The organism is Erwinia sp. S38, from assembly GCF_016624545.1.
Classification (GTDB): Bacteria; Pseudomonadota; Gammaproteobacteria; order Enterobacterales; family Enterobacteriaceae; genus Erwinia; species Erwinia coffeiphila.
In genome coordinates this window covers 115,344-207,074 of sequence record NZ_JACVTS010000008.1, presented here as the reverse complement: position 1 = coordinate 207,074, position 91,731 = coordinate 115,344, and the positions used below count along the sequence as shown (strand labels likewise).

The 91,731-nt window shown below is 53.7% G+C and carries 76 protein-coding genes and 1 tRNA gene (1 of these 77 cut by a window edge); 34 read left to right on the top strand and 43 right to left on the bottom strand.

Translation table 11 applies throughout. From position 1 onward, the window contains the following. Nucleotides 1–88, bottom strand: a tRNA-Ser gene (locus IBT46_RS11775). Nucleotides 89–304: 216 nt separating this feature from the next. On the opposite strand from IBT46_RS11775, the gene yccA reads away from it, so the two are divergent. Both yccA and tusE read left to right on the top strand, forming a co-directional pair. Beyond that, nucleotides 305–961 (top strand): FtsH protease modulator YccA, encoded by a 657-nt coding sequence (gene yccA / locus IBT46_RS11770; protein WP_105593393.1) that lies wholly within the window; start codon nucleotides 305–307, stop codon nucleotides 959–961. Nucleotides 962–1,070: 109 nt separating this feature from the next. Beyond that, complete coding sequence (gene tusE / locus IBT46_RS11765; protein ID WP_105593394.1) at nucleotides 1,071–1,397, top strand: sulfurtransferase TusE; 327 nt, start codon at nucleotides 1,071–1,073, stop codon at nucleotides 1,395–1,397. Between the two features lie 2 nt (nucleotides 1,398–1,399). Here tusE and yccX read toward each other — a convergent pair whose 3' ends face one another. Further along, on the bottom strand, nucleotides 1,400–1,678 hold the full coding sequence (gene yccX / locus IBT46_RS11760) for an acylphosphatase (protein WP_200545813.1): 279 nt from the start codon (nucleotides 1,676–1,678) through the stop codon (nucleotides 1,400–1,402). A gap of 89 nt (nucleotides 1,679–1,767) precedes the next feature. Between yccX and rlmI the strand changes: the two genes are divergently transcribed. Together rlmI and hspQ are read left to right on the top strand one after the other, a co-directional pair. After that, nucleotides 1,768–2,958 carry a 23S rRNA (cytosine(1962)-C(5))-methyltransferase RlmI gene (gene rlmI, locus IBT46_RS11755; protein ID WP_200545812.1) on the top strand — a complete coding sequence of 397 codons (1,191 nt, stop codon included), beginning with the start codon at nucleotides 1,768–1,770 and terminating at the stop codon, nucleotides 2,956–2,958. Nucleotides 2,959–3,021: 63 nt separating this feature from the next. Beyond that, on the top strand, nucleotides 3,022–3,339 hold the full coding sequence (hspQ, locus tag IBT46_RS11750) for a heat shock protein HspQ (RefSeq protein WP_105593397.1): 318 nt from the start codon (nucleotides 3,022–3,024) through the stop codon (nucleotides 3,337–3,339). A gap of 26 nt (nucleotides 3,340–3,365) precedes the next feature. On the opposite strand, the gene IBT46_RS11745 is transcribed toward hspQ, so the two are convergent. After that, on the bottom strand, nucleotides 3,366–3,785 hold the full coding sequence (locus IBT46_RS11745) for a CoA-binding protein (protein WP_105593398.1): 420 nt from the start codon (nucleotides 3,783–3,785) through the stop codon (nucleotides 3,366–3,368). Between the two features lie 188 nt (nucleotides 3,786–3,973). Between IBT46_RS11745 and IBT46_RS11740 the strand changes: the two genes are divergently transcribed. Together IBT46_RS11740 and IBT46_RS11735 are read left to right on the top strand one after the other, a co-directional pair. After that, the gene (locus IBT46_RS11740) at nucleotides 3,974–4,618 is read left to right on the top strand and encodes a DUF2057 family protein (protein WP_200545811.1); all 645 of its coding nucleotides are present in this window, start codon (nucleotides 3,974–3,976) and stop codon (nucleotides 4,616–4,618) included. A gap of 82 nt (nucleotides 4,619–4,700) precedes the next feature. Then, the gene (locus tag IBT46_RS11735) at nucleotides 4,701–5,159 is read left to right on the top strand and encodes a methylglyoxal synthase (RefSeq protein ID WP_200545810.1); all 459 of its coding nucleotides are present in this window, start codon (nucleotides 4,701–4,703) and stop codon (nucleotides 5,157–5,159) included. A gap of 12 nt (nucleotides 5,160–5,171) precedes the next feature. Here IBT46_RS11735 and helD read toward each other — a convergent pair whose 3' ends face one another. Next, nucleotides 5,172–7,226: a DNA helicase IV gene (gene helD / locus IBT46_RS11730; RefSeq protein WP_200545809.1), complete on the bottom strand. Its 2,055-nt coding sequence runs from the start codon at nucleotides 7,224–7,226 to the stop codon at nucleotides 5,172–5,174. A gap of 135 nt (nucleotides 7,227–7,361) precedes the next feature. Between helD and IBT46_RS11725 the strand changes: the two genes are divergently transcribed. Then, a complete protein-coding gene (locus tag IBT46_RS11725) occupies nucleotides 7,362–7,808 on the top strand; it encodes a YccF domain-containing protein (protein ID WP_200545808.1) in 447 nt (148 codons plus the stop codon). 8 nt (nucleotides 7,809–7,816) lie between these two features. Continuing rightward, nucleotides 7,817–9,970, top strand: coding sequence for a YccS family putative transporter (gene yccS, locus IBT46_RS11720; RefSeq protein ID WP_200545807.1), 2,154 nt, complete (start codon nucleotides 7,817–7,819; stop codon nucleotides 9,968–9,970). A gap of 9 nt (nucleotides 9,971–9,979) precedes the next feature. Here yccS and IBT46_RS11715 read toward each other — a convergent pair whose 3' ends face one another. Next, nucleotides 9,980–10,588, bottom strand: a complete 609-nt coding sequence (locus tag IBT46_RS11715; RefSeq protein ID WP_200545806.1) for a TfoX/Sxy family DNA transformation protein — start codon at nucleotides 10,586–10,588, stop codon at nucleotides 9,980–9,982. Nucleotides 10,589–10,802: 214 nt separating this feature from the next. Here IBT46_RS11715 and sulA point away from each other — a divergent pair, with 214 nt between their 5' ends. Together sulA and ompA are read left to right on the top strand one after the other, a co-directional pair. Further along, the gene (gene sulA / locus IBT46_RS11710; RefSeq protein ID WP_105593405.1) at nucleotides 10,803–11,309 is read left to right on the top strand and encodes an SOS-induced cell division inhibitor SulA; all 507 of its coding nucleotides are present in this window, start codon (nucleotides 10,803–10,805) and stop codon (nucleotides 11,307–11,309) included. A 348-nt stretch (nucleotides 11,310–11,657) separates the two neighbouring features. Continuing rightward, entirely contained in the window at nucleotides 11,658–12,722 is a 1,065-nt protein-coding gene (gene ompA / locus IBT46_RS11705) for a porin OmpA (protein ID WP_200545805.1), read from the top strand. An 88-nt stretch (nucleotides 12,723–12,810) separates the two neighbouring features. Here the strand turns inward: ompA and matP are convergent, their stop codons facing one another. Further along, nucleotides 12,811–13,266: a macrodomain Ter protein MatP gene (gene matP / locus IBT46_RS11700; RefSeq protein ID WP_200545804.1), complete on the bottom strand. Its 456-nt coding sequence runs from the start codon at nucleotides 13,264–13,266 to the stop codon at nucleotides 12,811–12,813. A gap of 185 nt (nucleotides 13,267–13,451) precedes the next feature. On the opposite strand from matP, the gene IBT46_RS11695 reads away from it, so the two are divergent. Then, entirely contained in the window at nucleotides 13,452–15,218 is a 1,767-nt protein-coding gene (locus IBT46_RS11695; RefSeq protein ID WP_200545803.1) for a Lon protease family protein, read from the top strand. A gap of 68 nt (nucleotides 15,219–15,286) precedes the next feature. Then, nucleotides 15,287–15,805 (top strand): bifunctional 3-hydroxydecanoyl-ACP dehydratase/trans-2-decenoyl-ACP isomerase, encoded by a 519-nt coding sequence (fabA, locus tag IBT46_RS11690; protein ID WP_105593409.1) that lies wholly within the window; start codon nucleotides 15,287–15,289, stop codon nucleotides 15,803–15,805. Nucleotides 15,806–15,893: 88 nt separating this feature from the next. Here the strand turns inward: fabA and rmf are convergent, their stop codons facing one another. From rmf to rlmKL, 6 genes are all read right to left on the bottom strand, one after another. Next, on the bottom strand, nucleotides 15,894–16,061 hold the full coding sequence (rmf, locus tag IBT46_RS11685; RefSeq protein WP_105593410.1) for a ribosome modulation factor: 168 nt from the start codon (nucleotides 16,059–16,061) through the stop codon (nucleotides 15,894–15,896). Nucleotides 16,062–16,339: 278 nt separating this feature from the next. Next, nucleotides 16,340–16,900 (bottom strand): membrane integrity-associated transporter subunit PqiC, encoded by a 561-nt coding sequence (pqiC, locus tag IBT46_RS11680; RefSeq protein ID WP_200545823.1) that lies wholly within the window; start codon nucleotides 16,898–16,900, stop codon nucleotides 16,340–16,342. Then, entirely contained in the window at nucleotides 16,900–18,540 is a 1,641-nt protein-coding gene (gene pqiB / locus IBT46_RS11675) for an intermembrane transport protein PqiB (RefSeq protein WP_200545802.1), read from the bottom strand. Before pqiB ends, pqiC begins: the two co-directional genes overlap by 1 nt. After that, the gene (gene pqiA / locus IBT46_RS11670) at nucleotides 18,527–19,801 is read right to left on the bottom strand and encodes a membrane integrity-associated transporter subunit PqiA (RefSeq protein WP_200545801.1); all 1,275 of its coding nucleotides are present in this window, start codon (nucleotides 19,799–19,801) and stop codon (nucleotides 18,527–18,529) included. Before pqiA ends, pqiB begins: the two co-directional genes overlap by 14 nt. 18 nt (nucleotides 19,802–19,819) lie before the next feature. Continuing rightward, nucleotides 19,820–21,733 (bottom strand): ABC transporter ATP-binding protein, encoded by a 1,914-nt coding sequence (locus IBT46_RS11665; protein ID WP_200545800.1) that lies wholly within the window; start codon nucleotides 21,731–21,733, stop codon nucleotides 19,820–19,822. Nucleotides 21,734–21,739: 6 nt separating this feature from the next. Continuing rightward, nucleotides 21,740–23,857, bottom strand: a complete 2,118-nt coding sequence (gene rlmKL, locus IBT46_RS11660) for a bifunctional 23S rRNA (guanine(2069)-N(7))-methyltransferase RlmK/23S rRNA (guanine(2445)-N(2))-methyltransferase RlmL (protein WP_200545822.1) — start codon at nucleotides 23,855–23,857, stop codon at nucleotides 21,740–21,742. A gap of 136 nt (nucleotides 23,858–23,993) precedes the next feature. Between rlmKL and IBT46_RS11655 the strand changes: the two genes are divergently transcribed. Further along, nucleotides 23,994–25,103 carry a YcbX family protein gene (locus IBT46_RS11655; protein ID WP_200545799.1) on the top strand — a complete coding sequence of 370 codons (1,110 nt, stop codon included), beginning with the start codon at nucleotides 23,994–23,996 and terminating at the stop codon, nucleotides 25,101–25,103. 20 nt (nucleotides 25,104–25,123) lie between these two features. Here the strand turns inward: IBT46_RS11655 and IBT46_RS11650 are convergent, their stop codons facing one another. After that, complete coding sequence (locus IBT46_RS11650) at nucleotides 25,124–25,669, bottom strand: cell division protein ZapC (RefSeq protein WP_200545798.1); 546 nt, start codon at nucleotides 25,667–25,669, stop codon at nucleotides 25,124–25,126. Between the two features lie 173 nt (nucleotides 25,670–25,842). Further along, a complete protein-coding gene (pyrD, locus tag IBT46_RS11645) occupies nucleotides 25,843–26,853 on the bottom strand; it encodes a quinone-dependent dihydroorotate dehydrogenase (protein ID WP_105593417.1) in 1,011 nt (336 codons plus the stop codon). A 257-nt stretch (nucleotides 26,854–27,110) separates the two neighbouring features. Here pyrD and ssuE point away from each other — a divergent pair, with 257 nt between their 5' ends. From ssuE to ssuB, 4 genes are all read left to right on the top strand, one after another. Beyond that, on the top strand, nucleotides 27,111–27,662 hold the full coding sequence (gene ssuE / locus IBT46_RS11640) for an NADPH-dependent FMN reductase (protein ID WP_123332529.1): 552 nt from the start codon (nucleotides 27,111–27,113) through the stop codon (nucleotides 27,660–27,662). 54 nt (nucleotides 27,663–27,716) lie between these two features. Next, a complete protein-coding gene (gene ssuD, locus IBT46_RS11635) occupies nucleotides 27,717–28,862 on the top strand; it encodes an FMNH2-dependent alkanesulfonate monooxygenase (RefSeq protein WP_105593419.1) in 1,146 nt (381 codons plus the stop codon). 74 nt (nucleotides 28,863–28,936) lie between these two features. Next, on the top strand, nucleotides 28,937–29,728 hold the full coding sequence (gene ssuC, locus IBT46_RS11630; RefSeq protein WP_200545797.1) for an aliphatic sulfonate ABC transporter permease SsuC: 792 nt from the start codon (nucleotides 28,937–28,939) through the stop codon (nucleotides 29,726–29,728). Beyond that, nucleotides 29,725–30,513 (top strand): aliphatic sulfonates ABC transporter ATP-binding protein, encoded by a 789-nt coding sequence (ssuB, locus tag IBT46_RS11625; protein ID WP_200545796.1) that lies wholly within the window; start codon nucleotides 29,725–29,727, stop codon nucleotides 30,511–30,513. Before ssuC ends, ssuB begins: the two co-directional genes overlap by 4 nt. A 51-nt stretch (nucleotides 30,514–30,564) precedes the next feature. Here ssuB and pepN read toward each other — a convergent pair whose 3' ends face one another. Beyond that, nucleotides 30,565–33,180: an aminopeptidase N gene (pepN, locus tag IBT46_RS11620; protein ID WP_200545795.1), complete on the bottom strand. Its 2,616-nt coding sequence runs from the start codon at nucleotides 33,178–33,180 to the stop codon at nucleotides 30,565–30,567. A gap of 262 nt (nucleotides 33,181–33,442) precedes the next feature. Between pepN and pncB the strand changes: the two genes are divergently transcribed. The 5 genes from pncB (at nucleotide 33,443) to IBT46_RS11595 (ending at nucleotide 39,444) form a co-directional block, all read left to right on the top strand. After that, a complete protein-coding gene (pncB, locus tag IBT46_RS11615) occupies nucleotides 33,443–34,648 on the top strand; it encodes a nicotinate phosphoribosyltransferase (protein ID WP_200545794.1) in 1,206 nt (401 codons plus the stop codon). Between the two features lie 167 nt (nucleotides 34,649–34,815). Next, on the top strand, nucleotides 34,816–36,216 hold the full coding sequence (gene asnS, locus IBT46_RS11610; protein ID WP_200545793.1) for an asparagine--tRNA ligase: 1,401 nt from the start codon (nucleotides 34,816–34,818) through the stop codon (nucleotides 36,214–36,216). 299 nt (nucleotides 36,217–36,515) lie between these two features. Next, complete coding sequence (gene ompC / locus IBT46_RS11605; protein WP_305038805.1) at nucleotides 36,516–37,619, top strand: porin OmpC; 1,104 nt, start codon at nucleotides 36,516–36,518, stop codon at nucleotides 37,617–37,619. A gap of 232 nt (nucleotides 37,620–37,851) precedes the next feature. Continuing rightward, complete coding sequence (locus IBT46_RS11600) at nucleotides 37,852–38,142, top strand: hypothetical protein (protein ID WP_200545792.1); 291 nt, start codon at nucleotides 37,852–37,854, stop codon at nucleotides 38,140–38,142. Between the two features lie 111 nt (nucleotides 38,143–38,253). Continuing rightward, nucleotides 38,254–39,444, top strand: coding sequence for an amino acid aminotransferase (locus tag IBT46_RS11595; RefSeq protein ID WP_200545791.1), 1,191 nt, complete (start codon nucleotides 38,254–38,256; stop codon nucleotides 39,442–39,444). A gap of 47 nt (nucleotides 39,445–39,491) precedes the next feature. On the opposite strand, the gene IBT46_RS11590 is transcribed toward IBT46_RS11595, so the two are convergent. The 7 genes from IBT46_RS11590 to cmoM all read right to left on the bottom strand — a co-directional run bounded on the left by IBT46_RS11590 (nucleotide 39,492) and on the right by cmoM (nucleotide 50,177). Next, on the bottom strand, nucleotides 39,492–40,121 hold the full coding sequence (locus tag IBT46_RS11590) for an MBL fold metallo-hydrolase (RefSeq protein WP_200545790.1): 630 nt from the start codon (nucleotides 40,119–40,121) through the stop codon (nucleotides 39,492–39,494). Nucleotides 40,122–40,163: 42 nt separating this feature from the next. Beyond that, nucleotides 40,164–40,712 carry a YcbK family protein gene (locus tag IBT46_RS11585; protein ID WP_200545789.1) on the bottom strand — a complete coding sequence of 183 codons (549 nt, stop codon included), beginning with the start codon at nucleotides 40,710–40,712 and terminating at the stop codon, nucleotides 40,164–40,166. A gap of 185 nt (nucleotides 40,713–40,897) precedes the next feature. After that, a complete protein-coding gene (ldtD, locus tag IBT46_RS11580) occupies nucleotides 40,898–42,751 on the bottom strand; it encodes a L,D-transpeptidase (RefSeq protein WP_200545788.1) in 1,854 nt (617 codons plus the stop codon). Between the two features lie 163 nt (nucleotides 42,752–42,914). Further along, entirely contained in the window at nucleotides 42,915–47,372 is a 4,458-nt protein-coding gene (mukB, locus tag IBT46_RS11575; RefSeq protein ID WP_200545787.1) for a chromosome partition protein MukB, read from the bottom strand. Beyond that, nucleotides 47,373–48,092, bottom strand: coding sequence for a chromosome partition protein MukE (gene mukE / locus IBT46_RS11570; protein ID WP_105593433.1), 720 nt, complete (start codon nucleotides 48,090–48,092; stop codon nucleotides 47,373–47,375). It abuts the gene before it with no gap. Continuing rightward, nucleotides 48,073–49,395: a chromosome partition protein MukF gene (mukF, locus tag IBT46_RS11565; protein ID WP_200545786.1), complete on the bottom strand. Its 1,323-nt coding sequence runs from the start codon at nucleotides 49,393–49,395 to the stop codon at nucleotides 48,073–48,075. The genes mukE and mukF overlap by 20 nt, the downstream gene beginning before the upstream one ends. Further along, nucleotides 49,392–50,177, bottom strand: coding sequence for a tRNA uridine 5-oxyacetic acid(34) methyltransferase CmoM (gene cmoM / locus IBT46_RS11560; protein ID WP_200545785.1), 786 nt, complete (start codon nucleotides 50,175–50,177; stop codon nucleotides 49,392–49,394). The genes mukF and cmoM overlap by 4 nt, the downstream gene beginning before the upstream one ends. Nucleotides 50,178–50,303: 126 nt before the next feature. Here cmoM and elyC point away from each other — a divergent pair, with 126 nt between their 5' ends. Continuing rightward, complete coding sequence (gene elyC / locus IBT46_RS11555; RefSeq protein ID WP_200545784.1) at nucleotides 50,304–51,092, top strand: envelope biogenesis factor ElyC; 789 nt, start codon at nucleotides 50,304–50,306, stop codon at nucleotides 51,090–51,092. On the opposite strand, the gene IBT46_RS11550 is transcribed toward elyC, so the two are convergent. From IBT46_RS11550 to serC, 12 genes are all read right to left on the bottom strand, one after another. Further along, nucleotides 51,069–51,962, bottom strand: coding sequence for a YcbJ family phosphotransferase (locus IBT46_RS11550; RefSeq protein ID WP_200545783.1), 894 nt, complete (start codon nucleotides 51,960–51,962; stop codon nucleotides 51,069–51,071). The genes elyC and IBT46_RS11550 overlap by 24 nt on opposite strands. Before the next feature lie 138 nt (nucleotides 51,963–52,100). Then, on the bottom strand, nucleotides 52,101–52,847 hold the full coding sequence (gene kdsB / locus IBT46_RS11545; RefSeq protein ID WP_200545782.1) for a 3-deoxy-manno-octulosonate cytidylyltransferase: 747 nt from the start codon (nucleotides 52,845–52,847) through the stop codon (nucleotides 52,101–52,103). Then, the gene (locus IBT46_RS11540; RefSeq protein WP_105593439.1) at nucleotides 52,844–53,026 is read right to left on the bottom strand and encodes a Trm112 family protein; all 183 of its coding nucleotides are present in this window, start codon (nucleotides 53,024–53,026) and stop codon (nucleotides 52,844–52,846) included. Before IBT46_RS11540 ends, kdsB begins: the two co-directional genes overlap by 4 nt. 79 nt (nucleotides 53,027–53,105) lie before the next feature. After that, entirely contained in the window at nucleotides 53,106–54,329 is a 1,224-nt protein-coding gene (locus tag IBT46_RS11535; RefSeq protein ID WP_200545781.1) for a winged helix-turn-helix domain-containing protein, read from the bottom strand. Between the two features lie 60 nt (nucleotides 54,330–54,389). Next, entirely contained in the window at nucleotides 54,390–55,364 is a 975-nt protein-coding gene (lpxK, locus tag IBT46_RS11530; RefSeq protein WP_200545780.1) for a tetraacyldisaccharide 4'-kinase, read from the bottom strand. Then, nucleotides 55,361–57,109: a lipid A ABC transporter ATP-binding protein/permease MsbA gene (gene msbA / locus IBT46_RS11525; RefSeq protein WP_200545779.1), complete on the bottom strand. Its 1,749-nt coding sequence runs from the start codon at nucleotides 57,107–57,109 to the stop codon at nucleotides 55,361–55,363. The genes lpxK and msbA overlap by 4 nt, the downstream gene beginning before the upstream one ends. A gap of 35 nt (nucleotides 57,110–57,144) precedes the next feature. Beyond that, the gene (locus IBT46_RS11520; RefSeq protein ID WP_200545778.1) at nucleotides 57,145–59,409 is read right to left on the bottom strand and encodes a ComEC family protein; all 2,265 of its coding nucleotides are present in this window, start codon (nucleotides 59,407–59,409) and stop codon (nucleotides 57,145–57,147) included. Nucleotides 59,410–59,644: 235 nt separating this feature from the next. After that, nucleotides 59,645–59,932, bottom strand: a complete 288-nt coding sequence (gene ihfB / locus IBT46_RS11515; RefSeq protein WP_105593444.1) for an integration host factor subunit beta — start codon at nucleotides 59,930–59,932, stop codon at nucleotides 59,645–59,647. An 84-nt stretch (nucleotides 59,933–60,016) separates the two neighbouring features. Continuing rightward, nucleotides 60,017–61,690 (bottom strand): 30S ribosomal protein S1, encoded by a 1,674-nt coding sequence (gene rpsA, locus IBT46_RS11510; RefSeq protein WP_105593445.1) that lies wholly within the window; start codon nucleotides 61,688–61,690, stop codon nucleotides 60,017–60,019. Nucleotides 61,691–61,841: 151 nt separating this feature from the next. Continuing rightward, on the bottom strand, nucleotides 61,842–62,525 hold the full coding sequence (gene cmk, locus IBT46_RS11505) for a (d)CMP kinase (protein WP_200545777.1): 684 nt from the start codon (nucleotides 62,523–62,525) through the stop codon (nucleotides 61,842–61,844). A gap of 209 nt (nucleotides 62,526–62,734) precedes the next feature. After that, nucleotides 62,735–64,021 carry a 3-phosphoshikimate 1-carboxyvinyltransferase gene (aroA, locus tag IBT46_RS11500; RefSeq protein ID WP_200545776.1) on the bottom strand — a complete coding sequence of 429 codons (1,287 nt, stop codon included), beginning with the start codon at nucleotides 64,019–64,021 and terminating at the stop codon, nucleotides 62,735–62,737. Nucleotides 64,022–64,111: 90 nt separating this feature from the next. After that, on the bottom strand, nucleotides 64,112–65,197 hold the full coding sequence (gene serC / locus IBT46_RS11495) for a 3-phosphoserine/phosphohydroxythreonine transaminase (protein WP_200545775.1): 1,086 nt from the start codon (nucleotides 65,195–65,197) through the stop codon (nucleotides 64,112–64,114). Between the two features lie 133 nt (nucleotides 65,198–65,330). Between serC and IBT46_RS11490 the strand changes: the two genes are divergently transcribed. The 5 genes from IBT46_RS11490 (at nucleotide 65,331) to pflA (ending at nucleotide 71,726) form a co-directional block, all read left to right on the top strand. Further along, a complete protein-coding gene (locus IBT46_RS11490) occupies nucleotides 65,331–65,510 on the top strand; it encodes a hypothetical protein (protein ID WP_200545774.1) in 180 nt (59 codons plus the stop codon). Beyond that, nucleotides 65,507–67,264 carry a 30S ribosomal protein S12 methylthiotransferase accessory factor YcaO gene (gene ycaO / locus IBT46_RS11485; protein ID WP_200545773.1) on the top strand — a complete coding sequence of 586 codons (1,758 nt, stop codon included), beginning with the start codon at nucleotides 65,507–65,509 and terminating at the stop codon, nucleotides 67,262–67,264. Before IBT46_RS11490 ends, ycaO begins: the two co-directional genes overlap by 4 nt. A 356-nt stretch (nucleotides 67,265–67,620) precedes the next feature. Next, nucleotides 67,621–68,478, top strand: a complete 858-nt coding sequence (gene focA, locus IBT46_RS11480) for a formate transporter FocA (protein ID WP_200545772.1) — start codon at nucleotides 67,621–67,623, stop codon at nucleotides 68,476–68,478. A 90-nt stretch (nucleotides 68,479–68,568) separates the two neighbouring features. Then, complete coding sequence (gene pflB, locus IBT46_RS11475) at nucleotides 68,569–70,851, top strand: formate C-acetyltransferase (protein ID WP_105593451.1); 2,283 nt, start codon at nucleotides 68,569–68,571, stop codon at nucleotides 70,849–70,851. 134 nt (nucleotides 70,852–70,985) lie between these two features. Next, on the top strand, nucleotides 70,986–71,726 hold the full coding sequence (pflA, locus tag IBT46_RS11470) for a pyruvate formate lyase 1-activating protein (RefSeq protein ID WP_105593452.1): 741 nt from the start codon (nucleotides 70,986–70,988) through the stop codon (nucleotides 71,724–71,726). A gap of 137 nt (nucleotides 71,727–71,863) precedes the next feature. Here the strand turns inward: pflA and IBT46_RS11465 are convergent, their stop codons facing one another. The 6 genes from IBT46_RS11465 to lrp all read right to left on the bottom strand — a co-directional run bounded on the left by IBT46_RS11465 (nucleotide 71,864) and on the right by lrp (nucleotide 81,030). Next, nucleotides 71,864–73,021 carry an MFS transporter gene (locus tag IBT46_RS11465; protein WP_200545771.1) on the bottom strand — a complete coding sequence of 386 codons (1,158 nt, stop codon included), beginning with the start codon at nucleotides 73,019–73,021 and terminating at the stop codon, nucleotides 71,864–71,866. Nucleotides 73,022–73,323: 302 nt separating this feature from the next. Then, on the bottom strand, nucleotides 73,324–74,616 hold the full coding sequence (gene serS, locus IBT46_RS11460) for a serine--tRNA ligase (protein ID WP_200545770.1): 1,293 nt from the start codon (nucleotides 74,614–74,616) through the stop codon (nucleotides 73,324–73,326). A gap of 96 nt (nucleotides 74,617–74,712) precedes the next feature. Beyond that, entirely contained in the window at nucleotides 74,713–76,056 is a 1,344-nt protein-coding gene (locus IBT46_RS11455) for a replication-associated recombination protein A (protein WP_105593455.1), read from the bottom strand. 7 nt (nucleotides 76,057–76,063) lie between these two features. Further along, the gene (gene lolA, locus IBT46_RS11450) at nucleotides 76,064–76,675 is read right to left on the bottom strand and encodes an outer membrane lipoprotein chaperone LolA (protein ID WP_200545769.1); all 612 of its coding nucleotides are present in this window, start codon (nucleotides 76,673–76,675) and stop codon (nucleotides 76,064–76,066) included. 65 nt (nucleotides 76,676–76,740) lie between these two features. Then, nucleotides 76,741–80,415, bottom strand: a complete 3,675-nt coding sequence (locus tag IBT46_RS11445) for a DNA translocase FtsK 4TM domain-containing protein (RefSeq protein ID WP_200545768.1) — start codon at nucleotides 80,413–80,415, stop codon at nucleotides 76,741–76,743. 120 nt (nucleotides 80,416–80,535) lie between these two features. Beyond that, nucleotides 80,536–81,030 (bottom strand): leucine-responsive transcriptional regulator Lrp, encoded by a 495-nt coding sequence (gene lrp / locus IBT46_RS11440; RefSeq protein WP_006118610.1) that lies wholly within the window; start codon nucleotides 81,028–81,030, stop codon nucleotides 80,536–80,538. A gap of 524 nt (nucleotides 81,031–81,554) precedes the next feature. On the opposite strand from lrp, the gene trxB reads away from it, so the two are divergent. From trxB to infA, 5 genes are all read left to right on the top strand, one after another. Next, a complete protein-coding gene (gene trxB, locus IBT46_RS11435; protein WP_200545767.1) occupies nucleotides 81,555–82,523 on the top strand; it encodes a thioredoxin-disulfide reductase in 969 nt (322 codons plus the stop codon). Nucleotides 82,524–82,671: 148 nt separating this feature from the next. Further along, nucleotides 82,672–84,441, top strand: a complete 1,770-nt coding sequence (gene cydD / locus IBT46_RS11430; protein WP_105593459.1) for a cysteine/glutathione ABC transporter permease/ATP-binding protein CydD — start codon at nucleotides 82,672–82,674, stop codon at nucleotides 84,439–84,441. Beyond that, the gene (cydC, locus tag IBT46_RS11425; protein WP_200545766.1) at nucleotides 84,438–86,168 is read left to right on the top strand and encodes a cysteine/glutathione ABC transporter ATP-binding protein/permease CydC; all 1,731 of its coding nucleotides are present in this window, start codon (nucleotides 84,438–84,440) and stop codon (nucleotides 86,166–86,168) included. The genes cydD and cydC overlap by 4 nt, the downstream gene beginning before the upstream one ends. Nucleotides 86,169–86,199: 31 nt before the next feature. Beyond that, complete coding sequence (gene aat / locus IBT46_RS11420; protein WP_200545765.1) at nucleotides 86,200–86,892, top strand: leucyl/phenylalanyl-tRNA--protein transferase; 693 nt, start codon at nucleotides 86,200–86,202, stop codon at nucleotides 86,890–86,892. 360 nt (nucleotides 86,893–87,252) lie between these two features. Next, a complete protein-coding gene (gene infA, locus IBT46_RS11415; protein WP_002211347.1) occupies nucleotides 87,253–87,471 on the top strand; it encodes a translation initiation factor IF-1 in 219 nt (72 codons plus the stop codon). 106 nt (nucleotides 87,472–87,577) lie between these two features. On the opposite strand, the gene clpA is transcribed toward infA, so the two are convergent. Together clpA and clpS are read right to left on the bottom strand one after the other, a co-directional pair. Beyond that, nucleotides 87,578–89,854, bottom strand: coding sequence for an ATP-dependent Clp protease ATP-binding subunit ClpA (gene clpA / locus IBT46_RS11410; RefSeq protein WP_105593462.1), 2,277 nt, complete (start codon nucleotides 89,852–89,854; stop codon nucleotides 87,578–87,580). A gap of 28 nt (nucleotides 89,855–89,882) precedes the next feature. Continuing rightward, on the bottom strand, nucleotides 89,883–90,203 hold the full coding sequence (gene clpS / locus IBT46_RS11405; RefSeq protein WP_105593463.1) for an ATP-dependent Clp protease adapter ClpS: 321 nt from the start codon (nucleotides 90,201–90,203) through the stop codon (nucleotides 89,883–89,885). Nucleotides 90,204–90,525: 322 nt separating this feature from the next. Between clpS and cspD the strand changes: the two genes are divergently transcribed. Next, nucleotides 90,526–90,753, top strand: coding sequence for a cold shock-like protein CspD (gene cspD / locus IBT46_RS11400; protein ID WP_105593464.1), 228 nt, complete (start codon nucleotides 90,526–90,528; stop codon nucleotides 90,751–90,753). A 137-nt stretch (nucleotides 90,754–90,890) separates the two neighbouring features. Here the strand turns inward: cspD and IBT46_RS11395 are convergent, their stop codons facing one another. Then, nucleotides 90,891–91,731 carry the 3' portion of an ATP-dependent endonuclease gene (locus IBT46_RS11395; protein ID WP_200545764.1) on the bottom strand. 824 nt of this gene lie beyond the right edge of the window, so 841 of the gene's 1,665 nt are visible here — the last part of the coding sequence; its start codon lies beyond the right edge, outside the window — the gene reads right to left on this strand; its stop codon occupies nucleotides 90,891–90,893.

The following is a 91,731-nucleotide window of genomic DNA, read 5'->3' as shown; positions in this document are numbered from 1 at the left end:
TGGTGGAAGCGTAGAGATTCGAACTCTAGAACGGTTTCCCGTCGCCGGTTTTCAAGACCGGTGCCTTCAGCCACTCGGCCACGCTTCCACAATCGGGCGCACTATAAACATCCCGACCGGGCTTGTAAAGCAGGTTTTGTTTCGTTTGCCTGAAAAATCAGCGAAAACGACGCACTCGCTGTGATATTCGCCAATCTGCTTAAGTTATCAGCGCTTTAGCGAGTAAAGAAGGGTAAAACATCTTTCCCCTTTGCCCTTCCCTCATTATTCTCTCTGGTATTTTAGTGACCCTGAGAGGTGCTTTATGGATCGCATAGTTTATTCCTCACGCGAAAGCTCGTTGTTGAGCACGCACAAAGTTTTACGTAATACCTATTTCCTGCTGGGCCTGACGCTGGCATTTTCCGCCGTCACCGCCACGCTGAGCACTGTGTTTGCTCTGCCCTCCCCAGGATTGATCCTGATGCTGGTGGGTTTCTACGGCCTGATGTTCCTGACCTATCGTCTGGCTAACAGCCCGGCGGGTATTTTGGCCGCATTTGCCTTTACCGGTTTCCTTGGCTACTGCCTGGGACCGATCCTGAACTCGTTCCTGTCTGCCGGCATGGGTGATGTGATTGGACTGGCGCTGGGCGGTACTGCGCTGGTGTTTTTCTGCTGTTCAGCCTACGTGTTGACCACTCGTAAGGATATGTCTTTCCTGTCCGGCATGCTGATGGCAGGTTTTGTCGTGCTGCTGATTGCGGTTGTGGCTAACATTTTCCTGAACATCCCGGCGCTGCATATGGCGATCAGCGTGCTGTTTGTGTTGTTCTCTACCGGTGCCATCCTGTGGGAAACCAGCAACATCATTAACGGCGGCGAGACCAACTATATTCGCGCCACCGTCAGCCTGTACGTTTCGATCTACAACATCTTCGTTAGTCTGTTGAGCCTGCTGGGCATGTCCCGCAGCAACTAATTCTGACCTGATGCAAACAAAGCCTCGCTTATGCGGGGCTTTATTTTTGGCTGAAGTAAAAGTTTGTTAAACTCCGCCGCAGAGTGAATCGGGCTGTAGAGGTAATAGAGTGCAATTTGAAGGCAGAGAGATTGAGCGCGACGCGCAGGGCTATCTGAAATCCACCGCAGACTGGAGCGAAGCGCTGGCACCGCTGCTGGCGGAAGAAGAAGACATTGAACTGAGCGACGCACACTGGGAAGTCGTTCGGTTCGTGCGCGAATTTTATCTGGAGTTTAATACCTCTCCGGCCGTGCGCATGCTGGTGAAAGCCATGGCACAGAAGTATGGCGAAGAGAAAGGCAACAGCCGTTATCTTTTCCGACTGTTCCCGAAAGGCCCCGCTAAACAGGCCACTAAAATTGCCGGTTTACCCAAGCCCGCGAAGTGTCTGTAACGCTAGCCAGTCGTAAACCCTTTTAACCCGGCAGCAGGCTGGCAGGGCTCCGTCAGTACGCGTTCAACCCTGGCGGTTCGCGGCCCTCCTGCTTGCAGCCAGCCGAGCAGCGCATCAACCTGCTGCTGCTCACCGCACATCAAAACTTCTACGCTGCCGTCATCAAGGTTTATCGCATGGCCCGTAAGCCCCAGAGCTTTTGCTTCGCGCTGGGTACTGTAGCGGAACCCGACGCCCTGCACTCTGCCGTAAACCCATGCACGCAGACCGACACTCGCCATTTTCTCTCCTTATCTCCGCCACTGATTGCTTTTTCCCAGTCAGCACCGGACAATATCGCCTGATTCTCTGAGTATAAGCATAACTAACTATGACTGTTCGTTTGATTCTTGCCAAAGGGCGTGAAAAGTCCTTACTCCGTCGCCATCCATGGGTGTTCTCCGGGGCGATTGCCCGCATGGAAGGTAAAGCCCAGTCGGGTGAAACTATTGATGTCTGCGATAGCCAGGGAAAATGGCTGGCGCGTGCCGCCTGGTCTCCACAGTCGCAAATTCGCGCACGCGTCTGGAGCTGGGAGCAGGACGAATCGATTGATATCGACTTTTTTGTCCGCCGTTTGCAGGCCGCGCAGCAGCTGCGCGACTGGCTGGCTCACCGTGACAATCTTGACAGCTACCGCCTGATTGCCGGTGAATCCGACGGGCTGCCGGGGATCACTATCGATCGATTCGGTAACTTCCTTGTGCTGCAGCTCCTGTCTGCCGGAGCGGAATACCAGCGTGCCGCGTTGATCACCGCGCTGCAAACCTGCTATCCGGGCTGCGCAATTTACGATCGTTCTGACGTTAGCGTACGTAAAAAAGAAGGTCTGGAGCTGACCCAGGGTGTTGTTCTGGGCGAAACGCCACCGGAACTGCTGCCGATTACCGAACACGGAATGAAGCTGCTGGTGGACATTCAGACCGGTCACAAAACCGGCTATTACCTCGATCAGCGCGACAGCCGTCTGGCAACCCGCCGCTATGCAGAAGATCGCCGCGTGCTGAACTGCTTCTCTTACACCGGTGGTTTCGCAGTTTCCGCCCTGATGGGCAACTGTCGTGAAGTGATCAGCGTTGATACTTCGCAGGCTGCGCTGGATGTGGCAAAGCAGAACGTTGAGTTAAACGGTCTGGATCTGAGCAAGGCCCAGTTCCTGCGCGATGACGTTTTCAAACTGTTACGCCGCTATCGTGACGAAGGCGAAAAATTCGATCTGATTGTGATGGACCCACCTAAGTTTGTTGAGAATAAAAATCAGCTGATGGGTGCGTGCCGTGGCTATAAAGACATTAATATGCTGGCAATGCAACTGCTGAACCCGGGCGGTATGCTGATGACCTTCTCCTGCTCCGGACTGATGCCTACCGAACTGTTCCAGAAGCTCATTGCAGATGCCGCCGTCGATGCTAAGCGCAACGTGCAGATTATTGAGCAGTTCCGTCAGGCTGCCGATCATCCGGTTATTTCCAGCTATCCGGAAGGACTTTATCTGAAAGGTTTCGCCTGCCGCGTGCTGTGACTTGAAAAGTGTTGCCTTCGCCTCCATACAGTGTGGTAAGGGCAACGTTTCAGGAGGTCACCCATGATTGCCAGCAAATACGGTATTGGTCAGCAGGTTCGTCATCAGCTGCTGGGTTTTTTGGGCGTGATAGTCGATGTCGATCCTCAGTATTCACTGAAAGAATCGGTCAGTGAAGATATCAGCGGCAGCGAAGCAATGCGTGCAGCGCCCTGGTATCATGTGGTGATGGAAGATGAAGAAGGCCAGACGGTACACACCTACCTGGCCGAAGCGCAGATTGCCTGGGAGCAGCCGGGAGAACATCCTGATCAACAGTCGCTGGATGAGCTGGCGCTTTCCATTCGCCAGCAGCTGCAGTCTCCAAGCCTGAGAAACTAATTTAAACCCTGCTAAAGCAGGGTTTTTTATGCGCTCTTCGCCAGGCCAAGGCGCGGGATTTCTATTTTCGGGCAGCGATCCATCACAACGGTTAGCCCGGCATCTGCCGCCAGCACCGCAGCCTGTTCGTTGATCACCCCAATCTGCAGCCAAAGCGTCTTAGCACCGATGGCAATCGCCTCCTGGGCAATGCCCCACGCCGCCTCCGCATTGCGGAAAACATCCACCATGTCGACAGGCTGAGGAATGTCTTTCAGTTCGGCATAAACCGCCTGCCCCAACAGTTTCTGACCGGCCAGTTTAGGGTTGACCGGTATAACGACATAACCCTGAGAAAGAAGATATTCCATAACGTGGAAGGCCGGGCGCTGCTCGTTATCAGTGGCCCCTACCAGGGCGATAGTTTTGCTGCTGGTCAGAACATTGATAATCTTTTTGTCATCCATTTTTCTCTCCGGTTCGGGTTAACGGCCTGTATTTTCTCATTATGACTGATTCGCCTGGCTCAGTATCACCACTTCAGTAATTCACGATCAATAGCACGATTAAGTGTGTTTAAATGTTAATATGATGCCATACTGAAAGACTTTGATACATTCGACGTTTTCTCACCTTTTGCTCGTCTGGAGTAAGAATGAAGCTGTTTAAGGTCATAATCGGGCTGGTCATAATGCTGATTGCCTCTTCTGTGCAGGCAACCACGCTAAAGCTTTCTGCCGATATCGACCTTTTGGTTCTGGACGGGCATAAAATTTCCGGTTCGCTGCTAAAAGGCGCTGACGGATTAGAGCTGGAGCGCGGCGAACATCAGCTGCTTTTTCGCGTAGAGAAATCGTTTCATATCCCAGCCCATACTCCCGTGACCTGGATTTCAGCTCCGCAAATTGTGACGTTTACCGCCCGCAGTCGTTCGGTGCTGATTCAGCTTCCCCCTTTAGCTTCCGTACGCGAAGCCAGAATGTTCGACAGGAAACCGCAGTTTACTTTAGTCGATGAAAAAGGCGGCGAGATCGAAAATAAGCGCGATTTTTTGACCGTTACTACCAGCGGTGATTTTGAACAGGCGATGATTCACTATAACCTGAACGGAGAAAATGCCTCAGTTCCACGTTTTGCGCAGTCGGGTAAACATACTGCCCTTAGCGCTGCACAGGAGCAGGATCTGGCCCTCAATCGCCGTTCGGCAGCGGAAAGGATGCTGCATCTCTGGTATCAGCAGGTTGATGCTGCCACCCGCCAGCGTTTTATTACCCTGATGAAAGCCTTACATACCAGTTGATATCCGTTTAACCGCAACGTTACACTCAACTTTCTGTTTATTTGACGTTTCTGCCGTTACCCTACATAGCCAGGATATCTGAATGGACCAGACCACTCGTAAGATACAGCCGCAAAAACATATTGCGCTGGTCGCTCATGACCACTGTAAAAACTCCCTGATGGAATGGGTAAATATTCACAGAGATAAGCTGCAGCCCCATACGCTGTATGCCACCGGCACAACCGGTAATCTGGTACAGCGAGCCACCGGCCTGCCGGTTACCGCCATGCTCAGTGGCCCGATGGGCGGCGATCAGCAGGTGGGTGCGTTGATCTCGGAAGGGAAAATCGATCTGTTGATTTTCTTCTGGGACCCGTTGAACGCCGTACCGCACGACCCGGATGTGAAAGCCCTGCTGCGTCTGGCTACCGTGTGGAATATCCCGGTGGCCACCAACCGCGCAACCGCTGATTTCATCATCCACTCGCCGTTGTTCGATCGGCAGGTTGAAATCCAGATCCCGGATTACGAGCGCTACCTGCAGCAGCGCCTGAAGTAACCGCTTCTGCCGTCAGGGTTTTCGCACCTGCGGAACGCCCTGGCGGCCCAGTTCGGCAACAAAATCCGACGGTTCATCGCGATCGTAAAGCAGCCAGACCTGATGGATTGCACGGGTGATGGCGACATACGCCAGTCGACGCTCCTCGGCATCGGGAAACTCTTCCACCTTGGGCAGTAGCGCCGCTTCCATCACCGATTCCCTCGCAGGTGCAGGGAAACCCTCATCCCCCTGAGACAGTCCCAGTAGGATAACGTACTCCGCCTGCTGTCCTTTACTGGCGTGGATAGTCATAAACTCCAGTTTGAGTTTTGGCCAACGGGTTGCCGCCTTGTCCAGCACCTCAGGGCGCAGGTGATGATAGCGGGCCAGCACCATAATCCGCTCGTCCGGCTGAACGTAGCCACTCATTTTATTAAGCAGCGCTTCCAGCTGATCTTCCGGCAATAGCTGAAGCGATTTTTTGGTTCCTTTGGTCAGGCTGTTCAGCGTTTTCTTCAACTGGTGCGGATTACGCTGTACAAAGGCGTTGGCAACTTCCCCAATGCGTTGATTGAAGCGGTAGGTAGTATCAAGTATGCAGCGGTCGCCCTCACCAAAATAGTGATGGAACGCCGTGGTCAGGGTCATTTCAGCGCCGCTGAATCGGTAGATCGCCTGCCAGTCGTCGCCGACGGCGAACAGTGCGGTTTGCCGGTTTTGCCGACGTAGTGCAGCCAGTAGTTCTGCCCGCTGCGGCGAGATATCCTGAAACTCATCCACCAGAATGTGTTTCCACGGACTAATAAAGCGGCCTTTATCCAGAATATTAACCGCCTGATGGATCAGGCCAGAAAAATCGACGGCACCCTCTTCCTTCAGTGCGGTTTTCCAGGCTTTTAGCAGCGGAGCCATCAGCTTGACTCTTTTGCTAAACAGTTCGCGGATTTCTTCCGGCGCACCGTCGATCATTGCCGCCTGGGCACCGCCGTGCATACGCATCAGTCCCAGCCAGCGTTCAAGGCGTGTCGTCAGTCGCTTTGCCAGGCTGTTACTTTGCCAGAAGTTTCCTTCCTCTATCTCCCATTCCAGCTCGTCACTCAACCACTGACGCCAGCCGTTGGCGTGGGCTTTTTTCTCACTGCACTGCTGCCGCCAGACGCTAATCAGCAAATCATGGCGCGCCGCTGTATCGCTTTCCAGTTTGCTGATCACGGGGGATTTATTGCTGCCCTGGCGGATAATATGCAGCGCCAGAGAGTGGAAGGTACGTGCCGAGAAGTCTTCGCTGTGCAGGCGTGAACGCAGGCGCTCATTCATCTCTTCTGCCGCTTTACGACCAAAAGCGAGCAACAGCACCTGTTCCGCCGTCGCCTGTTTGCGCAGCAACAGCCACCCCGCCCGCGCAACCAGCACCGAGGTTTTACCGCTGCCCGCACCGGCCAGTACCAGCACCGAATCTTCGCCATTGACCACCGCTCGCGCCTGCGAAGGATTCAGCGGCGAACTCTCCACCTGCTCGAAGTAATCGGCGTGCTGTTCCAGCATACGCTCCGTCCAGCGCGCATTTCGCTTCACGCGCTGACTGTCACTGTCATTTAGCCACTGCTGACAATACCGCCAGGATTCGCGGCAGTTATCAAATTCGTCAAGGCGGGATACAGGAAGCGGCACGGCGTCGAAGGATTTACGAATAGCCTGCTGCCAGCTGCTAATATCGCTGCGTTTCAGCCAACGATCCTGCTGCTCGGCAAGACGAATGGCTTCGGCCTGTTGGTTTAACACCCCGGCCGCCACCTCACTCATCTCCTGGCTCCACTGCTGCCAGGCGAGGCTGAGGTAGTGGTAGAAACGCTGCGTTTCATTCCATTCCGTACCGTGCAAACGAACGACTTTATCGTCAGGCAATGAAAATTCCAGCTCGCCCCAAACCAGACCACGCTTGCAGGCTATGGATAGCAGCTGATTAAAGGGGATCAGATACTCGTGTTTTTCACCGCTGACCTCAACGCCAGCATTCAACAGCCGCACCCGATTGTAAGGATGTTGTGCCAGATGTTTACCCAGCGATGTTGCTTTCAGTTCCATTCCTGCGACCCTGCTGCGGTTAATTTCATCTGCACATAGTTTAGCTGGCGACAGTTTACCTCTCCAGCGTTAAAACGCGTTACAATCAATGAATTGTCACAGAGACTTCTCTCAACGCCTAAGGGGACACCACCGATGCGCGCCATACTTAATATCCTCAATTTCATTCTGGGCGGCTGTCTGACTACCCTGTCATGGTTGTTGGCCACATTAGTCAGTATCGTGTTGATTTTTACCCTGCCGCTGACCCGTTCATGCTGGGAAATCACTAAACTTTCACTGCTGCCCTTCGGTAATGAAGCGATACATGTGGATGAGATAAACCCTGATGGAAAAAGTGCACTAATGAACTCAGGCGGTACACTGCTTAATATTCTGTGGGTGATTTTTTTCGGCTGGTGGCTGTGCCTGATGCACATCACCGCAGGTATTGCGCAATGTCTGACGATTATTGGTATTCCGGTGGGCATCGCTAACCTGAAAATAGCCGTTATTGCACTCTGGCCGGTGGGCCGCCGCGTCGTGCCCGTTGAAGTCGCACGCGCTGCACGTGAAGCCAATGCGCGCCGTCGTTTTTCGTGAGCCGTACCATGCAAACCTCGCTGATCGATAACCTTCGCCGGCATGCGTTTAACAGCAGCTGGCTGTACAATATTCGCATTACGCTGGCCCTGATTGGCACCACGGCCGTCCCCTGGTGGCTGCATCAGATCACCTGGACAATACCGCTAACGCTGGGCGTCGTTGCCGCCGCGCTGACCGATCTCGACGATCGCCTCAGCGGCCGCCTGCGTAACCTGCTTATTACGCTGATCTGCTTCTGTATTGCTTCTGTATCTGTTGAGCTGCTCTTCCCACATCCGTGGCTGTTTGTTATCGGGTTGGCGATCTCAAGCTGGGGCTTTATTCTGCTGGGCGCCTTGGGGCCGCGTTACGCAACGATTGCCTTCGGCGCATTACTGATTGCCATCTACACCATGCTGGGAATTGGTCTGTTTCCCCAATGGTACTTGCAGCCCATCCTGCTGCTGACCGGCGCCATTTGGTATAACCTGCTGACGCTGTTCGGGCACCTGTTGTTTCCTATCCGCCCGCTGCAGGAAAACCTGTCACGCTGCTATGCGCAGTTGGCACAGTATCTGGAAGCCAAAGCCAGCCTGTTCGATCCTGACCTTGAAGAAGATGACCGGCAGGCGATGGTGGATGTCGCTATGGCAAACAGTCAACTGGTCACCCTGCTGAATCAGGCAAAAGCGTCTATACAGTCGCGGCTACGAGGAGATCGCGGCCAGCGCGGAACCAGGCGCACGCTTCATTACTATTTTGTGGCTCAGGATATCCATGAGCGCGCCAGTTCCTCGCACGTGCAGTACCATTCTCTGCGTAAAGCATGGGGTACCAGTGATATTCTTTTCCGCTTTCAGCGCCTGTTAACGCTGCAGGCCGTGGCATGTCGACAGCTTTCACGCGCCATCCTGCTGCGTGAAACCTATCAGCATGATTCGCGCTTTGAACGCGTGTTTGCCAATCTTAACGCAGCGCTCCAGAGACTGACTGAGCAACAGCCGGAGAGCCGGGAAGTAAAAGCGATGCACTTCCTGCTGAACAATCTGAAAGCGATCGATGCCCAGCTGGCAACGATTGAATCAGAGCAGGCGCTGGCGGAAGGCGGTTATTACCACGATCAGTCGCTTTCCCGCGAGGGGCTAACCGGCTGGAGCGATATCCGCCTGCGCCTCAGCCGCCATATGAGTGCGGAATCGCCGCTGTTCCGCCATGCAGTCCGACTCTCGCTTCTCCTGTGCGCCGGTTACGCTTTTATTCAATTCACCGGCCTGCAGCACGGCTACTGGATACTGCTAACCAGCCTGTTTGTTTGCCAGCCCAATTACAGTGCCACGCGCAGGCGGCTGGCGCTGCGAATCGTCGGTACACTGACAGGAATTGCTCTCGGATTGCCTCTCCTTTGGCTGGTACCGTCTATTGAGGGGCAGTTGATGCTGATCGTTGTTACCGGCGTGATGTTCTTCTTCTTCCGTAACATTCAGTATGCCCATGCCACCATGTTTATCACGCTGCTGGTGCTGCTGTGCTTCAATCTGCTGGGCGAAGGGTTTGAAGTCGCGCTGCCACGCATTATTGATACGCTGCTGGGCTGTGGCATTGCCTGGCTGGCCGTCGCATTTATCTGGCCGGACTGGCGTTTCCTCAGACTTCCGGCCGTGGCGGAGCGAACGCTCAATGCTAACTGCCGCTACCTGGATGCAGTGCTGGTGCAGTATCATCAGGGAAAAGACAATCGCCTTGATTACCGCATCGCACGGCGGGATGCCCACAACGGTGATGCAGAGCTGGCTGCCGTGGTATCGAATATCCCGGCTGAAAGTAAAGCGGATAGCGCACTTCGTGAAGCCGCTTTCCGACTACTGTGTCTGAACCACTCGTTCCTGAGCTACATTTCAGCGCTGGGGGCACACCGTGAGAAACTCGAAAACACCAATCTACTTCAGCTAATGGATGATGCCGTCTGCTATGTTGATGATATCCTGCATATTGAAGTGGTGGATGAAGCTAAAGCGCAGCGCATGATGGCAAACCTGGCACAACGGATTCAGAAAACTGAGGCGGATAATGCCACCAAAGAACCGCTTGTCTTACAGCAGGTGGGCCTGCTGGTGGCATTGTTACCTGAAATTGCCAGGCTTAAACAGCAGATTGTTCAACGTACCGGCAACCAGGCTTAATGAAAAAAATCACCCTTTTCGATGCGCATTGCTTTTAAACCAGGCGCGCAATTCCTCTTTAACTGCGGTCGGCAGCGCCTCATAGTGGCTGCCAACTATCGCCCCCTCAAGAGCAAATAGCACCGAAAGACCAAGATGTTTATTGATAGCCCGCAGTTTAAGCCAGCTTCGTTTTGCCCCCTGTTCCATGAGCATTTCAATGGAACAAATACCGACTTCCCGCAGCAACGCCTCCATCCGAATCCCCATATTGGGTAGATCTTTGATACGCCGATTCCTTAGCCTCTCTTTTAATTCCTGCCGTGCACCATTCAGACACAGTGAAGAAATAGCCACTAGCTGGTCGGCATCGGACCACAGCACACCATCAACACGGTAGTAATTAAGGGCAACCGGCAGACCTCGCTTTACAAAATGCAGAGGCTGCATTTTCCTTTCACTTATATATGGCTGGGCCTGTTCGCAGGCACGCAGATACAGTTCTCCATCGGCAACAACTGCAAATACGGTCTTCGACACAGACAGGCTATAGCCACCAAACTGTGTGCGTGATTCCACCGGCCCCAACGCCGCTAAACGCTGTTTCGTCTGCTCAATTCTCTGTTTTGAACTACTCATAGCAACTCCCTGCTCAGCTTAAGAACATTCGCATAAATCCCGAAAAATCAACATATTGAAACATAGGCAATCCGTATTACAGGTTCAATGAATAAATGACAATGTTTCAAGTTATCTTGCGATTTTGCGAGGCGTAATCAAAAAAATAAGGTTGATCTTTGTCCATTACGCATATACTGTATATTCATACAGTGACATTGCGAGCGAAGACATCATGCATACCTATTTCCCGAAATCTCAATCAGTTAATAGTGCATTCCACGTTTCATCACGCGTGACATCTGCTCCAGCTAATGCCGCTGGCCTGATTAGCGAATTAATTTACAGCGAGAACCAGCCAGGTATGACGCAGCTGTTGCTGCTCCCTCTGTTACAGCAGTTAGGCAAACAGTCTCGCTGGCAGCTGTGGCTCACTCCTCATCAAAAGTTGAGCCGCGAGTGGTTGCAGCGTTCAGGGCTGCCTTTAGATCGCGTTATGCAAGCCGCACATTCAGGGCCAATCACTACCGTTGAAGCAATGATTAAAGCTTTGCAAACAGGTAATTACAGCGTCGTTTTGGGGTGGTTCGAAGAGGATGTTTCGGAGAGCGATCGTGCACGACTGCTGGCAGCAGCAAACTCTGGCCAGGCTCTGGGGTTAATCATGCGTCCCGATCGTGCAAATTCTCAGTCAGGCAGACCACTTAGCGGGTTAAAAATTCATTCAAGTTTGTATCATTAAGTAAAAATGAGATAATTCTCAGGATTTTTTCTCGTGGTACACGCCTTAAGCCCCAGATAATGTTATGACGCGGCTGTACAATAGGTTAGCTGCGTCTCTGACCATTTCTTATACACATAATTCCCTTCGGAATGTTAAAAAATATGTAAGATTCCCCATTTTTTTACCGGCCAGCGTCATATCACACTTGTAAGTTTGCTAGTACGTTGTAGACTTTATCTCGCCAGGGTGCTCAATAACCTCCTTTTTTTGGAAGAGTCATAAACGAGCATGACAACCCGGCAAAGGATTTAACCAAAGAGCTTAATTTAAGCTCATTGCCTATTTGGATGATAACGAGGCGCAAAAATGAAAAAGACAGCTATCGCAATTGCAGTGGCACTGGCTGGCTTCGCTACCGTAGCGCAGGCCGCTCCTAAAGATGACACCTGGTATACCGGTGCTAAACTGGGCTGGTCTCAGTACCACGACAAAGGTTACTACGGTAACGGTTACCAAAACAACGACGGCCCAACTCATGAAAACCAGCTTGGTGCTGGTGCATTCGTTGGTTATCAGGCGAATCCATACCTGGGCTTCGAACTGGGTTATGACTGGCTGGGCCGTATGCCTAACAAAGGCGATCAGGTCAATGGCGCATTCAAAGCGCAGGGCGTTCAGCTGGCAGCTAAGTTGAGCTACCCGGTTCTGGACAACCTGGACCTGTACACCCGTCTGGGTGGTATGGTTTGGCGTGCTGACTCCACTCAGCAGGTAGTTGGCGGCGATCGCATCAGCGATCACGACACCGGCGTTTCTCCACTGGCAGCAGTGGGTGTTGAATATGCTCTGACTCCAAACTGGGCAACCCGTCTGGACTACCAGTGGGTTAACAACATCGGTGACGCAGGTACCGTTGGTGCACGTCCTGACAACTCTATGTTCAGCGTAGGTGTTTCTTACCGTTTCGGTCAGGAAGAAGCTGCTGCTCCAGCACCAGCTCCAGCACCAGCTCCAGTTGTTGAAACCAAGCGTTTCACCCTGAAGTCTGACGTGCTGTTCAACTTCAACAAAGCCACTCTGAAACCAGAAGGTCAGCAGGCACTGGATCAGCTGTACACCCAGCTGAGCAATCTGGACCCTAAAGATGGCTCTGTTGTAGTACTGGGCTTCACAGACCGCATCGGTTCTGAAGAATACAACCAGAAACTGTCTGAGAAACGTGCTCAGTCAGTCGTGGATTACCTGGTATCTAAAGGTATCCCAGCTAACAAGATCTCTGCACGTGGCCAGGGTAAATCTAACCCAGTTACTGGCAACACCTGTGACAGCGTGAAAGGCCGTCAGGCTCTGATCGACTGCCTGGCGCCAGACCGTCGCGTAGAAATCGAAGTTAAAGGCATCAAAGACGTTGTAACTCAGCCTCAGGCTTAAGTGACGCTTTGAGCAAAAAACCCCGCTTCGGCGGGGTTTTTTATTTCCTTCATTACAGCATCTGAGAGTTAAATTGCTTCCCGTCCTGTTATTCAGGTTTTCCGAGAATAGCCTTAAGATCCTGCTTAAGTGAGGACATCTGACTGGCATATTGCTCTTTACGTTCCGCATCCTCAATGAGCTGCACCACCGTTTCCGAAAGCGTACTGTTACGGCGCTGCGCCAGTCCAGCAAGACGCTGCCACACCAGATATTCCAGATCGATAGACTTCTTCCGCGTATGCTGATGTTCAGCATTAAAATGGCGTTTACGACGCGCGCGAATCGTCTGCTTCATACGGTTTTCAAGAGCCGGATTAATATGCTGGTTAATCCAGGTCAAAACCAGATTGGGAGTATTCTCCATCGCCAACAACTCATCCACGACCGCCTGCGCTGCGCTGAGTTCGATATAGCGCGTGATCGCTTCACCTTCGCGGTGTTTTTTGACGAGGTATTTCCATTTCCATCCGCTTTCAAGATTTTCCAGTTGTTGATATTTCATCGGAATCTCATGCTGATCCTATAACAAGTTAAGAATAACAGCTTTTTTTAATCTGGCTGCAAAGAAAACCGGAACCAGGCCGTGAATCTCAATTCAGTTAATACAGAACCGCATGTCTGCTGTGCTTAACAGGCTGAATTATTGTATAATGCCGCTTTTATTCATTTCAGAAAAATACGATAACTTTGACCAACAACCGATTAGAGTGGCGCGCCCTACAGCCCGATACAGAACGCTTCCAGCATCTCATCTCACAGGCTGCCACCACTGAGACAGAGTGTTTTGCTAACGTGCAGTCTCGCCTGTTCAACGGCCTCAGCCTGCTTCTGCAAACCCCGGCTAAAGTACCGCTTATGCTGGTCAAAAGCGCCGAAAGCGCCGAATATCTGGCTTTGCTACAGGATGTCCTCTCTTCCCTCGTCGAATCAGATGAAGAGGATGATGCAAACCTGTTATACGGTGGGCACTACCTGGTTGAACCGCAGAAGGTCATCTGGCGCCCTGCGGAAAGTTCAGATGATAATTTTGCCAGCACCGGCGGCGTTCATCAGGCTGACTGGATCGAAGCCGAGCAGCTTTTTGGCTGCGTTCGTGTTTATAACTCAATACTCACGCTGTCTCCAGGCCTTGTTCACCGCGCCAACGGCGGCGTGCTGATCCTCTCCCTGCGCGCGTTGCTGGCACAGCCATTACTCTGGCTACGCCTGAAAAAAATCATAGTCAACCAGCGCTTTGACTGGTATTCGCAGGATGAAACACGGCCGCTGCCGCTAGACGTCCCGTCAATGCCGATGCAGCTTCGTCTGGTTCTTACCGGCGATCGTGATGCACTGGCTGATTTCCAGGATATGGAACCCGAGCTGGCTTCACTGTCGCTTTACAGCGAGTTTGAAGAGAACATCCAGCTGGTTGATGAGGAAGAATTCACTAACTGGATGCAGTGGGTGCTCAGCATTGCACAGAGCCTTGGTTATCCAGCCCCGGCAGCTGATTTCTGGCCAGTGCTCATCCGCGAAGCAGCCCGCTATACCGGCGATCAGGAGACACTTCCGCTAGATCCCACCTGGCTGGCACGTCAGCTGCAGGATGCTGCACTTTACAGTGAAGATGAGAATGTAAACGGTGAAAATTTACGCGACGCTCTCACTACCCGCGAATGGCGTGAAGGTTTCCTTTCAGAGCGCGTTCGTGATGACATTCTGCTTGACCAGATTCTGATCGAAACCGAAGGTGAAATGGTTGGCCAAATCAACGCACTTTCGGTGATCGATTTCCCGGGTCACCCACGTCCGTTTGGTGAGCCTTCGCGTATCAGCTGCGTGGTGCATGTAGGTGACGGCGAGTTTACCGATGTAGAGCGTAAAGCAGAACTCGGTGGAAATATCCATGCTAAAGGCATGATGATTATGCAGGCTTGGCTGATCGCCGAGCTGGAGCTGGACCAACAGCTGCCCTTCTCCGCTTCCCTGGTATTTGAACAGTCATACTCAGAAGTTGATGGCGACAGCGCCTCGCTGGCAGAGCTTTGCGTATTAATCAGCGCACTCGCTTTACAGCCTATCAATCAGCAAATTGCCGTTACCGGCTCCGTCGATCAGTTTGGTCGCGTTCAGCCCGTGGGCGGATTAAATGAAAAAATTGAAGGCTTCTTCAATATCTGTAATCAACGTACGCTAAATGGCAATCAGGGCGTTATTATTCCTGCGGCCAACGTACGTCACCTCTCGTTACAACAAGAAGTTGTAGATGCTGTGCGGGAAGGTAAATTCCATTTGTGGGCCGTATCCAGCGTGGATGAAGCCCTGCCGTTGTTAACGGGTGTTGAATGGGACAAGGAGAACGATCCTTGTCTGCTGCGTTCTATTCAGGATCGCATTGCTCAGATTAATCAACAGGATGCACGACAGCTTCCGTGGGCATTACGTTGGTTAAACTGGTTCAACCAGCGCTGATCGGACTTGTTCAGCGTACACGTGTTAGCTAAAATTCGTGATTCACTAAAATAAGGCTTATTGAGAATATGGTAGATAAACGCGAATCCTATACAAAAGAAGACCTGATTGCTTCTGGTCGCGGTGAACTTTTTGGTGCAGAAGGCCCGCCATTGCCAGCCGGCAATATGTTGATGATGGACCGCGTAATCAAAATGACAGAAGATGGCGGCAACTACGGTAAGGGCTTTGTTGAGGCCGAGCTGGATATCAATCCGGACCTGTGGTTCTTCGGCTGCCACTTTATTGGCGATCCGGTTATGCCTGGCTGCCTGGGTCTGGATGCAATGTGGCAGCTGGTCGGTTTTTACCTCGGCTGGTTAGGCGCTGAAGGTAAAGGCCGTGCGCTGGGCGTTGGCGAGGTGAAATTCACCGGCCAGGTCCTGCCAACGGCGAAAAAGGTTTCGTACCGTATTCATTTTAAACGCGTTATTAACCGTAAACTGGTGATGGGCGTTGCTGATGGAGAAGTGCTGGTCGATGGCCAGGTGATTTACACCGCTACCGACCTGAAAGTAGGTCTGTTCAAAGATACAACTGCTTTCTAATCGTTCTGGTCATTGTTGCAAAACGATGACCTCCAGAACCGAAAACCTCCGCAGCAGCGGAGGTTTGTTCCTTTACGTTGAACAGGCGTTACGCGGTAACCGTCCTGTCCTCCATGGCCTGTCGCCAACCTCCCAACCAGTGAGATCGAGCATCTAGCATTTGGTAAGGACACATCTCTTTTGAGCGTCCGGTAATGCCCGCCTGATAACCCCGTGAATGTGCCCGATCCAGGCGATCTCGTTTCTGTCTCTTCATGCCGCGTTTCCCTCATTTTGTCTGGTGGAATCTGGTGGAAAGAAAACAGTGGCTACTGAGTGCGCAGCCACAATTAAGTTCTACCTCTGCGGTAATAAAAGATCAATGCGCAAATTTCACGCCAATGTCATATTTATGACCTGGCATTTTCATAATTTTGCATTGTTTATTGGTACTGAAAGGTTACAGGTGGATGATTAGCAATAAAAAAGCCTTCGATTATGCAAAAGTCTCATTTTGCGATAATCAAAGGCTTAGGCCATTTGTAAAAATAATAACTAACGTTGCTGATTTATCGCATTTGCGATCTGGGTCGAGATCTGTTGCCAGCCCTGAGAGAGCGTTCTGACTAGCGAATCATAACCGTCCTCGCTTTGCGGCAGGTCCAGCATAAACGCACGCTTCTCTATGCGGCCTTCACGCTGCAGCATCCACACACCACTGATCACTGCACGGCCATCGTAGCGCCCATGAAAGCCGGTGACCGTCACATTGAGTGTATCGTGCTGCTGACCAAGGGGCGAAGAAGAAATCACCGCGCCGGGCAATTCACGGCTCAGATTGCTGACCAGCGTTTGCTGTAGCTGCTGGTCGAGCGGACTGGCCCAGCGATTGTTAGCGGCGATAACGTACTGAACGTCATTGCTCTGATAGACCACGCCGTTACCTGCCAGATAATCCGGGATCGATACCGCCTCTACCCAGATTGGCCGGGAAAAAGTCTGACTGCTCACCACCGTATTACTGCCTGCAACAGGCAACTGATAATAGCGTGTTTCTGGCGTACTGCTGCAGGCAGTCACCGCAAGGATCAGCGCTAAGGGTATCCATTTCATCATCATTTCGCCCTCTTCGGCTGTGGGTCCTGACCGGGTTTCGCTTCAAACACCAGCGCATTACTTTTATTGTTAAGTGTTTTTAGCACCGGCTGTAGCTCACGCATCACCTGATCCAGACTCTGCAAATCCGCCACCATTTTGTTGTAAGCCGGCGATCCTGGCTGGAAGCCTTTCATGCTGCGATTCAGTTCACGTAGCGTATTCTGCATATCTGCCGGCAGCTCCTGCATCGCCTGACTGGAAGTGATTTGATTGAGGTTATCCAGCGTTTTTTGCAGCTCGCGCAGCGTGCGCTGGCTCTCTTTCAGCGTACCGGTTGCCTCGTTCAGCATCGGATTCAGCGGCAGGTTGTTGATCTTATCCAACGACTCCACCAGCTTTTCCTGAATCTGCGCAAGTCCACCGCTGACAGTAGGGATCAGTTCGTAATCTCCAAATTTAGACGAACCAGTTACCGCTTTGGCATTTTTATAGAAATCCAGATCCACGTATAGCGAACCGGTCAGCAAGTTGGCAGATTTAAGGGAGGCGCGTAACCCCTCACTGATACCACTTTTCAGATGCTGCTCGAAGTTGAAACCTTCTCCCAGCTGCTTACGGAAACGCTCTGGTTCTATACGGATCAGCACCGGAATACGGTAATCGTTATTCAGGCGCTGAGCGATACCCGGCGCGGTGAACGGTACTTCAGCCACGGTACCAAGGCGAATACCCCTGAATTCAACCGGCGCACCCGCATTCAGGCCACGAACCGATTCGTTAAAGAACATCAGGAAATCTTTGTGCTCGCTGTAGAGAGAATCCTGAATGCTACGCTGATCGTCAAATAACCGATACTCCGCTTTATTTTCAGCGGGCTTACCCAGCTCCCAGCCTTCCGGTACGTCAAAACTCACCCCACCACTTAGCAGCGTTGCCAGCGATCCCATTTCGACCCGCATCCCCGATGCGGACATATCAACCGCAATGCCGCTGTCTTTCCAGAAGCGAACATTGGTGGTAATCAGCCGATCGTAAGGCGCGGCAATAAACAACTGATAGCCGATCATACGTTTATCGGTATCGAATGAACTGGTTTCTACTGAACCAACGCGATAACCACGGAACAGGACCGGATCGCCCGGGTTTAGCTGGCCGGCTTTGCGGCTGTCCAGAGTGATGCGGATCCCTTTTGCATCCGGTGGAGCCAACGGCGGTGCATCCAGTAGTTCATACTGTTTTGCTTTTTCGCCTTTTGCACCGGGCTGAAGCTCAATATAGGCGCCGGACAACAGTGTTCCCAGACCGCTAACGCCACCGCGGCCAATAGTGGGTTTGACGACCCAAAAAGCACTGTCTTCGCGCAGGAGTTTCTCCATACCAGAGTTAAGACGCGCTTTAATTTCAACGTGGTGCAGATCGTCCGTCAATACAGCACTTTCAACTATGCCGACATCCACACTGCGGCTTTTAATGGTGGTTTTTCCACCTTCGATGCCTTCTGCATTGGTAGTAATCAGGGTCACTTCCGGCCCCTGATGACTGAAATGATAAAACAGTATCCATGCGCCGATCAGCACGGTCACAATCGGCACGATCCACACCGGGGACCAGCGTTTAATATGTTCTACCCTGGCGGTGCTGTGATTATTGTCCGTCACTAAACGACTCCTCAGTACTCTTATCTTTCACCCGATCCCAGGTTAGTCGGGGATCAAACGTAATAGCAGCAAACATTGTCAGGATCACCACCATCGCGAATAACAGCGCGCCCGTTGCGGGATAGATGCTCATCAGCCGCCCCATACGCACCAGTGCCGACAGTACGGCAATAACAAAAACGTCAATCATTGACCAGCGTCCGACAAACTCGACCATTTCATAAATTTTATGCATCCGTTCACTGTCATGGTGATGCCGACTGTCTCCCTTGACATCCCAGCACAACCAGCCGATAGCCAGCATTTTCAATGAAGGTACCATGATACTGGCAATGAATATCACTAGTGCTACCGGATAGGAACCATCGCTCCACAGCAGGATAACCCCGGCCATGATGGTTGAACCCATCTTGTTACCCAGCGCTTCGGTGATCATGATTGGCATCAGGTTAGCGGGAATATAAAGCAGTATGGAGGTCAACAGCAGCGCCAGCGTCCACTGCAGACTGTGCTTACGCCGTGCATGGCCACGACTCCCACAGCGCGGACAGACTAACCGATCGCTGGCCAGCACTGCGGTACAGCATGAGCAGGAGCGCATACCCTGCCGCAGGCCGCTAATGCCCGCCACCGGACGCGCAGGCAGAGCGGGTAATGGCGCAACTCGCTGCCAAAGCACCCGACGTTCTATGCACTGAAATGCCCGCAGTTGCAGTACGCAAAACAGGCACCAGGGGATAAAGCTGCTACCAATGCCGATGTCGCCATAGGCCATCAACTTAACGAAACTGACCAGAACTCCGGCGAGGAAAATTTCCGCCATGCCCCAGCTCCGCAGCTGCATCAGGATGCGGGTCATACCCCGTTTCAACGGCAGCGGCAGTTTTAACGGGCTGACCAGCAGCAGGATCGCTATCATGCAGAACGCGGGCACGCCCTGAACGAAGAGCATAAACAGCGTAGCCAGACTGCTGTAGTCCTCAGAAACCATTACCTGAGGGATCTGCATCATGGAAATTTCGCTGCTTAAACCCGCAACCCGCATATTAACGAAGGGAAAGAGGTTAGCCAGCAGCAGCATAAACAGCGCCGCCAGCGCATAGCCAGCCGGCCGCCTGAGCGGCTCAACCCAGCTGGAGTGAAGTGTGGTATGACAGCGCGGGCAGCTTGCTTTGCTGCCCGGCAGAAGCACGGGCAACTGTGTCATGAGGTCACACTGCGGACATAGAATCCATTGATGTGCGTGGTGCGACGAACACATACTTTTCCCTCAATAAAATTACGCGCCGTTACTTAACGACTCAAGGTATTCCCAACGTTCAAACGCCGTCTCCAGTTCCTGTTCGGCTTTTGCCAGCGCATCCAGAACCGGCTGAGTCGCTTCGTGCGGCTGGTTAAAGAAGTTTACATCAGCAACCTGCGCCTGATATGCAGCAAGCTGTGCTTCCAGTTCTTCCATTTTCTGAGGCAGCTGTTCCAGTTCGCGCTGTAAATTGTAGCTCAGCTTAGCAGCCGGTTTTTTTACTGCTTCGCTTTTTACGCTTTCCTGACGAGGTTGAGAAGGCGCATTTTTAGCCGCGGCCCGGTTTTGCTTCCAGGCAGAACGCTGAAGCTGGGCATCATGGTAGCCACCAACGAATGCACCAATTTCACCAGTACCATCGAAGATCCAGCATTCGGTGACAGTGTTATCCACGAACTGACGATCGTGGCTAACCAGCAGTACCGTTCCCTGGTAGCCATCAATGAGTTCTTCCAATAGCTCAAGCGTTTCTACATCCAGGTCGTTGGTCGGTTCATCGAGAATCAGCAAGTTACTCGGCTTCAGGAACAGACGAGCCAGCAGCAGTCGGTTGCGCTCTCCACCGGACAAGGCTCGCACCGGCGTCATCGCGCGTTTCGGATGGAACAGAAATTCCTGCAGATAACCCAGCACATGGCGCGGCTTGCCGTTAACCATCACTTCCTTCTTACCTTCGGCCAGGTTATCCATCACCGTGCGGTCCGGGTCCAGCTCCGCACGGTGCTGATCGAAGTAGGCCACTTCCAGTTTAGTACCAATATGCACCCGGCCACTGTCCGGCTTGAGCTGATCCAGCATCAGCTTCAGCAACGTGGTTTTACCGCAGCCGTTCGGGCCAATCAGGGCAATTTTGTCACCGCGCTGAACCTGACGAGAGAAATCAGTAACCAGCTGCTTGCCCGCGATACCGTACTTGACGTTTTCCATTTCGAAGACAATCTTGCCGGAGCGCGATGCTTCTTCCACCTGCATGTTGGCTTTGCCCATCACTTCACGGCGTTCTGAACGTTCGCGGCGCAAGGCCTTCAGAGCGCGTACGCGTCCTTCATTACGCGTACGACGGGCTTTGATGCCCTGGCGTATCCACACTTCTTCCTGCGCCAGTTTGCGGTCAAACTCAGCGTTCTGCATCTCTTCAACGCGCAGCGCTTCCTCTTTACCCAGCAGATACTGATCGTAATCTCCCGGCCAGGACACCAGCTTGCCGCGGTCAAGATCGACAATACGCGTTGCCATATTGCGGATAAATGAACGGTCGTGAGAGATAAAGATGATGCTGCCCTGGAACGTTTTCAGGAACGTTTCCAGCCAGTCGATGGTTTCAATATCCAGGTGGTTGGTTGGCTCATCAAGCATCAGCACCTTCGGGTTGCTGACCAGCGCGCGCCCCAGCGCCGCTTTACGCAGCCAGCCACCGGACAGGGAAGAAAGTTCAGCGTCACCGTCCAGACCAATCTTCTCCAGCACGTCATTAATACGGCTTTCCAGCTGCCACAGATTTTGATGGTCGAGGATCGACTGCAGACGCGCCATCTCATTGAGATTTTTATCGCTCGGATCTTCCATCACCGTGTGAGAAATAGCGTGATAGGCTTTCAGGTGCTCCGCCTGCTCTTCCACCCCTTCGGCAACAAAGTCATACACCGAACCTGCCACGTTGCGCGGAGGGTCCTGTTGCAGACGAGCGACGATCAGATCCTGTTCATAAATGATACGACCATCGTCCAGAGGCTGCTCACGGTTGATAATCTTCATCAGCGTGGATTTACCGGCACCGTTACGCCCGACCAGACAAACGCGCTCATTCTCTTCGATATGGAGTTCAGTGTTATCCAACAGCGGCGCATCGCTGAATGAAAGATAAGCGCCATGAATACTGATTAGTGACATAAATACTTATTCCTTACCGGCGTGCGTCAGCAGCCAGCAGTTGTGAATTTGACGGTTACGGGCAAAATCCTGTGACTGTGTTTTGGCGGTAATGTCGCGAGCCTCAAGGCCCAACGCTTCCAGCCCGGCAAAGTCCATCTTAAAGCCGCGTTTATTATTAGAGAACATAATGGTGCCGCCCACTCTCAGCAGACGTTTAAGATCCTTCATCAGATCCAGATGATCGCGCTGCACATCAAAACTCTCCTCCATTCGCTTGGAGTTAGAGAACGTTGGCGGATCGATAAAGATCAGATCGAACTGTTCATCGGCTTCGCGCATCCAGTTCAGGCAGTCTGCCTGCATCAGTCGATGCTGGCGACCGGTTAAACCGTTAAGCCGCAGGTTACGTTCTGCCCACTCCAGGTAGGTCCGCGACATATCGACCGTGGTGGTGCTGCGCGCACCGCCAAGGCCGGCGTGAACGCTGGCACTACCGGTGTAGGCAAACAGATTGAGGAAGTCTTTTCCTTTACTCATCTGGCCCAGCATCTTACGAGCGATTCGATGATCGAGGAACAAACCGGTATCGAGATAATCCGTCAGATTGACCCACAGTTTGGCGTTAAACTCGCTGACCTGGAAAAAATCCCCCTTCTCGCCCAGTTTCTGATACTGATTTTTCCCTTTCTGCCTTTCACGGGTTTTCAGCACCAGCCGGTTGGTCGGTAACTCCATGACATTAAGCGTTGCGGCAATGACATCAAACAGACGCTGGCGCGCTTTGGCTGGCTCAACGGTTTTCGGCGGCGCATATTCCTGCACCACCACCCAGTCAGCGTAACGGTCAACGGCGACGTTATAATCCGGTAAGTCGGCATCATAGACGCGATAGCATTCAATCCCTTCCTGGCGCGCCCACTTATCCAGCTTCTTCAGATTCTTACGCAGGCGGTTGGCATAATCATCCGCCAGCTGTGCCACGGCACCGCCAGACGGGTTCGCGGCCAGCTGATAGTTTTTCTGCACGCAGTCCAGCGGACCATTTTTTGCTTTGAACTGACGATCGGCACGCAGCTGCAGGCAGCTCAGCAGCTCAGGTGAAGCGCTGAACAGCGACAGATTCCAGCCGCCAAACTGAGCTTTCATCAGGCGGCCCAGCTGACTGTGCAGCGCGATCAACGCAGGTTCACTTTCCAGACGCTCACCGTAAGGTGGATTGCTCAGCACCGTACCCGCTGGCCCTTCCGGCAGCGGATTTTGCAGCTTCAGCACATCCTGAAGGGTGAAGCTGATCCGCTCAGCCAGGCCAGCACGACGGGCGTTGGCCCGCGCACTTTCAATCACGCGTGGATCGTTGTCATAGCCGAAGAAGCGCGAGGTATTATCCTGCAGGCCTTTCTTTGCTCTCGCCTGCGCTTCCTGCTTCACTTCACTCCAGAGCGCTGCATCAAACTTGCTCCAGCCGGTAAAGCCCCAGTGGTTACGGTGCAGGCCCGGTGCGCGATCGCAGGCGATCATCGCGGCTTCCAGCAGCAGGGTACCGGAACCACACATCGGATCGACCAGTGGCGTACCCGACTGCCAGCCGGAGCGCAGCACAATAGCGGCAGCCAGGGTCTCTTTCAGCGGTGCCTGACCGGTTTGCTGGCGATAACCGCGCATGTGCAGGCCTTCACCGCTCAAATCCAGCGCGATGCTGGCCGTGTCTTTATTCAACCAGACATTGACGCGGATATCCGGCAGTTCGCGATCGACATCCGGACGCGCCAGCCCTTTACGAGTAAAGCTGTCAACAATGGCGTCTTTGACCTTCAGCGCACCATACTGACTGTTGCGGATAACCTCGTTCAGACCGCTAAAATGCACGGCGAAGGTTTTATCGCTGCCGAACATTGCCGGCCAGTCAATAGCCTGCACGCCGAGGTAGAGGTCCAGATCGCTGTAAACACCGCATTCTGTCAGCGGCAGCAGAATACGCGACGCCAGACGACTCCACATCAGACTTTGGTACATCAGACGATCGTCACCCTGATAATGTACGCCGCCCTGGACGACCTGGCAGCTTTGCGCGCCAAGGGCTTCCAGTTCACTTTTTAACAGCTCTTCGAGCCCACGCGCCGTACTGGCAAACAGAGAATTCATAGTGTCACTTATCGTCATCAGAAAATTGCTGCGCATTATAGCTAATCATGGCGTCATGTCATAAAGTTAGCTTCTTTTGCTGCAGAAACCCTGGCTTAACAGGGGGCATATACCGGCTGCACAAGGAGTCAGCACCATGATCACACTGTCACGGTTATTTATTCACCCGGTAAAATCCATGCGCGGCATACAGGTTTCGCATGCTCAGGCTTTAGAGAGCGGCCTTGCCTTCGATCGCATCTTTATGCTTACCGAACCTGATGGCACCTTTATTACCGCGCGCCAGTATCCCGAAATGGTGTTGTTCACTCCGGCTTTAATTATGGGTGGTTTACAGCTCAGCGCACCCGATGGCAGTAGCGCAACGGTGCTGTTTGAGGATTTTCTCCCCGACAGTGAGCCCACTGAAGTCTGGGGAAGCCACTTCAGCGCCCTGATTGCCCCAGACAATATCAACCAGTGGCTGAGCAGCTTTTTCCCCCGACCACTTCAGCTACGTTGGGTTGGCCCCCGCATGACCCGCCGAGTAAAACATTTTGAACAGGTTCCTCTCGGATTCGCCGATGGTTTCCCCTATCTGTTGGTTAATGAAGCCTCACTGTTTGATTTACAACAGCGCTGCCCGGCAGGCGTGAGGATGGAACAGTTCCGCCCAAACCTGGTGATTACCGGTGCGAACGCCTGGGCCGAAGACGGCTGGTCAACGGTGAAGATCGGCGATGTGCTTTTCGATCTGCCCAAACCCTGCAGCCGCTGCGTGTTCACCACCATCAGCCCACAGCGTGGCCGCAAACATCCCAGCGGTGAACCGCTGTCCACGCTCCAGCGTTTTCGCAGCGCACAGGACGGCAGCGGAGATATCGACTTCGGAATGAATCTGGTCGCCCGCAGCAGCGGCGTCATCCGGAGTGGCGACAGGCTTGAGGTGATTAAACGCCAGCCTGCCCGCGCCTACGGCAGCGGTGAAGTTACCGAAACGCTGACCGTCGATACACAACCGCCAGGTGAGGTGACCCTGAATTGGAACGGTCAGGCGTTCAGCGGCAACAATCAGCAGGTGCTGCTGGAGCAGTTGGAAATGCAGGGGATTCGTATTCCCTACTCCTGCCGGGCAGGGATCTGCGGCAGTTGCAAAGTCACCCTGGTCAGTGGTGAGGTCAGCGCATTGAAAAAAGGAGCAATACGGAAGGATGGAACCATACTCAGCTGCAGCTGTATCCCGTCAGGGGATCTGATTCTACGCTAAGGATCATCTTGCGCGGTGAGTTACACCGCGCGAGCAAACCGCAGCGCATCAGGTTTAACCTGAGGCGTAAGACGATCGTGCATAATTTTTATCGCATCACCCAGCATCATACTGCGGCCAGCCAGAATGAGCTCCGGCTGAGCCAGCAGGCAAAGCGCCGCGTTCTCACCCGATTCAACGACGATCATTGTCGCCTGCTCACCGCTATCGCTAACGGTAACGCAAACCAGATCGCCTTCCTCAGGACGGAAGCCACCGTGCGTCTGAGTCACAAAATGCCAGCTCTTCGGCATCAGCGGCTTGAGGAAACGGGTCGCCACCAGCACGTTCAGCACCAATTCAGCGCGCTGTTCAGAATCCAGCTCTGCCTGGCGGCATCGCTCAGCAAAGGTGAAAAATAGTGCAGCGTCATCGACACAAAAGCCTGAAACATCAAAGGCATCCGGCGTGAGCATCTTGCGGGGAAAACGTGAGCGAAATGGCTGTTCACGAGCCAGGTCCAGCATCATACGGTCTTGTTCTGCGTCGAAAAACCAACGCCAGTTATCGTCCGGTTTTATCCTCATGATGAGTCCTGTAGTAATAATGGGTTACAGATGTCCGGAAAAATATTCATGGTCCGGGAAAAAAACGGCTGTTTTTTAACTTACAGCAACACGCCAAAATGACTTAATAGCGATCTAACAGAACAAAATATAAACGAGCCAGAGGCGAAAATAAAGCCCCTGGCATTTTTTACTCAAATATGGGTCACAATTTCTTTTATTAGTGGCGGACCTTTGTAAATAAAGCCGGAATATATTTGTACCAGTGAAGCTCCCGCTTCCATTTTTTCACGCGCTGAAACCAGGGAATCAATACCGCCCACGCCAATAATTGGCATGCTGCCCTTCAGCTCAGCAGAGAGTCGCCGAATAATTTCCGTACTGCGCAACTGTACGGGACGGCCACTCAGCCCACCGGCTTCATCACAATGTTTTAACCCTTTAATCAAAGAACGATCGAGGGTCGTATTGGTCGCAATAACGCCATCAATATTGTGTCGCTGCAAACTATCGGCAACCTGGATCAATTCTTCTTCAGAAAGATCGGGCGCGATCTTCACCGCGACAGGAACATATTTATGATGAAGCTGTTGAAGTTCACCCTGCCGGGTTTTAATCGCCTGCAGCAAATCATCCAGCGCTTCACCATATTGCAGACTGCGAAGGCCCGGTGTGTTCGGCGAGGAAATGTTGATGGCGATATAGCCCGCGTACGGATAAATTTTATCCATACAGGTTAAATAATCTTCTTTTCCCTGCTCAACCGGCGTGTCTTTATTCTTACCGATATTAATGCCGAGAATGCCGTCATAGTGGGCTTTCTTAACGTTCTCTACCAGATGGTCAACGCCCAGATTATTAAATCCCATGCGATTAATGATGCCCTGCGCTTCTACAACGCGGAACATGCGAGGCTTATCATTACCCGGCTGCGGGCGCGGGGTGACCGTACCAATTTCAATAAAACCAAACCCCATTGCGCCAAAGGCATCAATGCATTCACCGTTTTTATCCAGCCCGGCAGCCAGCCCCAGCGGATTTTTAAACGTCAGCCCCATGCAATTAACCGGTTTAAACGGTAATGACTGGCGGATCAGGGCGGTGAAGGGGGTGCCGGAAAGGCGCGTCAGCTGCTGCAAAGTCAGTTCATGCGCGCGCTCAGGATCGAGCTGGAACAGCGCCTTACGAACGAGGGGATAGTACATGGTCACTCCTGAGGTCCCGATAGAAAATCGGGGTCGTATTATCCGGTATTCAGCCACTAAATGGAAACGTCGTGGCGTAAAAGCCAAAAAAAAGTGCGTCCTGTTAGCGACACCGTCAACACCGCCAGCCGCTATATGAAAAAAACGGCAAAAAAATGCCGGATAAATCATTTAAGCCCCTCTTCCTGCTCTGTCAGGATAAGCCAATCAGTTCTTGAATGTGTTTAATTAATAACTTTTAGCTATAAGGAGTGGTTATGCGCGTTATTACTCTGGCGGGAAGCCCCCGCTTTCCCTCTCGCTCCACCGCACTGTTGACGGTGTGCCAGCATGCCCTTGAACAGCGTGGCGTTGAGGTGACTCCGTGGAATCTGCATAACTTCCATCCTGAAGATCTGCTTTACGCGCGCTTTGACTCCCCCGCCCTGCTGGCCTTTAAGGAAGATCTGGAAAAAGCCGACGGGCTGATCGTTTCAACACCGGTCTATAAAGCGTCTTTTGCCGGTGCGCTGAAAACCCTGCTCGATTTACTGCCGGAACGCGCGCTGGAACATAAGGTGGTTCTGCCGCTGGCCACCGGCGGCACCGTTGCCCATCTGCTGGCGGTAGATTACGCACTTAAACCCGTGCTGAATGCCCTGAAAGCACAGGAAGTTCTGCACGGTGTATTTGCCGACGACAGCCAGATTGCCCACTACGATCGTCAGCCGGAATTATCTCCTGGACTGGCTGCACGCCTTGAGGAATCGGTAGATACCTTCTGGCATGCGCTGGCCCGCCGCCATCAACCGCTGGCCGCGGCCGTTTAACCCGTTTCTGTTTTCTGCTGACGCAGCCACGCCCCTGAATTAAGGAGTAAAACGATGAGCCTGTCCGTCTTCTGGTTCCTTCCCACTCACGGTGATGGTCATTATCTGGGTACCAACCAGGGTGCCCGCCCGGTGGATTACACCTATCTGCAACAAATTGCCCAGGCAACAGACCGCCTGGGATTTGGCGGTGTGCTAATCCCGACAGGGCGATCGTGTGAAGATGCCTGGCTGGTCGCTGCTTCGCTGATTCCGGTGACACAGCGGCTGCGCTTTTTGGTCGCTCTTCGTCCGGGCGTCACATCACCAACCCATGCGGCTCGCCAGGCCGCGACGCTCGATCGTCTTTCCAACGGCCGCGCCCTGTTTAACCTGGTGACTGGTGGGGATGCAGAAGAACTGGCGGGTGACGGCGTGTTCCTCGACCACCGTGAACGCTATGCTGAATCAGCAGAATTTACCCGCGTCTGGCGCCGGGTGCTGGAAGGCGAAACCGTTGATTATGAAGGTAAGCATGTCAATGTGCGCGGCGCACGGCTGATGTTTAAACCGGTACAGCAGCCAAGGCCACCGCTGTGGTTCGGCGGCTCATCAGAGGTCGCTCAGGACCTGGCGGCGGAACAGGTCGATGTCTATCTGACATGGGGCGAACCTCCCGCGCAGGTAAAAGAAAAAATTGCTCAGGTACAGGCAAAAGCCGCCGCACTGGGTCGTAAAGTACGCTTTGGTATCCGCCTCCACGTGATCGTCCGCGAAACCAATGAGGAAGCCTGGCAGGCCGCCGACCGACTGATCTCCCATCTTGATGATGCCACCATTGCCAAAGCCCAGGCCGCACTGGCGCGCACCGACTCCGTCGGCCAGCAGCGGATGGCCGCTCTGCACGGCGGCAAGCGGGACAAACTGGAGATCGCGCCGAATCTGTGGGCCGGAGTCGGTCTGGTGCGCGGCGGTGCCGGTACGGCCCTGGTCGGTGATGGCCCGACGGTGGCTGCAAGAATGCAGGAGTACGCCGACCTCGGCATTGAAACCTTTATTCTTTCCGGTTATCCGCATCTGGAAGAGGCCTATCGTGTGGGTGAACTGCTGTTCCCCCATCTCGATCTGGCGATCCCGGAGGTGCCGCAGCCTGCGAAAATCAATGCCCACGGAGAGCACGTTGCGCATGATTTCGCGCCGCAGAAAGTTTCTCAAAGCTAACAACGCCCCGCCGTGCTGATATGCGGGCGTTTTGGTTTTACAGCAATACCCGCCGAGAGGGTTCAGAGGTAGGCATGAGTAAAGCAACTAAACATATCACCAATGCCCTGCTGCCGTGGGCGCTACCGGTACTGCTGGTCGTTGTCTGGCAGCTGGCTTCTCAAACCGGCTGGCTTTCCACACGTATTCTGCCTTCCCCCGAGTCGGTGCTTGTCACTTTCTGGCGGCTTTCCGCCAGCGGGGAACTGTGGCAGCATCTGGCTATCAGCGGCTGGCGCGCCCTGCTGGGCTTTAGCATAGGTGGTTCAATTGGTCTGCTGCTGGGCCTGATAACCGGCATGTCACGCCTGGGCGAGCGCCTGCTGGACACTTCCGTACAGATGCTGCGCAATGTCCCTCACCTGGCGCTAATACCGCTGGTAATACTGTGGTTTGGCATTGATGAATCCGCCAAGATCTTTCTGGTCGCCCTCGGCACCCTGTTCCCCATCTATCTGAATACCTATCACGGCATCCGTAATGTTGATCGCGGCCTGGTGGAAATGGCGCGCAGCTATGGACTCTCTGGCTGGAGCCTGTTTATCCAGGTCGTGCTTCCGGGTGCGCTGCCCTCAATTATGGTTGGCGTACGCTTCGCTCTTGGTCTGATGTGGCTGACGCTGATTGTCGCTGAAACAATTTCCGCCAATTCAGGTATCGGCTATCTGGCGATGAACGCCCGCGAATTTTTACAAACCGATGTGGTCGTGGTGGCGATCGTTCTTTACGCCCTGCTGGGGAAACTGGCTGATGTTAGCGCCCAGCTGCTGGAGCGCGTCTGGCTGCGCTGGCATCCGGCATATCAACTAAAAGAGGAGAATGCATGAGTGAGCTAAGTTCTGCTCCGGCGCGTTTGAACGCAGGGACGCCGTTAAACATTAACGGTGTCAGCAAACAGTACAATGGCCGCACCGTACTGAACAGCATGGATCTGCATATTCCCTCAGGACAATTTGTGGCAGTGGTCGGTCGCAGCGGCTGCGGTAAAAGTACCCTGTTACGGCTGCTGGCCGGGTTGGAGAAAGCCAGCAGCGGCGAACTTCTGGCCGGCAGCGCACCGCTCAACGAGGCGCGCGAAGATATCCGGCTAATGTTTCAGGATGCCCGATTACTGCCGTGGAAAAGCGTCATTGATAACGTCGGCCTGGGACTAAAAGGGCGTGACTGGAAGCAAAATGCGCTGGAGGCACTTGCCGCCGTCGGGCTGGCCGATCGCGCCGGAGAATGGCCCGCGGCCCTCTCGGGCGGTCAGAAACAGCGTGTGGCACTGGCCAGAGCGCTGATTCATCGTCCAGGACTGCTGCTGCTGGATGAGCCGCTCGGTGCGCTGGATGCCTTAACGCGGATTGAAATGCAGGACCTAATTGAATCACTGTGGCAACAGCATCATTTTACCGTGCTGCTGGTGACGCACGACGTCAGCGAAGCGGTGGCAATGGCAGACCGCGTGCTGTTAATAGAGGAAGGAAATATTGGCCTCGATCTGAGCATTGACCTGCCGCGCCCACGACGGAAAGGCTCCGTACGGCTGGCCGAGCTGGAAGCCGAAGTCCTCGATCGCGTGCTGAAGCGCCCGGCAGCTCCCGCTGAACCGCGCTACGCACAGCGCTAAAAATAAAGGGGGCGATGTAATCGCCCCCTTTGCTTAACGCCGGCACCAAATTCAGGCGTTCAGCGCTTTCTCGATTTTCTCGAACAGATCGCCAGAAAGCTTATCCAGCCCCTTCAACTGCTCCAGCGCTTTACGCATCAGCGCCTGGCGGGAGGCATCGTAACGCTTCAGACGAATCAGCGGTTCGATCAGCCTCGCCGCAATCTGCGGATTGCGGGTATTCAGATCGGTCAGCATTTCAACCAGGAACTGATAGCCGCTGCCGTCCTGCGCGTGGAACGCCGACGGATTGGCTGCGGCAAACGCCCCGACCAGCGAGCGAACGCGATTCGGGTTACCGAGGGTGAACGATCGGTGATTCAGCAACGCTCTGACCTGGGTCAGCACATCCTCAGCCGGGCTGGTTGCCTGTAGGGCAAACCATTTGTCCATCACCAGTCCGTCATGATGCCAGCGCTCATCAAACGCCGCCAGCAGCTCAGTACGGCACGGCAGCTGTGCTGCGACAGACGCGGCCAGCGCGGCGATACTGTCGGTCATATTGTTAGCATGGTGATACTGATTGCTGACCAGTTTATCCGCCGCTGCCACATCACCGAACGCCAGATAGCTCAGGCAGACATTTTTCAGCGCACGCTGACCGATATCCGCATGTTCAATACGATATTCAGCGTTTTGATTCGCCCGGTATACTGCCAGCAGCTCATCCGTCAGTTCCTCAGCCAGCGTGCGTACCAGCGCTTCGCGCACCGCCGCGATTGCCTGCGGATCGATGGTATCGAACAGCTCGGCAATTTCATTTTCACTCGGCAGCGTCAGGATTAACGCCATCAGCGCCGGATCGCTGTTCTCTTCTAACAGCACTGCACGGAAGGCATCCGCCACGTGCAGCGGCAGAGAAAGCGGCTGCCCTTGCTGATAGCGGGCAACGTTCAGCCGGATATGATTCACCATCAGACTCTGCGCGGCATCCCAGCGCGAAAAATCGTTACGCGCGTGGCGCATCAGGAAGGTGAGCTGCGCGTCGCTCCAGTTGTAATCCAGTTTGACCGGTGCGGAGAACTCACGTAGCAGCGAAGGTACGGGCTGGACTGGAACGCCATCAAAAACAAACGTCTGGAAGCTTTCGGTAACGTTCAGCACGTTATGTACAGGGTGGCCGTTGTGCTGCAGCGGGATTACCTGACCTTTGCTGTCGTACAGCTCAATATCCAGCGGAATATGCAGCGGCAGCTTCTCCTGACGATCGGCGGTCGGCGGCGTCATCTGAGTGACGTGCAGGGTGTATTGCTCAAGTTCAGGGTTATAGTCATCGCGCACGCTCAGTACCGGTGTACCCGACTGGCTGTACCAACGGCGGAACTGCGACAGATCGACATTCGATGCGTCTTCCATCGCCTGCACAAAGTCATCACAGGTAGCCGCACTGCCGTCATGACGTTCGAAATAGAGCTGCATGCCTTTCTGGAAGCCCGCTTCGCCCAGCAGCGTGTGCATCATGCGGATCACTTCCGAACCTTTTTCATACACCGTCAGCGTGTAGAAGTTGTTCATCTCGATCACCTGCTCCGGGCGAATCGGATGCGCCATCGGGCTGGCATCTTCCGCAAACTGCGCGCCGCGCATCACGCGCACGTTGTCAATACGGTTAACCGGGCGGGAGCCCAGATCCGAACTGAACTCCTGATCGCGGAACACGGTCAGCCCCTCTTTCAGGCTGAGCTGGAACCAGTCGCGGCAGGTCACGCGGTTTCCGGTCCAGTTATGGAAATATTCGTGGCCGATCACCGCCTCAATACCGAGATAATCTTTATCGGTCGCGGTTTCCGCCTTCGCCAGTACGTATTTAGAGTTAAAGACGTTCAGGCCTTTATTTTCCATGGCGCCCATGTTGAAGAAATCAACGGCCACGATCATAAAGATATCCAGGTCATATTCCAGACCGAAGCGCTCTTCATCCCACTTCATACTGTTTTTCAGCGAGGTCATCGCCCAGTCGGCGCGGTCAAGGTTCCCGCGATCGACAAAGATCTCCAGCGCCACATCGCGGCCGGAACGGGTGTGGAAACTGTCACGCAGCACGTCGAAATCACCGGCAACCAGTGCAAACAGGTAGCAGGGTTTCGGGAACGGGTCCTGCCATTTGGTCCAGTGACGGCCACCTTCAAGTTCGCCGCCGTCGATGCGGTTGCCGTTCGACAGCAAATAAGGATAGAGCGCCTGCTCGGCAATAATGGTCGTCGTGAAGCGGGCCAGGACGTCCGGGCGATCAAGATACCAGGTTATATGGCGGAAACCTTCCGCTTCACACTGGGTACACAGGGCCTCGCCGGATTTGTACAATCCCTCAAGTGCGGTGTTTTTATCCGGGTGGATCTCGTTGACAATCTTTAGCGTAAACGCGTCAGGCAGGTGGCTGATAATTAACGCCCCCTCTTCCAGCCGATAATGCTCCCAGGGCTGTTCATCGACGGCAATCGACACCAGCGACAGATCTTCGCCGTCCAGACGCAGTTCGGCGTCAGAGTGCGCCAGTCGCTTAATCTGACTAACGGCAGTCACCCTGGTAGTACTGGCATTAAGATCGAACGTCAGATCGATATCGGTAATCGTGTAGTCGGGTGCACGATAATCATGGCGGTTCTTAGCTTGCGGCAGTTGCGTCATAAGTCCTTCTCACGTCGATAATTAATTTAACATTTCAAGTTTATTCCTGTTATCGCTCGGTTGCCACGTTGATTCCACACGAAACGCGGGATTGATGGAAAATGATACATACTGTTAACATGAGCACATAATGTCCTCGACCAGCCCGTCTGAATTGTGCTGTGATCGGGTTCAATAAATGAGTATTCGGGTTATACTCCTGCGACTTTTTTCCATTTGAACCAGGGATAACGCTCTTCGCCAGAGGATGCTGAAACGCACCATGACACGACACGCTTCCCCGATTTTGACTACGCTTCTGGACACCGACGCCTACAAACTTCATATGCAGCAGGCGGTTTTTCACCGGTATCATGACGTTACGGTTGCAGCCGAATTTCGCTGCCGTGGTGACGATATGCTGGGCCTGTATGCCGATGAAATCGTGCAGCAGATAAAGATGATGGCTACGCTGGCGTTGAACGATCAAGAGTTCACCTATCTCTCCAGCCTGCCTTTCTTTACCGCTGACTACCTTGCATGGCTAAGGGAATTCCGATACGATCCACAACAGGTTCAGGTACGCAATAATCTGGGCAAGCTGGATATCCGCATCAGCGGCCCGTGGCGTGAAGTCATTATGTGGGAAGTCCCACTGCTTGCGCTGATCAGTGAAGTCGTGCATCGCCACCGCTCTCCGCTGGTGACGGCGGAAATGGCCGTCGATAAACTCAAAAGCAAGCTAGACCAGTTCGCCGGTTTGACCGCCGATCTGGATATGTCGCGCTTCCGTCTGATGGACTTTGGCACACGCCGCCGCTTCTCGTGGGATGTGCACCTGGCGATTGTCAGCACGCTGAAGCAGGATTTCCCGTGGCTGGTAGGTTCGAGCAATTATGAGATTGCCCGCCGGCTGGATATCGCGCCAATGGGCACGCAGGCCCATGAATGGTTCCAGGCACATCAGCAAATCAGCCCGGTACTGGCGAACAGCCAGCGCGCAGCACTGCAGGCCTGGCTGGAAGAGTACCCTGATCAGTTGGGTATCGCCCTCACCGACTGCATTACGATGGATGCCTTCCTGCGCGATTTTGGCCGCAACTTTGCCAGCGCCTATCAGGGATTGCGCCATGATTCCGGTGAGCCGCAGGAGTGGGGAGAAAAAGCGATTGCCCATTATCAGCAGTTGGGCATCGACCCGCTCAGCAAAACACTGGTGTTCTCCGATAATCTGGATCTCGACAGCGCCGTGGCGCTTTACCGCCATTTCGGCCAGCGTATTAACGTGGCATTCGGTATTGGCACACGCCTGACCTGCGATATTCCTCAGGTTAAACCGCTAAACATCGTCATTAAACTGGTCGAGTGTAACGGCAAACCGGTAGCCAAGCTTTCCGACAGCCCGGGCAAAACGATTTGCCAGGATCAGGCTTTCGTTCGCGCACTGCGTAAAGCCTTCGATCTGCCGCTGGTGAAGAAAGCCAGTTAGGACTTCCCTCAGGGCCAGACGCTTTCTGGCCCTCAACACTGCCAATACTGAATAAATCTCCCCACATTCATTGAATTCCTCTTGTTTCTCCTCGCCCGGCAAGTAACATAGCAAGACCCAAAATTTGGGGTAACCATTCCTATTCAGATCAATAGTGAGAGACTTATATGAGCGTTGTGCCTGTAGCGGATGTACTGCACGGCCGGGTTGCGGTTGACAGCGAAGTCACCGTACGTGGCTGGGTGCGTACCCGAAGAGATTCAAAAGCCGGTATTTCCTTTATCGCCGTTTATGACGGCTCCTGCTTTAATCCCGTTCAGGCTGTGGTCAATAATTCTCTGAATAATTATCAGGATGAAGTACTGCGTCTGACCACTGGCTGTTCCGTGATTGTTACCGGCAAAGTAGTGGAATCTCCGGGCGAAGGACAGAGCTTTGAGATTCAGGCGACCCACGTAGAAGTGGTTGGCTGGGTTGACGATCCGGATACTTATCCGATGGCGGCTAAGCGCCACAGCATTGAATATCTGCGAGAAGTGGCTCACCTGCGCCCACGTACCAACCTGATTGGCGCGGTTGCCCGCGTGCGCCATACGCTGGCCCAGGCGCTGCATCGCTTCTTTGACGAGCAGGGGTTCTTCTGGGTTTCTACTCCGCTGATCACCGCTTCCGATACCGAAGGTGCCGGTGAGATGTTCCGCGTATCCACGCTGGATCTGGAAAACCTGCCGCGCACGCCGGAAGGCAAGGTCAACTACGAAGAAGATTTCTTCGGCAGAGAGTCGTTCCTGACCGTATCCGGCCAGCTGAACGGCGAAACCTACGCCAGCGCAATCTCTAAAATTTACACCTTCGGTCCAACCTTCCGCGCCGAGAACTCTAACACCAGCCGTCACCTGGCTGAGTTTTGGATGCTGGAGCCGGAAATCGCCTTTGCCGATCTGGAAGATAACGCCGCACTGGCCGAAGCGATGCTGAAATATGTCTTTAAAGCCGTATTGGAAGAGCGTGCCGATGATATGGCCTTCTTCGCCGAACGCGTAGATAAAGAAGCTATCACTCGCCTAGAGCGGTTTGTTACCACCGATTTTGCCCAGGTCGATTACACCGAAGCGGTAGAAATCCTGCTGGCATCCGGCCAGACCTTTGAGAACCCGGTTTCATGGGGTATCGATCTCTCCTCTGAGCACGAACGTTACCTGGCCGAGAAACACTTCAAGGCCCCGGTGGTAGTGAAAAACTATCCGAAAGACATCAAAGCATTTTATATGCGCCTGAACGATGACGGCAAAACCGTTGCGGCGATGGACGTTCTGGCTCCGGGAATTGGTGAAATCATCGGAGGTTCCCAGCGTGAAGAGCGTTTAGACGTTCTTGATGCACGTCTGGCCGAAATGGGGCTGAATAAAGAAGATTACTGGTGGTATCGCGATCTTCGTCGTTACGGTACTGTTCCTCACTCAGGCTTCGGTTTAGGTTTCGAACGATTAATCGCCTATGTCACCGGGGTACAAAATGTAAGGGATGTTATCGCATTCCCACGTACGCCGCGGAACGCTTCTTTCTAATTTCAGAATTAAATATAAGAAATTCATATATATACAAAGGCCAGCCTCGCTGGCCTTTTTTTATTTTTGTAAATTTTGAGTTCACTCACAAAGTTCCCTGTTTTTTACATCTTGTTACACACATTTTCCTCTTGTAACCAGAATAGGATATTAGTAGCATTTTCCAACTAGATTAACCGCGCTACGAATGGAAAGATGCGTGCAGACACAGGAAGACACCAAACTCTCATCATGGTTCTGTAACGAATTATTGACGGCAGTGGCAGGTGTCCAAATAACTCCAATGAGGGTAATAAAAAATGATGAAGCGCAACATTCTTGCAGTGGTAATCCCAGCTCTGTTAGCAGCTGGTGCAGCCAACGCAGCAGAAATCTACAACAAAGACGGCAACAAACTGGATCTGTACGGTAAAGTTGAAGCGCGTCATACTTTCTCTGACAACGCTGGCGATGACGGCGATGCAACTTATGTGCGTTTCGGTTTTAAAGGCGAAACTCAGATTAATGACCAGCTGACCGGTTACGGCCAGTGGGAATACAACGTCCAGGCTAACCACACTGAAGGCGGCGCTGACGTTCAAGACGGTAACAAAACTCGTCTGGGCTTTGCTGGTCTGAAATTCGGTGACGCGGGTTCATTCGACTACGGTCGTAACTACGGCGTGATCTACGACGCAATGTCTTACACTGACCAGCTGCCAGTGTTCGGCGATGACACCCTGTACCAGGACAACGACAACTTCCTGATCGGTCGTTCTTCAGGTGTTGCTACTTACCGTAACAGCAACTTCTTCGGTCTGGTTGACGGCCTGAGCTTCGCTGTACAGTACCAGGGCAAAAACGAAGGCCGTGAAGTTCAACTTCAGAACGGCGACGGCTGGGGTACTTCTGTAGCCTATGACACCGGCATGGGCATCAGCGCAGTAGGTTCTTACTTCTCTGCTAACCGTACCGTTGATCAGAAAGCAGACGGCACCGGCGACAAAGCGGATGCATACGGTCTGGGTCTGAAATATGACGCGAACAACGTATACCTGGCGGCGTTCTACGGTGAATCCCGTAACACCACCAACTACGGCAACACCGGCGTAGCTGCTAACAAAACAACCAACTTCGAAGTGGTTGCACAGTACCAGTTCGACTTCGGTCTGCGCCCATCCATCGCTTACCTGCAGTCTAAAGGTAAGGAACTGGACGGCTTCAGCGGTAACGGTTCTACCTTCGGCGGCGGCGATGCTGACCTGGTTAAATACATCGAAGTGGGTACCTACTACTACTTCAACAAAAACATGTCTACCTACGTTGACTACAAAATCAACCTGCTGGATGACACTGATTACACCCGTGCAGCCGGTCGCTCTACCGACGACGTTGTTGGTGTTGGCCTGCAGTACCAGTTCTAATTGCCTTTTGCCGGTGGGATATCCCACCGCGCAATTCGCAACAAACGGGGCTTCGGCCCCGTTTTTGTTTTTCCATTATCCCCGTTCTGCCAATTTACAGCCCATTACACAGACTCTGCGATCCCCTTCCCAGCCCGGTGATAAATCCACGCTCGTCTAGATATAAAGGGTGATATTTCCAACAGCTGCCGTACACTCATTCTCAGGCAAGGACCTGCATAAGGAAGAGAGTATGGACATCATGATCAATCGTATTGAACAGCTTGAAAAAGACACCGGCCAAATTAAAATCGACCTCGCCTGCCTGACGGCACGCTCAGAAACATTTGCCACCAAAACCGATTTGGCGGAACTGAGAACGGAAATGCATCAGAGCCTGGTGGGCATCCATAAAGAAATGGGCGGCATGCTCAAAGAGATTGGCAGTATGCACCGAGAGATAACTAACCAGACTCGCTGGATAATTGCTACCGCCGTCGCTATCGCCGCTACCTGCATGACCATCGTCAAAGTTTTCTTTTAATGAAGCTTGATCTTTACCCGGCTTTTTTAGCGCAAACGGTTGGCAATTTCAGCTTTCTGACGGTAACCTGATTGCTCACTTCGCTTTAGATTAAGCTAACGGACTTCAATTATGTTTGAACGTATTGCAGCTGCACCCGCCGATCCCATTCTTGGTTTAGCCGACCTGTTTCGTGCTGACGATCGCCCAAATAAGATCAACCTCGGTATCGGGGTGTATAAAGATGAAACCGGCAAAACGCCGGTGCTGGCCAGCGTAAAAAAAGCTGAGCAGTATCTGCTGGAAAACGAAACAACCAAAAATTACCTCAGCATTGACGGTATTGCTGACTTTGGTCGCTGTACGCAGGAACTCCTGTTTTCAGCCGACAGCGCCATCATCAGCGCTAAACGTGCGCGCACGGCGCAAACGCCAGGTGGAACCGGCGCGTTGCGTATTGCAGCGGACTTTATTGCTAACCAGACCAGCGCTAAACGCGTCTGGGTGAGCAATCCTAGCTGGCCGAATCATAAGAACGTGTTTGCCGCTGCCGGGCTGGAAGTCTGTGAATACGCGTATTACGATGCCGCTAATCACGCTCTCGACTTTGATGCACTGGTCAGCAGCCTGGACGCCGCGCAGGCCGGAGACGTCGTTCTGTTCCACGGCTGCTGCCATAACCCAACCGGTATCGATCCAACTGCGGCGCAGTGGGAAGAGCTGGCAAAACTTTCGCTGGCTAAAGGCTGGCTGCCGCTGTTCGACTTCGCCTATCAGGGCTTCGCACGTGGCCTGGAAGAAGACGCAGAAGGCCTGCGCATCTTTGCCGCCAGCCACCAGGAGCTGATTGTTTGCAGTTCCTACTCGAAGAACTTTGGCCTGTATAACGAACGCGTAGGCGCATTTACGCTGGTGGCCGCTGAAGCAGCCGTTGCGGATACCGCATTCAGCCAGGTTAAAGCGACCATTCGCGCTAACTACTCTAACCCACCGTCTCACGGTGCGGCTGTCGTCGCGACTATCCTCAGTAACACAGCTCTTCGCGCACTATGGGAGCAGGAACTGGCCGATATGCGCCAGCGCATCCAGCGTATGCGTCAGCTGTTTGTTAATACGCTGCAGGAAAAAGGCGCGAAGGGTGATTTCAGCTTTATCATCAGCCAGAACGGTATGTTCTCATTCAGTGGCCTGACGAAAGATCAGGTTGTACGCCTGCGTGATGAGTTTGGTGTCTATGCGGTTAATTCCGGTCGCGTTAACGTGGCGGGTATGACACCTGACAATATGTCACCGCTGTGTGAAGCGATCGTCGCCGTACTGTAATTCGCTACGGATGAAATAAAAAAGCCTGCAAACGCAGGCTTTTTTATTTATTGCAGGAAAGGATTGCTGATTCTTTCCCGACCAAGCGTTGAGATTGGGCCGTGACCAGGGATAAACGTCACGTCATCACCCAGTGGTAACAGTTTATTATAGATAGAGGCGATTAAATCGCTGTGGCTGCCCTGCGGGAAATCAGACCGCCCTACGCCACCGTTGAAAATAACGTCGCCAGAAACCAGCAGCCGACCAACCCGGTCAAAAAACACGATGTGGCCTGGAGTATGTCCCGGGCAAAGCAGGACTTCCAGCGTAACGTTACCTACAGACACCGTTTCGCCCTCTTCCAGCCAGCGATCTGGCGTCAGGGGGGCACAGTAACCAAAGCCAAACATCTGACTTTGAGTCGGTAATCCTTCCAACCAGAACAGGTCAGCTTTATGAGGTCCGACAATCTTAACACCGTAGTGCTCTGCTAACTCGGCGGCGGCACCGACGTGATCGAGATGCCCGTGGGTCAACAGAATCTGCTTCAGTTCCACATTCAGAGCAGCAATTTCTTGTTTGATCTTGTCCGCATCACCACCCGGATCGATCAGAGCGGCTTCCCGGGTTTCCGGGCACCAAATCACCGAACAGTTCTGCGAGAAAGCCGTAACGGGAATAATATGATAGTTCATAACGCTCCACTGCCGGCAACGACAAAAGGCCGGCGTTCCATTTTACCAGTGCCTTACAGGACCGGTATCAATATGCACAAAGTTGCTACTCGGATAGTATCCTACACCACCCGCTCGCAGAGCGAGAGCAGCTTTGCGCACATTGCTGAGAGCAATGCCGTCAATATGGAAATCCATCGCCTGGCCGAGGGTATGGTAGCTGTGTTTAGCCACGCCACGGCTATGGGATCGCAGGGAGTTATTTGTGGCCAGTGAACGATAGCCTGAAATCAGCTGTACAGGTTTACGAGTATCCAGCATGGTCTGTAAACGGAAAAGCTGATCAAAGAGATGTGGATCGATAGTCTTTATTTTGTTAGCCCGGTAATCGCGGAAAAAATGATTCAGACGCGCTAATTCGTCCTTGTCATATTTTTTACCATTAAAAAATTCCGTTTTCAGGCTTTCACCGGTATTCAGATTGCTTAGCGTCAATACCCGAGGACGAGAGGTGGAAAGCGAAGCAAATGCCTGTGTCGGAAGGAGAGCAACGCCAAGCGCAGCCCCCCCTAACGCCAACAATTTACGGCGGTTAGAGTCGAATTTGTCCATTAATCAGTATTACCTGGAAAAGTAGTTGGAAACGTGCTTTTACAACACTGCCCAAAACCTTACCGATGTAACAAACCCCCGTCAACCCGACAAAATGTAAACCGGCGCAGAGAAGCTATACACTCCCGCTGCGCCGGTCGGCGACGGTTTTGCTGTCCGCCACAGAACTGCTGAATAATCAACCGCTAGAGCAATAACTGACCAGCGCGCTTCAGGATCTGAGCCCCTGAACGAGCGGTACTGTCATAATTGTAAATATCTGTACGAAACTGTGGTTGTCCGTCATCAGCAACCCACGCGGTAAGATAGTAAAGGTTCACGGGAACGCGCTGGCGGATAGAAACAAATCGGGTATTACCTTCCTTCAGCGCACCGGAAATACGCGTATCGTTCCAGCCGACATCCTGCAATAACAAATTCGCCAAATCGGAAGCGCGATTTACACGTACACAACCAGAACTCAGCGCGCGGATATCCCGCTGGAAGAGACCGTGGTTCGGCGTATCGTGTAAATAGATCGCATCTGAACTTGGCATATTGAATTTATAACGTCCGAGCGAGTTGGTCGGTCCCGGTGCCTGACGGATACGGTATGGGAATGAATCAGCGGACACCATGCTCCAGTTGATCATTGAAGGATCGATGACTTCCGACTCACCGCTCCACCCCGACAGCAACGTATAATTGTGCTTGTAAAGATAGCTGGGGTCCTGCTTCACCTTTGGCACAATGTCCTTGCGAACCAGCGTAGTCGGCACATTCCACGGTGGATTAAGTACCACATTGTTCAATGCGCTGCGCATCAACGGCGTTTTACGATCCGGCCGCCCAACGATAACCCGCGAGGACAGAATTTCATTACCGTTAACATAATAGGCCAGTGAATAGTTCGGGATGTTGACCATGATGCCGTTGTGCATGTCATCGGGCAGCAGTCGCAGTCGCTGGATATTTAACGCCAGCAGCGAAGCGCGCAGCTGAGGCGAAACATTCAGCCATTCGCGGGTACGCAGGCCGATTAAACCATCCGCCTCCAGTCCCTGCCAACGCTGAAAGCGCTTCAGACCATCTACCAGATCGGGCGTGTAAACATTATCACTGTTTACCGGCACCACCGTGCCCTGCACGTTACCGATGTTATTCGGTGTTTCTGGCTGTACATCGGTGGTAGTCGTGGCGGACGGACTAACAACAGCGCTGTTGGCGGCCTGGTTCTGCCCTGCTGTGACATCCGGCTGTGCATTATCATCGTCATGAACCATTGGTGCATCAACGGCACCGACTACCTCATCGGCAGGCTTCGGCGGCTCATTTTCTGGAGACATCATCCCTGTACGCTGCAGAATATCTCGCAGCGCGGGCACATCGTTGCTGATTTGCCCCGGGCGAAGGGTTTGTCTGTCGGTCAACTGCGGCCAGGGGCGGCTATCCGTTAACAGCGTTTTCAGGGCATTGTGCATGCGCGAATACTGCGGATGCTGAGGAACCAGCGAGAGAATAAAACCGTTCAGGCTGCCATGTGTCACCGACTTCTGCCACTGATTGATCACCGACAGCGGAGGGGTTTCCATTTTATACGGCACATTGCTGTACAGCCAGACTTCTCCCTTGCTCGGAACACTTGAGGTGAATTGCAAATAGCCCAGCAGCGCATCAGAAAGCACCACGTCACGCGCCAGCCCGCTGATATTTTTATCGGTCAGCATCTTAACCCACTGGGTAAACTGCGGCTGAACGCCAGAAATGGCCACTTCGGCAAGCTGCTGTTGGAACTGCTGGATTGCCTGACGATCCTGCCACATCGGCTGCATACCGCGATTAGCATAGAGCGGAGCCAACGTTTTTAGATAAAACGGGGAACCGAAGCGCGACATCGCTGCGGTAATGTCAGCCTGACTCTGCGCCACGGTAACACGATGATTAGCCGGAGCAGAAACAGGCGGGATTCCTGCCAAAGAGGGAGACACGTATGCCAGCCCAAACAACAGGCTACAGCCGATAACAATGGCCTTAGCGATAGAAGATTTCTGCAGCAACATCCTTGCTCCCTGTATAAGTCAGCAACTAATGCTGAGCGATAGTGAATATCTATTTTAAGTATATAAACAGAAAACGGCATTTGCCTCTTACGTTGCAAATGCCGTTATTGAGAGTAATCCGCTAACAGGGATTTTACCACTTCCGTCCGGTAATAATTCTGCGTCAGCCAGCCCCGGTGCTGCTCTCCGTATCACCTGAATTCGCCGGAATATCAGCGGAGAATCCGCGCAGCCCGACGACGTGCACGTGCTCGGTATTATTAAATACCTTACGCACCAGCTTATAGGTTGTGCCTTTCTCCGGGCTGATATTTTCCGGTGCCGCAATGATCAGCTGCATCTCCAGACGGTCACACAGCTCAAACAGCGTGGCGATCGATTTCGCATCCAGACGCGCCGCTTCATCCAGGAACAGCAGCCGGCACGGCGAAATATCCTTACCGCGAAGTCGGCGTGACTCTTCTTCCCAGCTCTGTACCACCATCACCAGAATCGACATCCCCGTACCGATTGCTTCACCGGTAGAGAGCGCCCCACTCTCTGCGCGCAGCCAGCCGTCGGAACCACGGTTAACTTCCACTTCCATCTCAAGATAGTTACGGTAGTCCAGTAGCTCTTCACCGATGGTCTGCGGCGTACGCTGCCCCATATCAATCTGCGGATTCAGGCGCTGATAAAGCTTCGCCAGCGCCTCTGAGAAGGTGAGGCGATTGCTGTTAAACAGATCCTGATGCTGTTCATGCTCTTCAGAAAGCACATCCAGCAGCGTTGAGTGCGCTTCACGGACGTTGACGTTCAGCCGTACGCTGTTAACCTGGCCAAAGCTGACCGCCTGAAGTCCCTGGTTCAGCTGACGAATGCGGTTCTGCTCGCGCAGGATCGTTTTGCGAATAATGTTCGACACGCTGCGTGAACTGATCGCCAGCATCTGCTCGCGGGCGGTCAGTTCTTCGGTCAGACGGTTCAGTTCAATCTCCATCTGTTCGATCGCTTCAACCGGATCGTCGGTGCGAATAATATCCTGGCGAATACGCTCACGCAGATGCTGATAGACGGCGATAAAGAACTGGATCTTGCGCTCCGGGCGTTTCGGATCTTCCGACAGGCGCAGCACATCGCGCAGATGCTCATTATCCGCCACGGCCAGACGCAGCGCACCCAACGCCTTGTCCGACATGGAGCGCAGTTCATCGCCCCCCAGATAGGCCAGCTCCCGACGGTGCAGGCGGCGTTCAACGCCGTTATCTTTCACCAGTCTTAGTACCGCCACCCAGCCTGCCTTGGCATTGACCACCTGCTCACGGCCCTGATGGTACTCACGCTCAACGCGGCGCAGTTTTTTCTGCAGCGCATCCATTTCGGCTTCACAGAAGGTGATCTGTTTTTCCAGCTGGTTACGGCGCGCACGGTTATTACTCAGTGCGCTGTAGAGTTCATCCCGGCGCAGACGCGCGCGTTCTTCAGCGCTGGCATCGGCCTGCACGCCGATATCCTGCATCTCCTGCTGTAGCTCTTTCAGCATGTCGCGCTTGGCGTCATACGAACTTTTCAACGACGCCAGCACCTGAGAATACTGGGTCAGCTGAGTCTGATGCTGTCGAAGCTGCTCACGGGCGCGGGCGCGTTCCCCTTCCGCCTGCTCCAGACGCTTGCGCAGTTTTTCATTCAGATCGCTGGTGCCGTTGAGCATCCCGGCAGAGTCGGTATAGCTGAAGTGGGTGCGGCGCTGAACGACTTCAGTCAGCGCAAAAGCCTGCTGGCGCGCATCACGTTGCTGCTGCTGTGCGTGCTGATAGTCCAGCTTCAGCTGTTCGTGCTGTTCAGGATCGCTTTGCAATACTGAAAGGATCGGCTCCAGCTTCGCCAGATGTGCAGCATGCTGCTGAATAAACCGCGAAGCTTCCTGCGCCTCGTCCAGACGCTCAAGCACTTCGTCGTAACGGTCCTGTAGCGTGTCATCCAGCAGCAGGCTGACGCGCGGCAGCAGGCGGTTCAGCTGCGCGACGCCCTCTTTGGCCAGATCGAACTGCTGGCGCTGCTGCTGATTTTCACTTTCGTGATTGCTCAGCGCCCGTTCAACTTCACTACGCCGGGCGTTAAGCTGGCGCATTTCCGCTTCCGGATCGGATTCAAACGCCACGCCAAGGTGGCTACCGACAAAGCGGCTGAAGGACTGGTGCAGACGCTGCGCTTTTTGCACGTCAAAGGAAAGCGTGGCGAACCGCTCGGCAAGGGTTTCACGCTCGGCGTGTAGCAGCTCAAGCTGATTTTCACGCGCGGCGCGGCCAAACAGCGGTACTTTCGGGAAGCGGGAATAACGCCACTGGCGATCGCCGGCTTTCACCACCACCGCTTTTTCCAGTTCCTCAACGTTAAATACGCTGTCATCGAACGACTGCGGATCGCCCTCGATCAGATAGAGGTCTTCCGGGCAATCTTCAAGCCCGTCCAGCAGATCGCGGACCAGCGAAAGATCGGGCACCACAATCGCATGACGAGACGGACCGTAAAGCGCCGAGAAGTAAGGCGCGTCGTCGATGGTCACATCATCATAAATTTCTGACAGCAGGACACCGCCAAAGCGCTCGGCCAGGGCATTAAGACGGTTATCTTCCGCCCCGCCCGGCTGGCTCAGCCGCTCAATCTGCTGTTCGAGTTCACGCTTACGGGCAGCAACTTCGTCACGCTCAACCGTGGTTTCTCGCTCGCTCTCCAGCAGCTGCTGCATGAACTCGGTTACCTGCTGGCTGCTTTCCAGCGGCTGGCCGGTTTGTTCACTGAGCTGGGTCAGGATCTCCTGCGCAGCCAGCCACTGCGGTGCCTGGCGGGTCAGGCGAGTAATGCGCTCGCGCAGCTGCTCCAGCTCCTGGCGCAGCGCCATACGGCGCTCACCGGCATCGGCAACGCTGTCGTTCAGCAGTTCGATCTGCGCTTCCAGTTCACCGTGAAGCGCCTCAAGTTCATCAGCTTCAACACGGTTGCCGTGGCGTTTACAGAACTCACTCAGCAGACGTTCTGCATCCTGCTGTTCGCGCAGACGCTGCTCCAGCTCGGAAAGACGGGAACGCAGCGGCTGAAGCTGCTCCGCATGATAACGCTGGTTGGCAGCATCACGCAGCATATCGCGCCCGGTCTGCCATGCATCGGCACGGCTAACCGGACCGGCAATACGCGTAACCAGCTCAAAAGCCTGCTCAAACTGGCTGTGGGCCGCCTGTGCCACGCTCATTTTCTGTTCCAGCTGCAGCAGTTTTTCGGTCGCTTCCTGCTCTTTAGCCTGGAAGGTTTCCTGCCACTCTTCAGCATTTTCCACGCTGAGATCGCCCAACTGACAAATCTCTTTTGCACGCTGCAACGCCTGGAGCGCCTGCTGATACTGAATAGCGCGGGTCTGCTGTACGTCCAGCGCCTGCTGATAGTCGGCAAGCTGACTTTTCAGCTCGTCCACTTCCAGCTCGGCCGCTTCGCTGCGCGCTTCGTTTTCTTCCTGAACTTCCCGCGCTTCCGCCACCACTTCGTTCTGCTCTTCCAGGCGGAAGGTCAGCTCTTCGAGGTCTGCATCATAGCGGTCGATTTTTTCCTGCTGGCGCAGCGCGGTCTGCACCAGATTGAGGTGATCGCTGGCACCCTGATAGTCGGTTTCGAGATCGCTCTCAGCCCCGTTTTGTTCGGCCAGTTCACGCGCCATTTCAACGTGGCGGAACTGCTCGGCGACCAGCTGTTTACGACTGGTAAACAGCTCGCTGCGCAGCTGAATAGCACCATCCAGATGAATACGCCGCTCGTTGGCGTGCCGCATATAATCTGCGGCAACGTAGCTGGTCGCTTCAGAAATCAGATGTTTAAAGAGATCGCGATCGGACTGGGTCACGCGGATCGCTTCCAGCGTCATGCGGTTTTCACGCAGCGCGGCTTCCATGTCCTGGAATGCCTTACGCACGCCGCTGTTTTCCGGCAGCAGGTAATCGCGCAGCGAGCGGGTGATGGCACTGGAGATACCGCCGTACAGCGAAGCTTCAATCAGGCGATAGTATTTGCTGCGGTCAGCGGCAGAGCGCAGGCGGCGAGCAACAATGCCCAGGTCAAACATCACCGAGTGATAATCGGTGATGGAGTTGTACTGTTTAAACTGCACGCTTTCCATCGCTTCGAACTTGTCTTTCAGTTCGCTGAGCGGCAGCACGCGTGCCTGGCGGGCATTAACCGTTTCGGTCAGGATTTCCGTCGGATTGATTGCCGTTGGCAGGCCATGAATGCTGAAAGGTTTGATATCTACCTTACGATCGCGCCCTGCCACCTGCTGCAGGCGCACCCCGACGATCACTCGCTGATGGCGAGAGTTCACCACGTCCAGCGCGGCGTAACACACGCCCGGGCGCAGTTTGCCGTGTAGCCCCTTGTCGCGGGAGCCCGACGTTGCACCGGCTTCCGTGGTGTTACGGAAATGCAGCAGCGTCAAATCGGGGATCAGCGCGGTAACGAAGGCCGCCATGGTGGTCGATTTACCGGCTCCGTTACCGCCGGAAAGCGTGGTGACCAGTTCATCAAGGTCAAAGGTACGCGCAAAAAAACCGTTCCAGTTAATCAGCGTCAGTGAGCGAAATTTGCCACGTTCAATCATTTATTCTTCCTCTCCGCTTTCCTGTGCGCTGTGGTCTGCTTCACCGTCATCATTCTCATCGTTGAGCGCCAGTCCGCCATCCAGCTGCATCGCCTCGCCGTCGCGGATCATCCGCAGCTGCGCATCGCGGGCGTCATCGCCGCTGCGCACATCGGCACCGAAGCGAAATACCGACTCGGTAATGCGGAACTTGCTGCTGTCATTGCCCATAAACCAGACCATGCCCAGACGGCGCAGGCGGTTCAGTGACGCACGCATTTTTTCCTGCAGCTTCTGCCGGTCAAGGTCAGAGCCCGTTGAGCGCTGGTTCACCAGCTTCAGCAGCTTGCCTTCATCCGCTAACGACATCAGCTCATCGTGCAGTTCCTGCTGGCTAAAGATCCCTTCATTCGCCAGGCGTTCCGGGCTGAGATAGAGGTAGCAGAGAATTTTTCCGACCATCATGTCCAGCTCGGACAGGACCGAGCGCGGGATAAGCGTTGTGGAGCGCGGACGAAGGTAGAAAAAACCTTCCGGTGCGCGAATCAGTTCAACGTTATAGCGCGAGTAAAACTCTTCCAGAAACTCCTGATAATCCATCAGGAAAGCGTGATTATCTAACTCTTCAATACCAATATGGCGGCCTGCGCGCAGCTGACTGTCCAGCGCTGGAAAAATCGGGTTAGCCAGTGCCTGCGCCAGTTTAACCGGCATCACTTGTTCAATATTTGTCGATGACATGTGCCTGCACCTTGGCTCCGTAATCATTAATGGCCTGCCACTCAGCGGACAGACCGGAGAAATCTGCTTCGGCCACGCCTAAGCGCACGGCCTGGTCGACAACAATACGCGCGACGTCAAAATGACGCACTCTCGGGTATTGTGCCAGGTAATCACGCATCACCGCGCCCAAATCCAGCGGCCGCTTCTGCGCTTTATAAATCGCCAGCGCCTCTTCAATCATCGCGGCAAGCTGCTCGCGAATTTCATTAAACTCTTCGTATTCCAGTTCGGACGGCAATTCACCGGTCACCTCTTCATTACGCAACGTCAGTTCTTCATCGCGCATGTCGTACAGGCGATCGGCATTGGCGTAGGTGAGTGCCCACGGCATATCGAAATAGTTCTGCACCGAGACGCGAAGTCGCTGTGCAAAGACGCGATTTTTATCCATATCGATCGCGGTACGAATAAATTTATGCACGTGGCGATCGTAGCCAATCCACAGGTCGATAGCCTGCTGGCCCCAGCTGATAATGCGGTCGAGTTTGTTTTGCAGATCGAAGACTAACTTGTCAATAAACCCGAGGTCCGGACTGTTCATAATTGAGTCCTGAATCCGCAACAGATTTGCCTGCAGCTTATCCCCCGCCGCTTCCAGCGTATCCTGCAGTTCGCGCAGCGTACCGGACGTTTCATTCAGCAGAAGCTCACAGCTGGAAATCGCCGCGCGCCAGTCTTTATTCAGCAGTTGAGAGATATCATCTTTTACCGCCTGCTGCTGCTCATCCATAATGCGCTGAGTAATATCGATACTGTCGAATATTTCAGCGACCGAATACTTTAACGGGGCGAAAACATTGCGGTGCCAGTGATACTCATCGCCGTCTTCCTCGGCGGCATCGGCAGCCTGCTTTAATTCACCCGCTACAATAGAGAGCTGCATAGACAGCCGCAGCGTTGAGAATTCACGCTGGCGAATATAGTAATCGGTGATGCCAATCGCCAACGGAGTCAGGCGATAAATAGCATTCCCTTCGGAAAATTCGCTGGTAAAGCGGTTGAGAAGGCGCTGACGAACCATGTCATTAATGGCATTGTTAGCACGCACCAGAACGGTTTCACTGGTCTGCTCAAATCCGTCGCTGACGTGGCGAAAAGCATCTATCAATTCGCCTTCGCTCATTTCGCCATCCATGCGCTCGCCGTTTAAAGCCGCAACGGCCAGCAAAAATGCCAGACGTTCGGTTGGCAAAGAGACGGAAAAATCATTTTTTCGCGCCCAGGCCACCAGTTCAGGTACAGTCTGGGAAAATTCACTCATAACTCGTCCTTTTGAATGGGTTTCCGCGCTGTGACGTGGATGTAACGCCCTAAACTTAAAAATGGCTCCTGGTGGCAGTACTGCTTCTCCAGCGCCAGAACCTCATCAAATCGTTCACTCTGCTTATTCTTGTCACGCAGATAGTCGTGGAATACCCGAATGCCGGTTTTGTTTTCAATTGTGAAACCGCACTCCTGCAACCAGCCATAAACCTGCTGCGGATCGCGCGGGTAGTCGGGGGACAGCGTCTTACGTTTGCGCTTCCCTAATCCCGCTTGTAAATAGCCAAAGTTCCCCAGCACCATGGTCTGCATAGTAAGACCATTGATGTTATAGAACATTAGCGACAATACGCCACCCGGTTTGAGTACATCATAAAGCGCGCGCAGCGCCTGCTGCGGTTCTGCCACCCATTCGAGTACAGCGTGAAACAATACCAGATCAACGGGCTTATCCAAATATTGGCCTGCCTGCTGAGCGCTGATTTGTTTAAATTGCATGTTGTCGCTCACACCTTTTTCTTCGGCGAGGCGACGTGCACGGCTGAGCATTTCCGCTGAAAGATCGCATAAAACAACGTTATGCCCCCGCGCGGCAATTCCGCAGCCCGTTTGCCCTTCTCCGCCACCCGCGTCCAAAACGGACAGTGGAGCAGCGGGTAACGTTGTCAGCAGCGCATCAAGCTCCTGCCAGAGAATGGCCTGGCGAATACGGCCTTTAGTCGTACCGTAAATATTTTTGGAGAATTTTTCTGCGATATCATCGAAGTTGCGATCCTGCATGCTGACGGCTCCGGCTTTCAGGGGTGATTCAGACGCTCATTTTCGCATACACTGGCAGATAATAAACCTTTCAGTCATCACGCGGCTTCCGGGTGATGTTTTTTCGGACAAAAGGAACCTGTTTTCATGCTTTTTACCTTAAAAAAAGTCATCGGCGGGCTGCTGCTTCCTTTGCCAGTGCTGTTGATACTCATGGCTGTGGGGATTTTGCTGCTCTGGTTCAGTCGCTGGCAGAAAAGTGGCAAAACGCTTATCTCCGCTGCATGGCTGCTGTTGCTGCTGCTGGGTCTGCAACCGGTGGCCGACAGCCTGCTGAGGCCGCTGGAAAACCGCTGGCCCACCTGGAAAAATCAGCACCCGGTGGATTATGTTGTCGTCCTCGGTGGCGGCTATACCTGGAACCCGGAGTGGGCCCCCAGCTCCAACATGATTAATAACAGTCTGCCGCGCCTGACGGAAGGCATCCGCATCTGGCAGGCCAATCCGGGATCAAAGATGATCTTCACCGGCGCGGCGGCCAGGACCAATCCGCTAAGCACGGCTGAGGTTGGTTCACGTGTGGCACAGTCGCTGGGTGTGCCTGCGGAAGCGATCATCACCCTCGATAAACCCCGTGATACCGAGGAAGAAGCACAGGAAGTGGCAAAAATTGTTGGCAAAAAGTCTTTCGCACTGGTGACTTCAGCCAGCCATCTGCCCCGGGCGATGGTTTTCTTCCAGCGTCAGGGGTTACAGCCATGGCCCGCACCGGCCAACCAGATGGCTATCGACTCTCCTATCAGCTACTGGGATAAATTTACCCCGTCGGCTTTATGGCTGGGGCACAGCGAACGCGCAGCATATGAGTGGATCGGGCGTCTCTGGCAGGCAATAAAGCCTGAAGAAGCCGCGTCAACGCAGCCAGGGAAGGAGTGATGTCGCTGCAATATCAAAGCGCAGGCGGTCAAACTGAGCGGTAAAAATCAGCCGCTGCATCTCCTCCCAGAGGATATACAGCCACCGACGTGCAACAAACTCTTCAGCTACCGGTGCCCGCTGCAGGTAGCAGGCCAGTAGTTCTTCACCCGTTGTACTACCGCACAGGGGGTGAAGATCGAACTCACGCGGGGCCCACAGCACGTTACCCGGGCTGACCAGCGCCAGTAGCTGGTCGCCCCGGGCATCTTTCAGGATACTGCTGAGCGCCAGATTACCGTGGACCAGTACGCAGGGGTCGTCAAAACCGTGAAACAGAGCGGCAAGGTTCTCACGGCTGCGGTACAGGATTTGCCGATCCTCCTGCGTCAGCTGCGGCGGTTTCAGATAGCTGAGTGTCGCCCATATTACTTCCACCCGCTGCTTATACCAGGCTGGCCACGTGTTTCTCTGGGTGCTGTCCACCGTGCCCACCAGCCCGTGGCTATCGGTTTTATGCCAGCTGAGCAGCCCTTCAACGATTTGCTGCTGTAGCTGCTGCCAGCGAGTATAGGTACGGGAGGGTGCCTCAACCGACACGCCGCCCATCCGCTCAATCAGCAAAACCTCATGCAGCGGCGTCTGCTGGCTGATCACCAAGCCATAGATTGCCGGAACGCGTACCTGACCTTCACGCGCCAGTAGCGACAGCTTGTGCGCTTCCTGTGCAGCGATGCCCTTAATGCGGAAATACTTGGCGACCATCGGCAGCGAATAGCCGTTATCGTCATAAAGCGTGTAGAGGCTGGCATCCGGCTGGCGTTTAATACATTCAACGCGGCTGACCGCTTCGCCCAGTACCAGTGCCAGTTCGTTTCGAAGTTGTTCCATCTCTCCTCCTGTCAGGTCAGAGGGCCATACCCTGTGGGCAATGCGGGTATCTATGATGGCGCTGAGGCGGGGAATTTACCCCGTGCGGGATCAATTTCAGCGAAGAATAAGGGGGCCAGATAACCGGCCCCGCAGACATTACTGCATCGCTTCGCGGACGCGAAGTAAATCCTCTGGCGTGTCAACACCTACGCTGGGAATCGCTTTTGCGACATCAACGTGGATTTTCTCGCCGTACCACAGCACGCGCAGCTGCTCCAGCAGCTCGATCTGCTCCAGCGGACTGGCTTCCCAGCTGACATAACGACGGATAAAACCGGCACGATAACCGTAGATACCAATATGGCGCAGGAAGGTATCGCCAATCTCATCACGTGAAGCGCTGAACCGCTCGCGATCCCACGGAATGGTGGCCCGCGAGAAATAGAGCGCGTAACCGTTTGCATCGCGCACCACTTTTACCGCGTTCGGGTTAAACGCCTCTTCAGCAGAGGTGATCGGGACGGCCAGCGTCGCCATGCCTGCTGTGCTTTGAGCCAGATTGTCCGCAACCTGGCGAATAATCACCGGTGGGATCATCGGCTCATCACCCTGCACGTTGACGATAACCGCATCGTCCGGGAAATTATACTTCTCAATCACTTCCGCCAGGCGCTCAGTACCGGACTGGTGATCGGGGCGCGTCATGCAGACTTCCCCCCCAGCAGCCTCAACCGCACGGGCCACATCCGCGTTATCGGTCGCCACAATAACCCGTTCGGCACCGGACTCAAGCGCGCGCTCCATGACGTGGACAACCATCGGCTTGCCGTGGATATCAACCAGCGGCTTACCCGGCAGACGAGTGGAAGCGAAACGGGCAGGAATAATGGCGATAAAACTCATGGATGAGTCTCTTCCAGCGTCAGCGAACGGGCTTCCACTTCCAGCAAAACGGGTATGCCGTCACGAACCGGATAGGCCAGACCGTCAGGCTTACAAATCAGCTCCTGCTGGTCTTTATTGAAGTACAGCTTGCCGTGGCAAACAGGGCAAGCGACGATTTCGAGTAAACGATGATCCATGGTTCCTCCGTAATGGACCCGGAATGACAGTAGGTAAAGAATACCATAGCTGCCGCCCGTGCTGTTGCTAACTTCGGGATTAATCGCTATCCGGCCCGGTGGACCAGACGGTGGGCAAGCGGTGCGCTAACTCCGGTGGTAACGCCTCCAGCCTGACAGATTCCGCGCCCTGCCAGCGGGCAAAGTTGGTCAGCGCACGCGGTAAATCATCCAGAAGCTGCTGGCTGATTCGCGTACCCGGTTCCAGCCACAGTCCCCGGACCTGCAAAACGCGCTCTTTACGCAGCATGCGGGCATCCAGCCGCCCCTTTAAGGCACCACGGTGCAAAATCGGCAGCACAAAATAGCCGAACTGGCGTTTGGCTTCGGGGGTATAGCATTCAAGGCGATAGTCGAAATTAAACAGTTCCGAAGCTCGCTTACGATGCCAGACCAGCGGATCAAACGGAGAGAGTATTGCAGTGTGCGTTGCTGTCTGCGGGTTTTCCAACTGCGAATAGCGAGTATGGTGAACGTACAGCTCACCGAGTTTTTCCACCTGTACCGCGCGAACCAGCCCCTGTTCCAGCCGCTGTGCCAGATACGTTGCTACCGGCGCACGCTTCAGTCGATAGTAATCGGCCAGCCATGAGGGATGGAAAATACCGAGACTGGCCGCACTGCGTTCCAGCATCTGCTGCACCGCGTCTTCTTCGCTCAGCGCGTGCAACCGATCATCCCACTGCGGCATTATTTTCTGGCGCAGATCGTACACCCGCTGGAAGTTGCGCCGTTCGGTCACCATTAATTCCCCGGCGCTGAACAGATTCTCCAGATGGCGTTTGTGCGGTTTCCACGACCACCAGCCCGGTTTCTGACCCGGCGGAGCATCGAAATCAGCGGATCGGACCGGTCCCCGTTCGCGGATATGCTCGAGCAGCCCGGTTATCTCCTGATGATGCTGATCCATCCAGGCCTGATTGTATTTCCAGCCGAGCGCCGCGGGGTTCAACATGCGGTGGCGCAGCAGAGGATAATCCTCAATGGGAATAAAACAGGCCTCATGTGCCCAGTATTCAAACAGCTGTTTCTGTGCCAGCGCCTGCTCCAGCCACTCAGGGGGATAGTCACCAAGGCGGCTGAACAACACCAGATAGGGGCTGCGAGCCACTACATGAATGGTATCGATTTGCAGTAAAGACATTTGCCGGATGCTGGCAAGCAGATCGTCGAAAAGGGCTTTCCGACGCAGTGGCCGTAATAATCCCTGTGCCGCCAACTGAAGCTGACGGGCATGGTTCAAAGAAAGATCTGAGGAGATCATGGCGCGCTCCGTCAACGAACAGGTTAGTTAAGCGCTGACCGGCAGAACAGAGATCGACCGTTAGCCGTTGCTCAGCGCCAGAATACGAGCCAGTAGCGCATCGGCATCTTGCACAACGGCGTCCACCGGTAAATACCACCAGTCTGGACAGGCAAATGCCCGGGCTTTCACCGCATCCTTTTCGGTCATCAGCAGCGTTTGCCCGGATTCAACTAAAGCGCCAAGCTCCTCGGCGCTATAATTCTGATGATCGGCAAAAGCGACCTCTTTTACCGGAGAAATACCCAGATTACGTAGCGTATTGAAGAATCGCGGGGGATGACCGATACCCGCCATCGCAATGACGTTATTCAGCGTTACCGCATCACGTTCAGCGCCCGAGGACAGGTTAATCGCCTTACCGGGCACCAGCTGCATCGCCAGTTCACCCGGCTGCGTCACGCCGCCGTTATTGATCACCGCAGACACGTGTTTTAGCCGACCGGCACGCTCACGCATCGGACCCGCCGGTAACCACCAGCCGTTGCCAAAACGCCGCTCGCCATCCACAACCACAATTTCAATATCACGTGCCAGCGCGTAATGCTGCAATCCGTCATCGGTAACGATAATGTCTATCGGTCCGGCTGCAAGCAGGGCCTCAACGGCTTCCCGCCGACTGGGTGATACTGCCACGGCAGCACCGGTACGCTGATAAATCAGCACCGGCTCATCACCCGCTTCAGCCGTACTGGTTTCCACATTCAACACCAGGGGATAGCGCGCAGCCTTGCCGCCATAGCCGCGTGAGACCACGCCAACCCGCAAACCCTGCTGCTGCAAGGCCTGTACCAGCCAGATAACCACCGGCGTTTTACCATTGCCACCGGCGGTGAGGTTACCCACCACCACCACAGGAACCGGAGCACGCCACGCTTTGCGCCAGCCCCAAACGTAGCTCAACCGCAACAAATTGCTGATGAGTCCGTAGAGCAGGCTTAGCGGCAACAGCAGCACGTACAGCGCAGAGCGGCCGCTCCAGATGCGATCAATCATTGACCAAACTGCATCTTATGTAGCTGGGCATAGGCACCACTTTCAGCCAGCAGCGTTTCATGGCTGCCCCGCTCAACAATCTGCCCATCTTCCACCACCACAATTTCATCAGCTTTTTCGATAGTCGACAGACGGTGAGCAATGACCAGTGAAGTGCGGTTTTTCTGCAGTTCATCCAGCGCAGCCTGAATCGCGCGCTCGGATTCCGTATCCAGCGCCGATGTGGCCTCGTCCAGTATCAGTACCGGGCAGTCCCGCAGCAGTGCGCGGGCAATGGCGATACGCTGACGCTGGCCGCCGGAAAGCAGCACGCCGTTTTCACCAATGACGGTGTCAAGACCATGTTCCATTTTGCCGATAAAGTCCATCGCATGGGCCATGATCGCCGCCTTCTCAATATCTTCACGGCTGTACTGCTCGCTGCGCGCATAGGCGATATTGTTGGCGATAGTGTCGTTAAACAGGTGCACATTCTGAGAAACCAGCCCCACCTGATTACGCAGCGACGACAGGGTATATTCGCGCAGCTCGTGGCCATCCATCAGAATTTCACCCTGCTGAATATCGTAGAAGCGCGTCAGCAGGCTGGCGATAGTGGACTTGCCTGAGCCTGATCGCCCGACCAGTGCAACCGTTTTTCCCGCCGGAATATTGAGGTTAATATTCTTCAGCGCAGGGATTTCACGGCCTGGATAAGCGAAGGTCACATTTCGGAACTCGATATCCCCCTTCACGCGATCGACGGTACGGGTGCCTTTATCATTTTCCTGCTCGCTGTCCAGAATCGAGAACAGCGTCTGGCAGGCAGCCATACCACGCTGGAACTGGGCGTTAACGTTGGTCAGTGATTTCAACGGACGCATCAGCGCAATCATCGATGAAAACACAACGGTAATCGTACCGGCGGTCAGCGTTTCCATCACGCTGGGGAAGCTTGCCGCATACAGTACAAATGCCAGCGCCAGCGAAGCAATCAGCTGAATAATGGGGTCAGAGATGGATGAGGCTGAGACCAGCTTCATTCCCTGCTGGCGCATACGGTTGCTGACGCGGTCGAAACGCTCGCTTTCGATCTGCTGCCCGCCAAAAATCAGGACTTCTTTGTGCCCTTTCAGCATCTGCTCGGCGCTGGTGGTCACCTGCCCCATGGTGTTCTGCATGTTCTTGCTGATATTACGGAAGCGTTTTGACACGCTGCGAATAGCAAAGGATACAATCGGTGCCAGAACAATCAGGATCAACGACAGCTGCCAGCTGTAGTAGAACATCATGATAAACAGGCCGATAATTGAGGCCCCTTCACGCACAACCGTCACCAGCGCGCTGGAAGAAGACGACGCGACCTGCTCGGAATCATATGTAATGCGGGAAAGCAGCGTTCCTGTCGATTGCTGATCGAAAAACGAGACCGGCATTCCCATCATATGGCTGAACAGCCTGCGGCGCATGCCCATGACCACGTTACCGGATACCCACGATATGCAGTAGCTTGAGGCATAGCTGGTAATGCCGCGAATCAGCATCAGACCGATAACGGCCAGCGGCATCCATATCAGAACAGAACTATCCGCCTTGCCAAAACCATCATCGAGTAAAGGCTTCAGCAGTGACAGCATAAGCGTATCGCCCGCCGCGTTAAGGATCAGCGCGATAGCGGCCACAATCAATCCCGCCTTGTAAGGCACAATCATTGGCCAGAGACGACGAAATGTCTGCCAGGTTGAGAGATCTTTATCCAGATGCATTATTTAACCAGCTTTAGTTGAAATAGCCGCTCATTCTACCTGGATTCCCTGGGTACGCCAAACCACTGATGGTACCAACGGTTCATTATTTGTTCTCTTAACCCCAAAAGATGCCAGTTATCAACGAAAAAACGCGCGCTAATCTGCCCGGAAAGTGCGGTGTCGCGCCAGATGATGCGATTTTTATCATAGCGCATCATTATTTTCGCGGCGGGTAGCCGCCAGGCGCTGTAACGTGCAGCAGAGGCAATGGCGGCCTTCGGCGCTACTGCTCGCAACAGCGGCGGGGTTGATGAGGTACGGCTGCCGTGATGCGGAACCTGCAACAGATCGGCACTCAGCGCGGCGCGCTGTTCGGCAACGAGCTGCTGCTCTGCCTCGCGCTCAATATCCCCTGTCAGCAGCACGCGCCATCGCCCGTCGCTTACCATCACCACGCAGGACTGATTATTGCCTTCACCGGGCATATTTTCTGGCGGCCACAACGCCTGAAACGTCAACCCCTGCCAGCGCCAGCCTACATCACGATAGCAGGGTAAATGACCCGGGCGCTTTAAAGCGCTTCGCACCCGGGCATCGGGATATGCAGACTGTATGCTCGGCAATCCGCCAATGTGGTCAAGATGCGCGTGGCTGATAACCACGTCGGTCAGCGTTAACCCCTGCCATTCCAGCCAGGGAATGATCTGACTGTGGGCGACATCCCCTCCCGGCCAGCGATTGCCGGTATCATATAAAACTGCCTTGCCATCTTGCGAAATCACCACGGCTAACCCGTGACCAACGTCCAGCATATCCACCCGCCACTCAGGTTTAGCGCTAAAATTGCGCCAGCTCAGCAGCAGCAACATGTACGCCACCAGAGTGAACGGAGAGCTACGCCACCAGCCAAAGCGAAACGCGAGCAGCAGAAGCCAACACGCCAGCGAACCGGCTGCGAATGTGCTTTCCAGAGGAAACCAGCCGTTCGGTAACTGCTGCAACGGGAAAAAAACCAGTGCCAGTGAGCGATCGGCCAGCCACCATATAAAAGGGCCGACCAACGGCAGGAAGTTAAGCAACAGCGATGTCAGTATCAGCGGTACGGTAACCAGAGATATCAACGGCACGGCCCACAGATTAGCCACTAGCGCACTCAGGCTAAAACCATGGAAAATAAATACCTGTAGCGGCATTAACAGCAGCAGCATGCCCAATTGCAAATGCAGCAGTCGGAGTGGCAGCCAACGCTTTCTCCTGCGGAAACGGATGGGAAGCGCGAAGCTTTGGTACCATATCAGCAGCCCCGCAACTGCCAGAGCGGACATCCACAAGCTGTCTGACAGAATACTGAGCGGTTCCAGAAACAGGATAAGTGCAATACAAAACAGCCATACCTGCCAGCTGCTACAGTTAATCCCCTTCAGCCTTAGCGCGCTCCACATCAGTAATGCCAGCATCGCGCGCATCGCGGGTGGATTACTGCCGGAGAGCCAGCAGTAGATCAGTGCCACCAGCAAACTGCTGTACAATGGAAAACGATAGTTAATCATCCATGCAGGAAAAAAGAACTGAATGAGTCTGGCAACCAGCCAGCCAAATCCTGCAGCCAGTCCAATCTGCATCCCGGCGATTGCCATCAGATGTGCCGTACCCGTTTCTCTGAGCAGTTGGGTAATTTCACGCTTCACCTCTGAACGGTCGCCAAAGGCCAGCGCGGAAATCAGTGCCTGCCAGGATAAATGACCATAGTTTTGCCGGGTAGAATTCATGATAGCCGCACGCCAGCTACACCGGGGTTGCCGAACTTCCGCACTAATCACTCGTCCTGTGAGCGGCATGCTGTTGGCCAGCGTAAATCGTTGCCGATCGAATCCCCCCTCATTTAGCTGGGCATGAAGAGGACGAAGTGCCAGGGCCATATCCCACCGCTGCCCCTGGCAGAAAGTCTGTTCGCCGCCTGGTAATCGCAAGGAAGCATAAATCGGAGGAAATAGTAGCCGACCATCCTGACGAAACAGACGCACTCTGGCGCGTTCAGCACCGGGCAGGACAGTGTCAATTTGCACCTCTGCCCGCACAATCCCCTGCGTCAGCCGATCAATCTGATCCTGAAGAGATCGGGCGGTATTCAACGGCCAGAGAGAGAACAGCAGAACCATTGCAGTGAAAATAGCAACGCGTTGTGAGCAGCGCATAAGGAAAAATGAAAGTACGATCGCAGCGATATCGTACCCATATCCGGGTAAACGGGGTATGACCGTGAGCGGCAAAGTTCCGATAATAAGACTGCCAGCCAGCTGTGTTGCCGTTATGCGCATGTTTCCTCCCTGATAGCAGGTCAAAGTGTGACATGCAGGTGAGAGACAGGCATTAGCGTCGGTTCAGAGCTAAGAGACGTGCCGAAAACTCTTTCTGTTTTGCAGCAACAAGAAGGGATTATTGTGTGCCGGGTTCAGATTCTACAATGCGGCCTGTTATCGTATCGCAGCCGAATTACCGTATTTAAGCAAAAAAAAACGACACCGGAGTGTCGTTTTTATCGTTTCGTCGCTATCAGCTGCCGTAGATATTGGCGCGATCGCGCAGTTCTTTACCTGGCTTGAAGTGTGGAACGTATTTACCTTCCAACTCCACTTTGTCGCCCGTTTTCGGGTTACGGCCGGTACGAGGTGCACGATAATGCAAAGAGAAGCTGCCAAATCCCCGGATTTCAATGCGCTCGCCCTGCGACAGGGTCGTCGCCATATGCTCAAGCATCTCTTTTACCGCATCCTCAACGACTTTCGCCGGTATATGAGAGTGCTGGCCAGCAAGTCTTTCAATAAGTTCTGACTTGGTCATAAAACCTCCGGTTAATCCCTTGTAGGAATAGCTCTGGCAGTTATCGACGATACAGGGCAGCTTGCGCTGCCCTTAAAGCGAAGATTACTCGCCTTTAGCTGCTTTGAAAGCTTCAGCCATAGCGTTAGAGAAGTTACCTTCTTCCTGTTTGGTGTTAACAGTATTGATGGCTTCTTTCTCGTCTGCCTGGTCTTTCGCACGTACAGACAGGCTAACAACGCGGTTTTTACGGTCAACGCCGGTGAATTTGGCTTCAACATCGTCGCCAACATTCAGAACCAGAGTTGCGTCTTCAACGCGGTCCAGCGAGGCTTCAGAAGCACGCAGGTAACCTTCAACGCCGTCAGCCAATTCAACTGTAGCACCTTTAGCGTCAACTGCAGTTACTTTACCGTTAACAATTGCACCTTTCTTGTTCAGAGAGATGTAGTTGTTGAACGGATCTTCTGCCAGCTGCTTAACGCCCAGGGAGATACGCTCGCGCTCTGCGTCAACCTGCAGAACCACAGCTGCGATTTCGTCGCCTTTCTTATATTCACGAACTGCTTCTTCTCCGGTAGCGTTCCAGGAGATGTCAGACAGGTGAACCAGGCCGTCGATGCCGCCGTCCAGGCCGATGAAGATACCGAAGTCAGTGATTGACTTGATTTTACCTTCAACACGGTCGCCCTTGTTGTGGGTTTCTGCGAACTGCTGCCATGGGTTAGATTTGCACTGCTTCAGACCCAGGGAGATACGACGACGTTCTTCGTCGATGTCCAGAACCATAACTTCAACAACGTCGCCCACGTTAACAACTTTAGATGGGTGAATGTTTTTGTTGGTCCAGTCCATTTCAGAAACGTGTACCAGGCCTTCAACGCCTTCTTCGATTTCAACGAAGCAGCCGTAGTCGGTCAGGTTGGTTACACGACCAGTCAGCTTGGTGCCTTCTGGGTAACGTTTAGCGATAGCAACCCATGGATCTTCGCCCAGCTGCTTCAGACCCAGAGAAACACGGGTACGCTCGCGGTCGAATTTCAGCACTTTCACGTTGATTTCATCGCCAACATTGACGATTTCGCTTGGATGCTTAACGCGTTTCCAGGCCATGTCAGTGATGTGCAGAAGGCCGTCAACGCCGCCCAGATCAACGAATGCACCGTAGTCAGTGAGGTTCTTAACGATACCTTTAACTTCCATGCCTTCCTGCAGGTTTTCCAGCAGCTGATCGCGCTCTGCGCTGTTCTCGGATTCGATAACCGCACGACGTGAAACAACCACGTTGTTGCGCTTCTGATCCAGCTTGATTACTTTGAACTCAAGCTCTTTGCCTTCCAGGTGCAGAGTATCACGCACTGGACGCACGTCTACCAGTGAACCTGGCAGGAACGCACGAATACCGTTCAGCTCAACTGTGAAGCCACCTTTAACTTTGCCGTTGATAATACCGGTAACAGTTTCAGCATCTTCGTAAGCTTTTTCCAGCGTGATCCAAGCTTCGTGACGTTTAGCTTTCTCACGGGACAGCAGGGTTTCACCGAAGCCGTCTTCCACTGCATCCAGAGCAACGTCAACTTCGTCGCCAACCTGGATTTCCAGTTCGCCGGCTGCGTTTTTGAACTGCTCTGCAGGAATTGCAGATTCAGATTTCAGGCCCGCATCAACCAGAACAACGTCTTTGTCGATAGCAACAACGACGCCACGAACGATGGAACCCGGGCGGGTTTCGATTTCTTTCAGGGATTCTTCAAATAGTTGAGCAAAAGATTCAGTCATATTGATAATCTTCAGGATTCTTCAATTTAACGTCCACCTGACATCCTGACGGGTGGGGTTGTTTCACATGCCCCATAACATCCATATCACAGGGTTAATTAAATTTTGCGAACAGGTGCACAGTATAGTGCACTGTCGTCGGAATTACCTATTACGCAATGGCAAGCTTTTCGCGCGCATATTTTAGCGCAACTTCGATGACCTGCTCAATAGACATTGTTGTCGAATCAAGCACTAAGGCATCATCCGCAGGCACCAAAGGTGCAATCGACCGGTTACGATCGCGCTCATCGCGTTCTTTTATCTCGGATAAAAGGCGTTCAAAGTTAACACTAAAGCCTTTTTCCTGCAACTGTAGCATACGGCGATGCGCACGTTCTTCCGAACTGGCATCAAGGAAAATTTTAACTGGCGCATCCGGGAATACAACGGTACCCATATCGCGCCCATCGGCGATCAGGCCCGGAAGTTCACGAAAACCGCGCTGACGGCGCAGCAGGGCTTCACGCACGCGTGGAAATGCGGCAACTTTTGACGCGGTGTTGCTGACATCCTGAGTACGGATCTCTGCGGAAACATCCTCACCTTCAAGGATGACTTCCATCTCGCCTTCACTGGACACAAAACGCACGTCAAGATGAGCAGCCAGCGGGACCAAAGCTTCTTCAGAAGTGATATCAACCTGATGATGCAGTGCTGCCAGCGCCAGCACGCGATAAATTGCGCCAGAATCCAACAGGTGCCACTGCAATGCTTCGGCCATCGCTTTACATAATGTGCCTTTACCCGCACCACTTGGGCCATCAATGGTGATCACTGGGGCTATTGCCGTCATGTCGTTCTCCTGTCGGTGGAATGTCTGCGGCTATCAGTGCCCGGACAAATATCGTCGCGCATTATACGCTGCAAAAACCGGGATAGTTACCCCTTAAACATAGTCAGCTACAAAATTTTAGGCGGGTTCAAACAACAGGCGGGTAATGCAGCAGAATAGAATGAGATAAACACAGCTTCCGCCGCACTGAGGTGCGGCGGAAGAGTTTGTTATGCCAGCTGGCTGATACGAGCAAGCTGTTCAAAGTAGTCCGGGAACGTTTTCGCAGTGCATTTTGGGTCAAGAATGGTGACCGGAGTGCTGGAGAGTGCGACCAGCGAGAAGCACATCGCCATACGGTGATCGTTATAAGTACCAATCTCGGCATACTGGATCGCTGCAGGTGGCGTTATACGAATGTAATCGTGCCCCTCTTCAACTTCAGCGCCAACTTTACGCAGTTCGGTGGCCATTGCTGCCAGGCGATCGGTTTCTTTAACACGCCAGTTGTAAATGTTGCGCATTACCGTGGTGCCTTTGGCGAACAGCGCGGCCGTCGCGATGGTCATTGCCGCATCGGGAATGTGGTTCATATCCAGATCGATGGCATTCAACTCGCCACGCGTACAGGCAATGAAATCATCGCCCCATTCAATGCTTGCACCCATTTTTTCCAGCACGTCGGCGAAACGAATATCGCCCTGCATGCTCTTACGACCGATGCCGGTGACTTTAACAGTGCCGCCCTTGATGGCCGCAGCAGCGAGGAAATAGGAAGCCGAGGAAGCATCGCCCTCAACCAGATAATTACCCGGTGCCTGATATTGCTGCTGCCCACGGATGTGGAACGCGCGATAGCTGTCGTTCTCAACCTCAATGCCAAAGGTTGCCATCAGATTGAGCGTGATATCAATGTACGGTTTCGATACCAGTTCGCCTTTGATGACGATATGCGTATCGTTTGCCGCCAGTGGAGCCGTCATCAGCAGCGCCGTCAGGAACTGGCTGGATACGCTGCCATCAACGGATACATCACCGCCGCTAAAACCGCCCTTAAGACGAAGCGGCGGGTAGTCTTCCTGTTCAAGGTATTCAATGACCGCACCACCCTGTCGCAGTGCATCAACCAGATGGCCAATCGGACGCTCTTTCATGCGCGGCTCACCGGTCAGCACAATATCATTGCTGCCGAGGCACAGGGCTGCTGCCAGCGGACGCATCGCCGTACCGGCATTGCCGAGGAACAGCTCCAGCGCACCGTCAGCCTTTAGCGCGCCCCCCTGACCCACCACTTCACACACCGTGCGGTCAGCAGACAGCGTGTAGTGAACGCCAAGCAGCTGCAAAGCGTTGAGCATGTGACGAACGTCATCGCTGTCCAGCAGGTTAGTCAAACGGGTGGTGCCATTAGCCAGTGCAGCCAGCAGAAGCGCACGGTTCGATACGCTCTTGGAACCAGGAAGGTTAACGGTACCGTTGACCAGGGCGATAGGTTGTAACGTCAGGGAATCCTGCATGTGAAACGTACTCTCCAAAAAAATTGCAATGAAACCCCGCAGCAAGGCGGGGTTTCAGATTAAAAACGTACTGCAGTTTCGGCAAAATCCTTAACCGTGACGACGCTCGAAGTCGATCATGAAATCAGTCAGCGTCTTAATGCCTTCCAGTGGCATCGCGTTATAAATTGAAGCACGCATGCCGCCGACCACACGATGGCCTTTCAGCGCATGCAGGCCGTGTGCGAAGGACTCTTCCAGGAACAGCTTATCCAGTGACGCATCGGCCAGCTGGAAAGGCACATTCATACGCGAGCGGTTTGCTACAGCGACATCATTACGATAGAAACTGCTGTTATCAATAGTGCCGTAAAGCAGATCGGCTTTGAGCTGGTTACGCTTGTCCATCTCAGCCACACCGCCCTGCTCTTTCAGCCACTTGAATACCAGGCCAGAAAGATACCAGGCAAAGGTCGGTGGCGTGTTGAACATCGAGTCGTTATCGGCCAGCACCTTATAGTCAAGAATAGAAGGCAGCTCTTTGCGGGCCTTGCCTAACAGGTCTTCACGCACAACAACCAGCGTCAACCCAGCCGGACCGATGTTTTTCTGAGCGCCGGCATACAGTACGCCGTAGCGGCTAACATCAATCGGCGAAGACAAAATGGTTGAAGAGAGATCGGCTACAACCAGCTTGTCGCCAAAATCAGGCGTTTCACTGATGGCAATACCATCAATAGTTTCATTCGGGCAGTAGTGAACATAGGCGGCGTCATCGGACAGCGCCCAACTGCTCATCGGGGTGATGCCACGCAGGCCATCAACCGTAGTTTTCGCGTCGATCACATTCGGCGTGCAGTACTTCTGCGCTTCTTTTACAGCGCTAGCCGCCCAGTAACCACCGTCAACATAGTCTGCGGTCGTATGGCTACCCAGCAGGTTCATCGGAACCGCTGCAAACTGCGCACGCGCGCCACCATGGCAGAATAAAACTTTGTAGTTGGAGGGGATTTTCAGCAGATCGCGAAAATCTTTTTCTGCCTCTTCCGCCACCTGAATAAATTCCTTACTGCGGTGGCTGATCTCCATTACGGAGGTGCCTAACCCCTGCCAGTTGCAGAGTTCCTGCTCAGCACGACGGAGCACTTCTACCGGCAGCATTGCCGGGCCAGAGCTAAAATTGAAAACCTGACTCATTTCCCCTCACCACTTTCAGATCAATCGGTTTTGATTCCTTTATCGGTTTTATCATTGCCTCCCCAATGCTGCAATGATTTATCCGGTCAACCGACCAGTTTTCAGGCCACAGCCGCAACAGCTTGTAGGGGAAATGAAACAGCAAACGATATTTTGTGAGGCGTTTTCCACCGTTGTAAACGTCTCTGTTACTGTTTCGGCGGAATATGGCATTCTTCAGCAGATGAATTTTAGGTTGCCGGATGGCGATTCCGGCGGAAAACCCGTATCATTGCGCGCTTTCCGCACAATCAATAACGAGTGGGCAAAATGACTCAAACTTATATTCCAGGCAAAGACGCCGCGTTGGAAGATTCCATCGCGCGCTTTCAGCAAAAACTACAGGATCTGGGCTTCAATATTGAAGAAGCGTCCTGGCTGAATCCGGTTCCCAATGTCTGGTCAGTGCATATTCGCGATCGCGACTGCCCACTGTGCTTCACCAACGGTAAAGGCGCCAGCAAGAAGGCAGCGCTGGCTTCCGCACTGGGTGAATACTTTGAACGCCTTTCTACCAACTATTTCTTTGCCGATTTCTGGCTGGGTAAACAGATTGCCAACGGCGATTTCGTTCATTATCCCAATGAAAAGTGGTTCCCGCTGCCTGAAGATGACCAGCTGCCGGAAGGTATTCTCGACGCGCGCCTGCGTAAGTTTTACGATCCGGAAAATGAGCTGAGCGCCAGCGATCTTATCGACCTTCAGTCCGGTAATGCCGATCGCGGTATTGTTGGTCTGCCGTTTACGCGCCAGTCAGACCAGCAGACGGTCTATATTCCGATGAATATCATCGGCAACCTGTATGTATCCAACGGTATGTCAGCGGGCAACACCGCTAACGAAGCCCGCGTACAGGGTCTGTCTGAAGTCTTTGAGCGCTATATTAAGAATCGTATTATTGCTGAGTCCATCAGCCTGCCGGCGATTCCACAGGATGTGCTGAACCGCTATCCTGGCGTGGTTGAAGCCATCGATCGTCTTGAAGCCGAAGGTTTCCCTATCTTCTCTTACGACGCTTCTCTGGGCGGAAAATACCCGGTGATCTGCGTGGTGCTGTTTAACCCGGAAAATGGCACCTGCTTCGCCTCATTCGGCGCGCATCCTGATTTTGGTGTAGCGTTGGAACGTACCGTTACCGAACTGCTCCAGGGCCGCGGCCTGAAGGACCTTGATGTCTTTACGCCACCGACCTTTGATGATGAAGAAGTTGCCGAACACGCTAACCTTGAAACCCACTTTATCGATTCCAGCGGTCTGATCTCATGGGATCTGTTTAAAGACGATGCCGACTATCCGTTCGCTGACTGGAGCTTCAAGGGTACAACGGAAGAAGAGTTCGCCACTCTGATGGCAATCTTCGATGCGGAAGGCCAGGAAGTTTATATTGCCGATTATCAGCATCTGGATGTTTATGCCTGCCGAATCATCGTTCCGGGCATGTCGGACATTTATCCGGCAGAAGACCTGCTGCTGGCCAATAACAGCATGGGTGCCTACCTGCGCGATACCCTGCTCAATCTGCCTGACAGCAGCTGGGAAAAAGAAGACTACCTGGCGCTGCTGGAACAGCTGGATGAAGACGGACACGACGACTTTACCCGCGTACGTGAGCTGCTGGGTCTGGCAACTGGTAAAGATAACGGCTGGTACACCCTGCGTATCGGTGAACTGAAGGCCATGCTGGCCATGGCTGGTGGCGACCTCGATCAGGCGCTGATCTGGACCGAGTGGACGATGGAATTCAACCAGTCTGTATTCAGCCCGGCGCGTGCAAACTACTACCGTTGCCTGCAGACCCTGCTGCTGTTGAGCCAGGAAGATGAACGCGATCCGCTGCAGTACCATACAGCATTCGTGCGCATGTACGGCCAGGAAGCCGTCGATAACGCTTCTGCAGCGATTAGCGGTGAAGCGCCATTCTACGGTTTGCAAAATGTAGATAGCGATCTGCTGGCATTCCCTGCACACCAGTCGCTGCTGGCAGCTTATGAGAAATTACAGGCGGCAAAACGCCGTTACTGGAAATAACTCAGCAACCTTACCTAATGACGTCAGATGCGGGTAATTTCTTTCTGAAAATGTAGCGCAGGCGATAAGTTAAAAAAAGGTAACAGTTAATAGCTGTTACCTTTTTATTTTTCACAAACTAGAATTAATCACCGCCATTTTTTTACCTTTCCATGGCGTCTGAAAATAATAATTAAATTATTTTTTTAAATATTAAAAAAGTTTTATTTCATACTTATCATCAACATACAGCGAAATCAATCCTCTGTTAACGATCGGAATGGCTGAATTGCCAGGCCACTATGATCCATGTCAATTTCCCTTCTATACTCGTTTGTTAGACTTTCCTTGCTGACTAATTTTTGGAGAACGTTAGTGTGAAAGCTGGCAACCTCTTTGATCTATTACTACCTGCTGAAATGGCCAAAGTTGCTGAAGACGCTGGCGTCTACAAAGCGACAAAAAAACCGTTCACCACCTTCTTTCTGGCAATTAACGCGGGCGTATTTATCTCTATCGCCTTCGCTTTTTACATCACGGCAACCACCGGTACCGGCACCATACCCTGGGGGCTGGCAAAACTGGTTGGAGGTATCTGCTTTTCACTGGGCTTGATGTTAGTTGTTGTTTGCGGTGCCGACCTTTTCACCTCTACCGTTCTCATCGTAGTGGCCAAAGCCAGCGGCAGGATCACCTGGGGCCAACTGGCACGTAACTGGATCAACGTTTACGTAGGTAATTTTATCGGTGCCGTTTTCTTCGTCGCCCTGATCTGGTTCGCAGGACAGTACATGACAGCCGATGGCGCATGGGGGTTGAACGTCCTTCAGACCGCTGACCATAAAATGCACCACACCTTTATAGAAGCAGTATGTCTGGGTATTTTGGCTAACCTGATGGTGTGTATGGCGGTATGGATGAGTTATTCCGGCCGCAGCCTGATGGATAAAATGTTTGCTATGGTTCTGCCAGTTGCCATGTTTGTTGCCAGCGGTTTCGAGCACAGCATCGCCAATATGTTTCTTATTCCCATGGCCATTGTCATCAAAGATTTCGCTTCGCCGGAGTTCTGGCAGGCAACCGGGGCAACAGCCCAACAGTTTTCACACCTTACCGTCAGCAACTTTGTTACTGACAACCTGATCCCCGTTACCCTCGGCAACATTATCGGTGGCGGCCTGCTGGTAGGGTTAACGTACTGGGTGATCTATCTGCGCGACGGCGATCACCACTGAGTCTCTGTAACAGAATCTTATACAGCCGCAGACCGATCACCGTCTGACGGTAACGTACAACGAACTTCACGTTATAAAGGTAGGTATCACATGACCGAGCTAAATAAAGACATGGCTAAAGCCTGGGACAGTTTTGCAGAAGGTGAATGGCAGAACAGCGTTAACGTTCGCGACTTCATCCAGAAAAACTACACTCCGTATGAAGGCGATGAGTCATTCCTTGCCGGTGCCACCCAGGCGACCACCACCCTGTGGGATAAGGTCATGGAAGGCATCAAGCTGGAAAATAAAACCCATGCGCCGGTTGATTTTGATACCGACCTTGCGGCAACCATTACCTCCCATGATGCTGGCTACATCGAAAAAGACCTTGAAAAGATTGTTGGTCTGCAAACCGAAGCCCCATTAAAACGTGCGCTGATCCCGTTCGGTGGCATAAAAATGGTGGAAGGCTCTTGTAAGGTTTACGGCCGTGAACTCGATCCATCACTGAAAAAAATCTTTACCGAGTATCGTAAAACCCACAACCAGGGCGTGTTTGATGTTTACACCCCGGATATTCTGCGTTGCCGTAAGTCAGGCGTGCTGACCGGCCTGCCGGATGCCTATGGCCGTGGCCGTATCATCGGTGACTACCGTCGCGTTGCGCTGTACGGCATCGATTTCCTGATGAAAGACAAGTTTGCCCAGTTCTCCTCTTTGCAGAGCGATATGGAAAATGGCGTCAATCTGGAAGCCACCATCCGTCTGCGTGAAGAAATTGCTGACCAGCATCGTGCGCTGCAGCAGATTAAAGAAATGGCGGCAAAACACGGCTTTGATATCTCTGGCCCGGCAACAACCGCTCAGGAAGCCGTGCAGTGGACCTATTTTGGTTACCTTGCTGCGGTGAAATCGCAGAACGGCGCAGCGATGTCCTTCGGTCGCGTGTCGACCTTCCTCGACATCTACATCAGCCGCGATCTGAAAGCCGGCAAAATTACCGAAGAAGAAGCGCAGGAGCTGATTGACCATCTGGTGATGAAACTGCGTATGGTACGCTTCCTGCGTACCCCTGAATACGATGAGCTGTTCTCCGGTGACCCAATCTGGGCAACGGAATCACTGGCCGGTATGGGTGTTGATGGCCGTACCCTGGTGACCAAAAACACCTTCCGCTTCCTGAATACGCTCTACACCATGGGCCCGTCACCTGAGCCTAACATGACCATTCTGTGGTCTGAAAAACTGCCTCTGAACTTTAAAAAATTCGCGGCGAAAGTCTCTATCGACACCTCTTCTCTGCAGTATGAGAATGACGATCTGATGCGCCCTGACTTTAACAACGATGACTACGCTATCGCCTGCTGCGTTAGCCCAATGATCGTTGGCAAACAGATGCAGTTCTTCGGCGCCCGTGCCAACCTGGCGAAAACCATGCTGTACGCAATTAACGGCGGCGTGGATGAAAAACTGAAAATGCAGGTAGGTCCGAAAGAAGCACCAATGATGGATGAGGTGCTGGATTACGAAAAAGTGATGGCGCGTATGGATCACTTTATGGACTGGCTGGCAAAACAGTATGTCACCGCGCTGAATGTCATCCACTATATGCATGACAAATACAGCTATGAAGCCTCACTGATGGCGCTGCACGATCGTGACGTTTATCGCACCATGGCATGCGGTATCGCAGGTCTGTCGGTTGCCGCTGACTCACTTTCAGCAATTAAGTATGCCAAAGTGTCCACCATTCGTGATGAAGATGGCCTGGCGGTTGACTTTAAAATTGAAGGTGAATATCCGCAGTTCGGTAACAATGACTCCCGCGTTGATGATATTGCCTGCGACCTGGTTGAGCGTTTCATGAAGAAAATTCAGAAACTGCACACCTACCGTAACGCCGTACCGACTCAGTCCGTACTGACCATTACCTCAAACGTGGTATATGGTAAGAAAACAGGTAATACCCCGGACGGACGCCGCGCCGGTGCACCATTCGGACCAGGTGCTAACCCAATGCACGGTCGCGACCAGAAAGGTGCCGTTGCTTCTCTGACCTCCGTTGCCAAACTGCCGTTTGCTTACGCTAAGGATGGTATTTCCTATACCTTCTCTATCGTGCCAAACGCGCTGGGTAAAAACGATGACGTGCGTAAAACCAACCTTGCGGGCCTGATGGATGGATACTTCCACCACGAAGCCAGCATCGAAGGTGGTCAGCACCTTAACGTCAACGTGATGAACCGTGAGATGCTGCTGGAAGCGATGGAAGATCCGGAAAAATATCCGCAGTTGACCATCCGTGTTTCTGGTTATGCCGTTCGCTTTAACTCGCTGACCAAAGAACAGCAGCAGGACGTGATTACCCGTACCTTCACGCAGACCATGTAATAACCCTGCGGCCCTCTTCGGGGGGCCGCCGTGAGAAGTCGGTTTCGCCAGTGGCCTGTTATTCATCTTGCAGGGCACTGTCAAAACAGACTTAACGCAGCTTAAGACTGCGTCAACGTGGAGAATTCATCGCAATGTCAGTAATCGGACGTATTCACTCATTTGAATCTTGCGGAACCGTTGATGGTCCCGGCATTCGTTTTATCACCTTCTTCCAGGGCTGCCTGATGCGCTGCCTCTACTGCCATAACCGGGATACATGGGATACTCACGGCGGTAAAGAAATTACGGTCGAGGAACTGATGAAGGACGTAGTGTCCTATCGTCACTTTATGAATGCATCCGGCGGCGGCGTTACCGCTTCCGGCGGCGAGGCTATCCTGCAGGCTGAATTCGTCCGCGACTGGTTCCGCGCCTGTAAGGAAGAAGGGATTAATACCTGCCTCGACACCAATGGTTTCGTGCGGCGCTACGACCCGGTCATTGATGAACTTCTGGACGTTACAGACCTGGTGATGCTCGATTTGAAGCAGATTAATGATGATATCCATCAGGTGCTGGTTGGCGTTTCAAACCACCGCACGCTGGATTTTGCCCGCTATCTGGCTAAGCGGAAAATTCGCACCTGGATACGTTATGTGGTGGTGCCCGGCTATACGGATGATGATGATTCTGCCCACCGCCTCGGTGAGTTTACCCGCGATATGGGCAACGTAGAGAAAATTGAAATGCTGCCCTATCACGAATTAGGCAAGCACAAATGGGTTGCGATGGGTGAGGAATACAAGCTGGACGGTGTTCACCCGCCGAAAGCGGAAACCATGGAGCGGATTAAACATATCCTGGAAAGCTACGGTCACTACGTGATGTACTGAGCCAAAATAAAAGGACGATCCGCAGGATCGCCCTTTTACCGTAAACCATTCAACACTACACACATCTTCAATAACGCCTGAGCACACCCAACGATGAAAACGGTCGCTAAAGACTCAGCTCACTACACCCGTTCTTCTCAGGCATGAGCCACCGGATTGATATGGTGGTCTGCCTTGCGCAGCAGCATAGCGAGATAAATCAACGCAACCACGGCAATCATCACAAACAGCAGACGGTCTGAATAATTCTGCATCAGCATTGAAGTCATGGTCGGACCGGCAAGGCTGCCAACGGTATAGCTGAGCAGTAGCGCCTGGTTCATCGCGACCAGTTCATGATGAGCGACCTTTTCGCAGGCCCAGGACATCGCGACCGGATACAGGGTAAAACCCGCACAGCCAAGAACAAATAGCGCCGGGCCCATCGCCGCATTACCCAACATGGCCAACGCACCGAGGATCACACCAAAGACCTGCACTCTCAGCACCAGCAGACGCCCATAGCGATCCGCCAGGCGACCGATCGGCCACTGTCCGATAATACCGGCGCTGACCAGCAGTGCCATCCAGTAGCCTACGCTGGAATCGGTCATTCCCTGATGCGATAGATACAGCGGCATCAGACCATACAATGAGCCCAGCACAATACCGGAAATAATACAGCCGTTGATACCTAAGCGAGCATTGCGACGGCGCAGCATCGGCCACAGACGGCCAGAAGCACCTTCCTCACCCTCTTCTGAGGCAGAAGCCGTAATTCGGGTAAATACCAGCGGCAGAATGGCCGCCAGAATCAGACCGCTTACCCATGGCAGTACCTGCATCAGCTCGGTGGATACGCGGCTGACCATCAGCTGTCCGGCAACGGTCGCAACATAATAAACGATCATGTAGGCCGCCAGCAGTCGGCCACGATTGCGTAAAGTGCCGTTACACAGCAGCGCACTCTCCACAATCACCCAAATCAGCGCACAGCCAACGCCAGCCACAAACCGCCAGAAGGTCCACATCCAGAAACCGCTTTGCAGACCCAGCGCAACGGTAGCAAGGGCAAAGACCAGCGAAGCCAGATAATAGCTGCGGTTAAAACCCAGGCGCTTAATCAGCCAGCCTGCAATCAGCGTGCCCAACAGGTTACCGCAATAGTAGGAGGAACTGACAACACCAATCTGCCAGGTCGGTAACGCGTCGTGTGTCAGCCACAGCGGAACCAGAGTATTCAGCGCGGCAATAGAAATCGTCAGCAACAGCAAACCGCAAAGCAGCACTATTACAGGACGCGACCAGATGGACATAGTAGTGAGAAACCAGAATAAGGAAGGATTTTGTGCGCATCATGCCACTGCGGGAAGGTTTGTAAAAGCACCAAAAAATAGTCGCAGCACGATTTGCTGCTAAATGATTTAATTTTTTTATCTACAAGGAGTTAGCAGAATTAAAACCGGCACAGCAGCTAAAAATATCTCATTGAATTTGCATCAAATTAAGCAGCAGAGAACGAAAATATCCATAACAAATTTTGCTTGATAACAATGAAAAAAAACCGCCTGAGACGTAATGTCACAGGCGGCCTTTTCAGCATGAATATCGATCGCTATTAGCCGATGTATTTAAGGCCTTTCATATATGGACGCAGCACTTCCGGCACTTCAATACGACCGTCGGCCTGCTGGTAGTTTTCCAGCACCGCAACCAGAGTACGCCCCACTGCCAGACCAGAACCGTTCAGAGTGTGGACCAGACGTGGTTTTTTCTCAGTTTTGGTACGGCAGCGTGCCTGCATACGACGCGCCTGGAAATCACCCATGTTAGAACAGGAAGAGATTTCACGGTACGTATCCTGCGCCGGCAGCCAGACTTCCAGATCGTAAGTCTTGGTTGAACCAAAGCCCATATCACCGGTACACAGCAGCACCTTACGGTACGGCAGATTAAGCAACTGCAGCACTTTCTCCGCGTGGCCGACCAGTTCTTCCAGCGCATCCATGGAATCTTCAGGACGAGTAATATGTACCATTTCGACTTTATCGAACTGGTGCATACGAATCAGGCCACGGGTATCACGCCCATAGGCTCCGGCTTCGGAGCGGAAGCATGGCGTATGCGCGGTCATTTTCAGCGGCAGCGACTCTTCTTCCAGAATCTCATCGCGAACCAGGTTGGTCAGCGGGACTTCTGAAGTTGGGATCAGCGCATAATTGCTGCTGGACGCTTCTTCTTCCAGCGGACGGGTATGGAACAGATCTTCACCAAACTTAGGCAGCTGGCCCGTACCGTACAGGCTGGCGTGGTTCACCAGATAAGGAACGTAGGTTTCCTGATAGCCGTGCTGTTCGGTATGCAGATCGAGCATAAACTGGCTCAGCGCACGATGCATCAGCGCAATTTGCCCTTTCATCACGATAAAACGTGAACCGGTCAGCTTAACCGCCGCGGCAAAATCCAGGCCTGCGGCCATTTCACCCAGCTCTACGTGGTCGCGCACCGCAAAATCAAACTTACGCGGTTCACCCCAGCGGCTGATTTCCAGGTTTTCAGTGTCGTCTTTACCCAGCGGAACCACATCATCAGGCAGATTAGGAATAGCCAGTGAGAAGTCACGAATATCGTTTTGCAGTGCGTCCAGCTCTGCTTTAGCTGCATCCAGGCGTTCGCCCAGGTCATTCACTTCCTGACGCAACGGTTCGATGTCTTCCCCACGTGCTTTGGCCTGCCCGATGGATTTGGATCGCGAGTTACGCTCTGCCTGCAGATTTTCAGTTTCTACCTGCAACACTTTGCGACGCTCTTCGTGAGCGCGCAGCGTGTCAACGTCCAGTTTATAACCCCGGCGTGCCAGTTTTTCAGCGACTGCGTCTGGCTCATTACGCAGCAGATTGGGATCGAGCATGCTTGTCCTGTGCTTGTTGTGATGGAATTAAAGAAAAGGCGCATTCACCATAGTGAATGCGTTGAATTCGCAGGTAACCTTACCGCAACGCCCCGGTCAGCGGTAGCGTTTTGTCGGGCTATTTTGATCCTGAGCGGCAAGCCAGGTGAGCTTTTCACCGATTTTGCCCTCCAGCCCGCGAGATGTTGGCTGATAGTAGCGCGTCTGCGCCATCTGCGGGGGGAAATAGTCCTCACCGGCCGCGTAGGCGTTCGGTTCATCATGGGCGTAGCGATACTCTGCTCCCAGCCCCATTTCCTTCATCAGCTTCGTTGGTGCATTGCGCAAATGTTCAGGCACGTCGTAATCCGGATTCTCGCGCGCATCGCGCATGGCCGCTTTGAACGCGGTGTAAACGGCATTGCTTTTAGGTGCGCAGGCCAGATAGACAATCGCCTGGGCAATCGCACGTTCACCCTCAGCCGGGCCAACCCGGGTAAAGCAGTCCCAGGCGGCAATAGCCACCTGCATTCCGCGCGGGTCAGCATTGCCGACGTCCTCAGAAGCAATTGCCAGCAGCCGGCGAGCAACATACAGCGGATCGCCACCCGCGGTGATAATTCTTGCATACCAGTACAGCGCCGCATCCGGTGCGGAACCGCGCACGGACTTATGCAGTGCAGAGATCAGATCGTAAAAACGGTCGCCCTTGTTATCGAAGCGGGCGCTGCGTTCCCCTGAAACTTCGTTAAGCAGCTGCGGCGTCAGTTCACGCTTGCCTTCTGCGTTAACCTCGGCCATATCCGCCATCATTTCCAGCGTGTTCAACGCACGACGCGCATCGCCGTTAACCAGCTCGGCAATCATACTGCGGGTATTATCCGGCAAAATGACGTTGTCTTTGCCGAAGCCACGTTCAGCATCATGCATCGCCTGATCGAGCACAGCGGCGATATCATCGCTGGTTAACGATTTAAGCAGATAGACGCGGGCACGCGAAAGCAGCGCGGAATTGAGTTCAAACGAGGGGTTCTCAGTTGTCGCACCGATAAAAGTAATGGTGCCGTCCTCAATATGCGGCAGGAAGGCATCCTGCTGGCTTTTATTGAAGCGATGCACCTCATCGACAAACAGGATGGTACGGCGACCCGCATTGCGGCTCTGTCTGGCGCGTTCGATAGCTTCACGTATCTCTTTCACGCCGGATGTCACGGCGGAAATACGTTCAACGTCCGCCTGGCCGTAGTGGCCGATAATCTCAGCCAGCGTGGTTTTTCCTGTCCCCGGCGGTCCCCATAAAATCATCGAATGAAGATGACCGGCCTCAATGGCACGCGGAAGTGGTTTACCCACCGCCAGCAAATGCTGTTGACCAATATATTCATTCAGATTGCGTGGCCGCATGCGCGCGGCCAGAGGCTGAAATTCGTTACGGGAAAAATCAAGAGACAGGTTACTCACGCGAACCTCACTGACGCTGATCGTCCAGGGTTACGCCTTTTGGTGGCGTGAACGTGAACTTATCAGCGGAGATAGCCCCGTTCTGCTGGCTTTTCAGCGCATAGCTACTGCGCTGGCCGTCCTGTTCTACTGCGCTGAACTGGTTGATCGTACCGTTGGTTGATACGTTGATATCAAACTGCTTCAGATTGCCGTCAATAGATTTCGGCGTCAGTGAGAAGTTGTCTCCTTTCTGCGCGATATTATACTGCTTCCAGTCGCTGGCCTGATTGCGGGCGATCAGCATAAACGGCGTGTTGCCGGTAGCGTCTTTCAGCCAGCTGGCACTAACCTGTTCAACAAAAGGATTGTAGAACCACAGCGTTTTACCATCGGAAATCAGGGTGCTCTCATCGGGGGCCGTCATATGCCAGTTAAACAGATTTGGCCGCTGCACCCACATTTCCCCCTCGCCGTCCTGAACGGATGCGCCGCTGCCGTCAGTCACTTTCTGACTGAACGTGGCGTGGAAGCTTTTTACCTTATCCAGGCGCTGCTTCAGCTCGCTGGAGGCATCTGCCAGCACGCTGGCCGAAGTAAAGGCCGCCAGCAGACAGCATGAGATTACAACTTTTTTCATTACGGCATCCTTAATAACGCTTTGATATCACGCTTAAAATAAAGCATTGATTAACTAAACAACCATCACATTTCATGCGGTGGCGGTGCCAGTACTTCACGATTCCCGTTGTGACCTGGCGATGACACAATGCCCTGCGCTTCCATCTGTTCGATGATGCGCGCGGCGCGGTTATAGCCGATACGGAACTGACGCTGCACCCCGGAAATTGAGGCCCGGCGTTTATCCACCACGAAGGCAACGGCCTGGTCAAACAGCTGGTCGAGTTCTTCATCCCCTTCCATGCCGCCGCCTGCGGATTCACCATCATCGCCGCCGCTGAGAATACCTTCTTTATATTTTGGCCGCTCGCGCGCTTTCCAGTCTTTCACCACCGCGTGAACTTCCTGATCGCGAACAAAGGCACCGTGTACGCGGACAGGGATTGATGAGTTCGGGGCCAGATAAAGCATATCACCCATACCCAGCAACGACTCTGCGCCGCCCTGATCGAGGATCGTGCGCGAGTCAATTTTACTCGATACGGTAAAGGCGATACGGGTTGGAATATTCGCCTTGATCAGACCAGTGATCACATCCACCGAGGGACGCTGAGTCGCCAGCACCAGGTGAATACCGGCGGCACGGGCTTTCTGCGCCAGGCGAGCAATCAACTCCTCCACCTTTTTACCTACGGTCATAATCAGGTCGGCAAATTCATCGACCATCACCACGATGTAAGGCTCTTTCTCCAGCACCGGTGGCGTCGTGTCCATACTGTCGGTTGGCTTCCAGAACGGATCGGGAATAGGACGCCCCATCTCTTCTGCCAAATCGACTTTTTCGTTGTAGCCAGCAATGTTACGCACGCCCAGCGCCGACATCAGCTTGTAACGACGTTCCATCTCAACCACACACCAGCGCAGGGCATTTGCCGCATCTTTCATATCCGTAACCACATCGGTTAGCAGATGCGGGATACCTTCGTAGACCGACAGCTCAAGCATTTTCGGGTCGATCATGATAAAGCGCACTTCTTTCGGCGTCGCTTTATACAGGATGCTGAGGATCATCGCGTTAACGCCCACAGACTTACCGGAACCGGTCGTACCGGCAACCAGCAGGTGAGGCATTTTACCCAGATCGGCCACCACCGGCTCGCCGGAAATATCCTTACCGAGAACGATAGACAGCGGCGACGGGTTATCCAGGAACGCCGGGCAGTTCAGCACTTCTCGCAGATAAACCGTCTGGCGTTTCTGGTTAGGCAACTCCAGGCCAACGTAAGGCCGCCCCGGGATCACTTCCACCACGCGCACGGCGACGGCAGAAAGGGAACGGGCCAGATCGCGGGAAAGGTTAGAAATTCGCGCCGCTTTCACGCCAGGTGCCAGATCCAGCTCAAAGCGCGTGATTACCGGCCCTGGCGAGTTACCCACGACTTCAGCTTTAACACGATAATCGGCCAGTCGTGCTTCGATCAAACGCGAGGTCTGCTCAAGCGCAAAGTGATCGACTGGCTCGGTTTCCGTTGGCGGAGAGGTCAACAGATCGAGGCTAGGCAGTGGCGTCGTCGGCTTATACGTCGGCTGCTCGTGACGAACCAGGAACGGATGGATCAGGCTATCCATATCCGGTTCGGCTGCGACAGGCTCAACGCTCGCCGACGGCTGAACGGCCTGCGCGGCGGGCACCGGTCGCCAGGCTGAAGCAGGTGCAGGATCGGCCGCTTGCTCCCGTGCGGGCTGCCAGCTATCTGGCTCCGGCTGCCGCTGTGATTCAGGCTCCGCTTTCTGCCACTGGGACGCAGGCTCTTCACGCCACTGTTGCTGTGGCGCAGTAACCAAAGCCTGGGGCTGCTGAGCGCTGACTGAAGGCTGCAGTTGTTGATATGTACTTACCGGTGGCTGTTGCCACTGAGGTGCAACGTGCTCTGGTTCTGTGACTGCCGATGGCATAAACAGAGGCTCAACAGGACCGTCATCCACCAGATCGTCCATTGGTGAGAAGTCGAATGCAGAAGAGGTATCCAGAGTGAACGTTGGCGCTACAGGTTCTGATGCAGACTGTGCGGACGATACAGCTGGCGCCGTCGGTGCGCTCTCAGCCGCGTAACGCTGTTGCTGCTGCGCAGCAAACTGGCTGGCCAGCGCGGCCTGCTGCACCAGATCCTCTTCCTCAGGAGAAAGAGCTTCACCATAGCGCTGTTGCTGCTGAGCAAGGAATGCTGCGCGCAGGCTTGCCTCTTCGGCTTCAGTATCCTGCTCATCACTCAGTTCTGGCACGGCATGACGGGCTGCGGCCTGCTGCTGTTCCTGCTGCTGACGCAGTTCTTCTTCTTTGGCTTTTTCTTCGGCCATCCGCTGCGAAGGCAGCTTAATACCATAGGAAGCCAGTTCGCGCCGCGTCGGGAGCTTAACCGGTTTCGGTCGTGGCAGTTCAGGACCAATCCCCTGCTTCACCTGCGGATTATCGTCATCATCGCTGGTCGCGCTGAAGCCAGGCATAAACGGCATCGCGTTATCAGAGGCCTGCACAACGGCAGCGCCGGCACCTGCCGCTGTCGCTATCGTCGCAGCAGCATGTGAGGTCGACTGCGGTGAGAATTCAAATGGTGAGGAAGAAGCTTCACGCCAGTTCCCCATTTGTGGGCCGTCATCCTCATCCTGATAAGACGGAGCAACCGGCGGCGGGGTCTGCACTTCCTGTGGAACTTCGAAGCGATAGACCGGCGGAGCAGCCTGTTGTGTAACGGGCTGTGCTGACGGCGTAGTCGGCTGCGACAGAGCAGATGCCTGCGGCTGCGCGACAACAGGTTCATGATGCGCCGAAGGGGTTTGCCGCAAAGCATCGGTATTCGTCGCTTCTGCAGCAAAGGCGTTCGTCGATGCAGCAGCGCTGACTGCCGCAGCCTGACCTGCGGAAGCTACTTCCGCCACCGAAACCACAGGAGCTGCGGATTCGTCGGATGCGGCCTTCAGCGGTTTAGCCAACAGCGGATCGTGTTCGTCGTCTTCAACATCCGTCAAAGCGTGTTTTGTCAGCAGAACGTCATCACTTTCGTCTTTACGCGTCGCACGTGAAGAGATGACCGGTGCATCCTCTTCCTCGTCATCATCGTCTTCCTGCCACTTTTCATCCGCACGGGAGCGATTACTGGCAAACGTCAACACGCCCATCACCACCGCGCCAATTTTCTCAGCGATGGTCAACCAGGACCAGCCGGTATATAGCGTCAGGCCTGCCGCCCAAACGCAAAGCAGGATTAAAGTCCCGGCAGGGCCGTTCACCCACGGAGCCATGGCATTGCTTAACAGACTGCCAATCACGCCACCGGAGGCGAAGTAACCCATATCATCAGCATTTAACGCAGCCAGGCCACAGGAGGTCACCACCAGCGCAAGTACGCCGATAAGCCGTAAAGCAACGGCAAAATAGTCGATGTATTCCTGGGAGCTACGCTGACGGAAGGTGATCCAGCACAGGCCTAAAATAACGGGAGGAATTGCATACGCCATCACGCCAAAGATGAAAAACAGCGTATCGGCAAGCCACGCACCCACTCCACCACCGAGGTTATGGATAGGCTCGTGCCAGGCGGTTTGCGACCAGCTCGGATCGGAGGCATTGAAGCTCACCAGTGCGACCATCAGATAAATGGCGAAAAGAGCAACAATAATCAATAACGCTTCCAGTAGACGGCGTCCACTGCTTAGCGGTTGTAACGAAACTTCTTTATCTTCTGTATATTCCTGGCTCAAGAGTACTCTCCAGGTGCCTGTAAACTATGAAGGCAACAGCGTCGGGGTTAACCCGACGCTGAACCTGTATGAATTCACAGGAGTGTATCGAAACCTACCAGGTTTTGCACCTGTCCTGTGTTACCGGGTCTTAATCACTAAACGGTTACTTTGTTTCACTTCTTCCATGACCACATAGGTACGCGTATCGTTCACTCCCGGCAGGCGCAGCAGCGTTTCGCCGAGTAATTTACGGTAGGCGGACATGTCAGGTACGCGCGTTTTCAACAGATAGTCGAAATCACCGGAAACGAGGTGACACTCTTGAGTTTCCTCAAGTTTTTGCACGGCGGCGTTAAATTGTTCAAACACGTCTGGCGCGCCACGATTCAGAGTAATCTCAACGAAAACCAGCAGAGAAGCGTCGAGATAGTGTGGATTCAGCTGCGCGGTATAGCCAAGAATGAAGCCCTGGCGTTCCAGGCGACGGACACGCTCCAGACACGGCGTTGGGGATAGTCCCACGCGTTTGGATAGTTCAACGTTAGAAATACGCCCATCCTTCTGTAATTCATTCAGGATGTTGCGGTCGATTCTGTCAAGGTCTTTACCCGGTCGTTTTTTATTGTCTACCATTATTATTGTCTCTCTTAAATCCTTCCCTTTACCTGCCTACCCTGCACGCTGAGTCGTTTACAGAGTCGTTCTAAGTGAAGACATAGAGCCTGCTGCGATATTGCACGCCTCATCTGCATGACGCATGTTGTCTGTCCACACCATGCGTCATTCCAAATGACAGACTGAGTTTATTTGACGATGAACGCAAAACAGGCAAAAACGCCGCTGCGCTCTCTTAAATATTCTCCGCTTCCAATAATGTTTTCGCAAAACAGCAGCCGATTGTCAAAGTAAAACAATCAAAACCAGTACAACATTCCAGATAAGAGGCTGGCTCTCTGTTTTTCAATGACAATTTTTTTCCCTTTACGCCATGACAAGATAACAACTGCTGAATTTTCACCCAGATTTCCCGCTTCAGATAAGGATGATTGGTTTAGCCTTTTTCATTAATCGTTAACAAAATCGCAGAATGCTTTTTTTGCCCCGCTAAATTCCCTACAATCCGCAATCATGCTCGTCAGTTAATTAATGAGGATCTCATGGGTACGGCTAAACACAGTAAGTTACTGATTCTTGGTTCGGGTCCGGCTGGTTACACTGCCGCCGTTTATGCGGCCAGGGCCAACCTGAATCCGGTGCTGATTACCGGTCTGGAAAAAGGCGGTCAGCTCACTACCACGACCGACGTTGAAAACTGGCCGGGAGATGCTAACGAGCTGACCGGCCCGCTGCTGATGGAACGCATGCACGAACATGCGGTGAAATTTAACACCGAGATCATTTTCGACCATATCCACAGCGTAGATCTGCAGAATCGCCCGTTCCGTCTTACCGGTGATGAAGGCGAATACACCGCTGACGCATTGATTATCGCTACCGGTGCCTCCGCGCGTTATCTGGGCCTGCCTTCTGAAGATGAGTTTAAGGGCCGTGGCGTTTCTGCCTGCGCAACCTGCGACGGCTTTTTCTATCGCAATCAGAAAGTCGCCGTTATCGGTGGCGGTAATACAGCCGTTGAAGAAGCGCTTTACCTGGCAAACATCGCCGCTGAGGTACATCTGATCCACCGTCGTGACAGCTTCCGTGCGGAAAAGATCCTGATTGACCGGCTGATGGAAAAAGTGAAGAACGGCAACATTGTGCTGCACACCGACCGCACGCTGGATGAAGTGCTTGGCGATCAGATGGGCGTCAGCTCACTGCGCCTGCGTTCAACTCATGATGAAACGCAAACCGAAACTCTGGAAGTGGCTGGCCTGTTTGTTGCTATCGGTCACAGCCCGAACACCGGCATTTTCAACGGTCAGCTTGAGCTGGAAAACGGCTATATCAAAGTCCGGTCCGGTATCCACGGTAACGCCACGCAAACCAGCATTCCCGGCGTATTCGCTGCCGGTGACGTGATGGACCATATTTATCGTCAGGCGATTACTTCTGCGGGCACCGGCTGTATGGCTGCGCTTGATGCCGAGCGTTACCTGGACGGTTTGGTTAAAAATAATCAGTAAGTTGTTAAAACTCTGAGCTTATCTTGCTTAAGGCGACGAGCAATTGTCGCCTTTTTACCCTCCGCATTGTAACATTGCCGCGCTTGACACCGATCTTCCTGGGGGCTTCCGCCTCACTACCGTTTACGTCAGGGCAACTCGGCAAAACATGAATAAAACTCGACAACAACAACTCACCCGCTGGCTGAAAAGTCAGAGCGTTCACGGCCATCGCTGGCTGCGGCTCTCATCCCTGCTCGGTACGCTGAGCGCGCTGCTTATCCTGGCTCAGGCGTGGTTCCTTGCCTCGCTGCTGCAGGCGCTGATCATCGATCACCTCCCTCGCGAAACGCAGCGGGTTGATTTTATCCTGTTACTGGCCTGTTTCGCTGCACGCGCCCTGCTGGCATGGCTGCGGGAAAAGGCGGGTTTTAAAGCCGGACAGGCGATCCGTCTGGCACTGCGCAAGCGCGTACTGGACCGACTGACCGAGCTGGGTCCGGCGTGGATTCAGGGCAAACCAGCCGGAAGCTGGGCCACCCTGTTGCTGGAACAGATTGAAGAGATGCAGGATTACTACGCACGCTATCTGCCACAGATGATGCTGGCCGGCGTGATCCCCTGCATGGTGCTGATCCTGCTGTTCCCGGTTAACTGGGCAGCATCGCTTATCCTGCTGGCCACGGCTCCTCTCATTCCGTTGTTTATGGCGATGGTCGGGATGGGCGCGGCGGATGCAAACCGCCGTAATTTCCTCGCGCTGGGTCGCCTGAGCGGTCAGTTTCTCGATCGCCTGCGCGGGCTGGAAACGCTGCGTTTGTTTAATCGCGCCAAAGCTGAAACCGAAACAATTCGAGATGCCTCCGAGCAGTTCCGCCAGCGCACGATGGAAGTATTGCGCATGGCCTTTCTTTCCTCAGCAGTGCTGGAATTCTTTGCTTCTATTTCTATCGCGCTGATCGCCGTCTATTTCGGTTTCTCCTACCTCGGCGTGTTCGACTTCGGCCACTACAGCGGCCCGGTCACGCTGTTTGCAGGCTTCCTGGTGCTGATTCTGGCTCCGGAATTTTACCAGCCGCTGCGCGATCTGGGCGCTTTCTATCATGCCAAAGCCCAGGCTGTCGGCGGTGCCGATGCACTGCAAACCTTCCTGGAAGAGAGCGAGGATGCTGCTATTAAGCGCGGGGAACTGAAACCAGACCTCAGCGCCGGCTTCAGCCTGATTGCGCGCGATATGACCGTGACCACCACCGATGGCACGGTGCTGGCCGGCCCGCTGAACTTCGAATTGCAACCGGGACAGCGAATTGCAGTCGTGGGGCAAAGCGGTGCCGGTAAAACCTCGCTGATGAATGCCCTGCTCGGTTATCTGCCGTATACGGGTTCGCTGTTGGTGAACGATACGGAGCTACGCGATATCGATCAGGACCACTGGCAGGCGCAGCTGGCCTGGGTCGGGCAAAACCCTCATCTCCCGGCGAACACGCTGCGTGAAAATATTCAGCTGAGCGGCAACCACGACGAAACGCGCCTGCAGCAGGTTCTGGAGCTGGCCGGCGTGAATGAATTTCTCCCCCGGCTGCCTGCGGGTCTGGACAGTGAGACGGGCGATCAGGCCGCGCGCCTGTCTGTAGGGCAGGCGCAGCGCGTTGCCGTTGCGCGTGCGCTGATGAAACCCTGCCGCCTGATGCTGCTGGATGAACCCGATGCCAGCCTGGATGCACAAAGTGAGCAGCACGTAAATCATGCGCTGCTGCAGGCTTCACACGATCAGAGCACCCTGCTGATCACCCACCAGCTGGACCGTCTGGCGCAGTGGGACGAAATCTGGCTGATGCGCAACGGTACTCTTGTGCAACAGGGAGACTGGGCAACGCTGGCTGATACCCCGGGACCGTTTGCTGAACTACTGGCACAGCGAGGAGGCTCGTTGGAATGAAAACTCTGCTGCCCTTTCTGAAGCTTTATCGTCGCCACATCTGGCGGCTGTTGTTTGGCATGCTGCTGGCCGCAGTCACGCTGTTAGCCAGCATTGGCTTACTGACGTTGTCGGGCTGGTTCCTTGCGGCCACCTCGCTGGCAGGCGTGGCGGGTATCTACAGCTTTAACTACATGCTGCCAGCGGCGGGCGTGCGGGGTGCAGCCATCAGCCGTACCGTTGCGCGTTACGTAGAGCGCCTGGTCAGCCACGACGGCACCTTCCGCGTACTGCAACATCTTCGGGTGTTTACCTTCAGCAAACTGCTGCCGCTCTCCCCTGCCGGTATTGCCCGCTTCCGTCAGGGTGAGTTGCTTAACCGTCTGGTCGCCGATGTCGATACTCTGGACCACCTTTACCTGCGGGTCATTTCGCCGCTGGTCGGCGCGCTGGTGGTGGTTGCCGTGGTAACAGTTGGTCTGAGCTGGCTCGACGTCGGCCTGGCGCTGACCCTCGCCGCACTGATGCTGTTAACCCTGCTGCTGCTTCCCCCGGTATTTTATCGTGCCGGATTGCCCGTTGGGCAAGACCTCACCCGTTTACGCGGGCAGTATCGCAGCGGCCTCACACGATGGTTACAGGGGCAGGCCGAGCTGAGACTGTATGGTGCCGCCGCTCAGTTCCGCAACGCGCTGGACGGTACGGAACAACAGTGGCTGAATGTGCAGCTTCGCCAGGCCAGCCTGACCGGGCTGTCGCAGGCGCTGGTGATGCTGATGGGAGGCATTGCCGTCACCCTGATGCTGTGGCTGAGTGCCGCAGGCATTGGCGGCGATCCTCATCCCGGCGCGTATATTGCACTGTTTGTATTCTGTGCACTGGCCGCTTTTGAAGCACTGGGGCCGGTGGGCACCGCTTTCCAGCATCTGGGGCATGTTATTGCCTCAGCGCAGCGGGTAACGCAAATCATCGAGCAAGAACCGGCGGTAACCTTTGCGGCAACGTCACCGCAGAACGCAGGCGGCGCAGCGGTAACGCTACGTGACGTCAGTTTCCGCTATGCCAGTAGCGATCCGCTGGCGCTGGACAGCGTTTCTCTGGATATTGCATCCGGTGAGCACATCGCACTGCTGGGACGAACCGGCTGCGGAAAATCCACGCTGCTGCAGCTGTTAACCCGCGCATGGGACCCGCAACAGGGTGAGATCGTGCTGAATGGTATCCCACTCACTAGCTGGAGTGAGGCCGACTTGCGGAGCCGCACCAGCGTGGTGACTCAGCGCGTTCACCTGTTTACCAGCACGCTGCGCGACAACCTGCTGCTTGCTGCACCGAATGCCAGCGATGAAGAACTCAGCACCGCTCTGCATCAGGTCGGGCTGGATAAGCTCCTGGATAATGAACAGGGGCTAAATGCATGGCTGGGTGAAGGCGGTCGCCAGCTGTCAGGCGGTGAGCTGCGGCGTCTTGGTCTTGCCCGGGCGCTGCTGCACAACGGTGACCTGCTGCTCCTGGATGAACCGACCGAGGGGCTAGATGCCGAGACCGAGCAGCAAATACTGTCACTGCTACGTAAAGTGTCGAAGGGTAAAACCCTGATCATGGTAACGCACCGACTGCGTGGCCTGGCAAACTTTGATCGGATCTGCGTGATGGATAGCGGCAGGATCATCGAACAGGGCGATCATCAGAAATTAGTGGCGGATCGTGGCCGCTACTGGACATTTTTACAACGCTTTGCGCTATAGTCTTTAGCTCAGAAAACCTGCGGATATCACGATGCGTTTGATCCAGCTATCACGCGATTCGTTAAACTTCCCGCCGCCAGAAATGGCGCTGCGGGAACCTAACGGACTGTTGGCAATGGGAGGCGATCTCAGCTCCGCCCGCCTGCTTAATGCCTACCATCACGGTATTTTCCCCTGGTTTTCCCCGGGCGATCCGATTCTTTGGTGGTCACCTGACCCCCGTGCTGTACTGCTGCCGGAGGAATTTCACCTCAGCCGCAGTATGAAGCGTTTTCATCATAAATCCCCCTACACCGTTACGCTTAATCAGCGATTTTCCGACGTTGTAGCAGGCTGTGCAGCCGAACGTGATGAAGGCACCTGGATTACCCCGGAGGTCAGGCAGGCCTGGCAATTATTACATTCTCAGGGCTATGCACACTCGGTTGAAGTCTGGTTCGGGGACGAGCTGGTCGGCGGTATGTACGGCCTGGCGCTGGGGCAGATTTTTTGCGGAGAATCGATGTTCAGCCGCAGCGAGAATGCGTCTAAAACAGCTCTGCTGATATTCAGCCGCTGGTTTCAGCAGCAGGGTGGGCAATTAATTGACTGCCAGATACTTAATCCTCATACCGCCTCGCTGGGTGCCAAGGAAATATCCCGCGCCAGCTATTTGCAACACGTAGAAAATTACGCCAGGCAGGCACTTTTACCCGACTGCTGGCGGCCAAAGCGGCTTTTTTAGACCCTGACGCTGATGTTTTCCAGCACCCGACGAATAAAAGTGATATAATCCCCGGCGTTTGGTATGTCGTCCGCTTTTCACCGGTACAAGATGGTGATGCGGAATCCCAGGCTGGGAATCTCAACGCACCTGTCAGAACTGTTTCTCATCGTGCGATAAAGCAGATTTAAACAGATTCTTAGCCCGCTGTTCCCCCACGCAGACGCTATTCAATACGACTTATTCGTAACTTTTCCGTGCTTAAATGGCATGAGAGGAGTTGATGTGGGTGATCAAATCATCTGCAATTCTTTACTTAATACGTGAAATTCGGCATTATCTTGCCGGTTCAAAACTAAGGTAGTCCACCTAGAGGATTCGATGGCCAAAGAAGACAATATTGAAATGCAGGGTACCGTACTTGATACGTTACCTAACACCATGTTCCGCGTTGAATTGGAAAACGGTCACGTGGTTACCGCTCATATCTCCGGTAAAATGCGCAAAAACTATATCCGCATCCTGACGGGTGACAAAGTCACTGTAGAGCTGACCCCGTACGACCTGAGCAAAGGCCGCATTGTCTTCCGTAGTCGCTGATTAGCCCCATTCCGTTTCTGCCCGCAGAATTTTGCCTGGCAGCAACCATTAAAAAGGCCGGATAATTATCCGGCCTTTATTTTATCTGCTGAACTGAACTGAACCGTTAGTGTACGGTCCCTTCCGCTTTACGCTTCTCAGCGCTGAGGAAGTGATAGGTCAGCTGATTCTTCTCTTTGTCCAGTCCAACGGATACCGAACCACCGTCAACCAGCGAGCCGAACAGCAACTCGTTCGCCAGCGGTTTTTTCAGGTTCTCCTGAACGGCACGGGCCATCGGACGGGCACCCATCGCTTTGTCATAGCCTTTATCCGCCAGCCATTCCCTTGCATCATCGCTGACTTCCAGCGATACGCCTTTCGGGTCCAGCTGGGCCTGCAGCTCAACGATAAACTTATCGACAACCTGATGGATCACCACGCGATCGAGGTGTTTGAACCAGATAATGTTATCGAGACGGTTACGGAACTCCGGCGTAAAGATCTTTTTGATCTCTTCCATCGCATCGGTGCTGTTATCCTGCTGGATCAGGCCGATCGATTTACGTTCGGTTTCCCGCACTCCGGCGTTGGTCGTCATCACCAGCACGACGTTACGGAAGTCCGCCTTACGGCCGTTGTTATCGGTCAACATGCCGTTGTCCATCACCTGCAACAGCAGGTTAAAGACATCCGGGTGGGCCTTCTCGATTTCATCCAGCAGCACTACAGCATGCGGATGCTTAATCACCGCATCGGTCAGCAATCCACCCTGATCGAAGCCAACGTAGCCCGGAGGCGCACCGATAAGGCGGCTGACGGTGTGGCGTTCCATATACTCGGACATATCAAAGCGCAACAGTTCAATACCCAGCGCACGCGCCAGCTGTACCGTAACTTCAGTTTTACCAACCCCGGTAGGCCCGGCAAACAGGAATGAACCGACCGGTTTGCGATCCTGGCCCAGACCCGCGCGGCTCATCTTGATCGCCTCGGTCAATGCTTCAATAGCGTTATCCTGACCGAACACCAGCATTTTCAGGCGGTCGCCGAGCGTTTTCAGCGTATCGCGATCGCTGGCAGAAACGCTTTTTTCCGGAATACGCGCAATGCGTGCCACAACGCTTTCGATATCCGCCACGTTAACGGTTTTCTTGCGTTTGCTGGCCGGCATCAAACGTGCACGCGCACCGGCTTCATCAATCACGTCAATCGCCTTATCGGGCAGATGACGATCGTTGATGTACTTCACCGCCAGCTCCACGGCTGCACGCACGGCTTTCGCCGTATAGCGAACATCGTGGTGCGCTTCATACTTCGGCTTCAGCCCGTTAAGGATCTGCACCGTTTCTTCAACCGTCGGTTCGGTAATATCAATTTTCTGGAAGCGACGCGCCAGCGCACGATCCTTCTCAAAGATATTGCTGAACTCCTGATAGGTGGTTGAGCCCATTACCCGGATCTTGCCGCTTGAAAGCAGCGGTTTGATCAGATTAGCCGCATCAACCTGGCCACCGGAAGCCGCACCTGCACCGATGATGGTATGGATCTCATCGATAAACAGAATGCTGCTGGTGTCCTGCTCAAGCTGCTTCAGCAACGCTTTAAAACGCTTCTCGAAATCGCCACGGTATTTGGTGCCCGCCAGCAGTGAACCGATATCCAGAGAATAAATGGTGCACTCTTTCATGACTTCCGGCACATCACCCTGCACGATACGCCATGCCAGACCTTCGGCAATCGCGGTTTTACCTACACCGGACTCACCCACCAGCAGCGGGTTATTTTTCCGGCGACGGCACAGTACCTGGATGGCACGCTCCAGCTCTTTATCGCGGCCGATCAGGGGATCGATCCCCCCGACACGGGCAAGCTGGTTAAGGTTGGTGGTGAAGTTTTCCATACGTTCCTCCCCGCCTGCTTGCTCTTCGTTAACCGGATTTTCTGCGCTGGATGACGGGCCTGGCTCATCTTTACGCGTGCCATGAGAAATAAAGTTCACCACATCAAGGCGGCTGACTTCATGTTTGCGCAGCAGATAAGCTGCCTGCGACTCCTGCTCGCTAAAAATAGCGACCAGTACGTTTGCGCCAGCCACTTCACTACGGCCTGATGACTGGACATGGAATACTGCACGCTGCAGTACGCGCTGGAAGCTGAGCGTAGGTTGTGTATCACGCTCTTCTTCGCTGACCGGCAGAACCGGGGTGGTTTGTTCGATAAACGCTTCAAGCTCCTGACGGAGCGCCACGATATCGACACTGCAGGCTTCCAGTGCCTCTCTGGCCGACGGGTTACTGAGCAGCGCCAGTAACAAATGCTCGACGGTCATAAACTCATGTCGGTGCTCGCGCGCTCTGGCGAAAGCCATATTTAAACTGAGTTCCAGTTCTTGATTGAGCATAGGCACCTCCCCCAATAGATCGCCTTATTCAGGCTTTTTCCAGCGTACATAGCAACGGATGCTCATTTTCCCTGGCATACTTGTTCACGTGTGCCACTTTGGTTTCTGCAACTTCGGCGGTAAATACGCCACAGATCGCCTTCCCCTGGTAATGCACCGTAAGCATCAGTTGCGTTGCACGTTCAACATCATAAGAAAAGAACTTTTGCAGTACGTCAATAACAAATTCCATAGGCGTATAGTCATCGTTGTGCAGAATGACCTTATACATGGAGGGCGGCTTAAGTTCCTCGCGAACTTTGTCATCCGCAAGCTGTTCAAAATTAAGCCAATCGTTAGTCTTTCCCATACATATCCAGTGTGATCAACATTACTTACTTCTGCCAGATTAACATCATTCAGGTTATGTTTTACACGACCAAAATGTTGTGCAATATCGTTGATATTGTGAACAAAAGGTAACATTCGCGACCTTCATCACAAAATTCGCAATAGCGTTAACTACCTCAAATTTTGATGATTTTGTCCCTGAGTGCACCGCTCGTTTGCTTGACCGGCCCTGCTAATTCTCTACAGTACTCAAACAGGCTGAATGTGTTTTAAACAGCCATCGGGCGCATTGCCTGATATTTCCCCACCAATTTTGAATGTCTTGCGAGGGATGTAGAAGCATGGAGACGGGTACTGTTAAATGGTTTAATAACGCCAAAGGCTTCGGTTTCATCTGCCCGGTAGGGGGTGGCGACGATATCTTCGCGCACTACTCAACGATTCAGATGGATGGATACAGAACGCTGAAAGCCGGGCAACAAGTCCAGTTTGATGTGCATCAGGGGCCAAAAGGCAATCATGCCAGCCTGATCGTCCCTGTGGAAACGGCAGTCGCGGTAAGCGCCTGACCTTTCTAACTCATTCTGTACAACCCTGCGACAAAATGCCAGCCAGCGATGCTGGCATTTTTATGCGATAACTGCACAACGGTATTAATATTGGGTTAAACCGTCGCTTTTCAACCCGCCATCGCGCCCGTTTTCCCTCAGTCCGCCTTCCCTCTTGCCAGCCACTGCACGCGGGCAAACATCTTACGTAACAACGGAGGGATGGCGTCAGTACCGCGAACGGCAGCCTCTTCCGCCACCGCAATCGCCAGATCAGGCTTTGACGAATGGGAGATGGCTTTGGCGATAACCCGCCGCAGGTTCATCGGCACGCCCTCGGGTAAACGCGCTACACGATGATATACCGCCGAGAATCCCTGCCTGTACAGGAAATGCTCCATATCCAGTGCGGGTAATTGCGTCAGATAATTCGCTTCATGTTCTTCTGCAGATATCTGACTACGCGCCGTGGCCGCATATTTTTTCCCGGCTTCGTCGCCATCGGTCAGCACGTGCCACTCAATCCCCATACGCCGGGCAAACTTCAGCAGCGGTTTCAGCCCCGACTGCGCAAATTCGATGACTTTGATCCCTTCAGCGGCAAAATGATAATTGCACTGCCGCGCCAGCTCATTCATCACCCAGACTTCCGTTTCCCCCTCCACCAGCAGCCAGCAGCGGGCAAACAGCGCAGAGGGCCGGTTCAGGCGAATATGGAAGGCAATTCGCCGTGCGTCTTCACTGCTCAGTCCGCTCTCACCCAGCCGCCAGGCGGCAACCCGTCCGCTGTCGCGCACCAGACGGCAAACATGTTCAACCGGCACCTGCGCCAGCAGCTCACCGGAGTTGGTGGTGGCAATCTGCTGCAGCGGCAGTACCGCCAGCAGCTCCTGTGCTACCGCCAGCATAATAGGATGAAGCCGCGTTTCAGGATCTTCCAACAGCAGCAGCGGCCGCGCCTGCGGTGCAAGCTGCTGAACGCCGCGAACCTGCACCAGC

Excerpts from the sequence above, each read along its gene's own strand:
- yccA (WP_105593393.1), top strand. The coding sequence starts at position 305 with ATGGATCGCATAGTTTATTCCTCACGCGAAAGCTCGTTGTTGAGCACG.
- yccX (WP_200545813.1), bottom strand. The coding sequence starts at position 1,678 with ATGGCGAGTGTCGGTCTGCGTGCATGGGTTTACGGCAGAGTGCAGGGC.
- rlmI (WP_200545812.1), top strand. The coding sequence starts at position 1,768 with ATGACTGTTCGTTTGATTCTTGCCAAAGGGCGTGAAAAGTCCTTACTC.
- hspQ (WP_105593397.1), top strand. The coding sequence starts at position 3,022 with ATGATTGCCAGCAAATACGGTATTGGTCAGCAGGTTCGTCATCAGCTG.
- IBT46_RS11745 (WP_105593398.1), bottom strand. The coding sequence starts at position 3,785 with ATGGATGACAAAAAGATTATCAATGTTCTGACCAGCAGCAAAACTATC.
- IBT46_RS11740 (WP_200545811.1), top strand. The coding sequence starts at position 3,974 with ATGAAGCTGTTTAAGGTCATAATCGGGCTGGTCATAATGCTGATTGCC.
- IBT46_RS11735 (WP_200545810.1), top strand. The coding sequence starts at position 4,701 with ATGGACCAGACCACTCGTAAGATACAGCCGCAAAAACATATTGCGCTG.
- helD (WP_200545809.1), bottom strand. The coding sequence starts at position 7,226 with ATGGAACTGAAAGCAACATCGCTGGGTAAACATCTGGCACAACATCCT.
- IBT46_RS11725 (WP_200545808.1), top strand. The coding sequence starts at position 7,362 with ATGCGCGCCATACTTAATATCCTCAATTTCATTCTGGGCGGCTGTCTG.
- yccS (WP_200545807.1), top strand. The coding sequence starts at position 7,817 with ATGCAAACCTCGCTGATCGATAACCTTCGCCGGCATGCGTTTAACAGC.
- IBT46_RS11715 (WP_200545806.1), bottom strand. The coding sequence starts at position 10,588 with ATGAGTAGTTCAAAACAGAGAATTGAGCAGACGAAACAGCGTTTAGCG.
- sulA (WP_105593405.1), top strand. The coding sequence starts at position 10,803 with ATGCATACCTATTTCCCGAAATCTCAATCAGTTAATAGTGCATTCCAC.
- ompA (WP_200545805.1), top strand. The coding sequence starts at position 11,658 with ATGAAAAAGACAGCTATCGCAATTGCAGTGGCACTGGCTGGCTTCGCT.
- matP (WP_200545804.1), bottom strand. The coding sequence starts at position 13,266 with ATGAAATATCAACAACTGGAAAATCTTGAAAGCGGATGGAAATGGAAA.
- fabA (WP_105593409.1), top strand. The coding sequence starts at position 15,287 with ATGGTAGATAAACGCGAATCCTATACAAAAGAAGACCTGATTGCTTCT.
- rmf (WP_105593410.1), bottom strand. The coding sequence starts at position 16,061 with ATGAAGAGACAGAAACGAGATCGCCTGGATCGGGCACATTCACGGGGT.
- pqiC (WP_200545823.1), bottom strand. The coding sequence starts at position 16,900 with ATGATGAAATGGATACCCTTAGCGCTGATCCTTGCGGTGACTGCCTGC.
- pqiA (WP_200545801.1), bottom strand. The coding sequence starts at position 19,801 with ATGTGTTCGTCGCACCACGCACATCAATGGATTCTATGTCCGCAGTGT.
- IBT46_RS11665 (WP_200545800.1), bottom strand. The coding sequence starts at position 21,733 with ATGTCACTAATCAGTATTCATGGCGCTTATCTTTCATTCAGCGATGCG.
- rlmKL (WP_200545822.1), bottom strand. The coding sequence starts at position 23,857 with ATGAATTCTCTGTTTGCCAGTACGGCGCGTGGGCTCGAAGAGCTGTTA.
- IBT46_RS11655 (WP_200545799.1), top strand. The coding sequence starts at position 23,994 with ATGATCACACTGTCACGGTTATTTATTCACCCGGTAAAATCCATGCGC.
- IBT46_RS11650 (WP_200545798.1), bottom strand. The coding sequence starts at position 25,669 with ATGAGGATAAAACCGGACGATAACTGGCGTTGGTTTTTCGACGCAGAA.
- pyrD (WP_105593417.1), bottom strand. The coding sequence starts at position 26,853 with ATGTACTATCCCCTCGTTCGTAAGGCGCTGTTCCAGCTCGATCCTGAG.
- ssuE (WP_123332529.1), top strand. The coding sequence starts at position 27,111 with ATGCGCGTTATTACTCTGGCGGGAAGCCCCCGCTTTCCCTCTCGCTCC.
- ssuD (WP_105593419.1), top strand. The coding sequence starts at position 27,717 with ATGAGCCTGTCCGTCTTCTGGTTCCTTCCCACTCACGGTGATGGTCAT.
- ssuC (WP_200545797.1), top strand. The coding sequence starts at position 28,937 with ATGAGTAAAGCAACTAAACATATCACCAATGCCCTGCTGCCGTGGGCG.
- ssuB (WP_200545796.1), top strand. The coding sequence starts at position 29,725 with ATGAGTGAGCTAAGTTCTGCTCCGGCGCGTTTGAACGCAGGGACGCCG.
- pepN (WP_200545795.1), bottom strand. The coding sequence starts at position 33,180 with ATGACGCAACTGCCGCAAGCTAAGAACCGCCATGATTATCGTGCACCC.
- pncB (WP_200545794.1), top strand. The coding sequence starts at position 33,443 with ATGACACGACACGCTTCCCCGATTTTGACTACGCTTCTGGACACCGAC.
- asnS (WP_200545793.1), top strand. The coding sequence starts at position 34,816 with ATGAGCGTTGTGCCTGTAGCGGATGTACTGCACGGCCGGGTTGCGGTT.
- ompC (WP_305038805.1), top strand. The coding sequence starts at position 36,516 with ATGATGAAGCGCAACATTCTTGCAGTGGTAATCCCAGCTCTGTTAGCA.
- IBT46_RS11600 (WP_200545792.1), top strand. The coding sequence starts at position 37,852 with ATGGACATCATGATCAATCGTATTGAACAGCTTGAAAAAGACACCGGC.
- IBT46_RS11595 (WP_200545791.1), top strand. The coding sequence starts at position 38,254 with ATGTTTGAACGTATTGCAGCTGCACCCGCCGATCCCATTCTTGGTTTA.
- IBT46_RS11590 (WP_200545790.1), bottom strand. The coding sequence starts at position 40,121 with ATGAACTATCATATTATTCCCGTTACGGCTTTCTCGCAGAACTGTTCG.
- IBT46_RS11585 (WP_200545789.1), bottom strand. The coding sequence starts at position 40,712 with ATGGACAAATTCGACTCTAACCGCCGTAAATTGTTGGCGTTAGGGGGG.
- ldtD (WP_200545788.1), bottom strand. The coding sequence starts at position 42,751 with ATGTTGCTGCAGAAATCTTCTATCGCTAAGGCCATTGTTATCGGCTGT.
- mukB (WP_200545787.1), bottom strand. The coding sequence starts at position 47,372 with ATGATTGAACGTGGCAAATTTCGCTCACTGACGCTGATTAACTGGAAC.
- mukE (WP_105593433.1), bottom strand. The coding sequence starts at position 48,092 with ATGTCATCGACAAATATTGAACAAGTGATGCCGGTTAAACTGGCGCAG.
- mukF (WP_200545786.1), bottom strand. The coding sequence starts at position 49,395 with ATGAGTGAATTTTCCCAGACTGTACCTGAACTGGTGGCCTGGGCGCGA.
- cmoM (WP_200545785.1), bottom strand. The coding sequence starts at position 50,177 with ATGCAGGATCGCAACTTCGATGATATCGCAGAAAAATTCTCCAAAAAT.
- elyC (WP_200545784.1), top strand. The coding sequence starts at position 50,304 with ATGCTTTTTACCTTAAAAAAAGTCATCGGCGGGCTGCTGCTTCCTTTG.
- IBT46_RS11550 (WP_200545783.1), bottom strand. The coding sequence starts at position 51,962 with ATGGAACAACTTCGAAACGAACTGGCACTGGTACTGGGCGAAGCGGTC.
- kdsB (WP_200545782.1), bottom strand. The coding sequence starts at position 52,847 with ATGAGTTTTATCGCCATTATTCCTGCCCGTTTCGCTTCCACTCGTCTG.
- IBT46_RS11540 (WP_105593439.1), bottom strand. The coding sequence starts at position 53,026 with ATGGATCATCGTTTACTCGAAATCGTCGCTTGCCCTGTTTGCCACGGC.
- IBT46_RS11535 (WP_200545781.1), bottom strand. The coding sequence starts at position 54,329 with ATGATCTCCTCAGATCTTTCTTTGAACCATGCCCGTCAGCTTCAGTTG.
- lpxK (WP_200545780.1), bottom strand. The coding sequence starts at position 55,364 with ATGATTGATCGCATCTGGAGCGGCCGCTCTGCGCTGTACGTGCTGCTG.
- msbA (WP_200545779.1), bottom strand. The coding sequence starts at position 57,109 with ATGCATCTGGATAAAGATCTCTCAACCTGGCAGACATTTCGTCGTCTC.
- IBT46_RS11520 (WP_200545778.1), bottom strand. The coding sequence starts at position 59,409 with ATGCGCATAACGGCAACACAGCTGGCTGGCAGTCTTATTATCGGAACT.
- ihfB (WP_105593444.1), bottom strand. The coding sequence starts at position 59,932 with ATGACCAAGTCAGAACTTATTGAAAGACTTGCTGGCCAGCACTCTCAT.
- rpsA (WP_105593445.1), bottom strand. The coding sequence starts at position 61,690 with ATGACTGAATCTTTTGCTCAACTATTTGAAGAATCCCTGAAAGAAATC.
- cmk (WP_200545777.1), bottom strand. The coding sequence starts at position 62,525 with ATGACGGCAATAGCCCCAGTGATCACCATTGATGGCCCAAGTGGTGCG.
- aroA (WP_200545776.1), bottom strand. The coding sequence starts at position 64,021 with ATGCAGGATTCCCTGACGTTACAACCTATCGCCCTGGTCAACGGTACC.
- serC (WP_200545775.1), bottom strand. The coding sequence starts at position 65,197 with ATGAGTCAGGTTTTCAATTTTAGCTCTGGCCCGGCAATGCTGCCGGTA.
- IBT46_RS11490 (WP_200545774.1), top strand. The coding sequence starts at position 65,331 with ATGAAACAGCAAACGATATTTTGTGAGGCGTTTTCCACCGTTGTAAAC.
- ycaO (WP_200545773.1), top strand. The coding sequence starts at position 65,507 with ATGACTCAAACTTATATTCCAGGCAAAGACGCCGCGTTGGAAGATTCC.
- pflB (WP_105593451.1), top strand. The coding sequence starts at position 68,569 with ATGACCGAGCTAAATAAAGACATGGCTAAAGCCTGGGACAGTTTTGCA.
- pflA (WP_105593452.1), top strand. The coding sequence starts at position 70,986 with ATGTCAGTAATCGGACGTATTCACTCATTTGAATCTTGCGGAACCGTT.
- IBT46_RS11465 (WP_200545771.1), bottom strand. The coding sequence starts at position 73,021 with ATGTCCATCTGGTCGCGTCCTGTAATAGTGCTGCTTTGCGGTTTGCTG.
- serS (WP_200545770.1), bottom strand. The coding sequence starts at position 74,616 with ATGCTCGATCCCAATCTGCTGCGTAATGAGCCAGACGCAGTCGCTGAA.
- lolA (WP_200545769.1), bottom strand. The coding sequence starts at position 76,675 with ATGAAAAAAGTTGTAATCTCATGCTGTCTGCTGGCGGCCTTTACTTCG.
- lrp (WP_006118610.1), bottom strand. The coding sequence starts at position 81,030 with ATGGTAGACAATAAAAAACGACCGGGTAAAGACCTTGACAGAATCGAC.
- trxB (WP_200545767.1), top strand. The coding sequence starts at position 81,555 with ATGGGTACGGCTAAACACAGTAAGTTACTGATTCTTGGTTCGGGTCCG.
- cydD (WP_105593459.1), top strand. The coding sequence starts at position 82,672 with ATGAATAAAACTCGACAACAACAACTCACCCGCTGGCTGAAAAGTCAG.
- cydC (WP_200545766.1), top strand. The coding sequence starts at position 84,438 with ATGAAAACTCTGCTGCCCTTTCTGAAGCTTTATCGTCGCCACATCTGG.
- aat (WP_200545765.1), top strand. The coding sequence starts at position 86,200 with ATGCGTTTGATCCAGCTATCACGCGATTCGTTAAACTTCCCGCCGCCA.
- infA (WP_002211347.1), top strand. The coding sequence starts at position 87,253 with ATGGCCAAAGAAGACAATATTGAAATGCAGGGTACCGTACTTGATACG.
- clpA (WP_105593462.1), bottom strand. The coding sequence starts at position 89,854 with ATGCTCAATCAAGAACTGGAACTCAGTTTAAATATGGCTTTCGCCAGA.
- clpS (WP_105593463.1), bottom strand. The coding sequence starts at position 90,203 with ATGGGAAAGACTAACGATTGGCTTAATTTTGAACAGCTTGCGGATGAC.
- cspD (WP_105593464.1), top strand. The coding sequence starts at position 90,526 with ATGGAGACGGGTACTGTTAAATGGTTTAATAACGCCAAAGGCTTCGGT.